Annotated in this window: 80 protein-coding genes and 1 pseudogene; 29 read left to right on the top strand and 52 right to left on the bottom strand. The window is 73.3% G+C overall.

Features of this window, described 5'->3' with window-relative positions:
- Positions 1-233: 233 nt before the first annotated feature.
- Positions 234-1,997, bottom strand: coding sequence for a thiamine pyrophosphate-binding protein (locus ABZ809_RS25800; protein ID WP_357565174.1), 1,764 nt, complete (start codon positions 1,995-1,997; stop codon positions 234-236).
- On the bottom strand, positions 1,990-3,114 hold the full coding sequence (locus tag ABZ809_RS25795; protein WP_357565173.1) for a Vms1/Ankzf1 family peptidyl-tRNA hydrolase: 1,125 nt from the start codon (positions 3,112-3,114) through the stop codon (positions 1,990-1,992). Before ABZ809_RS25795 ends, ABZ809_RS25800 begins: the two co-directional genes overlap by 8 nt.
- A gap of 165 nt (positions 3,115-3,279) precedes the next feature.
- Between ABZ809_RS25795 and ABZ809_RS25790 the strand changes: the two genes are divergently transcribed.
- Positions 3,280-3,828 carry a hypothetical protein gene (locus ABZ809_RS25790; protein WP_357565181.1) on the top strand — a complete coding sequence of 183 codons (549 nt, stop codon included), beginning with the start codon at positions 3,280-3,282 and terminating at the stop codon, positions 3,826-3,828.
- A gap of 51 nt (positions 3,829-3,879) precedes the next feature.
- A complete protein-coding gene (locus ABZ809_RS25785; protein WP_357565172.1) occupies positions 3,880-4,740 on the top strand; it encodes an alpha/beta hydrolase in 861 nt (286 codons plus the stop codon).
- 14 nt (positions 4,741-4,754) lie between these two features.
- Here the strand turns inward: ABZ809_RS25785 and ABZ809_RS25780 are convergent, their stop codons facing one another.
- Positions 4,755-5,093 carry a DUF3817 domain-containing protein gene (locus ABZ809_RS25780; protein ID WP_357565171.1) on the bottom strand — a complete coding sequence of 113 codons (339 nt, stop codon included), beginning with the start codon at positions 5,091-5,093 and terminating at the stop codon, positions 4,755-4,757.
- A gap of 183 nt (positions 5,094-5,276) precedes the next feature.
- Here ABZ809_RS25780 and ABZ809_RS25775 point away from each other — a divergent pair, with 183 nt between their 5' ends.
- Positions 5,277-6,755, top strand: a complete 1,479-nt coding sequence (locus tag ABZ809_RS25775; protein ID WP_357565170.1) for a glutamate--cysteine ligase — start codon at positions 5,277-5,279, stop codon at positions 6,753-6,755.
- Between the two features lie 35 nt (positions 6,756-6,790).
- Complete coding sequence (locus ABZ809_RS25770) at positions 6,791-7,213, top strand: SUKH-4 family immunity protein (protein ID WP_357565169.1); 423 nt, start codon at positions 6,791-6,793, stop codon at positions 7,211-7,213.
- 59 nt (positions 7,214-7,272) lie between these two features.
- Here ABZ809_RS25770 and ABZ809_RS25765 read toward each other — a convergent pair whose 3' ends face one another.
- Positions 7,273-8,829, bottom strand: a complete 1,557-nt coding sequence (locus ABZ809_RS25765; protein WP_357565168.1) for a pentapeptide repeat-containing protein — start codon at positions 8,827-8,829, stop codon at positions 7,273-7,275.
- 379 nt (positions 8,830-9,208) lie between these two features.
- On the opposite strand from ABZ809_RS25765, the gene ABZ809_RS25760 reads away from it, so the two are divergent.
- Positions 9,209-10,207, top strand: a complete 999-nt coding sequence (locus tag ABZ809_RS25760) for a hypothetical protein (RefSeq protein ID WP_357565167.1) — start codon at positions 9,209-9,211, stop codon at positions 10,205-10,207.
- Positions 10,208-10,380: 173 nt separating this feature from the next.
- On the opposite strand, the gene ABZ809_RS25755 is transcribed toward ABZ809_RS25760, so the two are convergent.
- The 5 genes from ABZ809_RS25755 to ABZ809_RS25735 all read right to left on the bottom strand — a co-directional run bounded on the left by ABZ809_RS25755 (position 10,381) and on the right by ABZ809_RS25735 (position 13,799).
- Complete coding sequence (locus ABZ809_RS25755) at positions 10,381-11,553, bottom strand: zinc-dependent alcohol dehydrogenase (RefSeq protein WP_357565166.1); 1,173 nt, start codon at positions 11,551-11,553, stop codon at positions 10,381-10,383.
- Between the two features lie 28 nt (positions 11,554-11,581).
- Positions 11,582-12,532: an SRPBCC family protein gene (locus ABZ809_RS25750; RefSeq protein ID WP_357565165.1), complete on the bottom strand. Its 951-nt coding sequence runs from the start codon at positions 12,530-12,532 to the stop codon at positions 11,582-11,584.
- Positions 12,533-12,725: 193 nt separating this feature from the next.
- The gene (locus ABZ809_RS25745; RefSeq protein ID WP_357565164.1) at positions 12,726-13,157 is read right to left on the bottom strand and encodes a hypothetical protein; all 432 of its coding nucleotides are present in this window, start codon (positions 13,155-13,157) and stop codon (positions 12,726-12,728) included.
- A gap of 22 nt (positions 13,158-13,179) precedes the next feature.
- Positions 13,180-13,440: a hypothetical protein gene (locus ABZ809_RS25740; protein WP_357565163.1), complete on the bottom strand. Its 261-nt coding sequence runs from the start codon at positions 13,438-13,440 to the stop codon at positions 13,180-13,182.
- On the bottom strand, positions 13,437-13,799 hold the full coding sequence (locus ABZ809_RS25735; RefSeq protein WP_357565162.1) for a DUF2089 domain-containing protein: 363 nt from the start codon (positions 13,797-13,799) through the stop codon (positions 13,437-13,439). The genes ABZ809_RS25740 and ABZ809_RS25735 overlap by 4 nt, the downstream gene beginning before the upstream one ends.
- Positions 13,800-14,113: 314 nt before the next feature.
- On the opposite strand from ABZ809_RS25735, the gene ABZ809_RS25730 reads away from it, so the two are divergent.
- Positions 14,114-14,968, top strand: a complete 855-nt coding sequence (locus ABZ809_RS25730) for a hypothetical protein (protein ID WP_357565161.1) — start codon at positions 14,114-14,116, stop codon at positions 14,966-14,968.
- On the opposite strand, the gene ABZ809_RS25725 is transcribed toward ABZ809_RS25730, so the two are convergent.
- The gene (locus ABZ809_RS25725; RefSeq protein WP_357565160.1) at positions 14,965-15,912 is read right to left on the bottom strand and encodes a YafY family protein; all 948 of its coding nucleotides are present in this window, start codon (positions 15,910-15,912) and stop codon (positions 14,965-14,967) included. The genes ABZ809_RS25730 and ABZ809_RS25725 overlap by 4 nt on opposite strands.
- A gap of 81 nt (positions 15,913-15,993) precedes the next feature.
- On the opposite strand from ABZ809_RS25725, the gene ABZ809_RS25720 reads away from it, so the two are divergent.
- Entirely contained in the window at positions 15,994-17,133 is a 1,140-nt protein-coding gene (locus tag ABZ809_RS25720) for an epoxide hydrolase family protein (RefSeq protein WP_357565180.1), read from the top strand.
- A 104-nt stretch (positions 17,134-17,237) separates the two neighbouring features.
- Here ABZ809_RS25720 and ABZ809_RS25715 read toward each other — a convergent pair whose 3' ends face one another.
- Positions 17,238-18,572 (bottom strand): hypothetical protein, encoded by a 1,335-nt coding sequence (locus ABZ809_RS25715; RefSeq protein WP_357565159.1) that lies wholly within the window; start codon positions 18,570-18,572, stop codon positions 17,238-17,240.
- A 214-nt stretch (positions 18,573-18,786) separates the two neighbouring features.
- Between ABZ809_RS25715 and ABZ809_RS25710 the strand changes: the two genes are divergently transcribed.
- Positions 18,787-19,632: a CHAP domain-containing protein gene (locus ABZ809_RS25710; RefSeq protein WP_357565158.1), complete on the top strand. Its 846-nt coding sequence runs from the start codon at positions 18,787-18,789 to the stop codon at positions 19,630-19,632.
- A gap of 107 nt (positions 19,633-19,739) precedes the next feature.
- Here ABZ809_RS25710 and ABZ809_RS25705 read toward each other — a convergent pair whose 3' ends face one another.
- Positions 19,740-20,636 (bottom strand): alpha/beta hydrolase, encoded by an 897-nt coding sequence (locus ABZ809_RS25705; protein ID WP_357565157.1) that lies wholly within the window; start codon positions 20,634-20,636, stop codon positions 19,740-19,742.
- A gap of 126 nt (positions 20,637-20,762) precedes the next feature.
- On the opposite strand from ABZ809_RS25705, the gene ABZ809_RS25700 reads away from it, so the two are divergent.
- The gene (locus ABZ809_RS25700) at positions 20,763-21,602 is read left to right on the top strand and encodes a CHAP domain-containing protein (protein WP_357565156.1); all 840 of its coding nucleotides are present in this window, start codon (positions 20,763-20,765) and stop codon (positions 21,600-21,602) included.
- Between the two features lie 303 nt (positions 21,603-21,905).
- Here ABZ809_RS25700 and ABZ809_RS25695 read toward each other — a convergent pair whose 3' ends face one another.
- From ABZ809_RS25695 to ABZ809_RS25660, 8 genes are all read right to left on the bottom strand, one after another.
- Positions 21,906-23,594: a hypothetical protein gene (locus ABZ809_RS25695; protein ID WP_357565155.1), complete on the bottom strand. Its 1,689-nt coding sequence runs from the start codon at positions 23,592-23,594 to the stop codon at positions 21,906-21,908.
- Positions 23,595-23,653: 59 nt separating this feature from the next.
- On the bottom strand, positions 23,654-24,205 hold the full coding sequence (locus tag ABZ809_RS25690; RefSeq protein WP_357565154.1) for a YciI family protein: 552 nt from the start codon (positions 24,203-24,205) through the stop codon (positions 23,654-23,656).
- A 55-nt stretch (positions 24,206-24,260) separates the two neighbouring features.
- Positions 24,261-24,632, bottom strand: a complete 372-nt coding sequence (locus ABZ809_RS25685; protein ID WP_357565179.1) for a cyclic-phosphate processing receiver domain-containing protein — start codon at positions 24,630-24,632, stop codon at positions 24,261-24,263.
- Between the two features lie 4 nt (positions 24,633-24,636).
- Entirely contained in the window at positions 24,637-25,815 is a 1,179-nt protein-coding gene (locus ABZ809_RS25680; protein WP_357565153.1) for a Cmx/CmrA family chloramphenicol efflux MFS transporter, read from the bottom strand.
- Between the two features lie 213 nt (positions 25,816-26,028).
- Positions 26,029-26,967, bottom strand: a complete 939-nt coding sequence (locus ABZ809_RS25675; RefSeq protein ID WP_357565152.1) for an aminoglycoside phosphotransferase family protein — start codon at positions 26,965-26,967, stop codon at positions 26,029-26,031.
- A gap of 266 nt (positions 26,968-27,233) precedes the next feature.
- On the bottom strand, positions 27,234-27,896 hold the full coding sequence (locus ABZ809_RS25670; RefSeq protein ID WP_357565151.1) for a YdcF family protein: 663 nt from the start codon (positions 27,894-27,896) through the stop codon (positions 27,234-27,236).
- Positions 27,889-29,946: a hypothetical protein gene (locus ABZ809_RS25665; RefSeq protein WP_357565150.1), complete on the bottom strand. Its 2,058-nt coding sequence runs from the start codon at positions 29,944-29,946 to the stop codon at positions 27,889-27,891. The genes ABZ809_RS25670 and ABZ809_RS25665 overlap by 8 nt, the downstream gene beginning before the upstream one ends.
- A 20-nt stretch (positions 29,947-29,966) precedes the next feature.
- A complete protein-coding gene (locus ABZ809_RS25660; protein ID WP_357565149.1) occupies positions 29,967-30,329 on the bottom strand; it encodes a hypothetical protein in 363 nt (120 codons plus the stop codon).
- A 207-nt stretch (positions 30,330-30,536) separates the two neighbouring features.
- Here ABZ809_RS25660 and ABZ809_RS25655 point away from each other — a divergent pair, with 207 nt between their 5' ends.
- The gene (locus ABZ809_RS25655; protein ID WP_357565148.1) at positions 30,537-31,409 is read left to right on the top strand and encodes an alpha/beta hydrolase; all 873 of its coding nucleotides are present in this window, start codon (positions 30,537-30,539) and stop codon (positions 31,407-31,409) included.
- A 59-nt stretch (positions 31,410-31,468) separates the two neighbouring features.
- On the opposite strand, the gene treZ is transcribed toward ABZ809_RS25655, so the two are convergent.
- From treZ to glgX, 3 genes are read right to left on the bottom strand one after another with little or no spacing between them, the layout of a single operon-like run.
- The gene (gene treZ, locus ABZ809_RS25650) at positions 31,469-33,202 is read right to left on the bottom strand and encodes a malto-oligosyltrehalose trehalohydrolase (protein WP_357565147.1); all 1,734 of its coding nucleotides are present in this window, start codon (positions 33,200-33,202) and stop codon (positions 31,469-31,471) included.
- A complete protein-coding gene (treY, locus tag ABZ809_RS25645; protein ID WP_357565146.1) occupies positions 33,199-35,541 on the bottom strand; it encodes a malto-oligosyltrehalose synthase in 2,343 nt (780 codons plus the stop codon). The genes treZ and treY overlap by 4 nt, the downstream gene beginning before the upstream one ends.
- A gap of 1 nt (position 35,542) precedes the next feature.
- Positions 35,543-37,660: a glycogen debranching protein GlgX gene (glgX, locus tag ABZ809_RS25640; RefSeq protein WP_357565145.1), complete on the bottom strand. Its 2,118-nt coding sequence runs from the start codon at positions 37,658-37,660 to the stop codon at positions 35,543-35,545.
- A 290-nt stretch (positions 37,661-37,950) separates the two neighbouring features.
- Between glgX and ABZ809_RS25635 the strand changes: the two genes are divergently transcribed.
- The 4 genes from ABZ809_RS25635 (at position 37,951) to ABZ809_RS25620 (ending at position 43,456) form a co-directional block, all read left to right on the top strand.
- On the top strand, positions 37,951-38,607 hold the full coding sequence (locus ABZ809_RS25635; protein ID WP_357565144.1) for a response regulator transcription factor: 657 nt from the start codon (positions 37,951-37,953) through the stop codon (positions 38,605-38,607).
- A gap of 164 nt (positions 38,608-38,771) precedes the next feature.
- On the top strand, positions 38,772-40,892 hold the full coding sequence (locus ABZ809_RS25630; protein ID WP_357565143.1) for a M14 family metallocarboxypeptidase: 2,121 nt from the start codon (positions 38,772-38,774) through the stop codon (positions 40,890-40,892).
- 74 nt (positions 40,893-40,966) lie between these two features.
- Positions 40,967-41,668 carry a fasciclin domain-containing protein gene (locus ABZ809_RS25625; RefSeq protein ID WP_357565142.1) on the top strand — a complete coding sequence of 234 codons (702 nt, stop codon included), beginning with the start codon at positions 40,967-40,969 and terminating at the stop codon, positions 41,666-41,668.
- 396 nt (positions 41,669-42,064) lie between these two features.
- Positions 42,065-43,456, top strand: a complete 1,392-nt coding sequence (locus tag ABZ809_RS25620) for a glycosyltransferase family 4 protein (RefSeq protein ID WP_357565141.1) — start codon at positions 42,065-42,067, stop codon at positions 43,454-43,456.
- A gap of 141 nt (positions 43,457-43,597) precedes the next feature.
- Here ABZ809_RS25620 and ABZ809_RS25615 read toward each other — a convergent pair whose 3' ends face one another.
- From ABZ809_RS25615 to ABZ809_RS25600, 4 genes are all read right to left on the bottom strand, one after another.
- A complete protein-coding gene (locus tag ABZ809_RS25615; protein ID WP_357565140.1) occupies positions 43,598-44,881 on the bottom strand; it encodes a citrate synthase in 1,284 nt (427 codons plus the stop codon).
- A 218-nt stretch (positions 44,882-45,099) separates the two neighbouring features.
- On the bottom strand, positions 45,100-47,184 hold the full coding sequence (locus ABZ809_RS25610; protein WP_357565139.1) for a sulfatase-like hydrolase/transferase: 2,085 nt from the start codon (positions 47,182-47,184) through the stop codon (positions 45,100-45,102).
- Entirely contained in the window at positions 47,177-48,601 is a 1,425-nt protein-coding gene (locus tag ABZ809_RS25605; RefSeq protein WP_357565138.1) for a methyltransferase, read from the bottom strand. The genes ABZ809_RS25610 and ABZ809_RS25605 overlap by 8 nt, the downstream gene beginning before the upstream one ends.
- Positions 48,602-48,608: 7 nt before the next feature.
- Entirely contained in the window at positions 48,609-48,758 is a 150-nt protein-coding gene (locus ABZ809_RS25600) for a hypothetical protein (RefSeq protein ID WP_165947858.1), read from the bottom strand.
- A 189-nt stretch (positions 48,759-48,947) separates the two neighbouring features.
- Between ABZ809_RS25600 and ABZ809_RS25595 the strand changes: the two genes are divergently transcribed.
- Positions 48,948-49,343, top strand: a complete 396-nt coding sequence (locus ABZ809_RS25595; protein WP_357565137.1) for a VOC family protein — start codon at positions 48,948-48,950, stop codon at positions 49,341-49,343.
- A 52-nt stretch (positions 49,344-49,395) separates the two neighbouring features.
- Here ABZ809_RS25595 and ABZ809_RS25590 read toward each other — a convergent pair whose 3' ends face one another.
- On the bottom strand, positions 49,396-50,091 hold the full coding sequence (locus ABZ809_RS25590) for a helix-turn-helix transcriptional regulator (RefSeq protein WP_357565136.1): 696 nt from the start codon (positions 50,089-50,091) through the stop codon (positions 49,396-49,398).
- Positions 50,092-50,128: 37 nt separating this feature from the next.
- Here ABZ809_RS25590 and ABZ809_RS25585 point away from each other — a divergent pair, with 37 nt between their 5' ends.
- Positions 50,129-50,983 (top strand): arginase family protein, encoded by an 855-nt coding sequence (locus tag ABZ809_RS25585; RefSeq protein ID WP_357565135.1) that lies wholly within the window; start codon positions 50,129-50,131, stop codon positions 50,981-50,983.
- Positions 50,984-51,033: 50 nt separating this feature from the next.
- Here ABZ809_RS25585 and ABZ809_RS25580 read toward each other — a convergent pair whose 3' ends face one another.
- From ABZ809_RS25580 to ABZ809_RS25570, 3 genes are all read right to left on the bottom strand, one after another.
- Positions 51,034-52,482 carry a HAMP domain-containing sensor histidine kinase gene (locus tag ABZ809_RS25580; protein WP_357565178.1) on the bottom strand — a complete coding sequence of 483 codons (1,449 nt, stop codon included), beginning with the start codon at positions 52,480-52,482 and terminating at the stop codon, positions 51,034-51,036.
- 28 nt (positions 52,483-52,510) lie between these two features.
- Entirely contained in the window at positions 52,511-53,257 is a 747-nt protein-coding gene (locus tag ABZ809_RS25575; protein ID WP_357565134.1) for a response regulator transcription factor, read from the bottom strand.
- A 136-nt stretch (positions 53,258-53,393) separates the two neighbouring features.
- Complete coding sequence (locus tag ABZ809_RS25570; protein WP_357565133.1) at positions 53,394-53,627, bottom strand: hypothetical protein; 234 nt, start codon at positions 53,625-53,627, stop codon at positions 53,394-53,396.
- Between the two features lie 171 nt (positions 53,628-53,798).
- Here ABZ809_RS25570 and ABZ809_RS25565 point away from each other — a divergent pair, with 171 nt between their 5' ends.
- The 3 genes from ABZ809_RS25565 (at position 53,799) to ABZ809_RS25555 (ending at position 56,546) form a co-directional block, all read left to right on the top strand.
- Complete coding sequence (locus tag ABZ809_RS25565) at positions 53,799-54,746, top strand: serine/threonine-protein kinase (protein ID WP_357565132.1); 948 nt, start codon at positions 53,799-53,801, stop codon at positions 54,744-54,746.
- A gap of 128 nt (positions 54,747-54,874) precedes the next feature.
- Complete coding sequence (locus ABZ809_RS25560) at positions 54,875-55,303, top strand: OsmC family protein (protein WP_357565131.1); 429 nt, start codon at positions 54,875-54,877, stop codon at positions 55,301-55,303.
- Between the two features lie 394 nt (positions 55,304-55,697).
- A complete protein-coding gene (locus tag ABZ809_RS25555; protein ID WP_357565130.1) occupies positions 55,698-56,546 on the top strand; it encodes a hypothetical protein in 849 nt (282 codons plus the stop codon).
- 55 nt (positions 56,547-56,601) lie between these two features.
- Here ABZ809_RS25555 and ABZ809_RS25550 read toward each other — a convergent pair whose 3' ends face one another.
- The 5 genes from ABZ809_RS25550 to ABZ809_RS25530 form a co-directional block, all read right to left on the bottom strand.
- Positions 56,602-57,135 carry an ATPase gene (locus ABZ809_RS25550; protein ID WP_357565129.1) on the bottom strand — a complete coding sequence of 178 codons (534 nt, stop codon included), beginning with the start codon at positions 57,133-57,135 and terminating at the stop codon, positions 56,602-56,604.
- A gap of 172 nt (positions 57,136-57,307) precedes the next feature.
- Positions 57,308-57,754: a response regulator gene (locus ABZ809_RS25545; RefSeq protein WP_357565128.1), complete on the bottom strand. Its 447-nt coding sequence runs from the start codon at positions 57,752-57,754 to the stop codon at positions 57,308-57,310.
- A gap of 69 nt (positions 57,755-57,823) precedes the next feature.
- Complete coding sequence (locus tag ABZ809_RS25540; RefSeq protein ID WP_357565127.1) at positions 57,824-58,171, bottom strand: STAS domain-containing protein; 348 nt, start codon at positions 58,169-58,171, stop codon at positions 57,824-57,826.
- 84 nt (positions 58,172-58,255) lie between these two features.
- Positions 58,256-59,305, bottom strand: a complete 1,050-nt coding sequence (locus ABZ809_RS25535; RefSeq protein WP_357565126.1) for a cobalamin-dependent protein — start codon at positions 59,303-59,305, stop codon at positions 58,256-58,258.
- Complete coding sequence (locus tag ABZ809_RS25530) at positions 59,302-61,059, bottom strand: PP2C family protein-serine/threonine phosphatase (protein ID WP_357565125.1); 1,758 nt, start codon at positions 61,057-61,059, stop codon at positions 59,302-59,304. Before ABZ809_RS25530 ends, ABZ809_RS25535 begins: the two co-directional genes overlap by 4 nt.
- 238 nt (positions 61,060-61,297) lie before the next feature.
- Between ABZ809_RS25530 and ABZ809_RS25525 the strand changes: the two genes are divergently transcribed.
- Both ABZ809_RS25525 and ABZ809_RS25520 read left to right on the top strand, forming a co-directional pair.
- On the top strand, positions 61,298-61,654 hold the full coding sequence (locus ABZ809_RS25525; protein WP_357565177.1) for an STAS domain-containing protein: 357 nt from the start codon (positions 61,298-61,300) through the stop codon (positions 61,652-61,654).
- Positions 61,655-61,710: 56 nt separating this feature from the next.
- Complete coding sequence (locus ABZ809_RS25520) at positions 61,711-62,052, top strand: STAS domain-containing protein (RefSeq protein WP_357565124.1); 342 nt, start codon at positions 61,711-61,713, stop codon at positions 62,050-62,052.
- Positions 62,053-62,138: 86 nt separating this feature from the next.
- Here the strand turns inward: ABZ809_RS25520 and ABZ809_RS25515 are convergent, their stop codons facing one another.
- The gene (locus tag ABZ809_RS25515) at positions 62,139-62,453 is read right to left on the bottom strand and encodes a hypothetical protein (RefSeq protein ID WP_357565176.1); all 315 of its coding nucleotides are present in this window, start codon (positions 62,451-62,453) and stop codon (positions 62,139-62,141) included.
- A 212-nt stretch (positions 62,454-62,665) separates the two neighbouring features.
- Here ABZ809_RS25515 and ABZ809_RS25510 point away from each other — a divergent pair, with 212 nt between their 5' ends.
- The gene (locus tag ABZ809_RS25510; protein ID WP_357565123.1) at positions 62,666-63,643 is read left to right on the top strand and encodes a DUF2267 domain-containing protein; all 978 of its coding nucleotides are present in this window, start codon (positions 62,666-62,668) and stop codon (positions 63,641-63,643) included.
- A gap of 63 nt (positions 63,644-63,706) precedes the next feature.
- Positions 63,707-64,498, top strand: coding sequence for a fused MFS/spermidine synthase (locus tag ABZ809_RS25505; RefSeq protein ID WP_357565122.1), 792 nt, complete (start codon positions 63,707-63,709; stop codon positions 64,496-64,498).
- Positions 64,499-64,557: 59 nt separating this feature from the next.
- Here ABZ809_RS25505 and ABZ809_RS25500 read toward each other — a convergent pair whose 3' ends face one another.
- The 11 genes from ABZ809_RS25500 to ABZ809_RS25450 form a co-directional block, all read right to left on the bottom strand.
- The gene (locus tag ABZ809_RS25500; RefSeq protein ID WP_357565121.1) at positions 64,558-65,859 is read right to left on the bottom strand and encodes an NAD(P)/FAD-dependent oxidoreductase; all 1,302 of its coding nucleotides are present in this window, start codon (positions 65,857-65,859) and stop codon (positions 64,558-64,560) included.
- A 52-nt stretch (positions 65,860-65,911) separates the two neighbouring features.
- Positions 65,912-68,062, bottom strand: a complete 2,151-nt coding sequence (locus tag ABZ809_RS25495; RefSeq protein WP_357565120.1) for a glycogen debranching N-terminal domain-containing protein — start codon at positions 68,060-68,062, stop codon at positions 65,912-65,914.
- 85 nt (positions 68,063-68,147) lie between these two features.
- The gene (locus tag ABZ809_RS25490) at positions 68,148-68,681 is read right to left on the bottom strand and encodes a GNAT family protein (protein ID WP_357565119.1); all 534 of its coding nucleotides are present in this window, start codon (positions 68,679-68,681) and stop codon (positions 68,148-68,150) included.
- A gap of 48 nt (positions 68,682-68,729) precedes the next feature.
- Complete coding sequence (locus ABZ809_RS25485; protein ID WP_357565118.1) at positions 68,730-69,104, bottom strand: nuclear transport factor 2 family protein; 375 nt, start codon at positions 69,102-69,104, stop codon at positions 68,730-68,732.
- A gap of 52 nt (positions 69,105-69,156) precedes the next feature.
- Positions 69,157-69,450, bottom strand: a complete 294-nt coding sequence (locus tag ABZ809_RS25480) for a DUF6510 family protein (RefSeq protein ID WP_357565117.1) — start codon at positions 69,448-69,450, stop codon at positions 69,157-69,159.
- 20 nt (positions 69,451-69,470) lie between these two features.
- Positions 69,471-70,205 (bottom strand): ferredoxin reductase, encoded by a 735-nt coding sequence (locus ABZ809_RS25475; protein ID WP_357565116.1) that lies wholly within the window; start codon positions 70,203-70,205, stop codon positions 69,471-69,473.
- Positions 70,202-70,792 (bottom strand): sulfite oxidase-like oxidoreductase, encoded by a 591-nt coding sequence (locus tag ABZ809_RS25470; protein ID WP_357565175.1) that lies wholly within the window; start codon positions 70,790-70,792, stop codon positions 70,202-70,204. Before ABZ809_RS25470 ends, ABZ809_RS25475 begins: the two co-directional genes overlap by 4 nt.
- A 79-nt stretch (positions 70,793-70,871) precedes the next feature.
- Complete coding sequence (locus ABZ809_RS25465; RefSeq protein WP_357565115.1) at positions 70,872-71,891, bottom strand: TerC/Alx family metal homeostasis membrane protein; 1,020 nt, start codon at positions 71,889-71,891, stop codon at positions 70,872-70,874.
- Positions 71,892-72,163: 272 nt separating this feature from the next.
- Complete coding sequence (locus tag ABZ809_RS25460) at positions 72,164-73,378, bottom strand: DUF418 domain-containing protein (RefSeq protein WP_357565114.1); 1,215 nt, start codon at positions 73,376-73,378, stop codon at positions 72,164-72,166.
- Positions 73,379-73,509: 131 nt separating this feature from the next.
- Positions 73,510-74,496 (bottom strand): glycosyltransferase family 9 protein, encoded by a 987-nt coding sequence (locus ABZ809_RS25455; protein ID WP_357565113.1) that lies wholly within the window; start codon positions 74,494-74,496, stop codon positions 73,510-73,512.
- The gene (locus ABZ809_RS25450) at positions 74,489-75,667 is read right to left on the bottom strand and encodes a glycosyltransferase family 4 protein (protein WP_357565112.1); all 1,179 of its coding nucleotides are present in this window, start codon (positions 75,665-75,667) and stop codon (positions 74,489-74,491) included. The genes ABZ809_RS25455 and ABZ809_RS25450 overlap by 8 nt, the downstream gene beginning before the upstream one ends.
- 74 nt (positions 75,668-75,741) lie before the next feature.
- On the opposite strand from ABZ809_RS25450, the pseudogene ABZ809_RS25445 reads away from it, so the two are divergent.
- Positions 75,742-76,068 (top strand): annotated as a pseudogene (locus tag ABZ809_RS25445) (CoA transferase); the annotation flags it as partial.
- Between the two features lie 151 nt (positions 76,069-76,219).
- Here ABZ809_RS25445 and ABZ809_RS25440 read toward each other — a convergent pair.
- Positions 76,220-76,993 (bottom strand): TetR/AcrR family transcriptional regulator, encoded by a 774-nt coding sequence (locus tag ABZ809_RS25440; protein ID WP_357565111.1) that lies wholly within the window; start codon positions 76,991-76,993, stop codon positions 76,220-76,222.
- Positions 76,994-77,085: 92 nt separating this feature from the next.
- Here ABZ809_RS25440 and ABZ809_RS25435 point away from each other — a divergent pair, with 92 nt between their 5' ends.
- Genes ABZ809_RS25435 through ABZ809_RS25425 form a run of 3 tightly spaced genes read left to right on the top strand, consistent with a single transcriptional unit; the run spans position 77,086 to position 79,975 of the window.
- Positions 77,086-78,618: an MDR family MFS transporter gene (locus tag ABZ809_RS25435; RefSeq protein WP_357565110.1), complete on the top strand. Its 1,533-nt coding sequence runs from the start codon at positions 77,086-77,088 to the stop codon at positions 78,616-78,618.
- Positions 78,611-79,198 carry an NAD(P)H-dependent oxidoreductase gene (locus tag ABZ809_RS25430; protein ID WP_357565109.1) on the top strand — a complete coding sequence of 196 codons (588 nt, stop codon included), beginning with the start codon at positions 78,611-78,613 and terminating at the stop codon, positions 79,196-79,198. Before ABZ809_RS25435 ends, ABZ809_RS25430 begins: the two co-directional genes overlap by 8 nt.
- Positions 79,199-79,225: 27 nt before the next feature.
- A complete protein-coding gene (locus tag ABZ809_RS25425) occupies positions 79,226-79,975 on the top strand; it encodes an SDR family oxidoreductase (RefSeq protein ID WP_357565108.1) in 750 nt (249 codons plus the stop codon).
- A gap of 70 nt (positions 79,976-80,045) precedes the next feature.
- On the opposite strand, the gene ABZ809_RS25420 is transcribed toward ABZ809_RS25425, so the two are convergent.
- A complete protein-coding gene (locus tag ABZ809_RS25420; RefSeq protein WP_357565107.1) occupies positions 80,046-80,456 on the bottom strand; it encodes a DUF2267 domain-containing protein in 411 nt (136 codons plus the stop codon).
- 153 nt (positions 80,457-80,609) lie between these two features.
- On the opposite strand from ABZ809_RS25420, the gene ABZ809_RS25415 reads away from it, so the two are divergent.
- A complete protein-coding gene (locus ABZ809_RS25415; protein WP_357565106.1) occupies positions 80,610-80,882 on the top strand; it encodes a DUF2795 domain-containing protein in 273 nt (90 codons plus the stop codon).
- Positions 80,883-80,944: 62 nt separating this feature from the next.
- Complete coding sequence (locus ABZ809_RS25410) at positions 80,945-81,598, top strand: DUF1345 domain-containing protein (RefSeq protein WP_357565105.1); 654 nt, start codon at positions 80,945-80,947, stop codon at positions 81,596-81,598.
- 236 nt (positions 81,599-81,834) lie between these two features.
- Here the strand turns inward: ABZ809_RS25410 and ABZ809_RS25405 are convergent, their stop codons facing one another.
- Positions 81,835-82,500 carry a hypothetical protein gene (locus ABZ809_RS25405; protein WP_357565104.1) on the bottom strand — a complete coding sequence of 222 codons (666 nt, stop codon included), beginning with the start codon at positions 82,498-82,500 and terminating at the stop codon, positions 81,835-81,837.
- A 42-nt stretch (positions 82,501-82,542) separates the two neighbouring features.
- The gene (locus ABZ809_RS25400; protein WP_357565103.1) at positions 82,543-83,514 is read right to left on the bottom strand and encodes a pirin family protein; all 972 of its coding nucleotides are present in this window, start codon (positions 83,512-83,514) and stop codon (positions 82,543-82,545) included.
- Positions 83,515-83,641: the final 127 nt, after the last annotated feature.

The raw sequence follows: 83,641 nt of genomic DNA, 5'->3' as shown, positions 1-83,641 counted from the left end.
CCGCGCCCGCGCCCCGCGCCCGCGCCCGCGCCCGCGCCCGCGCCCGCGCCCGCGCCCGCGATCTTGCACTTCCTGCCCCGACAAACAGCGCAAATGCCCCATCCCAGGGGCCAAAAGTGCAAGATCGCCGAGGCGGGAGGGCGTGGGGCGGGAGGGCGTGGGGCGGGAGGGCGTGGAGGGAACGGCGTTCTGGTGCACCGCCTCCCGGTCTGGTGGGTGTGAGAGATGAGTTGTTAGAGGAGGTTGTCGGCTTCTGCGGTCACCTCGGTGGCGAGCATGCGGTCGCGGACCCGTCGGGCGGCGTCGCCGTCGGCGAACACGGAGCGCAAATCCGCGAACGCCGGCTCGGGCGGCGCCAGGGACACCGCCTGGTCGACCACGGCCTCCAGCACGCAGGGCCGGTCGGCGGCCAGCGCCTCGTCCCAGGCCGCCCCCACCAGCTCCGGCCGGTCGACCCGCACCCCGTGCAGGCCGAGCAGTCGCGCCCAGCCCGCGTACGGCACGTCGGGGCGCCGGTGTGTCGGGTCGGTGGACGCGGCACGGCCGCCGCCCATGCCGGACTGGTCCCGGTTGTTGAGCACCAGCACCACGAGGCGGGGATCGCGCCAGTCCCGCCAGTGGTGCGCCACGGTGATCAGCTCGGCCAGCCCGTTGAGCTGCATCGCCCCGTCGCCGAGCAGGGCGATCACCGGCTGGTCCGGAGCGGCGAGCTTGGCCGAGACCGCGTACGGCAGCGCGCAGCCCATCGAGCCGAGCGTGCCGCACAACTGCGCGTTGACCCCCGGGGGCAGTTCCAGGTGGCGCGCGTACCAGTAGATGACCGATCCGACGTCCACCGCCACCGCGCCGCGCCGCGGCACCCGGGTGGAGAGTTCGTGCATCACCAGTTGGGGGTTCACCGGCTCGGCGGGGCCGGCGGCCCGGTCGGCCCGTTCGGCCCGCCACCGGTCGACCGAGCCCTCCACGGTCTCCCGCCACCGCGGGCTGGGCCGGTCCGGCACCCGGGACAGCAACGCCCGCAGCGTCTCCTGGGCGTCACCCACCAGCGGCACGTCCACCGGGTAGCGGGTGCCGATCCGGCGGCCGTCGATGTCGATCTGCACCGTGCGGACCTGACCCGGCATCGGAAAGTAGTCCGTCCAGGGGTTGTTCGTACCGACCAGCAGCAGCGTGTCGCAGCCGCCCATCAGTTCGGCGGCGGCGGGCGTGCCGACCTCGCCGAGCACACCGGCGTGGAAGGGCAGCCGCTCGTCGAGCACCGGCTTGCCCAGCAGGGAGGCCGCCACCCCCGCGCCGAGCCGGTCGGCGAGGGCGACGATCTCCCCGGCCGCGCCCCGGGCGCCCTGACCGACCAGGATCGCGGTGCGCTGTCCGTTGCCGAGCAGTTGGGCGGCGGCGTCCAGGTCCTCCTCGTGCGGCAGGACCCGGGCCAGCGGCTCCCCCGGGGTCGCCGCGAGCACCCCGGCCGCGTGCGGTTGCAGGTCGGGCACGGCGGCCTCCTGCAACTGGCGCGGCAGCACCACGCAGACCGGGCTGCGGGTGGCCGCCGCGGTGCGGAACGCCTGGTCGAGCAGGGCCGGCACCCCGCCGGGCGTACGGCCGTACCGGACGAACTGGTTGCACACGTCGGCGAACAGCCGGCTCAGCCCGATCTCCTGGTGGGCACCGCCGAGCGGGCCGGAGACGTCCTCGCCGACGATCGCCACCACCGGCTTGCTGTCCAGCTTGGCGTCGTAGAGGCCGTTGAGCAGCTGGACGGCGCTGGGCCCCTGGGTCGCCAGGCAGACCCCGATCCCGCCGGTGAACTTGGCGTGCCCGGTGGCCATGTAGGAGGCGGTCTCCTCGTGCCGGGCCGGGATGAACGACGGGTCCCCGCCCGAGGCGTCCAACGCCTCGACCACCGGGGCGATGGCCTCTCCGGGGTAACCGAAGACGCGGGGTACCCGCCAGGCGCGCAGTCGCTCGACCACCAGGTCGGCGACCGTACGCTCAGCCATTCCCACGCCCCGGCGTGCCGGCGTCGACGTACCGCAGCACCGCCCCGACCCCGTCGGTCAGCTCCGGCGCCTCGTCGGGGCCGAGCACGGTCAGCTCGGCGTCGGTGCCCACCAGCGCGCGCACCAGCGCGGCGTCGGCGCGGACCTTCTCCGGATCGCGTACGGACATGGCGGCGAGTTGCCCCGGGTCCGTGGCGATCTCGGTCGGCGCCGACCCGATCCACAGCTCGCCGGTGGCCGACGGGTCGTCGACCATGAGCATCGTCTCGACCTGGTTGCGTTGCAGGGCGGAGACCACGGCGTCGAGGCCGGCGCCGACGTCCTCCTGCATGCCGAACCGGTCCAGCGCGGCGGTGATCCGCTGGTCGGCCACCTCGGCGATGGTCTGCACGGTGAGGTCGTCGAGCAGGGTCTGCTCGGCGCCGCCGGCCCGGGAGCCGGCGTCCGTGCGGACCATCATGTCCTGCCAGCGCGGTGGCATCTGGGCGGCGATCATGCCGGTGGCGCGTACGTCGCCGGCGACCACCACCACCTCGGCGCCGACCCGTTCGGCCAGCTCCACGGTCGCGGCGGTGACGTCCCCGGCGTTGTGGTGCCAGGCCTCCATGGCGGCCCGCTGGTACCGGGACTGCGACCAGCCGCCGGGCTGCACCCGGCGCAGTTGGAAGTCCTCCCGGCCGGTGACGTGGGCGCGGCGGGGCACGCCGCCCGCGCTGATCGCCACGGCGTCGGCCCCGGTCCGGTCGGCCAGCACCCGCACCCAGGCGACCTGCTCGCCGCGCTGCGCCAGCAGCGGCATCACGTGCGGCAGCGGGGTGTACGCGGCGAGGTCCCGCAGCGGCGGGGCGGACAGGTACTCCGACAGCACCACCCGGCCCCGGGCGCCGAAGACCGCCAGCCCGTAGTCGCCCGGCATCGGGTCGTGCCCCCGGACGACGCGTTCGACGGCGTCGATGGTGTCCACGTCGGCGCGCTGCTGCTGAAGTTGGTCCCGCAGGGCACGCCAGCGCAGATCGAGCGCCGGGTGGGCGTCCTCCGTGTTGGCGGAGGCGTCCAGGTACACCGAGACCCACGGGCCCGGCCGGTCGTAGAGCGGGCGCAGGAAGGACAGCTGCATGCTCGACCCCTTTCCAGCTCGGCCCCCCGCTTACCCAGGCCGATCCGGTTGTCACCTGGCGGCGGGGAGCCTGCCGGCAGCCGCCGCGCCCCCGCGTGACCGGATTTCATTCATGTCGTTCAGCCCGAATGGCCGATACCATGAGTGAAGGAAACCGGACTCTGGGTGGGGGCGATGGACAGCGAGCTGCAGATCCGGCGGATCGTCCACCCGGCGGACCGGATCGTCACAGGGCGGATCGTCCGCCTGATGGACGGCTACTCACGCGAGGTGCGCATCGGCCAGCCGGTGCTGGTCGCGGTGCTCGCCGCGGCCAGCGTGGCCGGGCTGCTGCTGGCGCTGGCCCGTTCCCTGCTCTCCGCCGGCTCCGGCGCGGCCCGCCGCCGGTTCAAGGATCTCAAGAAGGGCCCGGAATACCTGGTCACCCCGGTGCGGCTGCGCGACACCGCCGGGCGGCTCTGCGAGGTCGAGCTGCACGGGCACCTGCCGCAGAGCGCCCTGCACCCCGCCGACCACGTGCAGCTCACGCTGCGCCGGCAGGGCGACCCGGACCTGCCGCCGAAAATCGAGCGGATCGTGAACCTGACGACGGGCCAGCTGCTCACCCCCCGTACCGCCACCCTGTGGTCGCACCTCGGGCCGCCGCTGCTGCTCCAGGCGATGCTGGGGGCGCTGGTGGTCGCCGCCCTGCTCGCCTGGTCCGCGCTGACCTGACGGCGCCGGCCGGGCGGTTTCCGGCGTCGCGCCCGCGGGCACCCTGGGTCCATGTTCGAGGGGTTCGCGCTGGAGCAGATCGACGTCGGCGAGGTCCGGCTACGGGTACGCCACGGCGGCTCCGGCCCGCCCGTGGTGCTGCTGCACGGGCATCCGCGCACCCACGCGACCTGGCACCGGGTCGCGCCCCTGCTGGCCCGCGAGCACACCGTGATCTGCCCGGACCTGCGGGGTTACGGTGGCTCGTCGAAGCCGCCGAGCGACCCCGGGCACACCACGTACGCCAAGCGGGCGATGGCCCGCGACGTGGTCGGCCTGCTCGACGCCCTCGGCCACGACCGCGCGGCCGTGGTGGGGCACGACCGGGGCTGCTACGTGGCGATGCGCACGGCGCTGGACCACCCCGACCGGGTCAGCCGGATGGGCGTCCTCGACGGGGTGCCGATCGGGGAGGCCCTCGCGCGCGCCGACGCCCGGTTCGCGGCCCGCTGGTGGCACTGGTTCTTCCTCGGCCAGTCCGACAAGCCGGCGGAGCGGGTGATCACCGCCGACCCGGACGCCTGGTACGGCGGGTCGCCGGACGCCATGGGCGAGGAGGCGTACGCCGACTACCGGCGCGCCATCCACGACCCGGCGACGGTGCACGCGATGTGCGAGGACTACCGGGCCGGGCTCGGCCCGGACCGGGCGGCCGACGACGCCGACCGGGCCGCCGGCCGGCGGATCGGCTGCCCGGTGTTGTTCTGCTGGTCGGAGCGGGACGACATGGTCGACCTGTACGGCGACCCGACGGCGATCTGGCGGGACTGGGCCCACGACGTCCGGGACGCCTCGATCGACTCGGGTCACCACATGGCCGAGGAGGCGCCGGAGCAGCTCGCCGCCACCCTGGCGGCCTTCCTCGCGGGCTGAGACTGCGGCCGGGGTCAGCCGACGGGGGTCAGCGGCCGGTCCGGGGCACCCGCGGTGCGCAGCATCCCCCGCCGGGCGGCCCAGCGCTCGAAGAACAGGGTGGCGAACGGCGGCACGGCGCAGGCCAGCGCCACGAGAGTCGGCCACAGCCGCCACCGGTGCAGTCGGGCCACCACGAGGACCAACAGGCCGTACACGACGAAGAGCGCGCCGTGGATCGGGCCGAAGATCTTCACGCCGATCTCGTTGTCCGGCGGACCGTACTTGACGGCCATGCCGATCAGCAGGGCCAGCCAGGAGCAGGCCTCGGCGATCGCCGCCGCCACGAACAGCTTGGTGATCTTCTCGCGCATCGTCACTCCCCCACCGGTTGCCGCACATGCTAGCCACCCCGCCGACGGGCGCCGGCCACGCGATCGGCGGGGGCGACGGGGATCACGCGGGCCCCGGCTGGGTACGTAAGGGACCTTCGGGTCTTCCCCGGCCCGCCCCGGTCGTGCGAGGTTAGGGGAACCAGCGGTGACAGGGTGGTGACCATGGGCGAGGAAGTCGGCGCACGGACCTTCAGCCGGGAGGATCGGGCCCGCTACCGGGAGAAGGTGCGAAGATGCCTCGACGTCTTCGCCGAGATGCTCCGGGAGTCCCGGTTCGACGTCGAGCGCCCGATGACCGGGCTGGAGATCGAGCTGAACCTGGTCGACGACCGGTCGATGCCGGCCATGCGCAACGCCGACGTGCTCGCCGCCATCGCCGACCCGAGCTTCCAGACCGAGCTGGGCCAGTTCAACGTCGAGATCAACGTGCCGCCGCGCCGGCTGGCCGGCACCGGCACCGCCGGTTTCGAGGCGGCCATCCGGGCCAGCCTCAACGCCGCGGACGCCAAGGCCCGGGGCGTCGGCGCGCACCTCGTGATGATCGGCATCCTGCCGACGCTGCACCCGGAGCACCTGACCGCCGCGACCCTGTCGGCCAACCCGCGCTACGCACTGCTCAACGAGCAGATCTTCGCCGCCCGCGGGGAGGACCTGCGGATCGCGATCAACGGCGTGGAGCGGCTCGCGGTCACCGCCGACACCATCACCCCGGAGGCGGCCTGCACCAGCACCCAGTTCCACATCCAGGTCAGCCCCGCCCAGTTCGCCGACTACTGGAACGCCGCCCAGGCCATCGCCGGGATCCAGGTGGCGCTCGGCGCGAACGCGCCGCTGTTCTTCGGCCGGGAACTGTGGCGCGAGACCCGGATCCCGCTGTTCCAGCAGGCGACCGACACCCGGCCGGAGGAGATCAAGGCCCAGGGGGTACGCCCCCGGGTCTGGTTCGGGGAACGCTGGATCACCACCGTGTTCGACCGGTTCGAGGAGAACGTCCGCTACTTCCCGGCGCTGCTGCCGGTCTGCGACCCGCAGGACCCGGCCGAGGCCCTCGCCCGGGGAGACGTGCCGGGGCTCGCCGAGCTGCGGCTGCACAACGGCACGGTCTACCGCTGGAACCGCCCCGTCTACGACGTGCTGAAGGGCCGCCCGCACCTGCGGGTGGAGAACCGGGTGCTGCCGGCCGGGCCGACGGTGCTCGACACCGTCGCCAACGGCGCCTTCTACTTCGGCCTCGTCCGGGCGCTCGCCGAGGCCGACCGGCCGCTGTGGTCGCAGATGTCGTTCAGCGCCGCCGAGGAGAACTTCACGAGCTGCGCCCGGCACGGCATCGACGCGCAGGTCTTCTGGCCCGGCCTGGGCTACCTCCCGGTCACCGAGCTGGTGCTGCGCCGGCTGCTGCCGCTGGCCTACCACGGGCTGGACCGGTGGGGCCTGGACCCGGGCGAGCGCGACCGGCTGCTCGGCATCATCGAGCAGCGCTGCCTGACCGGGCGCAACGGGGCGACCTGGCAGGTGGAGACCCTGCACCGGTTGGAGGCCACCGACCACCTCGACCGGCCGGAGGCGCTGCGCGAGGTGGTGCGGCACTACGTGACGCTGATGCACAGCAACCGGCCGGTCCACGAATGGCCGATCCCCTGACCGCACGCTGTCGAAGATCCGGTTAGGGTGGCCGGGTGCCGACCGACGACGCGACGATCGAGGCCGCCCTCGCCCGCATCCTGCCCCTGCGGGACCGACTCCCCTATCCCGGCACCTGGCTCGCGAGCCCTCGGGTGGACGGTGCCGTGGTCGTCCTCGCCGAGGACACCGGGCTGTCCCGGCTCCTCGTGGACCCTGCCACGGACACGGTCTGCCTGGTGGACGACGACGGGTCCGAGCCGGTGAACGCCACGGTGGACGCGTTCGCCGCGTGCGCGGAGGCGTTCGTGCAGGCGCAGGTGGCCGCCGCGGCGCTGCCCGAGGACGCCGACGACGACCTCGAAGCGGTCGGCGAGCGGCTCGCCGACCGCTTCCGCGAGATCGATCCGGTCTCGGTGGCGCACGAGAACCGCTTCTGGTCGCTGGCGGCGGAGGAACTCGGCTACGGCATGATCTGACGGGGCGGCCTCACGCGTCCGCCACCGGGTGCCGCCCCGGGCGCCCGTGCGGTCCGCACTCAGCCGTTGTCCGCCGGCCCGGTTTCGGAATCGTCGTCGAGGACGACGCCGCCGTGGAACACGACGGCACCGAGGACGTCGCGGGCCGAACGCCAGCGGTCGAGCCGCGCACCGGTGAAGCTGACGTCGCCGTGGAACGAGGCCCGCCCCTCCGGACCACCGAGCCGGAAGACGGCGCCGGTGAAGGTGCTGGCGTCGAAGCGGGTGGCACCGTGGAACTGGGCGCCGGTGAAGTCCGCGTAGCCGATCCGGCAGCCGCCGAGGTCGAGGTCGAGCAGCGTCGCGCCGCACAGCGACAGGTTCGCGTCCGGCCAGTGCCGTGGCCCGTCGGGCGTGGCGGACTCCGGGCGCAGCCGCTCGGTGAGCAGCCGCTGGGCGGCACGCCGCAGCTGGATCTCCGCGGCCTGGCCGGCGGCCAGCTCGCCGGTCACGTCGAACGGCAGCGGCACCCGCAGGTACGCGCACACGGTGTCGACCACCCGCTGGCGCAGCTCCGGCCGCGCGTCACCGAGCTCGCCGAGGACCCGGAGCCCCGCACGGCGGACGTCGGCATCGGGGTCGGCGAGCTGGCGGGCGTACGGCGCGACGGATTCGTCCGGCGTGAGCCGGCTCCCCCCGTGCGGCCCGGGCTCGGCCGCCCAGCCGAGGGGCCAGCACACCGGCTCGTCCCCGGGCGTACCGGCGTGCTGGGCGCCCGTGAGGTCCACGGCGGTCTGGTCGAGGTGCACCGGCCCGCCGAACCGGACGTCCCGGAACACCGCCGCCGCCCCGAAGCGCGCCTTCCAGAACCAGGCGGGACCGTCGAAGCGGGCCCACCGGAACGACACCGCCCCGGCGAACCGGGCCCCGTCCCCGCCCTCCTCCCAGCTCTGGTAGTCGCCCATGAGCACCGCGACCGGCCAGCCCGGGTCGTCCTCGTTCGGCTCGTCCCACGGGGCGGGTTCGATCTCCTCGATCGTGTCCCAGGCCGGGTCGTCCTCCTCCCAGATCTCCTCCTCGCCCCGCCCGAACCAGGCCAGCCCGGCGAAGCCGACCCGCTCGAAGCTCGCCGGGCCCCGGAACCGGGCACGTCCGAACACGGCGTCGGAGACGAAGCGGGCACCGTCGAACCGGGCCTCGCCGTGGAAGACCGCGCGGGCGAACACCGCGTCGCCGGTGAACCGCGCGTCGGCGAACGAGGTCGACCCGAGGAACCGGGTGTCGGTGAAGCGGGCCTCGGCCAGCGCACGACCGCCCAGGTCGGCATCCACGAGGGTCGCCTCCGACAGGTCCACGGCCAGGTCCGGCCACGGCCCGCTGTCCTCGTCGGCGGGGGGCAGCAACCCGGCGAGTACCCGCAGCGCCAACCGTCGCGCGTCGACGTCCGCGCCCTCCGGGGCGGGCGGCGTACGCAGGTAGGCGCAGACCGCGTCGGCCGCGTGCCGGCGCAGCGCGGGGTCGGCGGCGCCGAGTTCCGCCAGCCGCCGCAGGGCGGCCTCCCGCCGCGCGCCCGTCGCCTCCATCGCCTGCCTGGCGGCGACCCGGCACTCCTCGGCGCCTGCCTCGTCGACTGTCACGTGCCCCTCCAGACCCGGCTCGGCAGCCCAGCCGCCGGACGTTAGCCGCCGGACGGCCCGGCGTGCCGGCGCAGGATAGCGGTGGGCGGTGACACCGACGCGACACCTCGACGACCCCGGGGGTACGCCTGCGGGTTCCGCCCTGGAGGCGGCCGATCTGCCGGTTTCGGAGTTGCCCGGCCCGCTGACCCGGCAGGGTGCTCCGGGCAGATTGCGCACGATCGAAGAAATGCGGTGCGGGCGGCCACCCCATGATGAAACGCGGCCATCGACGTACGCAACTGAATCGCCCTCCGGCGGAGCCGCCGGAGCCGGCGGTCGACGCGCCGCGCCCCCGTTCCCTCCCAGCGGTCTTCTCCCCCAACCCAGAGGAGCGCATGTGACGCAGACCCACAGGTCTCCCCAGCGAGCCGACGCGCCCGTCCGGATCCCGTCCGACGCCCCACGGACCGGGACGTCCGCGTTCGTCAACGGGCACTTTCCCCGGCGGCGGGGCCTGATCATCCTGCTCAGCGTCCTCGGCGGCTTCCTGCTGACCGTGATCTGGTCGGCGGAGTTCGTGGACCGGACCATCGGCGACAGCGTCGCCAACACCATGCTCGGTCACGACGCCAAGGAGACACCCATCCAGGGCGTCGCGGCCGGCATCCTGTTCGCCTTCGTATCCGGCGTCGCGGGCACGTTCACGGCCTGCAACATCGCCGCGTTCGGCGCCCTCGCCCCGCTCGCCGGCACCACGGGCGGCAGGTTCAGCCGGTTCGTCGCGCCGCTGAAGCCGCTGGGTTGGATGTCGGTCGGGATGATCGCGGTGTCGGCCGTCTACGGCGCGATCGTCGGCGTCGTCGGCACCTCGATGCCGCAGTTCTCCACCGCCCCCAACGCGCCCGGCGGCCTGTCGCCGAGAAGCATCCAGTCCATGGTGGTGTTCGGCGCGATCGGGCTCATCATGATCTATCTCGGACTGGCCGCGCTGGGCGTCGTGCCGGACCCGTTCGCCCGGATCGCCCGGCGGTTCCCCAACGCCCCGATGGTCTTCATGGGCGCGCTGATCGCCGGTTTCCTGATCGGCCGGCCCTTCGCGCTGTTCCGGCAGATGTTCCGCGACGCCGCGGAGAGCGGCAACCCGCTCTACGGCGCGGCGGCGTTCACCCTCCAGTCGCTCGGGAACATCGTCATCATGGCGGTGCTCTTCCTGCTGCTGGCCTGGCTCGCCGGCTCCCGCCTGCAACGCTGGTTCAGCACCCGGCCGAGCCGCCTGGCGGTCCTGACCGCCGTGGCGTTCATCGTCGCTGGCGCCTTCACGTTCCTCTACTGGGACGTCCGACTCCTCGCCCGCCGCGAGATCATCCCCTGGTACCCCACCGCCCCCTGGTCCTGACCCCACCCGCCCACCCGCCCCGCGCCCCCGCCCCCTTCTACGCGATCTTGCACTTCCTGCCCCGACAAAAGGAACATGAGCGACAACGGCCGGGCCACAAGTGCATGATCGCGGGGCGGGGCGGGGCGGGGCGGGCGGGGTGGGGCGGGGTGGGGCGGGGCGGGCGGGGTGGGTCAGGTTTTGAGGACTACCTTGGTGCAGGCGTCCTGTTTCTTCTGGAAGATCTTGTAGCCCTTGGCCGCGTCCTTCAGTGGCATCCGGTGGCTGACGACGAAGCTGGGGTCGATGTCCCCGCGCCGGATGCGGTCGAGCAACGGTCGGGTGTAGCGCTGGACGTGGCACTGGCCGGTGCGCATGCTCAGCGAGCGGTTCATGAACGCGCCCATCGGGAACTTGTCGACGAACCCCCCGTACGCGCCGATCACCGAGACCACGCCGCCGCTGCGGCAGGCGAGGATCGCCTGGCGCAGCGCGAAGGGCCGTTCCGTCTCGGCCTTGACGGCCTGCTTCGCCCGGTCGTACGCGTACACGGCGGCGTTGCCGTGGTGCCCCTCCAGGCCGACCGCGTCGATGCAGGCGTCCGGTCCCCGGCCGGCGGTCATCGCGTTGAGCGCGTCGAGCACGTCGGTGTCGTCGTAGTTGACGGTCTCCGCGCCGGCGTGCTCCTCGGCCAACCGCAGCCGGTACGGGTACCGGTCGATGACGATCACCCGTTCCGCCCCGAGCATCCGGGCGCTGGCGGCGGCGAGCAGCCCGACCGGTCCGGCGCCCCACACGGCGACCACGTCGCCCGGCGTGATGTCGCACATCTCCGCGCCCATGAAGCCGGTGGGAAACACGTCGGCGAGCAGCACGGCCTGGTCGTCGGGCACCTCGTCCGGCACCTTGACCGGCCCGACGTCGGCGAACGGCACCCGGGCGTACTCGGCCTGACCGCCGGCGTAGCCGCCGAGCAGGTGGGAGTAGCCGAAGATGCCGGCCGGCGAGTGACCCATGATCTTCTCGGCCACCCCGGCGTTGGGGTTGGAGTTCTCGCAGACGGAGTAGAGGCCGCGCTGGCAGGCGGTGCAGTGCCCGCAGGCGATCGGGAACGGCACCACCACGCGGTCGCCGGGGCGCAGGTTGCGTACCTGCGGGCCGACCTCCACCACCTCGCCCATGAACTCGTGACCGAGGATGTCGCCCTTGCGCAAGGCGGGGATGTAGCCGTGGTAGAGGTGCAGGTCGGAACCGCAGATCGCGGTCGAGGTGACCCGTACGATCGCGTCGCGCGCGTTCATGATGGTCGGGTCGGGCACGTCGACGACCTTGACGCTGTCCCTGCCCATCCAGGCGGCGGCCTTCATCGGCGTTCCTCTCTGTGCCGGGTCGGCGTCAGCGGCGCGCCGCGCGCAACGGTTGGGCGGGGCGCTGCATCACCTGCTGGCGCACGGAGATGCCGCCCGGGCTGCCCTCGGAGCGGACCACCTCGCCGGTCTCCAGCACCTGCTTGAACCGGCGCAGGTCGTCGCGGACCTGCTGTTCGGGCTCCTCGCCGAAGAGCTTCGCCACCGCCCGGCCGAGCGCGCCGGCCGGCGGGGCGTACCGCAGTCGCACCCGGACCTCGGTGCCCCGGTCGCCGGGGGCGGGCACGAAGCGGACCTGGCCGGCGTTGGGCACCCGGGTGCCGGGCAGCGACCGCCAGGCGAGCGACCTGTTCGGCTGGTCGTCGATGATCTCCGCGTGCCACTCGATCCGCCGGCCGGCCGGCCCGCGGGCGGTCCAGTGCGACCGCCGCAGGTCCTCGGCGCGCACCGACTCCAGGTGGGACATGAAGCGGGGCAGGTTCTCCAGTTCCCGCCAGAAGCGGTACGCCTCGGCCGGGGAGCGGTTGACAGTGACCGCGAGTTCCATGTCGATCGCCCGGCGGCGGGCGGCGTCCGCCCGCCCCGCGCGTACGGCGGCTGTCAGGTCCACGGCGGCGATGCCGGCGACCACGGCCGTGGTGAGCGCGATGCGCCGGCGCCGCTCGCCCGACCGCCCGACCCGGGCCTGGGTGAGCAGGGTGAGGTCCATCGCGTCCCCGGCCACCCGGGTCCACGTCCAGCCGGCCGGCCGACGGCCGCGGAGCAGCCCGGCCGCGTGGGCCAGTTCGCGCGCCCCCACGGCCGGGATCACCGCGCGCGCGGCGGGTGAGTCGTCCACGCCGGTGAGTCGGGCCGTCGCGCGCGGGGCGAGCAGCGCGCCGGCCCCCAGGGCGAGGCTGACCACGCCCAGCAGCCGGGGCAGCCCGCCGCCCGACTCGCGTCGTTCCCCCTGGAGAAGCATCAGATCGGATTCGCCCACGTCGTACCACCGTCAGATCGTCCTGACCGCGCGGTGGCGGCCCGGCGACCGGAAGGGGCCGCCCCGGCTGACGCTATGCCGGCCGATCACCTCGTGAATCCCGAATTGGATAGAAACCGGCGAACTCGCGCTGTTCCGGCACCCATCCGGGCGGGCGGCCAAGCGGGTCATGGTCTCTCCAGTGCCGGTGGGGCTACTCGCAGAACACCTGCACCTTGGTGTCGGACTGGTCGACGTCGACGGTGAGGTCGTCGAGGTGCTCGATGAGCTCGTCGAGATGCTGCGGTTTGAGCTGAGTGAGATCGATCGGCACGCCGGACCTGGTCAGCTCCGCGTTGACCTTGGTGAGCGCCTGCGGCGGAACGAGGCTGGCGAGCCGGACCCCGGCGCGCAGCAGTCGCAGCGGCACCCGGATGTTGACCCGGGCCGGCCCGTCACCGCTGGCGTCGTCCTCCGAGTTCACCACGACGCGCAGATACCTGGGTCGGGGCTTCGGGCCCGGTGTGGCTCCCGGCGGCGACTCGGGCCGCTCTCGTTCGAGGGCGTCGATCAGCCGTTCGGCCTCGTCCGCGGTGATCCTGCCCTCGGCCAACATCTGCAGGATCTGGCGGCGCTGCTCGTTCATGTGTCGTTCCTCCCCTTCGGACTCATCTGACGCTCACCAGCACGGCCGTTCGGCCATGGTCGATCTCGATCCGGGTGCCGGGCAGGGCGCACAGCAGTTGCCCGGCACCGCGCAGCGCGCCCACCGGGCTCACCCGGACGACGAGGCACGCGACCACCCCCACCAGCACGGCGATCAGCAGCAGCGGCGACAGCACCAACAGCACCGGCAGGACGGGTACGTGCAGCCGCAGCCCGCTCCCGTCGGGACGGCGATGGCGTACGGTCACCAGGTGCGGGATCACCGCGACCGCTCCAGCTCGGCCAGCGCCTCCCGGACGCTGATCTCTCCCCGGCGCAGGCGGTCGACGACGTCGGCGCCGGTGGGCGCCGGGTCGGTGTCGACGAAGTCGAGGTGCTCGGCGATCCGGTTGAGCCGGGACTTGATCGTCGGATAGCTCACCCCGAAGATCCGCTCCATCTCCTTGATCGAGCCGTGGGACCGTACGAACGCGGCAACGAACACCTGGTCGTCGATGCTGAGCTGGGCCAGCTGCGGTGGCTCGAACTGCCCCTCGATCACGACGCCGCTGCCGGTGAGGCGGGCCCGCTCGACCACGAACGGCTTTCCGCGCGTCAGATCCGTCAGTTCCTGCCAGTCCACCCTCGGCTCCCTCTGCTCTCGCCGACGCCCCGTCGCCGCCCTCTTGATTTCATCAACACCCTAGCCCCTGGATATTGATTTTCTCAATGCATAACTCAGGATTCTTAATTTTGACCTGGCGGCGTCCCGGGATCCGCGGCTCGGGTAGACAGGCCCCGGACGCCGGGTGGCCAGGTCGGGCCGTGGCGTACGGGACGAGGCGGCTCAACGTGCCGGTGGACAGCGGGATCGCCGCGGGGTAGGACAGCGTGAGATGCCGGATCCGCGGGCACCACCGATCGCCCCACCACCACAGCCGACCCGGGAGCCCGACAGTGCGCGTCAGCATGGCGACCAGCGCCGGTAGGGCCGGCCGGCCGAACGAGGACTTCGTCGGGGCGGTTCCCGGCGCCGCCGTGCTACTGGACGGCGCCGGCATTCCGGGAACGGAGTCGATCTGCTCCCATGGTGTCGCCTGGTACACCCACCGGCTCGGCGGCGCGTTGCTCGGCCGGCTCTCCCGCGACGACGGGCGGGACCTCGCGGCGATCCTCGCCACCGCGATCGACGAGATCGCCGCCGAACACCGGGGCACCTGCGACATCACGAACCCCAGCAGCCCGCAGGCGACCGTGCTGATCGTCCGCGCGCACCGCGGTCGCCTGGACCATCTCCTGCTCGCGGACTCCTTCCTCGTCCTCGATCGGGTCGGCGGGAGCCCGCAGGTCGTCACCGACGAGCGGGAGATCGACAGCAGGCGCGCCTGCGCGGCGGCCCTGGACGGCGTGCCCAGGGGAACCCCGGAGTACGACCGCGTCCGGGCCTCCTGTGTCGAGGCGCTGCGGGCGCGCCGCAACCAGCCGGGCGGCTACTGGATCGCCAAGGACGATCCGCACGCTGCGGAGGAGGCGGTCACCGGCAGCCGGCCCCTGCCCGACCTGCGCGGCGTCGCGCTGCTCAGCAACGGCGCCAGCCGGATCGTCAGCCCGTACGGTCTGGCCGACTGGCCCGGCGTACTGGAACTGCTCGACGCCCACGGGCCGGCCGAGATCATCCGCCGCGTCCGGCGGGCCGAAGCCCGCACCGGCGGTGATCCCGATGCCCCGCTCCCTGACGACGCCACGGTCGCCCACTGCGTCCACCAGCCAGACTCCGAGATGGGTGAGCTGCCGCAGCCGACGGCCGGCTAGGTGGCCCGGTCGAGCCGTGCGGCCAGGTTCCGGACGTGGTCGACGAGTTCGGGGGGATCCAGGACCTGGAAGTCGATCCCCTTGAGGGCGACGTGGAGCGCGATCTCGTCCAACGAACCGGATCCCACGTGGAGGACACAGCTGTGCTCGTCGACCCGCTCCAGCCGGCCGGCCGTGGGCGAGCACCGCTCGGCGACCACGTCCAGCGGTGCGCGCATGAGGAGCCGGGCCTGGTAGCGGTAGGGCGCCGAGGCGACCGCCTGGGAGACGTAGGCGGCCGCGTCCGGGGGTGGCTCCCGGGGTACGAACCGGGGGCCGGTCGGCACCCGTGGCCGCAGCCGGTCGACGCGGAAGGTGCGCCAGGCCTGCCGGTCGACGTCGTAGGCGACCAGGTACCAGCGTCGGCCGGTGTGCACCAGGCGGTGCGGTTCGCCGGTGCGGACCGTCTCGGTGCCGTCGTGTGCCCGGTAGTCGAAGCGTAGCCGCTGGTGGTCCCGGCAGGCCCCGGCGATCACGGTGAGCGTGCCGGCGTCGACGGTCGGGCCGCCGGCGTGCAGCGGCTCCGTCGCCTCCTGGATCAGGTTGACCCGGTGCCGCAGCCGCGCCGGCAGGAGCTGTTCCAGCTTCGCCAGGGCCCGGACGGAGGTCTCCGCGATGCCGGCGACCGAGCCGCCCGCCGCCGTACGCAGTCCCACCGCGACGGCCACCGCCTCCTCGTCGTCGAACAGCAGCGGCGGCATGGCGGTTCCGGCCGCGAGCCGGTAGCCACCGCGCACGCCGACGGCGGCGTCGACCGGGTAGCCGAGACCACGCAGCTTCTCCACGTCGCGGCGAACCGTGCGGGCCGAGACCTCGAGCCGACGAGCGAGTTCCGGGCCGGTCCAGTCGCGGCGCGCCTGCAACAACGACAGCAGGCGCAACAACCGCGCCGAGGTCTCCAACATGAACGAAACTCTGCCGGAGAATAAGGACACGAGCTGACCGCGATCGTTCCTAGGCTCGCTGACGTGACGAACGACAACGAGATCCGGCCCTTCCGCGTCGACGTGCCGCAGTCCGCTCTCGACGACCTCACCGACCGCCTCGGCCGCACCCGCTGGGGGCAGCAACTCCCCGGTGGCGACTGGGAGCGCGGGGTCCCGGTGGAGTACCTGCGGGAGCTGGCGGGGTACTGGGCCGGCGGCTACGACTGGCGCGCGCACGAGGCGCGGCTCAACGCGTACCCCCAGTTCACCACCGAGATCGACGGGCAGAACATCCACTTCCTGCACGTACGCTCGGCGGAGCCCGACGCGCTGCCGCTGGTGCTGTCCCACGGCTGGCCGGGTTCCGTCGTGGAGTTCCTGGACGTCATCGGCCCGCTGACCGACCCACGGGCACACGGCGGCGACCCGGTCGACGCGTTCGACCTGGTCATCCCCTCGCTCCCCGGCTTCGGCTTCTCCGGGCCGGTCCGGGAGCCCGGCTGGGACAGCCGGCGCATCGCGTCCGCCTTCGCCGAGCTGATGCGTCGCCTCGGCCACCGGCGCTACGGCGCCCAGGGTGGCGACTTCGGCGCGTTCGTCTCCCCCGACCTCGGGCGGGTCGACCCGGACCACGTCGTCGGCGTCCACGTCAACGCGGCCACCGTCGGCTTCATCCCCTTCGGCGAGGTCGATCCGGCCGAACTGGCCGAACTCGGCCCGGCGGACAAGGAGCGGCTGGAGCGGATGAACGCGTTCCTCGGCGAGGGCAACGGGTACTTCCAGATCCAGGCCACCCGGCCACAGACCCTGGCGCACGCGCTCACCGACTCGCCGGCCGGCCAGCTCGCCTGGATCGTGGAGAAGTTCAAGGAGTGGACCCACGGCGACGGCCTGCCCGAGGACGCGGTGGACCGGGACCGCATCCTCACCAACGTGATGCTCTACTGGCTCACCGGCACCGCCGGGTCGGCGGCGAACATCTACTATGAGAGCACGCACTCACGGAACTGGCCCACGCCGTCGGCGGTTCCCACGGGGGTCGCGGTCTTCGCCGAGGACATCGCCATCCGGCGTTACGCCGAACGGGGCAACACGATCGTGCACTGGTCGGAGTTCGACCGGGGCGGGCACTTCGCCGCCCTCGAAGCACCCGACCTGCTGGTCGAGGACGTGCGCACGTTCTTCCGCGGGCTCCGCTAGTCCAGGTCGCCGGTGGTGCCGTCCGGTCCGGTCGGCACCACCGGCACGACCGTCCTGGCGCCGCTGAGCGGCGTCCACGGGGCGGACGCCGCTCAGCGGGCCGATCAGTTGAAGGAACTGTAGAAGTTGTCCAGCACGTGGTGCACGTTGTCCCGGTCGAACCTCTCGATCTCCAGGATGAGGGCCAGCAGTTGCGCGCTGTCCTTGGGGATCTGGCACTTCGCCTGGGTGACGAGCTCCTCCAGGATCCACTGCAGGAGCTGGGCCACGGGCGTCTGGGCCGCCAGGTCGGAATTGATGGTGAACCGGATCGTGCCGTCCAGGTTGATCACCGTCGAGTGGTTCAGCTGCTTCGGATCGGCCCGCACCACCAGCCGCTCCTCCGCCCTCATCAGCGCCAGCATCGCGGTGTGCAGCGCGTCCATGTACGCCTTGGTCAGCGGCGCGTACTCCCGCCCCTGCGGCAGGTCGGTGAGCGCGAGGGCGACCGGCTTGGGCAGCTCGGCCTTCGTGAAGTCGAGGCAGGTGAAGTCGAAGGTACGCACCCACGCGCGGGTGATCCGGGACGCGAGCACGGTGTGCAGCGAATCCATCCGGGGCGCCGCACGGCCCCGCATGGCGGCCACCTCGTCGTCGGTGGGGAACGGACCACCCTGACCCAGTGCCTCGTAGACGGTCTGCTCGAAGTTGGCGGCGTTGCTCAGACCGACCTGGCCCTGGAGGTAGTAGGCGGCGTTGCGGCGGCGGTAGACGATGTCGATCGTCGGGTTGTCCGCCAGGATGTGCGTCCCCTCGTGCGCGAGGGTGGCCGCGAGGTCCCACAGGTGCATGGTGCCGTCGAGCGCGGAACGCCCCACGTTGATGATCGCGGTGCCGCCCTGACCCTCGGCGAGCGCGCCCATCCCGGCGGGCAACGCCGGGTTGTACACGAATCCCGCCCCTCGGCCGTCGGTGCGGGTGAGCAGGTCCCGCAGCGCCGTGACCGTCTGCGCGAAACGCGTCTTCGCCACTATCGAGGCGGACCCGAACAGACGCGCGAAGGCGGTGTTGACGGCGGTGTGCGTGGGTTTCGTGGCGTCGTTCATCACGTCGACGATCTTGGTTTTCAGCTCGTCGATGGCGGCCGTGAGGAAGGTGTTGCCGACGACGGACGGCACGACGCCGTCGATGGAGTCCTGCACCTCCTTGAACAGGATGGCGACCCGCTCGACCGTCGCGCCGCGTACCGGGGCCTGCTGCATCCAGGCCCCGGCCGCCAGCGTGGCGACCGCGTCCAGCCGGGCGGCCAACTGGGCTCGGCGCAGCCCGACCGGCAGCGCCTCGACCACGGGGCGCAACCGCTGCAGTTCGCAGGCCATCAGCACCCGGTAGGTCTGGAACACCTCGCGCCGGCCGAGATCGAGTGCCTTCTTCGTCGCCTCGTCGGGAATCGGGAACATGTGGTTGCTCCTCCGCTCTGCCGGCCCGGTCAGCCGAACGCTGGCAGAGAGGTAAGCATCCGACCGCGCGTGGCGGTCAGTAGCGCGTCCACGATCGGACAGTGACCACGCCCGTCGCCTTCGCGACCAGAGGTCGGCCGACGATGAGAAGCATGCGCATTGATCAATGGCTGTACTGTGACCCCGTCGTCATCTGCTTCGGAAGGAAGTGGACATGCCCAGGATCACCACTCGCGTCCTCGGCGCCCTCGGCGCGAGCGCGCTCGGCGCAACCCTCGGTCTCCTGGCGGTCGCCGCGCCCGCCCAGGCGGCCAGCCGCGACGGAATCTGCGACTCCGGGGAGTTCTGTTACTACTACAACAGTGACCACGCGGGGTCGATCTCCGACCACACCGGATCGCTGGCCGACTACGGCACAACCCAGCCGGACTGCTACGAGTTCAAGGGCGCCGGAAGCGGGCAGGGCCTCTGCATCAAGAACAACGCCGCCTCCGCCTGGAACCGCACCGGCAACACGGTGCGCGTCTACTACAACAGCGACTACAACGGCTCCTACGCGTACCAGGACCTCGCGCCCGGGGCGAAGACCAACCTGAACGCCACGCTGAAGAACAACAACGCGTCCCACCAGCTCATCTCCGCCGGGACGAGCTACCCGGCCAAGGACGACTACCCGTACAAGGGTCAGGGCACGGGCATCGACCCGTGGAACTTCTACAAGGGACAGTGCACCAGCTTCGCCGCCTGGGCGCTGCGCAGCCGGGTGGGCGTGCCGTTCCACAACCAGTACGCGGGCGAGGCGCGCTGGGGCAACGCAAAGGAGTGGGTCGCCGCTGCCGGGCGGGCCGGCGTGCCGGTCCACAACAGCCCGAAGGCAGGTGACATCGCGGTGCGCCTCGGCGGCACCTACGGCCACGTCGCCTTCGTCACCAGCGTGAACTCCAACGGCACCTTCGAGATCGACGAATACAACTACGTGTCCGCCGACAAGTACAGCCACCGGACGGTGTCGGTGGGGACCGCCAACAACCAGTTCTCCAAGTTCATCCGCTTCAAGTGACCTTCGGCGGCTGAGGGATCGTGGGCACGCCCGCCCGTCGGGCTGGCGTGCCCGCACCGGCCGCTTCCGCAAGCACAGTTGTGGCGGGCGGCGGCGTCCGCCCGCCCTCAGTCCTTCGCCTTCGGTCGGGTGCGCTCGATGAAGTCGAGCATGAGTGGCACGGCTGCGGCCGCGTGCGTCTCCCACAGGAAGTGCCCGGCGTCGAAGACGTGGGCTTCCATCCTGGGCAGAGCCCGCATCCATGACAGGATCTCGGCGAGATCGAAGAATGCGTCGTGTCGTCCCCAGAGCATCAGGGCAGGCGGCTGCCACCGGGCGAGATACTCGGCGATGGCGTCGAACCTGTCGACGTATCGCCCGTAGTCCGCGATGAGCGCCCGCTGGGTGTCCATCCGGCCGGGCAAGCGCATCACCCGCCAGTCCTCCTCCCAGCTCTCGGCCGGCATCCGCGCGGCCACGTCCGGCGGGACACCGGCGAGATACTGGTCGCGGATGCCCTCGAAGGTCAGGTGCGCGGTCGCCGCCGCCTCGTTCTCCGGGCTCGGCTGCGACCAGTAGGCCAGCGTCCCGGCCCACTGCGGCCCCAACCCCGTTCGATGAGCGTTGGCGTTCTGGATGACGAGGCCCAGGACCTCCCGTGGCGCCTCCATGGCGATGTGGAGACCCACCGGGGCCCCGAAATCGTGGAGGTAGACGTAGCGCGGCCCCACCGCGAGCCGGTCCAGCAACTCCGAGACAGCCGCACCGAAGGCAGGGAACGAGACCGCCGGCAGGGCGTCGGACTCACCGAAGCCGGGCAGATCGGGCGCGATCACGTAGGCGGACTGCGACAGCTCTGGCACGACCTCGCGAAACGTTCGTGCCGAGCTGGGAAACCCGTGCAGGAGCAGCACCGCCGGGCTGGCCGTGTCACCTGCCGTGACGAAGGACAACTCCGCGCCGTTGGCAAGGAGAAGTCGTTGCCTGGTCGGCGGACGACTGTCGACGCTCCTCTTCTCCAGCATCTGAGCCTCCGAGTTCGCCTGCCGCCCAGAGTGCCACGATCGCGGCCGCCGCGTCGGGCGTACGCGAATTGATCAACAACTTGTAGGGTGGGTCGGCCGTCACAAGCCCCTGGAAGGAAAGCGCACATGCCCAGGATCACCGTTCGCGTCCTCAGCGCCCTCGGCGCGAGCGTGCTCGGCGCAACTCTCGGCGTCCTCACGATCGCCGCGCCCGCTCAGGCTGCCGCCCGCGACGGAGTCTGCGACACCGGCGAGTTCTGTTACTACTACAACAGCGACCACGCGGGGTCGATCTCCGATCACGTCGGATCGCTGGCCAACTACGGCTCGACCCAGCCGGACTGCTACGAGTTCAGGGGCGCCGGCGCCGGCCAGGGCCTGTGCGTCAAGAACAACGCCGCCTCCGCATGGAACCGCACCGGCAACACCGTGCGGGTCTACTACAACAGCGACTACGACGCCTCCTACGCCTACCAGGACCTCGCACCCGGCGCGAAGACGAACCTGAACGCCACGCTGAAGAACAACAACGCATCGCACCAGTTGATCTCCGGGACGAGCTACCCGGCCAAGGACGACTACCCGTACAAGGGCCAGAGCTCGGGCACCGACCCCTGGTACTTCTTCAAGGGACAGTGCACCAGCTTCGCCGCCTGGGCGCTGCAGAGCCGGGTCGGCGTGCCCTTCCACAACCGGTACGGCGGGGCCCTGTGGGGTAACGCCGGGGACTGGGCCGCCGCCGCCGAACGCGCCGGGGTGCCGGTCCACAACAGCCCGAAGGCCGGCGACATCGCGGTCAGCCTGGGCGGCTCCTACGGTCACATCGCCTTCGTCACCAGCGTGAACGCCAACGGCACCTTCGAGGTCGACGAGTACAACTACAACGTCGCGGTCGCGTACAGCCACCGGACGGTGTCGGTGGGCACCGCCACCAACCAGTTCTCCAGGTTCATCCGCTTCACGTGACCTTCCGCCCCGCCTGACCGGTACGGGCGCGCCGACCCCCACGGGGTGGGCGTGCCCGCACCGGCCGCTCTCACAAGCGCGGACGTGACGGGCCAGGCCGGCCGGCGTCGCCAGTCGGGCCACGCCGGCCGGTTCGTCACCGCTGGTCACGTCGCCACCGCCGGTCCGGCACCGCATGCGGGTCAGTTCGTGATCAGGACCCCATGGACCTCATAGCGGCGGGATGACGTCCATGCGGTCCTGATCACGATGCGTCCGGCCCCGCGCGTTCGGGGGTTAGGCGGTTGCGGGGCGGCGGGGCGGCTAGCTCGCCGCCTCTCCGACCAGGCCGCAGTGGCGCGCGATGTCCAGGGCGGCCGGTAACTCGCCGCCGCGAGCCAGCGCCATGGCGGCCCGACCCGCCACCCGCCGCGCGCCCTGAGCGTCCGGTACCGCGTCGAGCATGGCCGCCAGCAGGCCAGCGTCGCCGACCTGCTCGGCGAAGCGCGCCACGGGGACGACCACGCGGCGCTGGTCACCGGCGGGCAGCGCCGCCACCGCGTCCGGCACGACCGTGCGGGCCTCCGCGTCCAGGGCCGGCAGCAGCACCTCGACGGCACTCCAGCCGCCGTCCCGTAGCGCGCCCCCCACCAGACGGGTGAACAACTCGCGGTCCCGCGCCGACAGCCCGGTACGGACGGCTTGCCGCACCAGCACCAGGCTCAGTCGCGTGTCGGGCGGACCGCTCGCGACCTGCGCACACATCGAGTCGAGCGCGGTGACGTCCCCAGCTTCGACACGCGCGGCACCGAGCCCGACGTCGGCCATCAGCAGCCATCGCCGGACACCCCGCAGGCGCGCCCGCAACTGCGGCACACGCACCTCGACGAGCTCGGCGCGCAGCCGTACGTCAGCCAGGGCATGTACGAGCGGGAAGACCTCCACGACGACGGCGGCAAGCTCCTGCGGGATGACCCTCGGATCGGCCAGCACGTCCAGCACAGCCCGGAGCCGCTCCGGGGTTGCCGCCTCGCGCCGGCCGCCGAGCCAGCGCAGCACCTCACGGGCGAGCGGGCCCGGCCCGTAGCCCGACACCCGGCAGTCCCGCATCCGGCCCAGGACGGCAAGCGCGTCGTCGACCCGGTCCAGCGCCAGGCAAAGCTGCGCGAACCGGTGCTGGTAGATCATCTGTGTGTCGCGTTCGCGGCCACCCTTCGGGCACTTCCGGAACGCCGACACGAGCGCCTTCGCGCGCGCGGCCGGGAGTCCGGTCGTCGCCAGTGTCAGCAGCGCACGCTGCTGGTGACTCGGGCCGAGCCGGATCGCCAGCGCGAGCGCGTCGTCGAACCGGCCCGCCGTCAGGAACGCGACGACGAGCCGCTCACCGTCGACGTCCTCGACGGTTCCGCAGCGCCGATCGACCTCGGCCAGGCCGAGCGGCCCCCACAGGTCCGCTGCCGCGGCGAGGCGGGGCCGGTCGTCCTCGTGCAGCAACGCCGACCAACGGTCGAGGTACGCGGGTTCACCGGCGTGCGCCTCAGCCAGCACCGCGAGCACCGCCGAGATCCGCGCGACCCGAAAGTGGGCCAACCCACGATCCTCGTTCGGCCGCACCACCAGCACGGCCCGAAGCAGCGCCGCCTCCGCGTCAGGGTTGCCAGCCACGAGCCGCGCCAGCGTCCCGGCGACCGCATGGTCGGGATCGTTGCGCCCACTGACGAACGGACGGTACGCGTGCTCGCCGTCGAGCGCGGCGGTCGCCACCCGCACAGCCTGCTCGCCGGTGAGGATTCGGGGCGCCGCCGCAGCGAACTCCTTCGGCAGCCAGCCGTCCAGGCACGCGGTCAGCTCCTCGGCCGCACCGGCGTGGTCGCCGCCGTCGAACCGGGCCACTGCCCACTCGACCCGATCAGCCCGGTCCGCCCTCCACCCGGGCTGCACCGCACCGCAGCGGGCGAGCGCGGCGCGGGCGTGGTTCGCGAGGTCGGTGGAGGTGATCAGGTCAACTGGCACTCGCCGACTCTACTCACTGCTCCGGTCGTAGGCGCCGTGCCGACATCCGGCGAGGGCGGTCACTCTGGCGGCCCGCCGAACGCCCAGTTGTGCACCTCGACGTCGGCGTACCGGTCGGGAGTCAGGACGGCGCGCGCCTCGTCCGGGTCAGAAGCCCGGACCAGCGCCGCCGTGCCCAGCCAGGCGGCGCCGTCGTCAGAGGACAACGGCCCGTACGCGATCAGCTCGTCCCGGTCGGACGGCAGGGCGAGGTCGGCGGCGCGCCCCGCGCCGAGACCGAGCACCAGGTAGCGGTTGCCACCCCTGCGGCCTCCGGGAAAGTCCCACATGGTGCGGCCCAACGTGTTGTGCCAGCGACGCAACAGCACGTCCCGGTACGCGCCAGCCTGGTAGTTGGGCTCGTCGAAGGCGAACGCGCGGGCGGCGGCGGGATCGGGCAGGTCGAGAATGTGCAGGCTACCGGTGGGCGTGCCACCGTCCTCGGCGAAGGTCGGGCCACGAGCGATCATCTCCGCCGCGTACCGGTCCATGTAGGACCAGTGCTTCCTCAGCAGCTCGCGGCGCAGTGGCAGGGAGCCGCGCCGGTCGCGGTGGTAGCAGAAGAACTCCATGCCCCAGTCTCGGACTCCGTGCCCGAGACCGACCCGGTGGGGTGGACGGTGACGGTCAGCCCTGGGCGGAAGAACCGTCCAGGTAGCCGACGTCCGCCGAGCCGGACAACTCCCTGACCCGATATCCCCAGCGCCGAAGGGCCAGGGCCATCCGCGCACCGCCTGCCGGATTCGCAGAGTGGATGTTGATGATGCCGATGTCGAACGGACGTCCCTCGAAGGCCGCCCGCTCCAGGACCTCCACGACCGGCCAGATCGTGTCGTCCTCACCGAGGTCGTGGTCCAGCCACAACTCGTCGAGCCGCTGGTCCTCGTAGCGGCTCAGCAGCGCGATCCCGGCCCCGCTCGTCCGGGCCACCTCCGCGCCGCGACCGTCCACGAACGAGCGTAGATCGTCGATGAGGACGATCCTGGTCCTGGCAGCGATCACGCTACGATCGTAGATCCGTCCGAACCGCCGCCACGACCACGGTGCGGAGGGGAGCCGCGACGACCAACGCGGTCGCGACGAGCAGCCCGCTCGCCCACAGCGGTCCACGGGCCCCTGCTGCGGTGCTGAGGGTCGCGGCGGCGACGAGTGGCCCGACGGCGGCTCCGACGTTGAGCGCCGCCGTCGCGTACGAGCCGGCCATGGTGGGTGCTCCCGCCGACTCGTACAGGACCCGCGCGATCAGCGTGCTGCCCAACGCGAACGACAGCGCCCCCTGCACGAACACCAGAACGAGCAGGGCAGCCGGGCTCTCGGCGAGCATCGCCAGGGCCAACCAGCCGACGAGCAGCAGCGGACCGCCCACCGAGATGACCAGGCCTGGGCGCTGGTCGGACAACCGTCCCGCGACGGTGACACCGACGAGGGAGCCGACACCGAAGAGCACCAGGACGACGGAGATCCACCACTGCCCCAGCCCGGCGATGTCGGTGACGATCGGGGCGAGAAAGGTGAAGCTTCCGAAGGTCGCCGCGTTGACCAGGGCGCCGAGCAGCATGACCAGGATCAGCCGTGGACGCGCGAGCCATGCGAGTTCCGACCGCAGGGCCGGACCCTCACCCTTGCCGTCTCGCCCGGTGCGCACCGAAACTCCGCTGAAGATGCCGACAGCCGCGGGCAGGCAGAGGACGGCGACGGCCCAGAAGGTGGCCCGCCAGCCGAGCAACGTGCCGAGCACCGCTCCCCCGGGCACCCCGGCGATCGTGGCGATCGTCGTACCGGACAGCAGCACGGCGAGCGCGCGCCCCTTCCGGTCGGGAGCAACCAGCGCGGTGGCGGTCGTGAGGGCCACCGCGAGGAACCCCGCGTTCGCGAGCGCGGCGACCACCCGGGTCGCGAACAGGACCGGGAAACTCGAGGTGGCGGCACCCACGACGTGTGCCGCCAGGAACACCAGGACGAACCCGAGGAGGCTGGAGCGTCGCGGCCAGTTGCGGGCGAAACCGGCCATCAGCGGGGCGCCGACGACCATTCCGATCGCGAAGGCCGAGGTGAGCAGGCCTGCTGCTCCGACGGTGACACCGAGGTCCACGGCGATGTCGGGCAGGAGACCGGCGAGCATGAATTCCGAGGTGCCCATGGCGAAGACCGCCACGGCAAGCAGGTACAGCGAAAGAGGCATCACGTGCTCCGAGGTGACGAGAAAGAACGGAAAGGACCGTCTCTCACCGCGGTCAGCACCCGAGGATGCGCTCGTCCGGCCGCGCACGCGGCGGGACGAGAGAGGCTACGAACTCAGGGGTTCAGGGGGCTGACGGCGTGAGCGAAAGCCCCCACCGTGGATGCCTCGGGACTCGACATGGGCCACAGGTTACCCGACGCGGATCCCACCGGCTCATGACCCGGCCCGGGTGCCGGCGCTGGCCGTGTACTCAGCGAAGATCTCGCCGAGGACGCGCCGTGCGTCCGCGGCCGACTCGTCGGCATCGCCCAGCGTGCCGGCGCAGTTGACCAGCGTCTTCCAGAGGGCCCAGCCGCGCCCGCGCGCCCATGTCGCCGCACCCACGCGCAGCCGCTCCCGGAACGCCCGCCGGCCGTCGGCGGTCAGGAACGTCCACGCGATTGCCAGGTCGCACGCCGGATCGCCGACGCCGCACGTCCCGAAGTCGATGACCGCTGCCAACCTCCCGCCGTCGAGCAGGAGATTGCCCGGAGCGATGTCGCCGTGGAACCAACTGTCGACGCCGTCCCAGGGCGCGTCCAGTGCGGTCTTCCAGATCTCGCGAGCCAGGTCGACGTCGACGTGGCCGTCCAGTGCCGTGAGCGCGCGCTGTGCTTCCCCGTCGTAGGTGCGCAGCGTGCCGCCCCGGAACCAGTTGTGCGGCCCGGGGCGGGGGCCGTCAGTGGCGTCGATGCTCTGTAGGGCCGCCAGGAACTCGGCCACGTCGACCGCGAACCGGACGGGGTCGGCGATCCGGTCCGCGCTCGCGGGCTCACCGTCGAGCCACTGGTAGATCGACCACGGGTAGGGGTAGCCCGCGCCGGGTCCGCCTTTCGCGAGGGGGACGGGGATGGGCAGTGGGAGTCGAGGAGCGAGCGCCGGAAGCCACCGGTGTTCCTTGTCGACCGCCAGGGCGTACTCGGCGGCGCTGGGCAGCCGCACCGACCGTCGGGAACCGAGGTGGAAGGTCCAGTTGTCCCAGCCGCCGTCGGCCACGGGCCGCACCGGGAGGTCCGCCCACTCGGGGAACTGGTCGGCGACGAGCCGCCGTGCCTGTTTCTCGTCGACGGCGATGCGCTGGGGCACGGGACCGAGTTGGGGTGTGTCGCTCACTGGAGGTCCTTTCCCGACAAGGGTGCAGGGGCCGCGTCGGACGGCCACAGCCGCAGCATCCGCCCGTCGAGGATGGCAGCCTTGCACCACCGCAGGACGAACAGGTACGCACCGAGCCCCGCGCCCAGCGCGGCGCACGCGGACGCGATGGCGAGGCACCGCGCCCCCTCTGGATCGCTGGCCCGCGTTCAGGCGCATTGTACGAGCGGGGCGCGAGGCGGACACCTGTCCGTGATCGCGTACGGCCGCTGCTGGCCGACGAGGGCTCAGTGGTATTCGCGCATGCCCAACGCGCGGGCGGTACGCCACACGCCGCTGGCGCGCCTCGTGGCGACCGCCACCGCCCGACTGGCGTCGCTCGGAAGAGCCGTCACGATCGCCCTGCTGGCCAGGCCGACCAGCCCGCCCTCGCGCTTCGTCTCCGTACCGGGCGCGACCACGCCCAGGTACGGGCGGCGCAGCGTCCGGGGCGCGATGACCGACAGCATCCGGTGCAGATGGTCGGCCTGGGCGACGATCGCCACCGGCCGGTCGTCGCCGAAGTACCCTTCCGTCTCGGACCGGAGGAAGTTCGTCACCGTGTCGATGGAGTGCCGCTCGACCCGGATCACGTCCTCGGGCACGGCCCGGGCCAGCAGTTCGGCCTTCATGATGTCCGCCTCGGGCATGCCGCAGAATCGCTCCCCAGGCGAGTCCGGCGGTGTCCACGGCAGGCCCTTCGAGTCGACGGGCGACTTGTACCCGGAGCACACGATCCGGCCCTGCCGCGGCCTGGTCACCTGCTCGTACAACTCGCGCGCCACCTGCACGCGTAGCACGCCGTCCGGGCTGAGCCCGGCTCCGTCGGCGCTGCGGCCCCGCCCGGGGATCAGGATGTGGGCGATGTCCTCGACGGTCAGCCCGGTGGTGCCCGGCGCGATGTCAAACACGGCGGCCGGACGCTCTCCGCCGAGTGCGACCGTGGCCGGGGTACGACTCCGCCAAGCAGTCCTGCAGGCGTTGGTGCCGGAATTCGAAGTGGTTGCCGTTCTTGCGGAGGATCCCGCCGTCATGACAGGTCCGCAGGAACCGCGCGAAGCGCCAGGGCAGCAGGTGGTGTGCCAGAAGCCAAAGGTGGGCGACCTTGTAGCAGGCCCACTCGTTCCAGAAGAACGTCGCGACGCTCGCCCCCACGGGCACCAGGTACATCCCGTGGGGGAAACCGAGTGGCATGACTGCAACGTAGTAGACCGCGTATCCGGCGGCCAGGATGACACACGCGAGGAGGAAGAGGCCGATCCCGGATCTTCGGTCGTTGCGGATGACCACGAGCGGGTCGGCCGTCCGGGCCCCCGTCTTCGCGTCCAGCCACGGCGCGGTCCGCAGCACGGCGGCCGCGATCCGGCCGCCCAGAATGCCGACGCCAACGGCCACCGGGGTCGCCAGGGCTGCGCCCAGCAGGGCCTGGGCAGGTGACAGGCCCAGCAGCCAGCCTGCCGGCCCATCGATCCCGAGCATGGTGATCCGGCACACCGCGTAACCGAGAGCGATCAGCAGTAGCCCCTGCGCCAGGCGAAGGGCGTGGGGACGCAGGTCGCCGTCCTGGTTGACGCTCCCTCGGGCGTATCCGGCCCGGGCCGGGTCCGCCGGTCCCCGGGCCCGTCCCGCGGCGTAGCCCCGGGCCCACCCGAAGCCGAAGCACAGGCCGGCGAGCGACAGCAGGATCGCGGTGCCCGCGAACCCGGAGACAGCGTGGTTGAGGAGACCGACCGTGACGCCGGCAAGCGCCGCCGCGGCAAGGGCCAGCCGGAACAACGGCGCATAGTATCTGATCTCCCAGAAGGCGATGATGCGCCTGACCGCGTGCTCGCTGAGAAAACTCAGCCATCGCTTCGCGTCCTGCGGTGGGAATTCGTCGACCGGGGCGAGGTCCCCGTCGGGCCTTGCCGCACGGAGGCCGAAGACGGCGGTGACGAGGCTGCCGAGGAGGTGGTTCTCGATGGCGGCCGGGGTGGGGAACCTGTCCTCGTCCAGCAGTTCGGTCGCGTCGGGTGCCGTGGCGAGGGCGGTCGGCTCGGGGGCGGTCGCGTAGACGCTCTTGGTCAGCCAGGCGATCAGCGGGGATGACAGTGCGGCGGCCACGGTCGATCCGGGTTCGGCCTCGACCTGCGCCGAGATGGTGCGCCACCGTGCCCGCTCGGGCCTGGGCACGTTCAGGAGGTAACGCGCCAGTTCGCTCGCGTCGACAGGAGCCAGTTCGATGACCTCGGCTCCGGGCAGGGCGGCGTGGAGTGCCCGGGAGTGCGACGGCCGCGGGATGCCGGTGAGCACCGCGGGTCGGTCGTCGACGAGGAGGTTGATCGCCTGGGACGCCTGGTCGCAGAACGCCGCGTCGATCTCGTCGAAGCCGTCGAACACCGGGATGATCTCGCCTGCGTCCAGCGCCGCCTCGAGGGCGGTGGCGACCTGGCTGCCGCCGTCCTGCCCGGAGGTCGAGCGGAGCACGCCGAGCATCCAGGTCTTCAGGCGGGTGGTGCGCGGATTCCAGGTGGCGAGCGTGAAGACGACGGGCTGTTTGTCCGTGCGGTCCGCAATGAGCGTGACCATCCGGGTGGCGAGGGTGGTCTTGCCGGACTGGGACTCCCCGACGACGATCAGCTGGCCGCCAGCCGCCACCAGGTCACCGAGGTCCTCGTCGCCTTCAGGCATGCCGGCAGCCGGTTCGGGCCCGTCCGTCCCGCTGGTCTGCAGCGACCACGGCACGACGAGGAGGCCACGGTTCGTGAGCAGCCTGACCTGCTCGGCGACCGCCCTGTTGACGCTCGCGCGCAACACCTCGAGCGCCCCCGGTGAGGAGGAGACCCGTGGGCCGTCGGATCCCGACCGCTCCGGCGGCGGGTAGAAGTTGTTGATCTGGGTGCTGTGGTCACCGACCATTGCCCCGCGGGCCTGCGGGAGGTTGAACTGGCGGGAGTCCTGCTGATCGCGCTGTTCTGCCACCACGCACCCGTGCCGGTCGGCTAGTGGAAGGTGTTGGTCTGGACGTTGTCGTTGCCGACCTGCACCCCGCGGCTGTCCCGCAGGTCGATCCGGGGCCCTTGCCGGTCGATCAGCTCGAGGATCCGTCGGGCCAGTGCGGTCGCCTGTTCGTCGTCGGCGGCGCCGGCAGCGCGCAGGTCCGCACCGAGGACGGCCTCCCACGTCGTCGGCTCGGTCAGGTCCTGCTCCAGCGCGTCCCGGGCCTGCCGGCGGTTCTGCAGCCGGCCGACCAGCACCGCCTTCAGTTGGGCGTACGTGTCCTGGATGGCAGCACTGGCGGTATTGCTGACCCCCGCACCCGCTCCCGCAGCCAACGCGGCCGCAATCAGTTCAACCCCGGACACGAGCATCACCGTCCTCTGCGGACACCGCAACGACCTTCATTATGACAGCACGTCGCGTTGCGACCACACTGAGAAACCGCGCCGGTGTGCTGGTCCGATCGCGCATCACCGAGCCCTCCTCATCCTGGGTGACGGTTGGCTCCGACCCGGTGCACCACGAGGCGCGTGGCACCCGTTCTGTCACCCGCCGGTCGTACGCTCGCCGGCATGACGACGACAGAGACCCGCACCCTCGCCGCGCCCGGCGTCGACCTGGTCTACGACGTGCGCCCTCCGGAGTCGGCCGGCGGGCACCGCACGTTGCTCATGATCGGCCAGCCGATGACGGCGGAGGGCTTCGGCGCGCTCGCCGCCCACTTCACCGACCGGACGGTCGTCACCTACGACCCGCGCGGCCTGGGCCGCAGCGTCCGCACCGACGGCAGGGCGGATCACACGCCGCAGCAGCAGGCGGCCGACCTGCACCTGTTGATCGAGGCGCTCGGCACCGGTCCGGTCGACGTGTTCGCCAGCAGCGGGGGCGCGGTGACCGGGCTCGAACTGGTCGCGGCCCGCCCCGGCGACGTCGGCACGCTGGTGGCGCACGAGCCGCCGATCAACGCCGTGCTCCCCGACGCCGCGGCGGCCGAGCGCGCCCAGGCCGCCGTCCACGAGGCCTACCTGGCGAGGGGCGCGGGCGCCGGCATGGCCGCCTTCATGGCGTTGGTCTCCTGGCAGGGCGAGTTCACCGACGCCTACTTCGCCCAGCCCGCGCCCGACCCGGCCGCGTTCGGCCTGCCGACCGACGACGACGGCTCCCGCGACGATCCGCTGCTGTCGAAGAACTCCTCGGCGATCACCGACTACCGCCCCGACCCGCAGGCGCTCACCGCGGCACCGACCCGGATCGTGATCGCGGTCGGCGAGGAGACGGCGGGGACGTACACGGCGCGCACCGCCGTCGCCACCGCGGCGCTGCTCGGCCAGGAGGCCGTGGTGTTCCCGAGCCACCACGGCGGCTTCATCGGCGGCGAGTTCGGTTACGTGGGCAAGCCCGCGGAGTTCGCGGTCAGGCTGCGCGAGGTGCTGGACGCCGGCTGACCCCGTGGCTGGTGTTCGCGCCCGGGGCACCTGCCTCGTGCCCTGGGATCGCCCGGCGCTCAGAGCGCCACGATTGCCGCCGTCTCGGCCGGCAACTCGACGCGGTCGCGGGTCACCGACACGCCCTCCCCCGTGGCCAGCAGCACCCGGCGCACCACCCCGGGCAGCGTGATCCGCTGTGGCTTGGCGGCCAGGTTCGCCGCCACCAGGCACTGGCCCCGGCGCATGACCAGGAACTGGTCACCGTGCCTGACGTCGACGGCGTGCAGCCTCGGGTCGGACAGGTCGGGGCGGCTCTTGCGCAGTGCGATGAGCCGCTTGTGGAACTCGTACATCTCGCGGTGTTCGGGTTTGTCCAGCTCGGCCCAGTCGAGCCGGGAGCGGACGAAGGTCTGCGGATCCTGCGGGTCGGGCACGTCGCCCTCCGGCCAGCCGTGGGCGGCGAACTCCCGCCTGCGGCCGGTGGCCACGGCCGTCGCCAGCTCCGGCTCGGGGTGGCTGGTGAAGAACTGCCACGGGGTGCTGGCCGCCCACTCCTCCCCCATGAACAGCATCGGCGTGAACGGCGCGGTGAACAACAGCGTCGCGCCCACCCGCAGCAGCCCCGGGGAGAGGGTGGCGGAGATCCGGTCACCGGTGGCCCGGTTGCCGATCTGGTCGTGGTTCTGCAGGTACGCCACGAACCGGTGGCCGGGCGTGCGCTGCCGGTCCACGGGTCGCCCGTGGTGCCGGTCACGGAAGCTGGACCAGGTGCCGGCGTGGAAGAACCCGCCGGTCAGCACGTCGGAGAGGCACTCCAGCGAGCCGAAGTCACCGTAGTAGCCCTGGCGCTCGCCGGTGAGCAGGGTGTGCAGGGCGTGGTGGGCGTCGTCGTTCCACTGGGCGTGCAGGCCGACACCGCCCGCCTCCCTCGGCGTGACCAACCGGGGATCGTTGAGGTCGGACTCGGCGATCAGCGACAGCGGCCGGCCGAGGTGGGTGGAGAGCGTCTCGACCTCGACCGCCAGCTCCTCCAGCAGCGGGGTGGCGCGCGAGTCGGGCATGGCGTGCACGGCGTCGAGCCGGAGCCCGTCGACGTGGTAGTCGCGCAGCCACATCAGCACGCTGTCGACGATGTAGCGGCGGACGCCGTCGGAGTGCGGGCCGTCGAGGTTGACGGTGCGGCCCCAGGGATTGCTCTGCTCGGTGAGGTACGGCGCGAACATCGGCGCGTAGGCCCCGGAGGGCCCGAAATGGTTGTAGACGACGTCGAGGATCACCCCCAGCCCTTTGGCGTGGGCGGCGTCGACCAGCCGTTTCAGGCCGTCCGGCCCGCCGTACGGTTGGTGCGGGGCATACCAGCAGACCCCGTCGTAGCCCCAGTTGTGCTCGCCGTTGAAGGCGTTGACCGGCAGCAGCTCGATCATGTCGACGCCGAGGTCGACCAGATGGTCGAGGCGGCCGATGGCGGCGTCGAAGGTGCCCTCGGGGGTGAACGTGCCGACGTGCAGCTCGTAGAGGACGCTGCCGGGCAGCTGCCGGCCGGTCCAGGCGTGGTCGGTCCACTCGAACGCCGCGTGGTCGTAGCGCCGGCTCGGCCCGTGCACCCCGGCCGGCTGCCAGGCCGACCGGGGGTCGGGCAGGGCTCGCTCGTCGTCGTCCAGCAGGAACGCGTAGTCGGTGCCCGGGCCGGCGGCGGGCACCTCGACCCGCCACCAGCCGCCGGGGCCGGAGCGCATCTCGTGGTCGGCGCCGCCCGACAGGCGCAGCCGGACGCGGGCGGCCTGCGGCGCCCACACCGTGAACTCGGTCATGACGCAGCCTCCACGGCCTCGGTGGTGGGAGCCAGCAACGCGACGGGATAGGTGGCCAGCAGGTCGGCCAGCGCGGTCTCTCCGCCACTGTAGACCCGGCCGGTGAACAGGTCGGTGACCTCGTGAACGGGAAGTGACAGGGTGGTGCCGGCCCAGCCGCCGGCACGGGCCAGGCCGAGCGGCAGCCGGGTCGCGACCGCGACCGCGCCGCCCCGGTCGAAGGCCACCGCGTGCCGCCCGGCGGGCCCGTGGGCCGGCACCGGGCGGTAGCCGGTGAACAGCTCCGGGCGGTCCCGGCGCAGCCGCAGGGTCCGCGACACCACGAGCAGCTTCGCCGCCCCGTCGGCGTCCACCGGCGGTAGCCAGCCCTGGTCGAGCCGGGCCAGCAGCTGCCGGCGTACGGCGAAGTCGACCGGGCGGCGGTTGTCCGGGTCGACCAGCGAGTTGTCCCACAGCTCGGTGCCCTGGTAGGTGTCCGGCACCCCGGGCATGGCGAGCTGCACCAGCTTCTGCGCCAGCGAGTTGGACCAGCCGGCGGGGGCGATCTCGGCGGCGAAGGCGGTCAGCGCGGCATGCAGCTCCGGATCGTCGTACATGGCGTCGACGACGGCGTGCATCGCCCGCTCGAAGGCCGGGTCGGGGTCGGCCCAGCTCGTCGACACGGACGCCTCCCGGGCAGCCTTCTCGGCGTACGCGTGCAACCGCTCGCGTTCGATCGGCCAGGCGCCGACGGCGGTCTGCCAGAGCAGGTGGGCGAAGGCCGGGTCGGGCAGCGGCGCTCGGGCCGTCCACCGGGTGACCAGGCCGGCCCAGCGTTCCGGCAGCTCGCTGAGCACGGCGAGGCGGGCCCGGACGTCCTCGGAGCGCTTGGTGTCGTGGGTGGACAACGTCGTCATGCCCGCCGGCCAGCGCGCGTGCCGGGCGGCGGCGAAGCGGTGGAACTCGGCCGGCGGCACGCCGAAGTGGGCGGGGCTGCCGCCGACCTCGTTCAGCGCGACGAAGCGGCTCCACCGGTAGAAGGCGGTGTCCTCCACCCCCTTGGCCATCACCGCGCCGGTGAGCTGCGGAAAGCGTCTCGCCAGCTCGTCGTCGGGGTCCCGCAGCCGGCGGGTGAGCGCGTCCAGCGTGCCGGTCAGGTCGGGCCGGCGGCGACCGGCCTCGGCCCGGGCGGCGGCCAGGTGCCGGGCGCCGTGCGGCGGGTAGCCCCGGTAGACCGCGAAGGCGGCGGCCAGCTCGGCCAGCGCCGCCCGGGCCGCGTCCCGGTCGACGTCGGGCGCGAGCGCGGCCAGCCGGGTCAGCTCGGCCGACAGCAGCCGGGTGGCGGCGGCGAGCTTCGTGTCGTGGCTGAGGTCCTGCCAGGAGGTGTGTCGCCCGACCAGCCGGGTGTCCAGGGCGGTGTAGTCGCCCTCCGCGTCGGGGTCGACGAAGATCCCGCAGACGGCGGCGAGGGCCTCGTAGCCGGTGGTGCCGTCCACCGGCCAGTCCGGCAGCTCCTCGCCGTACTCCAGGATCTTCTCCACCACCAGCCAGGCGGTGGGGGCGGCGGCGCGCAGCCGGGCCAGGTAGGCCGCCGGATCGCGCAGCCCGTCCGGGTGGTCGACGCGGATGCCGTCGACCTCGCCGGCCGCCGCCCACCGCAGGATCTGCTCGTGGGTGGCGGCGAAGACCTCCGGGTCCTCCACGCGCAGGCCCGCCAGGTCGGAGACGGCGAAGAACCGGCGGTACGTCAGCTCGGCGTCGCCGCGCCGCCAGGAGACCAGCTCGTAGTGCTGCCGGTCGTGCACCTCGCGCGGGCTGGCTCCGCCGACGTCGAGAGCGCTGCCGGTGCCGTCGGCGATCGGAAAACGGTGCTCGTGGTAGCGCAGCTCGCCGTCGGCGAGCTTGAGGTCGTCGAGGGCGTCCGGGGCGTCGGCCAGCACCGGCAGCAGCAGCCGGCCGCGGTTCCAGTCGATGTCGAACCAGCGCGCGTACGCCGAGTCCCGGCCCCGGCGCAGCACGTCCCACCAGGCCGGGTTGGCGGCGGGCACGGCCACCCCGGCGTGGTTGGGCACGATGTCCACGACCAGGCCGAGCCCGGCGGAGCGCAGCGCCCGCAGCAGCCGCTGCCGGGCCGCCTCGCCGCCCAGCTCCGGGTTGACGGCGCGGTGGTCGACCACGTCGTAGCCGTGCGCCGAACCGGGGGCGGCGGTGAGCAGGGGCGCGCTGTAGAGGTGGGTGACGCCCAGGTCGGTCAGGTAGTCGGCGAGGCCGGCGGTGGCGTCCAGGTCGAAGCCGGGGCGCACCTGCACGCGGTAGGTGGCGCCCACCCGGGGCGCGTCGGGTCGGGGGGCGGTCGACACGTCAGGCCTTCCTCTCCAGCACCACCACGCACCGGTCGGGCACGCGCAGGACGCCGCCCGCCTCGACGACCGTGGACTTCTCCGGTTCCGGTTCCGCCGTACTGATCACCAGCTCCCAGCGCTGGCCGAACTCGGGGCCGGGGACGGTGAAGTCCAGCGGCTCGTCGTGGGCGTTGAAGCAGAGCAGGAAGGAGGCGTCCACGTGGCGCTGGCCGTACTGGCCGCGTTCGCGGATGCCCTCGCCGTTGACGAAGAGCGCGACGGAGCGGCCGAAGTCGTTGCCCCAGTCCTCGCCGGTCATCTCCCGCCCGTCGGGGGTGTACCAGGCCAGGTCGGGCAGGGGCTCGTCGACCAGCCGGGAGCGCACCGGCAGGCCGGTGAAGAAACGCCGGCGGCGGAACACCTGGTGCCGGCGGCGGAAGTCGACAAGCTTGCGGGTGAACTCCAGCAGGTCGCTGTCGACGTCGTCCCAGTCGACCCAGGCCAGCTCGCTGTCCTGGCAGTAGGCGTTGTTGTTGCCGCGCTGGGTGCGGCCCAGCTCGTCGCCGTGGCCGATCATCGGCACGCCCTGGGAGAGCATCAGGGTGGCCAGGAAGTTGCGCCGCTGCCTCGCCCGCAGGGCGCGTACCGTCCCGTCGTCGGTCTCGCCCTCCACGCCGCAGTTCCAGGACCGGTTGTGGCTCTCGCCGTCCCGGTTCTCCTCGCCGTTGGCCTCGTTGTGCTTGTCGTTGTACGACACCAGGTCGCGCAGGGTGAAGCCGTCGTGGCAGGTGACGAAGTTGATGCTGTGGAACGGCCGGCGCCCGTCGTCCTGGTAGAGGTCGGCGGAGCCGGAGATGCGGGAGGCGAACTCGGCCAGGGTGGCCGGCTCGCCGCGCCAGAAGTCGCGCACGGTGTCGCGGTACTTGCCGTTCCACTCGGTCCACACGGGCGGGAAGTTGCCCACCTGGTAGCCGCCCGGCCCGACGTCCCACGGCTCGGCGATCAGCTTGACCTGGCTGACCACCGGATCCTGCTGCACCACCTCGAAGAACGTGGAGAGGCGGTCGACCTCGTAGAACTCCCGGGCGAGGGTGGCGGCGAGGTCGAAGCGGAACCCGTCGACGTGCATCTCGGTCACCCAGTAGCGCAGCGAATCCATGATCAGTTGCAGCGAGTGCGGGCTGCGTACGTTCAGGCTGTTGCCGGTGCCGGTGTAGTCGACGTGGTAGCGCCGGTCGTCCTCGCTGAGCCGGTAGTAGCTGGCGTTGTCGACGCCCTTGAAGCTCAGCGTCGGGCCGAGGTGGTTGCCCTCGGCGGTGTGGTTGTAGACCACGTCGAGGATGACCTCGATGCCGGCGGCGTGCAGCGCCCTGACCATGCCCCGGAACTCCTGCACCTGCTGGCCGACGTGGCCCAGCGCGGAGTAGCCGTGGTGCGGGGCGAAGAAGCCGATGGTGTTGTAGCCCCAGTAGTTGCGCAGCCCCAGGTCGGCCAGCCGGTGGTCGTGCACGAACTGGTGCACCGGCATCAGCTCGATGGCGGTCACCCCGAGCCTGGTCAGGTGCTCGATCATCGGCGGGGAGGCGATCCCGGCGTACGTGCCGCGTAGTTCCTCCGGGATGCCGGGGTGGCGCATCGTGAGGCCGCGGACGTGCGCCTCGTAGATGACCGAGTGGTGGTACGGGGTGCGGGGCGGGGCGTCGTTTCCCCAGTCGAAGTACGGGTTGACCACCACGGACTTCGGCATGAACGGCGCGGAGTCGGTCGTGTTCATCCGTTCCGGGTCGCCGTGCTCGTAGTCGTAGACGGCCGGGTCCCACCGCACGTCGCCGTCGACCGCCTTGGCGTACGGGTCGAGCAGCAGCTTGTGCGGGTTGCACCGCAGCCCGTTCGCGGGGTCGTACGGCCCGTGCACGCGGTAGCCGTACCGCTGCCCCGGCCCGATGCCGGGCAGGTACGCGTGCCAGACGTACGCGTCGACCTCGCGCAGCTCGACCCGCCGCTCCGCCCCGGTGTCCCACTCGTCGAAGAGGCACAGCTCGATCCGCTCGGCCGCCTCGGAGAAGATGGCGAAGTTGGTGCCCATCCCGTCGTAGGTGGCCCCCAGGGGGTACCGCTCACCCGGCCAGACCTGCATGTCGCTCCTTAGGCGCATGATCATGAGCGCGCACCGCACCATGAGCGCACCACACGGCGGGGGCCGGTGGCGCGCGTGCGGGTATTGCCCCGCCGGATCCGCCGCCAATCCACCCGATCGGCGGACGACCGCATCCACACCCGACCGGCCGGCCCGGCGCTGCCCGAACGTCGCCGAAGCCCACCGGGGCGGACCAAGTTGCGGTCACGATCTTGCATCCGCACTGGTCAGGGCGATGATCATCGGACAGACTCGCAGGATCCGGCTGGACGGGTCCGAGGGGTGATGCGGTGCGGGTGCTCCTGGTGGAAGACGACCTACGCGTGGCGGCCGCACTCTCCAAGGCCCTGCGCCGCCGGGGACACGAGGTGGTGCCGGCGCTGACGGCGGCCGAGGCGGTCCGGGCCGACGCGGTCGACCTGGTCCTGCTGGACCTCAACCTGCCGGACCGGGACGGGCTGGAGGTGTGCCGCCGGCTGCGTCAGGTCAACGAGGACGTCGCCATCATCGCGGTCAGCGCGCGCGCCGAGTGGTACGACCGGGTGGCCGGCCTGCGGGCCGGCGCCGACGACTACGTCGTCAAGCCGTTCTCGATGGCGGAGCTGGAGGCCCGCATCGAGGCGGTGATGCGCCGGACCACCCGCAGCGCCCGGGCCACGAGCCAGTTGCGGGTCGGCACGTTACGCATCGACGTGGACGCCCGGCGGGTCTGGGTGGGCCCCCGGGAGGTCAGCCTGGCCCGCAAGGAGTTCGACCTGCTGGTGGCGCTGGCCCGGCAACCCGGCGCGGTGGTGCCCCGGGACCGGTTGCAGTTGGACGTCTGGCAGACCACCTGGGCCAGCCGGCACAACCTCGACGTCCACGTGGCGGCCCTGCGGGGCAAGCTCGACGACGCCGGCCTGGTCGAGACGGTCCGCGGCGTCGGCTACCGGCTGCGTGCGGGGTGAGGACGGCCGGTGAGTCACCGGGACACCACGACCGCCGGCCGGTGCCCGGTGAACTGGTCGCGAACCTCAGGTGATCCTCAAGATTCCCTCGGCGCGGGCCAAGGGTGGGTCGACTGCGGGTGTGCTGGGCGTACCCAGCCATCCCTCAAGTTGGGAGTTCCCTTTTGAGATACAGACTGACAACGGCCGGCGTGTTCTCCGCCGTGCTCGCCGCCGCGATGGTGGCGACGGCGGTGCCCGCGCAGGCACAGGGGCAGCCGGTCGCGGCTCTGCAACAGGCGGAGCCGAACCAGGTGCAGGGCCTCACTGTCGTGCAGGGTGACGGGTACGCCACGCTGGCGTGGACCCGGGTGGAAGGAGCCACCGACTACCAGATCGAGCGGACCCCGCTCGCCGAGGACGGCACGCCGGGCACGCCGGTGATCGCCGGCCTCTGGCGGCCGAACCGCCAGGTCAACAACACCGAGCCGACCTTCGCCGACGCCGGCTTCGCCCCGGGCAACCGCTTCCAGTGGCGGGTCCGGGCGCGGTTCGGCACCGAGGCCCAGCCCTACTCGGCGGCGGTCAGCGGCAGCACCAGGGCCCACTGGGGCGACCCGGGCACCCCGGGTGAGAACCTGCGTACCCAGTGGGAGGAGACCCTCGGCGCCCAGTACACGAGCGACGTCAACGAGTACGCGTACACCGCCGCGGTCGACGAGGCCAGCGACCGGGTCCGGGTGGTGGAGATCGGCCGTACCATCCAGAACCGGCCGATCAACATGCTGGTCATCGGCTACCCCACCCCGCCGGCGACGCCGGAGGCGGTGGCCAAGACCAACCCGCTGATGGTCAACTGCAACGTGCACGGCAACGAGCCGGGCGACCGCGAGGCCTGCCTGATCATGGCTCGGCAGCTCGCCTTCACCAAGGACAGCAAGACCCTCGACCTGCTGTCGAAGACCACCATGCTGATCGTGCCGACGCTCAACGGCGACGGCCGGGCGGCCAGCAGCCGGGGCAACTCCACCGGCCAGGACCTGAACCGGGACCACTCGCTGATCCGCCAGCCGGAGACCCACGCGCTCGCCGCGATGGTCCGCGACTACCGGCCGATCGCCGGCTACGACGGCCACGAGTACGGCAACAGCGGCGCCGGTGACCTGCCGATGCTGCCGCCCCGGCACCAGAACGTGGCGCAGGGCATCTTCGACGAGTCGCAGAAGATGATCGAAGGCCACATGTACGGCCAGGGCGCCAAGGACGGCTGGTGGGCCTGCCCGTACGGCTGCACCTCCAACGCCAACGTGGGCCTGAGCGAGGAGACCATCCTGCGCAACACCCTCGGCCTGAAGAACGTGGTCAACTCCCTGCTGGAGCTGCGCAGCTCCGGCGGCCCGACCCGGCCGGACGAGGGCAACACCGCGAACAACCGCCGGCGCAAGACCTACTCCGCGCTGTGGACGTTCAACCAGTTCCTCACCTACCACGGCGCGAACGTCAACGAGATCACCAAGGCGCGCGCCGAGGCGATCAAGTTCCAGTCCGCCAACGACGGGCGGATCGTGTTCCGGGGCTCCCGGGAGATCGAGGCGTACCCCGCCCCGCACCCGGGTGAGGCCCCGCCGCCCGTGGACGCCCCCACCCCGGAGCGGATCCTCGAGCAGCCGCCGTGCGCGTACAAGCTGACCGAGGAGCAGTACCACGGTGAGCGCACCGACGGCCCGACCGGCCAGCGCACCACGGTGGCCCAGCGCATCGCCGCCCACGGCTGGCAGGTGATCAAGGTCGGCGACAGCTACCTGGTCCCGCTGTCCCAGCCGCAGCGGGGCCTGATCCCGCTGCTGCTGGACGGGCAGGCCGTCGAGGGCCTGGTCGACGGCGAGCGGATCGCCCCCACCCTGACCGGCACCCACAACGGCCCGCTGGTCGTCTCCGGCGTCGCCTGCCTGGACGGGGCCACCGTCCGGGGCCCGATCCAGGTGCGCCCCGGTGCCGCGCTGATCGTCAACGGCAGCTCGATCAACGGTCCGGTCGACGCCACCGGCGCCGCCGGGTTCGTGCTGACCGACAGCAAGGTCAACGGGCCGGTGCGCACCGCCGGCAGCCAGGGCCCGGTCGTCCTGGTCGGCAACACGCTGACCGGCCCGGTCGGGGTGGTCGGCAGCGCGGGCACAGCCCCGCTGGTGGCCGGCAACACCATCAACGGTCCGCTGGACTGCACCGGCAACTCCTCGGCGCCGGTGAACCTGGAGGTCGCCAACTCCGTCAGTGGTCCGAAGTTCAGCCAGTGCGCCGCACTGTGACCGGCTGAAACCCCCGAGGTGCCGGCAGGTCGGCCGCCCGCCGACCTGCCGGCACCTGCCGTACCGGTTCTGGAGTGGAGAAGACCGTGTCCGACATCCCCACCCCGGGGTCGCGCCCCGGCCCCCTGTCCCGGGCCGCCCGTCGTCGGCGGGCGGCGACCGGGGCGGCGCTGGCCCTCCTGGTCGCGGTGACCGGGTGCACCGGCTCGCCGGAGGAGAAGCCCGCCGCGACGGACCGGGCCGCCGGCGGCACGCCGGTGACGCTCACCGGACCGCTGTGCGACGCGCTGCCGTCGGGCACCGAGCCGGGCAACCCGGGCTCGCTGGTGGGCCAGCCCCCCGGCCAGGCCCTCACCTGGATCCCCGTGCTCACCACGTTCGAGGCGGCTGTCCGGGCCACCGGAATGGCCGAGGAGCTGTCCGCCCCCGGCGGGCTGACCATCCTCGCCCCGACCGACGATGCCTTCCGGGCCAAGTTCTCCACCGCCAACATGGACAACCTGCTGCTCAAGGACACCGACACGCTGCGGAAGCTGCTGCGGGAGCACCTGGTCGCCGGGGCGCACCCCGTCGGTGACCTGGTGGCCGCCGGCACCCTCACCACCCTCGCCGGCACCACGCTCGCCGTCACCGGGGCCGGGCCGGGTGCCAGGCTGGCCGACCGGGCCGAGACGGTCTGCGCCGACTACCGCGCGGCCGACACCCGGATCCACGTGATCAACAAGGTGCTCGGCAACCTGCCGGACACGGCCCACGAGGAGGACCACCACCACTGAGTGGCCCGACGACGCCGGCCGCCGACCCGTCTGCACGGGGTCGGCGGCCGGCGTCGTCCACCCCCGCGCGATCTTGCACTTCCTGCCCCCGCAAACCCGACATACTTCCCATGGTGGGGGCGCAAAGTGCAAGATCGCGAGCTGGGGGTGAGCACGCCGCTGCACCTTCTCCCCCGCCCGCCCCGGGCGTACGCCGTTCCGGCCGACGGGACACCACCTGGGTCCTCGGGTGTCCTCTGTCACCCATGCCCCGTTTCGGGATGCGGGATCCGCCCGGATGGCTTTTCCTTGTCAGGGGCGCGCGCACGCGCGCCGCCACTCGGCCGTTCGGCCACCCCCATCCTCTCCGCCGCCACCGTTGCCGGCGCGTTCCACCATGCATGGACGGAGTTTGATGTGACCACCCTGCGGGCCGGCGAGCAGACCGCCACCGCCCCGGGCCGGGTCCACCGGCCCACCCTCACCTCCAGGCCCCAGGTCCCGGCACAGGCCGGATCGGGCACGCCCCCGCAGACCCGCCGCATCCTCATGTTGTCCTGGGAGTACCCGCCGGTCCTGGTCGGTGGGCTCGGCCGGCACGTGCACGCCCTGTCGGTGGCCCTGGCCGCCGCCGGGCACGAGGTCACCGTCGTCACCCGGCACGCCGACGGCGCACCCCTGGAGGAGTACGCCGACGGCGTCCGGATCGTCCGGGCCGCCGAGGACCCGGTCACCTTCCCGCTGGCCACCTCGTCCCTGCTGGCCTGGACCATGGCGTTCAACCACACCCTCACCCGGGCCGCGCTGCGCGCCACCGAGGCCGGTTCCTACGACGTCGTCCACGCCCACGACTGGCTCGTCGCGCACACCGCGATGACCCTGCGCGAGCACCTGGACATCCCGCTGGTCAGCACCATCCACGCCACCGAGGCCGGCCGGCACCAGGGCTGGCTGCCGGAGGAGATGAACCGCACCATCCACGGCGTCGAGCACTGGCTGGCCGGCGAGTCGGGCCGGGTGATCGTCTGCTCCGGGTACATGCGCGACGAGGTGACCGGGCTGTTCGGCGTACCGGCCGGCCGGGTCGACGTGGTGCCCAACGGCGTGGAGCCGCACCGCTGGCGGGCCCCGGTGGCCGCGGTGGCCAAGGCGCGGGCCCGGTTCGCCGGGGACGGACCGCTGGTCACCTTCGCCGGCCGGCTGGTCTACGAGAAGGGCGTGCAGCACCTGATCGCCGGGCTGCCCCGGCTGCGCGAGCGGCACCCCGGGCTGCGGGCGGTCATCGTCGGCGACGGGCCGTACCGCGGCGAGCTGGAGGCCGAGGTGCACCGCCTGGGCCTGGGCGACACGGTCAGCCTCCCCGGTTTCCTGGGCGGCACCGAGTTGCCCGCCGTGATGGCCGCCTCGGACTGCTTCGCCGTGCCGAGCATCTACGAGCCGTTCGGCATGGTGGCCCTGGAGGGCGCCGCCGCCGGCGCGCCGCTGGCCGTCGCCGCGACCGGCGGGCTCGCCGAGATCGTCGAGCCGGGGGTGACGGGGATGACCTTCCGGCCGCACGACCCGGACGGGCTGACCGACGCCGTGCACGCGCTGCTGTCGGACCGGGACCGGGCCCGCGACCTCGCCCGCCGGGCCCGCGCCATGGTCCACGACCGGTACGGCTGGTCGGCCATCGCGCAGCGTACGGCCAACGCCTACGCGGCGGCGATCGCCACCGCCGGAGCGTTCGCCGCCGAGCGGGTGACCCGGGGTCGCGCCGTACCGGCCGTCGCCGAGGGCAACCTGCTGGCCGCCGCCGGCCTCCGCTGAGGGGGTAAGGAAGGGCACCTTCCTATCGTTTCCGGTAGTGGAAGGTGCCCTTCCTAACCGGCAGCAGAGCGCAGGGCGCGAGACGGCGGAGGCCGCCGACCCGGTGCGGGTCGGCGGCCTCCGCCGTCGGTACGGCCGGAGTCAGCGCTGCTCGAACGGGGTGTACGTCCGCTCGGGGGCGCCGAGGTAGAGCTGCCGCGGACGGCCGATCTTCGTCTCCGGGTCGTTGATCATCTCGCGCCACTGGGCGATCCAGCCGGGAAGCCGGCCCAGCGCGAACAGCACCGTGAACATCTTGGTCGGGAAGCCCATGGCCTTGTAGATCAGGCCGGTGTAGAAGTCCACGTTCGGGTAGAGCTTGCGGGAGACGAAGAACTCGTCGGCGAGCGCGATCTCCTCCAGCTGCATCGCGATGTCCAGCAGCGGGTCCGGCTTGGCCATCCGGCCGAGCACGTCCTGCGCCGCCTTCTTCACGATCGCCGCGCGCGGGTCGTAGTTCTTGTAGACCCGGTGGCCGAAGCCCATCAGCTTCACGCCGTCCTGCTTGTCCTTCACCTTGCGGACGAAGGACCCGACGTCGCCGCCGTCGGCCTGGATCTTCTCCAGCATCTCCAACACGGCCTGGTTGGCGCCGCCGTGCAGCGGACCGAACAGCGCGTTCACGCCGGCGGAGACCGACGCGAAGAGGTTGGCGTTGCTGGAGCCGACCAGCCGCACGGTCGACGTGGAGCAGTTCTGCTCGTGGTCGGCGTGCAGGATGAACAGCATGTCCAGCACCTTGGCCATCACCGGGTCGACCTCGTACGGCTCCGCCGGCACGCCGAACGTCATCCGCAGGAAGTTCTCCACGTAACCCAGCGAGTTGTCCGGGTACAGCAGCGGCTGGCCGATCGACTTCTTGTACGCGTACGAGGCGATGGTGGGGACCTTCGCCATCAGCCGCACGGTGGACATCTCCACGTGCGAGGAGTCGAACGGGTCCAGGCTGTCCTGGTAGAAGGTGGAGATGGCGCTGACGGCCGAGGAGAGCACGGCCATCGGGTGCGCGTCACGCGGGAAGCCGTCGAAGAACCGGCGCATCTCCTCGTGCAGCAGCGAGTGCCGCCGGATCCGCTCGGTGAACTCGGTCAGCTGCTGCTGGGTCGGCAGCTCACCGTAGATCAGCAGGTAGGAGACCTCCAGGAAGGAGGACTTCTCGGCGAGCTGCTCGATCGGGTAGCCGCGGTAGCGCAGGATGCCCGCATCGCCGTCGATGTAGGTGATGGCGGACGAGCACGCCGCGGTGTTGACGAAACCCGGGTCGTACGTCGTCATCCCGGTTTCCTTCAGCAGCTTGCCCACCCCGATGCCGGCGGGGCCCTCGACTGCGGATTGCACCGGCATCGAAAGCTGCCCACCGGGGTGATCGAGCTTGACTTCCGTCATGTGTCCCTCGCTTCGCCGGCAGATCTGCGTTGAATTGCCTTCGCTTTTACCGTAATCACGGCCGAGGAGGTACCGCCCGTCGTGGTTCGGCGGTGAGGCATGCGTCACCCGTTTCCCGGCCAGCGAGCCGGGAAACCCGCCCATTTCGGGCATGAGGTCGGTGAGCGGAGCTTCGGAACGCTACCGACCCGACGCGTACGCCGAGGAGGTGGCGGCGGTCAGGAGAGGTCGAGACGGCGCAGCGACCCGTCGGGGTCGACCCGGTAGACGTCGAGCCGGTTCGCGCCGGCGTGGAAGAGCCGGTCGTCGGCGAGCAGGGCGGCGAACCGGCGACCGCCGGTGTCGCGGGGAACCACCGGGACGACCGCGCCGACCCGGCCGTTGACGGCGATCGCCAGCGGGGTGCCGTCGGGCATCTCGTCGGGCACGTCGCCCCAGACGACCGCCGGCAGCCGCCCGGCGTCCGGGTCGACGGCGCTGTACGCGGCCAGGTCGGCGACGCGGGCGGTGCCGCCGGCCGGCCGGTCCCCGACGGCGGTGCCCACCAACGGATGCGGCGCCGGCGGCACGAGCGGCGCCGGCACGCCCCCGGCGATCGGGGTCGGCTGGCCGGGGCGGTCGTAGAACACCTTGCCCGCCTCGGCCCGCGGCGCCTGGCGGGCGGACCGGCCGTCGACCGGCCACGGGAGCCGGATGGCCGCCTCGTCGGCGATGGTGGGCAGCAGGTCGACGTGCTGCCAGTTGCGGTCGTCGACCCGTCCGGCGCGCTGGCCCGGGGTCTTGACGAACGTCGGCACCCAGGCGACCTCGCCGGGAGCGGCCCGGATGGCGTCCATGCCGCGGCCCTGCGCGCCCCGCGTGAAGCTGACCCCGTGGTCGGCGGTGACCACCAGCAGGGACTGGTCGTAGAGGCCGGTGGCGCGCAGGGTGCGCAGGGTCTGCCCGATCAGCCGGTCGGTGTAGCCGAGCTGTGCGAGGTGCCGCCCCCGGGCCAGCTCCGTCCAGCCTTCGCCGTCGTTCGGCAGGTCCTCCGGTGCGTCGTAGCGCACCCCTGACGGCAGGTACGCCCACGGCGAGTGCGGCATCAGCAGGTGCAGGAAGTGCAGCGTGGGCCGGGGCGCCGGACGCAGCCCGGCCAGGAAGCTGGTGAACCGGGCCGGCTGGTTGTCGTCCAGGCTGTCCCAGCGGAACTTCGGGTCCGCCGGCACCGGTTCGGCGGCGTCGATGCCCGCCTCCGCCCGGGTGCGTTCGCGGTAGGAGTCCTCCGGGTCGACGCGGCTGTCCACCGGGGCGGTGAGCTGGCGCAGCAGCCCGCCGGCCTGCCGGACCAGCACGCCCATCCCCTGCTCCGGGCTGACCGGCTGCTCGCAGCGGCTGGGCGGGCAGAGCCGCGTGATGCTCTCCTCGGCGCGCACGTCGTACAGCCCGCCGAAGGCGGTGAAGAGGTTGTCCGGGTACTGCGAGTAGTGCGGCGCCGAGGCCCGCTGCGGGTACCGGCCGGTGAGCATCGCCGGCAGCGCGTAGGGCGTCCAGCCGCTGACCCCGGTGGCGTTGCGGTACCAGGTCGAGCCGCCGGCCAGCTCGGCGAAGTGCGGGAACCGGGCGGCGTCGACCCGCCCGTCCTCACCGAGCAGGGAGACCAGGGGCAGCTCGTCGAGGACCAGCACGACCACGGGCGGGTGGTTGCCGGGCCCCGCCACCCCGGCGGCACCGCCCTCGCCCCGGGGCAGCACGACCGTCGAGGTGGGCGAGACGAACACGAACAGCCCCACGAACAGCAGCGGGCCGGCCGCGGCTAGGCGCAGCACCCGTCCGGGCGCGCGCCACCGCCGGTGGGCGGCCGCACCGGCGGCGCCGACCAGCCCGGCGACCAGCAGCAGCGGTACGCCCCGCAGCGGCGTACCGTGCCGGCCCACCTGCACGGCCAGCGCGGCGAGCAGCAGCCCGACCAGCAGGGTGTGCGTCACCGACCGGGTGGTGCGCCCGGCCAGCCGGGACAGCACGCCGAGCAGCGCCACGGCGGCGGTGGGCAGCAGCGCGATCACCACCACCAGCAGCAGGATCTCGCCCCGGTCGGCCCGGTGGAACAGGAAGAAGTCGGGGCTGCGCCCGAGGACGTCCAGCAGCGGCTGGGTGACCACGAGCCCGAGGAGACCCGCCACCTCGGCCAGCCGGCCCAGTTCCGCCCGCCACCCGACCCGGCTGACCCGACCTGCCCGGCTGGCTTGACTGGCTCGGGCGGCGGGGTCGGGGGCGGACTGGCCTGCCGCGTCGGGGGCCGGGGCGTTCGCCCGCTCAGCCACCCACGACCGCCGCGTAGAGCGTCCGGGTGCCCGAGGGCAGGTCGAGCCGGCGCGCGATCCGGCAGCGCGCCCCGAGCAGCCGCTCGAACTCGGCCCGCCGGTAGTCGGGGAAGAGTCCCTCGGGCTTGTTCGCCAGCAGCCGCCGGGCCATCGGGTCGTCGGGGTGGACGAACTCCACCACGACCCGGGCGCCGGGGGTGGCGAGCCCGACGAGCCAGTCCAGCACCTCGGGCAGCGGCACGTTGCGCCCGATCGCCAGGTGGTGCACCACGGCCAGGGCGAGCACGACGTCCGCCTCGGCCCGGTCCGCGAACGACGCCCGCTCCACCCCGCGCCAGCCGCCGCCGGGGGACGGGTCGGCGAGGTCCATCACCAGGGGCAGGATCCGCCGCTCCCCCTGCGCGCGCAGCGCCCGGTAGAGCCCGTCGACCACGCCCGGGTCCTGCTCCACCGCGACCACGTAGTCGGCGTGCCGGGCGGCGAGCCGGGCGTACCGGCCGTCGTTGGCGCCGAGGTCCAGCGCCAGGCGGGGCCGCGGCCCCTCGGCCAGCGCCTCGGTGACGAAGCGTTCCTTGGCCGCCCGGTCGTCCGCGCTGTAGGCGCAGGTGCGCTGGTAGTCGATCCAGTGGCTGGCCGCCGGCTGGTGTTCCAGCCGGCGGACGAGCTTCTCGATCCCGCGTACGGTGGCCAGCGCCAACTCCCGGGAGTAGCCGGCGGCCCGCAGCTGGGACCGGACGTCGGCGGTGCTGGCCGTCGCGTTGCGCCGCTGCATCGCGTCGTGCAGGTGCACGTGGGTGAGCACGCCGGGCAGCAGGCGTCGGGTGCCGCCGAACAGCCGGCGCATCTGGTCTGGCTCGATGCCGTCGACCCGGGCGCGCAGCCAGGGCTGGAAGTCCAGCCCGAGGTGGGCGCCGAGCAGCAGCGGGTAGAGCAGCGTCTGGCAGAACTGCCGGTAACCGGCCCAGGGCTCGCCGTCGCGGGCCGGGGCGAACGAGCCGACGTCGATGAAGACCGGCTCCGCGCCCCGCCACTGGAGGTTGTACGCCGAGCCGTCCTTGGTGGTGAACCCGGCCGGCAGCGCCGCCCGCAGGATCTCCAGGTGCAGCAGCGCCGCGTCGCGGAGCATGGCGAAGGACCACTCGTACGGGTGGGAGACGAACGGGATGCGCTCGTGGCGGAGCACGGCGGCCCACCGGTCCCCCGACGGCACGACGGCCGGCTCGACCGGCTCGGTGCCGCACACCTTGCCGGCGGCCAGCAGGGGCGGGAAGAAGTCACTGGCGGTCAGCTCGCGCCACTGCCCGGCGGCGCGCTCGTCCAGCCCGCGCAACACGTCCCCGTCGAGGTGGAAGACCCGGTTGGCGGGGTCGCGGAACGAGCCGGGCTCGGTGCGCAGGCCGGTACGGGAGATCCCCATCGCCGGATCAGCGCTGGTCGGTGGGCTGGCGGCGGAACCGGTCGACCAGGCGCCGCCAGTAGAGCTTGGCCGCCACCGCGGCGCCGGCCACCCCGCCGACCACCGCCTGCACGATCAGGCTGCCGGACCCCGCGTCCAGGTAGGCCAGGTGTTCCACCGACCGCTCCTTCCCTCGCGTCTCGACACCGGCGTCCGCGGGCACGCCCTCTGGGGGATTTGCCTGGAAAGCCGGACTTGTCTCACACGCTACGCCGATCGTCCGGCTCGTGAGGGCCACACCCGGTAGTCCGTCCGGCGTCCGTTTCGTTCAAGACACCCGCCCGGCCCCGCCCCTACCGTGGACGCCATGGCACCGACACTCGACCTCATCGGCCTGGTCAGCAGCGACCTGCCCCGCTCCCTCGCCTTCTACCGCCGACTCGGCCTCGACATCCCGGCGGATGCCGACACCGCACCGCACGTCGAGATCACCCTGCCCGGGGGACTCCGGCTGGCCTGGGACACCGCCGAGACCATCCGCTCGTTCGACCCGGACTGGAGGCCGGGGGGCGGCGGCGGGGCCGGCCTCGCCTTCCGGTGCGCCGACCCGGCCGAGGTGGACCGGCTCTACGCGGAACTGGTGGCCGAGGGGCACCAGGGCCACCTGCCCCCGTGGGACGCCTACTGGGGCCAGCGGTACGCGGTGCTGCTCGACCCGGACGGCAACGGCGTGGACCTGTTCGCCCCGCTCCCTGCGAGCTGAGGTGTAAGGAAGGGCACCTTCCTAACGCTATGCGTTAGGAAGGTGCCCTTCCTTACACCGGGCGGGGAGGTAGCAGGGCCGTCGGCGGCACTCCGGCGAGATCGCGTACGTCGCGCGTGAGGTGCGCCTGGTCGGCGAAGCCGCAGCGGGCCGCCACCTCCGCCAGTGGGGTGTCGGCCCGGGCCAGTGCCAGCGCCCGCCGCATCCGCAGGATCCGCGCCAGCGTCTTCGGGCCGTACCCGAACAGGTGCCGGCAGCGACGGTGCAGGGCACGCGGGTCGAGACCGGTCTCGGCGGCGGTCGCGGCCACGCCCGCACCGGCCGACAGCGCGGCGGCGACCCGCGCGCCGAGCGGATCGGGCCCGCCGGCCGCCCGCAGCCGCGCCACGGCGACCTCCGCCAGTACGGCGGCCGGAACCGCCTCCGCCCGCTCGGCCAGCCGGGCGACGTCCCGGGCCGGCCACAGGTCGCCCAGCGGGACCCGCCGGTCGCGCAGTTCGACGGCCGGCACGCCGAACACCGCCGGGCCAGTGCCCGGCGGCAGCCGCAGCCCCACCCAGCGCTCCGCCGGCCCGCCGCCGCTCAGGTACGCGGTGCGGTCCGGCCCGGCCACCAGCAGCCCGCCCCGGCTCGACCAGAGCAGGTCGAGGCAGCCGTCAGGGAGCACCCTGGTCGGCGCGGCGCCCGCCGCCGTGGTGCTGGTCCACAACACCGCACGGGCGAACCCGGCGGGACGTTCCCGGTACATGCCGCCCAGCCTGCCACGGCCGGGCTAGCCTCCGGATGTGCGATGGTCGGTGTTGGACGCCCCGCTCGACTCCTCCGGACGCGGCAGGGGCGAGCGGCGGGCGCCCGAGGCGCTGCGGGCCGCCGGGCTGCTGGGCCGGCTGGGTGCGGCGGACGCCGGCACGGTCGACGCCCTGATCACCGACCCGGTCCGGGACCCGGAGACCGGTGTGGTCGGCGCCGACCAGGTGCGTCGCGCGAGCCGGGCGATCGCCGCCCGGGTGACGGAGCTGCTCGACACGGGACGGCACCCGCTGCTGCTCGGCGGCGACTGCGCGATCCTGCCGGGCGCGTTGCAGGGGCTCTCCGCCGGCTTCGACCTGTGGTTCCTCGACGCCCACCTGGATTTCGAGGACGGCCGGTCCTCGCCCACCGGCGAGGGTGCGGACATGGACCTGTCGATCGTCACCGACCACGGTCCGGCGGGGGTCCTCGACCGGGAGGGCCCGCTGGTCGACCCCGACCAGGTGCACGTGCTCGGCCACCGGCCGCTCGACCAGGCCTCGGCGGACGGCAGGGAGGCCTCCCGGGTGGACCCGGCCGTGCACCTGGTGCCGGCGAGCCGACTGCGCGGCGCCGACGCGGCGACGGTGGGAAACGATCTCGCCGCCGGTACGACGCCGGCCTGGCTGCACCTCGACCTCGACGTGCTCGACCCGCTCGTGCTGCCGGCGGTCAGCTACCCCGAGCCGGGCGGCCTGGACTGGGCCGACGTGACCGCGCTGACCCGACCGCTGGTGCGTTCCGGTCGGCTGATCGGCATGAGCGTCACCGACTTCAACGCCGACGAGGACCCGGACGGGCGCCACGCGGAACGCATCGTCCAGGCCCTCGCCGAGCTGCTGGCCGACTGACCGCCGGGACGCGGCGCTTTTCGCACCCTCGCACGGGGCACCGGCCCGAGCTAGGCGCCGGTGGTGGCGGCGCCCGGCAGCCGGACGGTGAACACGGTCCGGCCCGGCCGGCTGTCCAGCCCGACCGTGCCGTGGTGGGCCTCCACCACGGCGGCCACGATCGCCAGGCCGAGCCCGGTGCTGCCGTGCGCCCGGGAGCGGGAGCTGTCGCCCCGGGAGAAGCGTTCGAACACCTCGGCCCGCAGCGCCGGCGGCACACCGGGGCCGTCGTCGGCGACGCCGAGCACGGCGACACCCGCGTCCACCCGCAGGGTGGTGGTGACCCTGCTGCCGGGCGGAGTGTGCACCCGGGCGTTGGCCAGCAGGTTCGCCAGCACCTGGTACAGCCGCGCCGGGTCGCCGGTGACCCGCACGACCGTGTCCGGCAGGTCGAGCTGCCAACGATGCTCCGGCCCCGCCACGTGGGCGTCGCTCACCGCGTCCACCACCAGCGCGGACAGGTCCACCGGCTGCGCCGAGAGCGGGCGGCCCGAGTCGAGCCGGGCGAGCAGCAGCAGGTCGTCGACGAGGCTGGTCATCCGGGCGCTCTCGGACTCGACCCGGCGCAGCGCGTGGGCCACGTCGGGCGGCACCTCGTCCCGGCCACGCCGGGCCACCTCGGCGTACCCGCGGATGGCCGCCAGCGGGGTACGCAGCTCGTGGCTGGCGTCGGCGACGAACTGGCGTACCCGGGTCTCGCTGGCCTGGCGCGCGGCGAGCGCGGCGGCGACGTGCCCCAGCATCCGGTTCAGGGCCGCGCCGACCTGGCCGACCTCGGTACGCGGATCGGTGTCGGCGGCCGGGACCCGCACCGGGAGCGCGACCTCGCCCCGGTCCAGGGGCAGCTCGCTGACCCGGCCGGCGGTGGCGGCGACCCGGCGCAGCGGGCGCAGGGTCGCCCGCACGATGAGGGCGCCGGCCCCGCCGGCGACGACGAGGCCCACGGTCGCCACTGCGGCCTGCGCGGCGACCATCCACCAGACGGTCTCCGACACGCCCGACAGCGGCAGGCCGAACACCCGCACGGTGCCGCCCGCGGACTCCCGCGCCACCACCCGGTAGTCGCCGAGCTCCCCCAGCTCCCGGGTGCGGGGCCGGCCGTCCGCGGGCAGGTCGGCGAGGGTCGCCACCTCCCCGGCGGGGATGGCGCGCTCCTGCCGGTCGGCCAGGGTCCAGGCCCAGGTCACCCTGCCGTCGACCACCTCGGCGACGACGGCGCCCGGCGGGAAGCCACGGGGGATCCGCGCGTCCGACGGGACGGTCGCGCCGGGCGGCGGCTCGAACGGCGACGGCCCGCCACGACCGGGGCCGGTCCGCATCGGCGCCAACTGGTCGTCCACCCGGTCGATCAGGAACTGCCGCAGCGCGACCGTGGTGATCCCGCCGATGGCGACGCTGACCAGGGCCAGCAGCGCGACCAGGATGACCACCAGGCGGGTCCGCAGCGACAGGCCGGCCAGCCACCGGCGGAGCGGGCCCACCCGCCGCTCACTCCGCCGGTCGGAGGACATACCCCGCGCCGCGCAGCGTGTGGATCATCGGCTGCCGGCCAACGTCGATCTTCTTCCGCAGGTACGAGATGTACAGCTCCACCACGTTGGCCTGGCCGCCGAAGTCGTAGTTCCAGACCCGGTCGAGGATCTGCGCCTTGCTCAGCACCCGGCGCGGGTTGCGCATGAGGTAACGCAGCAGCTCGAACTCGGTGGCGGTGAGGGTGATCGGCCGGTCGCCGCGGCGCACCTCGTGGCTGTCCTCGTCGAGGCTGAGGTCGCCGACGGTCAGCACCGCGTCGGTGCGGGCGGCGACGGCGAACCCCGAGCGGCGCAGCAGCGCCCGCAGCCGGGCGATCACCTCCTCCAGGCTGAACGGCTTGGTGACGTAGTCGTCGCCGCCCACCGTCAGCCCGGCGATCCGGTCCTCCACCGCGTCGCGGGCGGTCAGGAAGAGCACCGGCACCGTCGGCGCCTGCTCGCGCAGCCGGCGCAGCACCTGGAAGCCGTCCAGGTCGGGCAGCATCACGTCGAGCACCACGGCGTCCGGCTGGAACTGCCGCGCCGCGTTCAGCGCCGACGTACCGTCGCCCGCCGTGCGCACCTGCCAGCCCTCGTAGCGCAGCGCCATCGACAGCAGGTCGGCCAGCGTCGGCTCGTCGTCGACCACCAGCACCCGCACCGGTTCGCCGTCGGGGCGGCGCAGCTCCACCCGGCCCGCCCCGACCTGCCCGTCCGTCACCATGACCCCCATCGTGGGTCGGCCCGCTGTGCCCGATGTGTGCGTCAGCTGTGTCCCCGCTGTGCGTCGGCCGGGCCCTGCCCCGGTGCCCGGCGCCCCGGCCACCGCCGGCCGGCCGCCCGACGCGCGACGGGTGGTCTCATTCGGTCATGCCCACCGGGTAGGTGTGCACGAAGCGCATCGTCCAGGTGTCGTCGCCGACGGGGTGCCCGCGGCGGTAGAGGTGGTCCGGCCCGCCACCGGCCGGTGCCCCGGCCCCGTCGGGATGCCGCAGGACCCAGTGCGCCGGTGGGGAGCCGTCCGGCTCGGCGGGCAGCGCCCGCACCAGGTCGTGGGCCGGGCCGTCCACGAAGCGTACGGTCACCTCGCTCATCCGCGCCCGCCTCTCCCGCGTACCGCCCTGCCGTCGCCCTGGCTCGCAAGCTACCGGATCCGGGCGCGGCCCCGCCCGGATCCGGTAGCGGTTTGCCCTGATCGGAGCTCGGGTACCGCAGCGGAGAAGCCGTCGCGGGTGCCGACGGCCACGAGTCACGAGGAGCAGTCGATGCGGACGCTGGACGGGCGGTACCGGCTCGAACAGCGCATCGGCATCGGGGGCATGTCGGAGGTCTGGCGGGCCCACGACGCGGTGCTGGACCGGCCGGTCGCGGTGAAGGTGATGTCGCCCGGGCAGAAGGGGCAGGAGGCCACCGTGGCGCGGATCCGCGCGGAGGCGCGGTCGGCCGCCCGGCTGGTCCATCCGAACGTGGCGTCCGTGCACGACTTCGGCACGTGCGCGACGGGACCCGGTGGCCAGGTGCCCTACATCGTCATGGAGCTGGCCGAGGGCGAGACCCTGGCGGCGCACCTGCGGGCCGGGCCGCTGGACTGGCGCATCGCCGTACGGGTCTGTGCCGAGGTCTGCGCCGCGCTGGCCGCGGCCCACGCGCACGGCATCGTGCACCGCGACGTCAAGCCGGCGAACGTGATCCTGGCCCCGGCCGGCGTGAAGGTGCTCGACTTCGGCATCGCCACGCCCTCCGGCACCCCGGACGAGTTGCCGGAGGGGATGGTGGTCGGCACGCCGGCCTATCTCGCGCCGGAGCAGTGGGAACGGGCGCCCGCGACGCCGGCCGCCGACATGTACGCCGTCGGCGTCCTGCTCTACTACTGCCTGACCGGGCGGCTGCCGTACGCGGCGGGCACGACGACGCAACTGCTCGGCGCACGGCGGCGGCAACCGCCCCTGCCGCTGCCCGAGATCGAGGGGCTGCCGCCGGAGGTGGCCGAGCTGTGCGCGAGTTGCCTGGCCGACGACCCGGACGACCGGCCGTCCAGCCTCGTGGCCGCGCTGCTGCTGGCCGAGACGGTGGACGCCCGGGTGTACGTGCCGATGCGGCAGCCGGTGGCACCGCGGCAGCGCGCCGTGCCGGTGTCGCCGTGGACCGCCCGGGCCGCGGCCGAGGTGACCGAGGCGGCCCCGATCCCCGGCTGGTCGACCCAGGCCGGCTGAGCCTTCCCGGGCCGCCCGGGTGGTCCACCTCCGCTCCCCGGCGCCCGCCGCCGGCTCTCCCACCGGCAGCTGCGGTTTCACCTTCCTGGGGTCGGGTAGCCGGGCGGGTGAGCGACGGGAGGAACGCGATGCCGGAATCGAGCTCATGGCTGAACGAGACGGCCACCGCGACCGCCGAGGGCGGCCACGTACGCACCGACGACGGGGGCCTGTCCACCGCCCTGGCGTCCCCGTTGGCACCACACTGCTCGGGACTGACCCCGGAACAACTGCTCGCCGCCGCCTTCGCCTCCTGCCTGCACCACGCGGCGGTCGAGGCGGCGGGCGAGATCACCGACGAGGCGCACACCGTGCAGGTCCGGGCGGAGGCGAAGCTCGGGCGCGACGACGACGGCCGGTACCGGGCCGACGTGCACGCCTCCATCTCGTCGGCGGGGCTCACCCGGCAGCAACTGGCCGAGCTGGTGGAGCACGCGGACCGGCTGTGGCCGTTCACCAGCGGCGACGGCAGCCGGCACCGGCTCACCGTGACCCCGGCGGAGAACGGCCGACACTGACGCCTCCAGGGCCGCGCGATCTTGCACTCTGTGCCCTGACAAAAGCCACATCGCCCCCAAGGCAGGGGCCGAAAGTGCAAGATCGCGATCGCGGAGGGGTCGTGTGGCGTGCGGGCGTGTCCGCGTCTTGGGGCCGACCCGGGGGTCGACCGTCGGGTCGGGGGGCCTCCACCGTTCGGTGGAGGTCGCCCCGTTACGCGGGCAGCCCGCCCCGAGATCGACTCTCCGCCCGATAAACACCCGCTTAACGGGATATATGCGAAAGAATAGACAAGCCGAGATCGCGGCATTGGTGGGTCTTCAGACCTGATCGACCCGAAGATCGCCGCAAATTGTGACGCATGCCACCAACCGGGCCGATGGCAAGGCGCGCTCGGCTTTCTAGCCTCGGCGGGTGCATCCCGACGACCCCATCGACCAGAAGCCGACCCAGGATCGACCGGCTGCCTGCCCAGACGACCCCGCCTCCACCGAACGGACGACCGGGCGCCACCGCGCCGGGGACCGGCAGCGGCGCGGTGGCCGGGCCCTGTTCGCCTCCACCCCCCTCCGGGTGGCGCTGGCCACCGGCGTGACCTGCTGCCTCGGCGCGGCCGCGTTCGTCGGCACGCGCGACGACGCCGACCCCCCGCGGGAACCGGTGGCCGAGGCACTGGCCGACCGGGCCGTTGACGACGACCGCGCCTCGCGGTCCCTGGACCGGGCCGCCTCCCCGTCCCCCACCCCCACGGCCAGCCCCAGCCCCACGCCGAAGCCGACCCCGTCGGCCACCCGCAAACCGAAACCCAAGCCGACCAAGCCACCCCGCCCGCGCCCGGTCGCCGGGCTCACCCAGGCCCAGATGGACAACGCCAAGATCATCGCGGACGTGGGCCGCGAACTGAAGATGCCGCGCCGCGCCCTGGTGGTCGCCGTGGCGACCGCGATGCAGGAGAGCAGGCTCTACAACCTCGCCAGCGACGTGCTCCCGGAGTCCAGCCAGTACCCGCACCAGGGCAGCGGCTCCGACCACGACTCGGTCGGCCTGTTCCAGCAGCGCCCGAGCAGCGGATGGGGCACCGTGCGCGACCTGATGCGCCCGGCGTACGCCGCGCGGGCGTTCTACGAGGCGCTGCGCGAGGTTCCCGGTTGGCAGGAGATGAGCGTGGCCGGCGCGGCCCAGGCCGTGCAGATCTCGGCCTTCCCCGACGCGTACGCCCAGCACGAGACCCTGGCCACGACGGTCGTCGCCGCGCTGACCTGACCGGTGCCCGGAGGCGGCCCGGCGGCCGACGCCGGGGCTCGCAGGGTTGGCCGGGTCAGCGGATCCCCGCGCGACCGCCCGGCGGCTCGCTGGACGCGTCCGCGCCACCCCGGGCGGCGATCCGGGTGCCCGGCACGCCGGCCGCGGCGGTCGGGGTGTCGGCCGGGACCGGCTCGACGGTCAGGCCATCGAGGAAGTGGTCCACCCGGGCCTCGCGCCGCCGCCGGGCGTGCAACGCCTCCTCGAAGTCCCGCCGGGCCTGCACCGCCTCGGCATAGACCCGCTCGCGCACCTGCCGGGCCTCCTCCCGGGCCGCGTCGAGCTCGAACCGCGCCTGGGCCAACAGGTCGGCCGCCGCCCGCTCGGCGTCACCGGCTCCGCGCCCGATCTGGCCCGGGCCACCGGAGTCGAGCCGTTGCAGCACGCCGCGGAGCGCCGTCGCCTCCTCGCGGATCAGGTCCCACTCGCGACCGGCCCTGGCGGCGCCCTCGGCCCGGGCGGCGATCCGGGCCAACCGGACACCGATCTGGTCCAGGCAGGAGTCGACCTGCCGCTGGTCGTATCCGGTCGTAACGACGGAGAACCTCATACTGTCGCCCCCCAGGCAGCTGGTGTTTCCTTCCCCACCCTGGATCCTCTGCGCCGAGGGTGGCAGCCGCCGGGGTTCGGGAAAAATGTTCAGCATGCGGACGCCTCCGGCGCCCGCGCGCGTCGTGGGGTGTCGACGGGCGCCCGGGCGTGGACAATGCGCCCGCGGCGGCTCAGGACCGCTTGGGAAGCACGACCACCCGGCCGAAGAACTCGTCGATCCGCTGCACCACGTCGTTGAAGTCGTCCAGGTCGATCGGCTTGGTGACGTACGCGTTTGCCTGGAGCGTGTAGCTGCCCAGGATGTCCGTGTCGGCGTTGGAGGTGGTCAGCACGACGATCGGGATGGTGCGCAGGTCCTCGTCACCCTTGACCTCGCCGAGCACCTGCCGCCCGTCCATCCGGGGCATGTTCAGGTCGAGCAGGATCACGTCGGGGCGCCGGGCGTCGACGTGGCGCCCCTCGCGGCGCAGGAACTCCATCGCCTCCTGGCCGTCGTTGACGACGTCGATGACCTTGTCGACGTCGGAGTCCGCGAGGGCCTCCTCGATCATGAGCACGTCACCCGGGTCGTCGTCCACCACCAGAATACGAACGGGACTCGCGCTGTCTGCACCCATCACTACCTGCTTCGTGTCGGTGGAACGGAGAACGCGAGGCGTTCCGCGCTGGCGGGGCAATCTAGCCCATCAGCCGGCGGTGCGCGCCGTCGGGTCAGCCCGGTCGGGCTCGTAGCGCAACACGTCGGCCAGCCCGGTCACCTGGAGCACCCGGTCGACCCGACCGCTGGCGCCGGTCACCCGCAGCCAGCCGCCGTCGGGGGCGACCAGGTTGTCACCGCGGACGAAGGCGGCGATCCCGGTGGAGTCGCAGAACGTGAGCGCGGTCAGGTCTACCAGCAGCCGGCGCTCGCCGCCGTTGACCAGCCGGTCGATGACCGCGTTGAGCTCGGGCGCGGTGCTCAGGTCGAGCTCGCCGGCCAGCCGCAGGCACGTCCCTTCGCCCTCGCGTTCGACGTACGAGACGGTGAACGCCACCCGGATCCCCTTCGCTCCACCACAGGCGATTGCTTGCAGCAGGGCAATTATAAGCAGGAATGTCGGGCAGGGCCGCACCGGCGTTCAGCGCACTCCGGGGCCGCCCGCGGTCACGGACGAACCGGCCGCGACGAGGAACCGCGCGGCCCGGGGGAAGTCCCGCAGGACCCGCCCATAGTGTTCCAGAGTCGACCCCAGCACGGGAGCCGGCACACCACGGCTGGTGAGGATCTCGACCAGCCAGTCGACGAACTCGGTGAACAGCGTGCCGTCGTCGACATAGAGCGCGGCGGCCAGGAAGTCCACGATGTGCCCGAGGTCGCTGACGGTCGAGTCCAGTTGGTTGGGGGTGTAGTCGCGGGCCGACGGGTGGCGTTCGCGCAGGTCGGCCAGTGCCTCGTCGATCAGCTCGCCGCGCCGCCTGACCAGACCTGCGTACTCGTCGTCGGCCAGGTGGGCCAGGTCCGCCGGTGGCACGCGGCGCAACGCGCGCTCGTCGGCGACCAGGTCGGCCGCGGTCGGGGCGTCGGGCGCCCACGCGACGCCGAGCCGCCGGGCCCAGCGCCCGTCCGCGCCGAAGCCGCGGCCCCCCACCACCACGGGCACGTCCACGCGGCGACACGCCTCGACCATGCGGTGCGCGTACGGCAGCCGCATCGGCAGCGCGCAGGCCAGCGCGACCGCGTGCGCGTCGTGCCGGTGCAGGTACGACACCAGGTGGGCCGCCGGAACGCTCGCGCCGAGGAACGTCACCTGCCAGCCCCGTAGCCGCAGCACCTCGGCGACCAACCGGGGCGGCAGGGCGTGCCACTCGCCGTCCATGCAGGCCACGACGATCCGGCCCCGTGTCGGGCGCGGGTTGGCGTACGCGGCGACGGCCGCCACCACCCGTTCGCTGATGTGCGTCGCGGCGTGCTCCTGGGCGACGCTCCACTCGTTGCGGGCCCACCGCTCCCCCACCTCGGCCTGTGCCGGGGCGACCAGGTCGAGCAGGACGCGCTCGGCGGGCACCCCGACATCGAGCAGGCCGGTGGCCACCTCGACGGCGGCGTACTCGTCCGCCTCGTCGAGGCAGTCGAGGTATCCGGGCCAGGCGCCGGCCGGGATGGCCTGGATGGTCGGGGCGGCGGTCACGGGTGCTCCCTCGCGTCGGTGGTGGCGGTCGCGTCGGGCACCGCGTGCAGGTGCCGGGGCGCACGCCCACCCGGGCCGGTCGCGCGCAGCGCGAGGACGGCGATGTCGTCGTGGTCGCCGTGGGCCAGCCAGTCGCAGGTCACCTGCTCGACACGTTCGGCCAGGGCGGGGGCGGGCATCCGGTGGCAGCCGGTGAGCGCATGGACCAGCCGCTCCGTGCCGAACTGCTCGTCGCCCCGGCGGCCGCCCCGCGCCTCGGTCACCCCGTCGCTGTAGAGCAGGCAGGTCTCGCCCGGCTCCAGCCGGACGGTCACCTCGCCGATCCGGGGGTCGGGGACGACGCCGACCAGCATGCCGGACAGCGGGACCGGCTCGACCTCGCCGGAGCCGCGCAGCACCAGCGGCGGAAGGTGGCCGCCGCCGGCCAGGGTCAGGGTCAGGCCGCCCTCGCGCAGCGGCCGCACCACCCCCAGCACCATGGTGGCGAAGCGCCCCTGGCCCTGCGCCTGGCTGGTCTCCAGCAGCGCGTCGTTGAGCAACTTCAGCAGCCGCCCGGGCTGCGACTCCACCCGGTGCAGCGCCTGGAGGCACTGACGCAGCTGACCGGTGAAGATCGCCGCCTCGACGCCCTTGCCGGAGACGTCGCCGAGAAAGAAGACGGAGCCGCCGTCGGCCAGCCGGTGCGATCCGTAGAAGTCCCCACCGATGCGCAGACCCGCCTGGGCCGGCCGGTACGCGGTACCCCACTGCACCCCGGCCGCCTCGGCCGGCTCCACCGGCACCAGGCTCGCCTGAAGGGTGTCGGCGACCTCGGCCTGGTCGCGGTAGAGCAAGGCCGTGGTCAGCGCCGCACCCGCCCGGGCCGCGAAGGCGCGGACCAGCTCCAGGTCCGCCTCGTCGTACCAGTTGGTCACGCTCCGCGCGACCAGCAGCACGCCGACCGGGGCGTCCCGGCCGGGCAGTGGCACCACCCTGGCGCAGCTCTCCGCCACGGCCGAACCGGGCAACCAGCCGACCGCCACGGCCTGCTCCACCAGCCAGTCGACGGTGTGTGGCTCCGCTCCGTCCAGGCCCTCGGCGATCGCCGAGGGCAGGTCGGGGGCGGGCAGCACCCCGCTGTCCACCACCGGGGCGTCGTCGTCGGCACGGTCGGCCCGCCACCAGCGGGCCCGCCCGGACCGGGGTGCCAGCACCAGCACCGCCACCTCGGCCAGCGTGGGCACGGCGAGCCGGACCACGGCCGCGGCGGCGCGGTCCGGGTGCAGCGGATTGCCGAGCTTCTCGCCGACCACGGCCAGGAACGCCGAGCGGGCCCGCTCGGCGAGCAGGGCATCGGCGCGGGTGACGCTCTCGGTGACGTCCTCGACGTACCAGCAGCGGCGGGCGGCCGACAGGGACGCCCGGCGTACGCGCAACCGCCGGCCGTGGTGCGTGAACTCGCCGCTGCCCGACAGTCCCGGGATCCCGGCCGCCACGAGCAGCTCGCCGGGGGTGGCCTCCGGCAGCAGCCGCCGCGCCATCGCGCTGACGTGCCGCACGACGCCCTGCGCGTCGCAGACGACGAGGCCCTCGCGCAGGTGCTCGACGACCTCGGACCAGTCGGGCGGAGCGGGCGCACGGTCGGCGGCGAGCCGGGAAACCGTGGGCGTCGGACGTACCGGAACGTCGGCGGACCACGCCGTGGCTTGTGCGGCACTCGGCGTGGGGATCCGCCCGTCGCCGGGATCCCAGTCCCGGACGTCGGCAGCAGTCACCAGCTAAGCCCCACTCCTTCTCGGCACCCGCGGCGCCCCTGGGGCGGCGCATGTGGTCATATCTCCGACACCCACCCTACGCCCGTACGCCGGGAGCGCCACCCGGCGCCGTGGTGGGACCGCGATCGCGTATCCGGCGGGACCCGCCGGGCGTTGTTACGATCCCCTCGACCCTGTGCTGCGGAAAGGCGTGATCGTGCTGTCCCACCGGCGCCAACCCGAGGCTAATCCGTTGAGCATGACTGTCGACCGGTCGGATCCGGGCGCACCGCTCATCCTGGTGGGGGGCGATCTCGCCTACACCACCGCCGGGCCGTTGCGCACCGGGATCGACCGGGTGCTGGCGGACGCACCGCCGGCCCTCGTCCTCGACTTCGCGGACCTGATCTTCATCGACAGCACCGGGCTCGGCGTCATCGTGCACGCGTGGCGCGAGGGGCAGCACGGCGGCACTGCCCTCCAGCTGCGCGCCGTGCCCCGGTTCCTGGAGACGATCCTCGACATGACCGGTGTCGCGGACCTGCTCGCCCGGCCACTCGGCGACGGTCTGACGCCCGCCGAGGACGCCACCGGACGACCCACCCGCCCGGCCTGACGCGATCCGCCGGCCCCGGGGGTTGCGCCCGGACCCACGGCTGGGAACATGGAAGCATGGCCGCCCAGCTCCTGACCATCGAGGTGACCAGGCTCGAGGCCGGGCGTGCGCGGCTCCGGCTCGCCGGTGAGCTGGACTTCGACACCGCACCGGAGCTCGTCGCCGCCGCCGCCGAGCTGCGCCAGGACGGCTACCGCGAGCTCCTGTTCGAGCTGAGCGGGGTCAGCCTGTGCGACTCTTCCGGGCTCAGCGCGCTCCTCACCGCCCGGCACACCGGCACGGCGATCCGGCTCTCCGGGGTCGGCCCCCAGCTGCGGCAGTTGCTCGACCGCACCGGGTTGGCCGAGCTGCTGACGGTGGAACGTGCCACCGACGGCGACGTCCGCCGGGCGGGTTGAGCCGGCGCGGGCTGCCGACAACCCGCGGGTACAGGTGGGGGGTGGCCCCCGACCCTGGGACCAGGGGCCGGGGGCCGGAGTGAGGATCAGGGTGCGGTGAGCGGTTGCAGCCGGGGGCCGGTGGTCCGCGGCTGCCGCGTCACCGGCGGCTCGGCGTCCTCGGGTGGCCCGGAATCGGGCGTCTGGAAGAGATAGCGGACGAACACCCCACCCGCCTCGTTGTCGTCCGCTCCGGGCCACTGCCCGATGCAGTCCACCCCGACCACCTCGCGACCCGAGCCGTCGGTTTCCTCCAGCAGCGCCCACAGGCTCACCGGATAGCACCGGGTGGCCTCGGGCGAGAGGCGCCAGCGGGCGTACCAGCCGGGTCGGGCGGGAACGATCTCGACGATCCGCTTCATCACGACCTGTCCTTCCGTGTTCTCGGAAGTTCTCCGGTCCACTGCGATCGTCGGGCCCCGCCGGGTGATCGCCCCTCACCCCCGGCGGATGAAGCTCCTGCGGCGTACGCCGTGACGTCGCCGGAGGGGCCGCAGGCGTCCGTTTCGGCGCCGGTCACGGCGGGAAGGCGACCGGCGGAAGCGAGGAACACCAGCGGAAGCGAGGTGTCACCATGCGCAAGCAGATGGAGGGCGACAACCAGCGCCGCCGCGCGCTGGCCCGCCAGGCCCGCGAACGCGGCATGCAGGCCAGCGAGACCGGAGCCAGTCTCAGCGCCTCGAAGCAGCTCACCCACCTGGACCGGGGCAAGCGTGCCGGTCCGCCGCCGGCCGGCGCCCGCAAGCCGGACAGCACGCGGGGTGGGCCCGCGCCGCCACCGGCGGGTATCCCGGAGGCCCCCCGTCCCCTCCCGGACCGGGATTCGGGCGCGCCCGGGGTGACCCCGATCGGCTACCACGCGCTGGTCGACGACGTCGTCCGCCGCACCGGGACCGACTTCCGGAGCGCCAAGGTGGGCGTCGAGTCGACGGTACTGGTCCTGGCCTGGGCCCTGGGCGAGGCCGAACGCCGGCGGCTGCTGTCGGCGGTGCCGTCGAGCCTGCACGACGTCCTCCCGGTGGACGGCATCAGGCGGCGCCACGACCTGCCCGGCTTCCTGGCCGAGGTGGGCCGGATCAGCGGCCGGACGCCGGAGCAGGCCCGCTACCAGGCGGAGGCCACCGTCGCGGCACTCGCCGACCACGACGGCGACCTCATCGAGTCCCTGCACGTGCCGGACGGCCTGCGGGACCTGCTGGAGCCCCCGCCGGCCGGTGGCGGGCTGGTCGGCGCGATCAGCGCCACGCCACCGCTGGACGACGCGGACCTGCGGGCGGCGCTGCGCGGGTTGCCGTACTGGTCCGGCGACGGGAACGTGCTGTACCGCACGGTCGAACTGCCGTCGGACAACCTGGACCGGGTGCTGAACCGGATCGACCAGCTGCGGCAGGACACCGGCCGCGGTCCACGCATCGGCCGCTCGGGCCCGACCACCGCCGTGGTGACCGTACGGTCCCGGCAGGCGGACGCGGTCACGGCCATGGACGTCGACCTCGCCCACGCGGTCGACGACGCGATCGACGAGGCGGGTGCCGGGATAGCCACCGGCTGACCCGGCTCGCGGGCCGGCGGGCACCCCCCGCCGGCCCGGCTCCGGCTCGGCTAGCCTGCCGGGGTGGATCCCGACGCGCACCGGTTGGAGCTGGTCGTCGACCCGGCCCGGCCGACCGGGCGTACCCTCCTCGCCGCCGGTGTCGAGCAGTCCTACGTGGACGTGGCCGACCCCCGACACCTGCACTTCGAGTACGTACGGCGGATGGCCGCGGTGGCCGACCTCGCGGCTCCGCCCGGCCGCCCGCTGGACGTGTTGCACCTCGGCGGCGGCGCGCTGACCCTGCCGCGCTACCTGGCCGCGACCCGACCCGGGTCGGCGCAACTGGTCGTGGAGCGCGACCCGGCCGTGGTCGATGTCGTGGCGCGGGACCTGCCGGCGCTGCCCGCCGAGGTCGAGATCCGGGTGGCCGACGCCCGGGACGCGCTGACCCACGCACCGCCGGCCGGTTACGACCTGGTGCTCGCCGACATCTACCGGGCGGCGCGGATGCCGGCCCACGTACGCGGCGTCGAGTTCGTCACCGAGGTGGCCCGGACGCTGCGCCCCGACGGCGTCTACCTGGTCAACGTGACCGACCTGCCGCCACTGGTCTTCGCCCGGGTCCAGGTGGCCACCCTGCGGGCCGTCTTCGCCGACGTGTGCCTGGTGGCGGACCGCCGGATGCTGCGCGGGCGGCGGTACGGCAACGTGGTGCTCGCCGCGGCGCCGCGCCCCGGGCGGCTACCGGTGGCCCGGCTGGCCGCCCGGGCCGCGCGTGACCCGGTGCCGGGCGGCGTGCTGCACGCCGCGGCCCTGGACGCGTTCGTCGCCGGGGCCCGGCCCGCCACGGACGCCACCCTCCCCGCACGCTGACGTGTCAGGAAGGGCACCTTCCTCTACAGAATGCGTTAGGAAGGTGCCCTTCCTTACACCTAGCGGGCCCGGACGGCGACCTCGGGCGAGGAGCTTTCCAGCGGCACGGCGTTGGCCGGGACCAGGCCGAACTGCACCGCCGGGCGGGGCAGCGCGGCGTCGAGCACCCAGTCGGCGCTCACCCGGGCCCGGTTGCCCGGCATCGCCAGCAGGTGGTAGCCACGGGTGACCGCCTTGGCGGGCAGCCCGGACAACGACACCTTCAGCGGGTTCGCCGCCGCGTCCATGCCGCCCAGGTCGACCACCCAGCCCAGGTCGTGGTGCTTGTACGGCCGGCGTCGCCCCTGCCCGTAGGAGGCGGCGATGTTGTGCGCGGCCAGCTTGCCCTGCCGCTGCGCGTGCTGGGCGGTCATCGTGCAGATCTGCCCGGGGCGGGTGAGGTCGGGCACGGCGGCGGCGTCGCCGCAGGCGTACACCTCGGGGAAGCCGGGGACGCTGAGGTACTCGTCGACGACCAGACGCCCCTTCTCGGTGCGCAGCCCCAGCTCGGCGACGAACGGGTCGGGGCGCACGCCGACGCACCAGACCAGGGAGCAGGTGGGCACGTACTCGCCGTCGGTGAGCTTGACGCCGTCGGCGGTGGCGACGGCCACCGAGGTGCCCATCCGCACGTCCACGCCCCGGCGGCGCAGCACCCGGTCGGCGGTGTCCGACATCCGTTTGTCCAGCTCGGGCAGGACCCGGGGCGCGACGTCCAGCAGCATCCACTTCGGGCGGATCTTGAGTCGGGGGCGCTGGGCGGCCAGCTCGTCGGTGAAGAGCTGCCCGTGTGCGGCCACCTCGGTGCCGGTGTAGCCGGCGCCGACGACGACGAAGGTGGCGCGGGCCTGCTGCTCGGCCGGATCCTCGGCCTGCTCCGCCAGCTCGATCTGCCGGACCACGTGGTCGTGCAGGTAGAGGGCCTCGGGCAGGCCACGGAAGCCGTGGGCGTACTCGGTCACGCCGGGGATCGGCAACAGCTTGTTGACGCTGCCGACCGCCAGCACCAGCCGGTCGTACGCGAGCCGGTTGCGGTCCCCCTCCGCCTGGGTGAAGCCGACCCAGCGGTTCTGCAGGTCGACGTGGTCGGCCTCGCCGATCACCACCCGCACGCCGGGCAGTGTGCCGGTCAGCGGCACGGAGATCCGGCGGGGCTCGACCACTCCGGCGGCCACCTCGGGCAGCAGCGGCAGGTAGAGGAAGTAGTCGGTCGAGTTCAGCACCACGATCTCGGCCCGGCCCCGGGCCAGCCGGCTCAACGTCTTCGCCGCGTGGTAACCGGCGAACCCGGCCCCCACGATCACCACACGAGGTTTCGTCATTGCGGCCCCGTTCCCACCCCGGCACGGGACAAACGTGGCACGGCCGGCGGCCTCAACACTCGGCCAGCCGGACGTGCCCGGTCTGCCCGATTGCCTCCACCTCCCAGCACTGCCCGAACGCACGCACCCGCTCGGCGACGATCCGCCCGATCTCGTGCGGAAGGTCGGGGTCGATGGCCAGCCGGCCGTCCACCGGGTTCAGGTTCAGCATCGCCCGGATGAGGGCCAGCGGCGTGCCGGCCGCCCAGGCCTGCGGGCTGCACGCGGTCGGGTACGGCACGGCGAAGAGCAGCCGCTCCCGGGGATAGCCGCTCATCGCCTCCGGCAGGCGGTAGTCGAACTGCTCGGCGGCGTCGAGCAGGGCCAGGCTGATCCGGTTCGCCTCGGCCCGGTAGCCGTAGCGGGCCATGCCGAGCGCCGCCAGCGAGTTGTCGTGCGGCCAGACCGTGCCCAGGTGGTAGCCGAGGGCGTTGTAGAGCCGGTCGTCCCAGGAGAGGGTGCGGATCCCCCAGCCGGAGAACATGTCCTCGGCCATCAGCTGCCGCACGACCGTGCCGGCCCGCTCCGGCGGCACGATCCCGCTCCACAGCAGGTGCCCCATGTTCGAGGTCTTCGAGTCGATCGGGTTCTTGTCGCCGTCCAGCCCGACCGCGTAGAAGCCGCCCCGCTCGTCGAGCCAGAAGTCGCGGTTGAAGCGGTCGTACAGCGCGGTGGCCTCGGCGCGCAGCCGACGGGCCAGGTCGGGCTCGGCGAGCGGGCCGTCGGCCAACTCGGCCAGCCGCAGCTTCGCGTCGTAGGTGTAGCCCTGCAGGTCGCTGGTGGCGATCGGCAGCACCGGGATGCGGCCGTCGGCGAAGCAGACCCCGTCCGGGGAGTCGCGCCAGCACTGGTTGCCCAGCCCTTCCGGGGAGCGCGTCGCGTACTCCACGTAGCCGTCGCCGTCCCGGTCGCCGTACCGGTCGATCCAGTGCAGCGCGGCGAGGGCGTTGTCGCGCAGGAACCGCACGGTCTCGTCGTCGCCGGTCCACCGCCAGTACTCAGACAGCAGGATCAGCCAGAGCTGGGTGGCGTCGGCGGTGCCGTAGTACGGGCCGTACGGCTTCTGTCCGGTCCGGGTCAGCTCGCCGCTGCGCACCTCGTGCAGGATCTTTCCGGGCTCCTCGTCGGTGAAGTCGTCGCACTTCTCGCCCTGCAACCGGGCCAGCGCGATGAGCGCACCCTTGGCCAGCGTCGGGCCGGCGACCAGCGTCTGGTACGCGGTGATCAGGGTGTCCCGGCCGAACACGGACAGGAACCAGGGCAGGCCGGCGCCCGGCAGCATGATCCGCTGCCCCTTCACCTCCAGGTCGAGGCGCAGCGCCGTCAGGTCGTCCCGGGACTGTTGGAGCGCCCGCCCCAGCACCGGGTTGTCGCTGCGCAGCATGGCCCGCCCCAGGGACCAGCGGCGCACGGGGTCGTCGGCCCGACGGTGGAACACGTCGGCGATGTCGCCCCGGACCGGCTCCACCACCCCCATGCCCGGCGGCAGCGGCACGTGCAGGTCGACCAGCCACTCCTCCCGGCGGTGCAGGGTGATGTCCCAGACGAGGTCGTCGCCCTCGACGCGGTCGGCCGGCCGGGAGCAGCAGACCCGGGTCTCGGCCGAGAAGTCCCCCCGGGTGTAGGTGAAGCACAGCTCCGAGCCGTCCGGGGCGTGGTTGCGGGTGATCTCGGCGGACCGGTCCCGGACCCCGGACTTGACCTCGAACAGGTCGGCGAAGTCGGCCCCGACGGCCAGCCGCAGCTCGAAGTGGATCGGCTCGGGCTTGAACGACACCATCTCCAGCCGCTCGTGGAAGCCGTCGCCGACGTACCGCATGCGCCGGATGCCCAGGGTGTCCGGCGGCAGGCCGGGCTGGTCCGGGTTGGTCACCACGAACTGGGCCGAGTAGTGGTCGATGGTCTCGGCCCGCAGCACCAGCAGCCGCTCGCCGTTGAGGGTGAGCACCCAGCCGCTGAGCAGCCGGGTGTCCAGGTGCACCAGGCCGCCGATGCCGCCCGGCGGCACGTCACCCCGGGAGTCGGAGTACATGAAGGTCGGGCCGCTGAGCACGGCCAGGGAGTCCGGGCCCAGCTCGGGCGGGATGGCCCGTTGGTCGCCGCTCTCGGCGGCGGCCGCCAGGCCGGGCGTGGGGTCGGCGGGAGTCGGACGCACGACAGCCATGCCCCCACCGTAGGAAGGGCCGGACCGTCCGACATCACCCGCTTCGGGTGAACTTGGCCAGCCGCATCGACGTCGAGCGGGCCGCTCACGCCCCGGCGGGGGCCGGTGCCGTGATCGCCCACCGTTCGTGGTCGCGCCACGCCCCGTCGATGAACAGGTAGTCGGGCGAGTAGCCCTCCAGCCGGAACCCCAGCTTCCGGGCCACCCGGCGGGACGCCTCGTTGCCCGGCTGGATGTTCGCCTCGAGCCGGTGCAGGCCGAGCGTGTCGAAGGCGTGCCGGACCACCAGGCCGATGCCGGCGGAGGCGTGCCCGGTGCCGCTGTACGGCAGGAAGGCGGCGTAGCCCAGGTAGCCGCCGCGCAGCGCGCCCATGAGGATCCCGTTGATGTTCACGTAGCCGGCGATCGCCCCGGAGTCCCGGTCGCAGACCAGGTAGCCGGCGTGGTCGCGGCGGCGGATCCGGCGCAGGTACGCGGCGTACCGCGCCGGGTCGGCGGGGGCGTCCAGCCAGGGATGGTGCAGGTCGCGGCTGCGCCGGACCGCCGCCACGAACTCGGCCTCGTCGGCCGGCCGGGGCCGGCGGATGGCGGCCGGACCGGCCGTACGCAGATACCTCACGGCGAACCACTGTCGCCGGCCGCGCCGCCGCTGTCCAGCGGGTTGCGGTCACGCCCCGCCGGCGGCCCGCTCGACGGTGTAGTGGATCGTCTGGGCGACGATCCAGCCCTGCTCGATCACGAACGAGTCCGCCCCGTCGCGCACCCGCGCGCCCTCGATCCGCGCCGTCCACTCCAGGAACGCCACCCGACCCTCGACCAGCCGGTTCGTGTACACGTACCGGGCACCGGGAAGCTCGTCCTCCAGCCAGCGGGCCAGCTCGGTGACCCCCGCGTGCCCACGGAACACGCCCCGCCGTTCCAGGACCACGCACGACGGCGACACGTTGCGCGCGAGGTCCGCCGCGAACCGGTGCTCGGCGGCGAGGCGCAGGTGGTCGTCGAACACCTCCCGCGCCGACCGCGCCCGCAGGTCCTCGCTCACCGCGCCACCCCCGTGCTGCCCGGCCGGCGGTGCCGGGGCCGGACGGCCGCCGTCACAGCGGCCCCGGATGCGGCTGCTCCAGCGGCATCGGTACCCGCAGGAACGTGGCCCCACGCAGGTCCAGCCACGCGTCGCCGGGCGACCGGACCAGCCGCAACATCACCTCGGCGCAGTTCGGGCAGCGGCCGACCAGGCCGGGCGCGTGCGAGTAGACCCGCAGCCCGGCCACCGGGCCGAGCGCGCCGCAGTGCGCGCACCGCCCGGTGGCGGTGCTCAGGTCGACGGCGAACAGCTCCCGCAGCGGGCCGTCGAGCATGTTGCCGTCCAGGTACGACGGGTCGGTCATAGTCCGCTCCTCCTCGACGTTCAGCCGGTGGGGCCGAACCGTTCGGTCTTCACCCGCCGGCTCTGGTGGCCCAGCCCGACGAGCAGGTCCGCCACGGTCTCCACGAAACCCGTCGGCCCGCAGACGTAGCAGAGCGGCTCCAGCTCCGGCGGCCAGCCGTGGCTGTTCACGTCGGCCAGCCCGATCCGGTGCGGCTCGCCCCGCCAGTCCTGCGGCGCCTCGCGGGTGTAGACGTACGTCACGTCCAGGCCCATGTCGTCGCGGGCCCGGCGACGCAGCTCGTCGGCGTAGAACACGTCGGCCGGGGTGCGCACCGAGTAGAGCAGCCGGAACGGGACCCGGCTGCCGGCGGCGCGGCGGGCGCGGACCATCGCCATCAGCGGTACGACGCCCGACCCACCGGCGACCAGCAGCACCGGCGGGGTCTGCTCCGGCCGCCAGACGAACCAGCCGCCGACCGGTCCGCGCACCTCGACCGGGTCGCCCTCGGCGTAGACGTCGACCAGGTACGGCGACACCTCGCCGTCGGGCACCCGCTGCACGGTCACCGCGATCCGGTCCCCGTCGACCGGGGCCGCCAGCGAGTACGACCGCGCCGCCTGGTAGCCGTCGGGGGCGGTGAGCCGCACGTCGACGTGCTGCCCGGGCAGGTGCCCCGGCCAGCCGGGCACCTCCAGCACCAGGGTGTGCGCGGTCGGCGTCTCCACCCGGCGCTCGCGCAGCCGGGCCACGTGCCAGCGCAGCGGGGCGGTCAATCGCCCTGGTACCGCTGCTCACGCCACGGGTCGCCGTAGTCGTGGTAGCCGGCGGTCTCCCAGAATCCGGGCTGGTCCGCCACGGTGAGCCGGATGCCCCGCACCCATTTGGCGGACTTCCAGAAGTACAGGTGCGGCACGAGCAGCCGGGCCGGGCCGCCGTGCTCGGCCGGCAGCGGGCCGCCGTCGTACCGGTGGGCGACCCAGGCCCGGCCGCCGCGCAGGTCGGCCAGCGGCAGGTTGGTGGTGTAGCCGCCGTACGAGTGGGCCTGCGCGTAGTGGGCGTCGGTGTCGATCCCGGCCAGCAGCGTGTCCAGGGAGACCCCCTGCCAGTCGGTGTTCCGCTTCGACCAGCGGGTGACGCAGTGGATGTCGACCGTCGGGGTCTCCTGGGGCAGCGCCATCAGCTCGTCCCAGTTCCACCGGAACTCGGCGCCGGACTCGGTGGAGACGACGAACTCCCAGGTCTCCAGCGGCACCCTGGGTGTCGGGCCGGCGGAGAGCACCGGGAAGTCCTCCGTCAGGTACTGCCCCGGCGGCAGGGCCGGCTCCGCGGAGCGGGGCCGGCCCTGGAAGCCCGGTGACACGATTCCCACCCGTCAGTCGTACCACCCGGGGTGGCCGCCGAGGCGCGGTCGGCGGAACCGCACCGCGACGGGTGACACGTCAGTGGTGCTTGACCACGACCTCGCGTTCGCCCTGGCCGGTCTTGCGGGTGGCCCGCAGGCTGGTGAGGGTGACGATCACCAGGATGCCGACGATGACGCCCAGGGAGGCGAGGGTCGGGATCTCCGGCACGCCCGACCAGATGCCGTGCGCCCAGTGCAGGCCGAGCTTGAGGCCGATGAACGCCAGGATGATCGCCAGGCCGTAGCTGAGGTGGACCAGCCGGCTGAGCGCGGCGTGCAGCACGAAGTAGAGCGCACGCAGCCCCAGCAGGGCGAACGCGTTGGTGGCAAAGACCAGGTACGGGTCCTCGGTGATGCCGTAGACGGCGGGCACCGAGTCGACGGCGAAGACGATGTCGGTGGCGAGCAGCGCGACCACCACGAGGGCGAGCGGGGTGAGCGTCCGCCGACCGCCGAGCCGGACGATCATCTTCGTGCCGTGGTACTCCTCGGTGACCGGCATGAACCGGCGCAGCAGCTTCACCGAGCGCATCTTGTTGATGTCGACTTCCTGCTCGTGCCCGGACAGGGCGTCGCGCAGCAGCTTGACCGCCGTGACGATCAGGATGATCGCGAAGATCAGGAAGGCGAAGTCCAGGGTCTGCAGGGCCGCCGCGCCGAGGGCGATGAAGACCGCCCGCAGCACCAGCGCGCCGGCGATGCCGAAGAGCAGGACCCGCTGGGCCAGCGCGGCCGGCACCGCGAACGCGGCCAGCAGCAGCATGAAGACGAACAGGTTGTCGACCGAGAGCGACTTCTCCACCAGGTAACCGGTGAGGTATTCCACGCCCTGCTTGGAGCCGAACCGGGACCAGACCCAGGCGCCGAAGGCGAGGGGCAGGGCGATGTAGAACGCGGACCAGCCCAGCGCCTCCCGCATCGAGACCTCGTGCGGCTTGCGGGTGACGACGAAGTCCAGCACCAGCAGCGCCAGCACGGCGGCGATGGTGACGCCCCACAGGGTGGGGGTGCCCACCGACTGGATCCCAGTGGCAGCAAGATATGGCAAGTCGGACATGGAGCCTCCTCGAACACCCTGTCATGTTCGAGGTCTCCTTCACCCACTTTTTCGTGGGCAGCCACCCGAGGCGTGCTCCGGGCACGCCGTACTGACCGGGATGGCTCGTGGGAAGTACTCCCCTCGTGCGGACCAGGTTAGGTCAGGCCGGTCGGGCGCGGCAAACGGGGCGCGCGAGATCACGCACCCCGCCACCTGCGCACACGCAGCGCCACCGGGCCGGCCACCGTTCGGGCGGTGCGTTGCCGCCGGCCGGCGGCAGTCGGCACTGGTCAGCGGGCCGGGAGCCGGCGCAGGGCGGCCTTCTGGAGGGCTTCCAGCGGTCCCTGCCCGTACCGGCCCAGGCACCAGCGTGCCCCGCCGGCCAGGATCAGCACGACCGCCGCCCAGAGCCCCAGCACCCACCACGGCGACGCGTCCTGCCAGCCCTGGGCCAGGCCGAGCCCCCACCCGTAACACACCAGCACGCAAAGCACGTTCTGCGCCACATAACATGACAGGGCGGTACGTCCCACCGCGGTCAGCCCGGCGGTGACCGGCCCGGGTCGGCGGATCCGGTCCAGCAGCACCCCGACCAGGCCCAGGTAGCCCAACGCCAGCAACGGCGCGCACACGTACCGGTCGATCAGGAAGAACTCCGTGCCGGCGAGGGTGCTCGCCAGGTTGAGCGGCAGTCCGGCGCCGAGGCCCACGGCCAGCAGCCGGCGCCGCAGCGCGCGCCCCCGGGCGTCCGGATCGAACGCGCCCGCCCGCAGCAGCCGGACGCCGAGCAGGAACAGGAAGACCAGCAGGCCGAAGCTGACGATCGGCTCGGCGCGCAGCGCGAGCCAGTTGTCCAGGCGGAACGCCACCTGGTCGGCCCAACTGCCGGCGGTGAACACCCGCGCGTCGGCGGCGACGGCAGCCGGGTCGGCCGGCGTGGTCGGTGGGGCGGTCGCCACGGCCAGGGTGAGCAGCGCCATCAGCACCACGTGCAGGGTGCCGGCGGCGTACATCGCCACCCGCTGGACCCGCTCGGCGCGGGCGAGCAGCCAGGCCACCAGCAGCGCGACGACCGCGTACCCCATCAGGACGTCGAAGGCGAAGACGAGGACGAAGTGCAGGGTGCCCTCGACGAACAGCAGCAGGGCGCGCCACCCGTACCGGCCGGGCCACGGGCGCCCCCTGGTCACGGCGGAGCGGTGCTGGATGGCCAGGCCGACGCCGAAGAGGATGGTCAGCAGGGCGAGGAACTTGCCGTTGGCGAGGAAGCGGAACACGCCCTCGACGACGGCGGCGACCGGTCCCGCCCCGCTGACGGAGGCCGCCGAGATCGCGGCGGCGTCGGTGAGGAACCGGGCCTCGGCACCCGGGGTGGCGAACAGCCACACGTTCGTGGCGAGGGTGCCGAGGATCGCCACCCCGCGCAGCACGTCCGGCAGGGGCAGGCGGCGGGGTGCGCCAGCGGGATCGGTGGGCGCCATGGCCGGCGCGGCGTTCGTCGTCACGCTCCCACGGTCGCAGTGCCGTCGCCTTCCGGCGTCGTACCGACCGCCGAGATCCGGATACCGCCTTCGATGTACGGCGGGCCCATCCTTCGACGGACCCGGCCCGCGTCACCCGCCCGACGCGACGGCGGTCAGCAGGCGGTGACGGCGGCGAGCACGGCGTCCACGTCGAGGTCGATCATGCAGGCGGGACCGGTCTCGTCCAGCGGGCAGCGCGCCTGCCACCAGCAGGGCTGTTCGGTGATCGCGGTGGGCAGCCGGTGCGGGCAGCCGGGCAGCCCCTGGAGGTCGACGCCGCCCATCCCGTACCGCCGGGCGTCCGTCGGCCCGAACAGCGCCACCGTCGCCGCCCCGGCGGCGGCCGCCAGCCGGACCGGCCCCGTGTCCGGGCCGACCACCACCCCGCCGCGCCGGCCGATCGCGGCGAACTGCCCCGCCAGGACGGGCAGGTCGGCGCGGGGCAACGGAACCCCGACCGGGTCGCCGCCGACCGGGCCGACGGTGAGCACCGGGTGGCCGCGCCGGGTCAGCCCGCCGGCCAACCCCCGCCACCGCCGGTCCGGCCACCGCTTGACCGCCATCCCGGCGTCGGTGACCAGCACGACCGGCGGCGCGAGCGGCCCGCCGACCAGGTGGGCCACCGCCCGCTCCCCCGCCCGCCGGGCGTCGTCGCCCAGGTGCACGCGGGGCCGGGCGGCCCGGTCGCTCGCGTCGAGCAGCCCTTCGGCGCAGAGGATCTCCAGGTAGCGGTCGCCGACCGGCTGCCGCGGCGGCGGATCCCGCCACAGGTTCGTCACGGCCCGCCCGGCACCGGCGTCGAGCAGGTCGGGGATGCCGTCGTAGCGGGTGGTGCTGACCGCCAGGTCCGGGCGGACCGCCGCGAGCGCCGCGACGACCGCCTCCCGCTCGGCGCCCGGCCCGCCATGCCGGGGCGTGCGCACCTCGGCGACCGCCGGATCGGCGCGCACCAGGTCCGCCCCCGGCTCGTGGGTGAGCACCCGCAGCCGCGCGCCGGGGTTGCGGCGGGCCAGGCCGTGCACCGCCGGCAGCAGCATCAGCAGGTCGCCGATCCCGCCGAGCAGGTCCACCACCAGGATGTCCGCGTACCGGTCAGGCATGGGCGCGTCCCAGCGTCCGCGCGTAGAGGTCGCGGTGCGCCTCGGCCACCCTCGGCCAGGAGTACGCGGCGGCGAAGGCCCGCCCGCGTTCGGCGAGCCGGCGGCGCAGCACCGGGTCGGCGAGCAGCCGGCCGACGGTCCGCACGATCGCGGCCGTGTCCCGGCGGGCTCCGATCAGCGCCACCGCCCCGCTGCGGCGCAACCCGTCGTCGTCGGCGTCGGGCTGCGTGACGGCGGTCGGCAGGCCGTGCGCGAGCGCGGCGAGCAGGGCCCCGCTCTTGGTGCTCACCCCGGCGGTGAACGGCAGCACCGCCGCGTCGGCGGCGTGCAGGGCGGCGGAGACCCGGTCGGCCGGCAGGTGCCCGGTGAAGGTCACCGCGTCGGCCACCCCGCACCGGTGGGCCAGCCCGGTCAACTCGGCGCGGAACGCCGTCGCCTCCGGCTCGGGCAGCGCCTGCGAGGTGAACCCGCCGACCACCAGCAGCCGCAGGTCGGGGTGGTCTCGACGCAGCTCGGGCAGCGCCTCGATCAGGTACCGCAGCCCCTTCACGGGGTGCACGAAGCCGAAGAAGGCCAGCAGCGGCGCGCCCTCCGGCACGCCCAACTCCGCCCGCAGCCGCGCGCCGGCGGTGGCCGCGCCGACGTGGTCGACGACGTTCGGGGCGATCGGGATGTGCGTGGCCGCGCGGCCGGTGCGCGCGCGCAGCACGTCGCCGTGGCCGGGGTTGGTGACGATCACCGCCGCGCTGGCCGGCACCAGCCGGCCGGACTCCCGGTCCCAGCGGCCGGTCCGCTCCACCGCCGACCAGAGCCGCCCCGGCAGCCAGCCGGGGCAGGCCCACCAGCCGTACTCGTGCAGGGTGGTGACCAGCGGCAGCCGCCGGGGCAGCCGCCACGGCAGCAGCCCGGGCTGCCCCGAGAACCGGTACGCCGACGGCGCGAACTGCACGTGCACCAGGTCGGGGGCCAACGCGCGGACCCGCCGCGCGGCCCGGACGGTGGCGGCCCGCCAGCGGCCGTCGTCGGCGTCGGGGCGCACCGGCACTCCGGTCGCCTCGACGCCGACGCCGTGCAGGGCCTCGACCAGGTGCGCCACGTAGTCGCTGACGCCGTCGGCGTCGGGCCGACCGGGGCCGTGCAGCACAGCCACCCTGATCCGGTCGTCCGCCACGCCACCTCCCGCGTTCTCGGCGGGCGGGTTCCCGACCCCTTACGACGCAAACGCCGGGCACCCATGGTGTGCCGATGACCGAGGAGCTTGCGGCCGGCCCGCTGGCCGGCGTACGGGTGATCGAGCTGGCCGGCATCGGGCCCGGCCCGTTCGCCGCGATGATGCTGGCCGGCCTGGGCGCGGACGTGGTGCGGGTCGACCGGGCCACGGACGTGGACCCGGGCGCCTTCGGCACCCCGCACCCGGACCTGCTCAACCGGGGGCGCCGCTCGGTCGGGGTGGACCTGAAGTCCCCCGGCGGCCGGGAGGTGGTGCTGGCCCTGGTCGCCGGCGCCGACGCGCTGGTCGAGGGGTTCCGCCCGGGGGTGACCGAGCGCCTCGGTGTCGGCCCGGCGGACTGCACACCGACGAGGTGCTCGTCGAGGCGGGCTTCGACCCGGCCCGCGTCGCCGACCTGCGCGCCGCCGGTGCCGTCGCCTGACCCACCGCGAGGGGTACGACGAAGCGGGGAGGCGCCGGCACGCCACCCGTGCTGACCGGTGATCGGCCCTGTCAGCACGCATCCGGTGCGGTGGGACGGCCGGCGTCGGATGCCTTCCGGGTGGGCGGGGCGGGCAGGACGGCCGCGATGGCGTTGAGGACGTGGTCGAGTCCGTACTGGAAGCGCTCGTCGGGCGGCTGGTGCGACAGTCTGCCTTCCCGGATGTTGCGGATGAACATCGGGTACTTGCCGGAGGCGACCACCTGACCGACGTACGGTCCGACGTACTCGGCCATCCACTGGCCGCGGTCCATGCCGGTGTGCCGCGCGTGCTCCAGCCAGCCGATCTCGTCGCGGACGGCGCTGTCGACGTAGTTCCCCACCATGCTGCTCAGCGTCGTCATCGCGTCGATGTGCAGACCGAACCCGTCGAGGGCGCCGAGGGCGAAGTCGTAGACCCGCAGTGAGTGGGGGCCGAGGGTGGGGCGCCGGGCGAGGGTGACCTGCCAGGGATGGCGCAACCCGGCGGCGCGGGTCTGGTGTGCCACCAGGGACAGGTCGGCGCGCCAGTCGCCGCTGGGCCGGTCGGGCACTTCGATCTCGCCGGCGACGGCGTCGACCATGAGGTCGATGAGGTCGTCGCGTCTGGGCACGTACCGGTACAGGGACATCGCGCCGGTGCCCAGCTCCTGGCCGATCCGGCGCATCGTGGTGGCGTCCAGGCCCTCGGCATCGGCGATGCGGATGGCGGTCGCGGTGATCTGCGCCCGACTGTAGCCGGGACGCCGGCCGGGTCCGGACCTCTGCGCCTGTTCCGGCCGCATCCAGATGCTGACCCTGCCCATCTCCGACACGTCGCACCGCCCTCTCTTGCGTACATCGTACTCGAATGGCTAGGTTCATTTCGAGTACGACGTACGCGATTGGAGTGAGGGCCGTGGGTCGACGTCTCCACCTGGCGGTGATCGGGGCGATCCTCGCGATGATCATGGCCCCGCTGGACGGGATGATGCTGGGGCCCGCACTGCCGGTCATCGTCGGTGACCTGGGCGGGGCGCAGGACTTCTCCTGGGTGATGACCGCCTACCTGGTACCGATGGCCGCGGCGACGCCGATCTGGGGCAAGCTCGGCGACCTGTTCGGGCGCATGCCGGCCTACCTGTCCGCGATCGCGCTGTTCCTGCTCGGCTCGGCGCTGGCCGGGCTGTCCCAGGAGATGTGGCAGCTCATCGCCTTCCGCATGGTCCAGGGCCTGGGCGGCGGCGGCCTCGTGGTCGGCGCCCTGGCGCTCGTCGCCGAGCTCGTGCCGCCTCGGCAGAGTGCCCGGCTGATGGGCCTGTTCGGCGTGATCATGCCGGTCGCCCTGATCGCCGGGCCGCTGCTCGGCGGCGTGTTCACCGAGCAGCTGAGCTGGCGGTGGGCCTTCTACATCAACCTGCCGGTCGGCGCTGTCGCCGCGCTGCTCATCGTGGCCACGATCCAGCCGGAACCACGGCGGACCACTGCCCGCATCGACGCCGCGGGGGCACTGCTGCTGACCGTCGTCCTCGTGGCGCTGAGTCTGCTGGCGACTTGGGGCGGCACCCGGTACACCTGGATCTCGGCGCCCATTCTCGGGCTGGCCGCGACCGCGCTGCTGGCGCTGGCAGCCTTCGTACGGGTGGAGCGGCGCGCCGCCGAGCCCATCGTGCCGCTGCGGCTGTTCGCCGACCGCAGCTTCACCCTGGCCCAGATCCTGCGCCTGACCGCGGGCGCCGCCATGATGGTCTTCGCCGCCTTCCTGCCGCTGTACATGCAGTTGGCGATGGGCGCCTCACCGACCGCCAGTGGCCTGCTGATCCTGCCCGCGATGCTCGGCATGGTCGCGGTGTCGGTCGGCAGCGGACAGGTCATCGCACGCACCGGCCGGTACCGCGGCCCGGCGATCCTCGGCGGCGCGGTGCTGACCGTCGGCATGCTGACGCTGCTCGTCCTGGAGCCGGACACCGACCCGGCCCTCGCCTCGGCGCTCACCCTGCTCGGCGGAGCCGGGGTGGGTCTCATCATGCAGAGCACCACGATCGTCACCATCAACAGCGCGCCGCCCCGGGACATGGGTGCGGCCAGCGGCTCGGTCACGCTCTGGCACACGATGGGTGCCTCGCTGGGCGCCGCCGTGCTGGGTGCCCTGTACACCAGCCGGTTGACCGCCACCCTCGAGGACCGCCTCGGCGGCGAGCCAGCCGGCCGGTTCCTCGTCGACGGCGAGCTGACCGCCGACGCCGTACGGCGGCTGCCCGACCTGGCGCAGGACGCGATCCGCGCCGGCGTCACCGACGGCGTGCACGGCACGGCCGCCGCCGGCGCGGCCCTCGGCACCACCGCCTTCGTCCTCGCCTGGTTCATCCGCGAGACCGCCCTGCGGAGCAGCCACACCCCCGAGTCCACCCGTTCCGAGCCCACTTCCACCCTTGAGGAGCGCCATGTCTGAGCACCGCCTGCAACTCGCCGTCATCATCGGCAGCGTCCGCGACGGACGCTTCGGCCCGACCGTCGCCAACTGGTTCGTCCGCGAGGCCGAGGGCCGCGACGACGTTCTGGTCGATCTGATCGACCTGGCCGACGTGTCGATCGGTTCGACCGCCCCGACGATGTCGCCGCCGCCGCACGTGTTGGCGGCGCTCAGCGGCCTGACGCCGCGGCTGGACGCCGCCGACGCCTTCGTCGTGGTCACTCCGGAGTACAACCACAGCTACCCGGGCGCGTTGAAGAACGTCATCGACTGGCACAACGTGCAGTTCCACGCCAAGCCGGTCGCGTTCGTGTCCTACGGCGGGCTCTCCGGCGGCCTGCGGGCCGTGGAACACCTGCGCCTCGTCTTCGCCGAGCTGCACGCCGTCACCACCCGCGACACGGTCAGCTTCCACGGTGCCTGGGAGCAGTTCGACGGCGACGGGCGGCCCAGGGATCCGCACGGCCCCGCAGCGGCGGCCAAGACCCTGCTCGACCAGGTCACCTGGTGGGCGCGGGCGCTCAAGGAGGCCAAGACCACCACCCCGTACCGGGTCTGACCGGAATCGCGTGGAGGCGTACCAGACATGACCGCACTCACCGGGAAGACGGCACTGGTGACCGGCGGCAGCCGGGGCATCGGCCGGGCGATCGCGACCCGGCTCGGTCGCGACGGCGCCCGCGTCGCGGTGCACTACGGCAGCAACGAGGCGGCGGCCAGGCAGACCGTCGCGGCGATCGAGGCGGCCGGTGGGCACGGGTTCGCCGTCCACGCGGAGTTCGGCGTGGACGGCGACGCCGAGACGCTGTGGGCCGGCTTCGACGCCCACGCCGACAGCCTCGACATCCTGGTCAACAACGCCGGGATCCTGGGCGACCAGGCAGAGATCCAGGACGTGGGCCGGGCCGCGTTCGACCGCCTCATCGCGGTCAACACGACCGCACCGTTCTTCGTCACCCAGCACGGCCTGCGCCGGCTGCGCGACGGCGGTCGGATCATCAGCATCTCCACGACGCTGACCCGCGGCTCGTCGATGTCGGAGTCGATCTCCTACGCCATGTCGAAGAGCGCCATGGACGTGCTCACCGCGACGCTGGGCAGACAGTTGGGGCCGCGGGGCATCACGGTCAACACCGTGGCTCCCGGCGTCATCGACACCGACATGCACGAGGGGCGACTCGTCGGGGAGGCGTTGGCCTGGCTGGCGTCGCTGTCGCCGATGGGTCGGATCGGCACCCCGCAGGACGTCGCCGACACGGTTGCCTTCCTCGCCTCGGACGACAGCCGTTGGATAACCGGCCAGCGGATCGAGGTTGCCGGTGGCACCCTGCTGTAGGCGACACACCGACGCGACAGGGCTCCGGACGCGGGGTCCCTGTCGGGCGACCGCCGATCCCCACCCGCGGTCAGGAACGGCGCACGGTGGCGCCCGGCGCCAACGCGGGTTCGACCATGTCCCGGTAGTCGCGCGGCAACTGGACCACCACGTCGTCGAACTCGCCGCCGCTGATCGCCTCGCGCAGGGTGACGAACACCGCCCGGGTGGCGTCCCGGGCCGCAGGCTCCGGCACGCCGGCCCGCGCCGCGACGCGGGCAACGAACTCGGCCGCCCCGAACCGCTCCGCCGACTCGGTACGCGGGCTCGGCTTCAGCACGAGCTGCAACGGCTTGGGCAGCTGCGCGGCGAGGTCCAGCACCTCCCCGCCGGTCAGCCGCTCGGCGAGAGTCTCCAGCGTCGCCCGGGTCAGCTCCACCGCCCGCTCGGAGGAGGTGCTGGTACGCCGGGCCACCTGGTCGACGAAGGTGTCGTAGTTCATCCGTACTCCTCGGGCTGCGTCGGGGCCTGCGCGTACCCGCCGGACCGGCCGGGAAACGGCGGCGGATTTCCGCGCCGGACGGCGCGTGACGGCCCGCCGGGCGGGTAACCGCCGCCGGTCGTGACCGGATCTACGCCCGGAGGAGCCGACACCATGGCGAGCTACGCCGACGTGCTGCAGTACCTGTCGAGCCTGGACTACCCGGCCGAGAAGGACGACGTGGTGCGCGAGGCCGAACGCGAGGGCGCCCCGCCGGACGTGCTGCGCGCGCTGCGGGCCCTGCCGCCGGTCGACTACGCCAACGGCAACGAGGTGGCCCGCTCCGCGGGCATCGAGGCGGCGCCCGAGGTCGACTCCGCCCAGCGGGCGGCGCAGGCCCGGGACAAGCGGCACCAACGCGTGTCGCAGCACCTGCGCGGCATCTGAGCCTTGCGCGCGCCCCGACCGACCGGCGGCATCCGCACCGGGGGCGACCGCGGCGGCGACGGATGAGGGCACGCCGGCCGGTCGGGCACACCCCCGCCGCGGTCCAGCTCACGGTGATGGGCCTCGTCGGGCTGCTGGCCGGCGGACTCACCGTGGTCGTGGCCACGCCGGTACTCGCCCCGCTGGTCGGCTGGGACGCCGCCGCGCTGAGCTGGCTGGTGCTGGTCTGGCACAAGGTGTGGCCGATGGACGCGCGGAACACGGCCCGGTTGGCGGTGTACGAGGACCCGAACCGGGCGGCGCGGGACGTTCTGCTGCTCGCCGCCTGTCTGGTGAGCCTGCTGGCGGTCGGCGTCGTGGTGGCCCACGCGCACGGGGTGCGGAGCACGCCCACCGGGAACGTCTACGGCGCGCTGGGCGTGCTGAGCGTGCTGCTGTCCTGGCTGGTGGTGCACACCGTGTTCACCGCCCGGTACGCGCGGATCTACTACACCGGGCCGGACGGCGGGGTGAACTTCAACCAGCCGGAGCCGCCCCGCTACTCGGACTTCGCCTACCTGGCGTTCACCGTCGGGACCACCTTCCAGGTCTCCGACACCAACCTCACCAGCAACGAGATGCGCCGGACGGCCCTGCGGCACTCGATGTTGTCGTACCTGTTCGGGGCGTTCATCATCGCGGTCACGGTGAACCTGCTGGCCGGGCTGGCGAGATGAGCGGGCGCCGGGCCGGTGGGCGACGCCGGACAGGTGGGCGCCCCCGTCGCGAACCGCGACCGGGGCGCCACGTAAACCTGTCCGGTGGTCGGTCGGGCCCGAACCGGGCCGCGATCACCAGGCGACTGAGGCACGCCCGAACCAGGCGGGCATCAGTGCCGCGACCATCATACGACGCAACATCATCCGTTCGGCTGATTACGGCGGAACTGTGGGCCAGCACACCTGCCGGGGTGTCAGCCCGTCACCTCCGCGTACCGCTGTTCCAGGTCGACCCGGGCCAGTGCCCCGACCAGCCAGGCGAGGCGTTCGGACTCGCCGCTGCCCGCCAGTCCGGCCAGGTCGTCGGCGGAGCGCCCCAGCCCCAGCCGCCGGGCCGCGACGAGCGCCCGGCGGTCGGCCACCGGCGCCACCTCCCGCCACAGCGCCTGCGCCTCACGCAGGAACAGGTCGACGACCTGGCCGTCCACCCCGGGCAACTCGGCGAGCAGCTTCCGCTCCCGGGCGGGGTCGTGGTGGGCCACCGCCCGCAGCCGGCGCAGGTCGCCCCGGTACCGGTCGACCACGGCCTGGGCCAGGTCGCCGAGGGTGTCGGCGAGCGCGTCGACGTCGCCGCGCTGGCCGCTGTCGCGCAGCACCCGCACCCGGTCGGCGTGCAGCGAGCGGGCCAGCCGGGCGGCGCTGTCCCAGCCCGCGGCCGGCAGGGCGTGCGCGCTGTCCACGGCGCGCCGGAAGTCACCCCGGCGGGCCAGCAGCACGGCGAGACAGAGCACCTGGAACAGGTTCGACGGGTTGTTGATCACCCGGAATCCGTACTGCTCGGCGAAGCCCCGCCCGCTGCCGGCGAGCCGGCGTACCAGGCGTTTCTTGTCCTCGATCCGGGACGTCTCGGTGGTCGGCATGCCGGCGACTACCCACGCCGGACGCCGCCACGCCTGCCGCCCTCAGCCGCGTACGCCGCCGCTGCGGTCGCGGGCCTTCAGCCGGGTGGTCGGCAGCGTCGGGGCGGGCAACGGCGGGGCGGCGTCGTCGGCGACCGTCCCGAAGCGCCGCCCGGCCATCCAGTCCTCCCGGGCGGCAGCCACCTCCTCGTGCGAGCGGCCGACGAAGTTCCACCACATCACCAGCGGCTCCTCGAAGGGGGCACCGCCGAGCAGCAGCACGCGACTGCCCGGCGCGCCGGTCAGGGTGACCCGATCCCGGCCGGTGCCGAGGTAGAGCAGCGCTCCCGGGGCGAACGACAGCCCGTCGACCTCGGCGGTGCCGGACACGGCCAGCAGGCCGTACTCGAAGTCGGGGCGCAGCGGCAGCGTGGCCGGCGCGGGCCCGCCCAGCTCCAGTTGCGCGCCGAGCAGCGGGGTGTACGTCACGGCCGGGGACCGCTCGCCCGCGAGCTCGCCGACCAGCAGCGTGACGTCCAGCTCGCCGTCGCGCCAGCGCGGCAGGTCGGCGTGGTGGGCGAAGTCGGCGGCCCCGGCCCGCGCCGGGTCGGGCAGCGCCACCCAGAGCTGCACGCCGTGCATCAGCGGAGGACGCCGCTCGGGCGACCGCTCGGAGTGCGCGATGCCGTGCCCGGAGGTCATCACGTTGAGCTGGCCGGGCCGGATCGGCTGGACGTTGCCGAGGCTGTCGCGGTGCATGATCTCCCCGTCGAGGAGCCAGGTCACCGTCTGCAGGCCCGTGTGCGGGTGCGGCGGCACCTCCATGCCGGGGCGCTCGGCCACGTCGTCCGGCCCGAAGTGGTCCACGAAGCACCAGGCACCGACCATCCGGCGGGCCCGCTGTGGAAGCAGCCGGCGCACGGTCGTGTAGCGCCCCAGCGGCACGTCGTGGCCGGGCAGCAGGACGCTGCCGGGGTCGGCGGGGACCGCGCCGGGTGGTTGGGTCTGCGCGGGCATCTTCTCGGTACGCTCCACCGCCTGACTGTACGCCGGGCGCCACCGCGGAGAGACGCCGCTGGCCGGCACCCCGGGTAGGGGTGCCGGCCAGCGGCTGTGCGCGTTGCGGGTCAGCTGTTCCAGTGCTCGGCCACCAGGTCGGCGG

The organism is Micromonospora sp. NPDC047074, assembly GCF_040643815.1.
In the GTDB taxonomy this organism is placed as follows: domain Bacteria; phylum Actinomycetota; class Actinomycetes; order Mycobacteriales; family Micromonosporaceae; genus Micromonospora.
This window is presented reverse-complemented; position numbering and strand designations above follow the sequence as displayed.

What these genes read in the sequence shown, in the direction of transcription:
- ABZ809_RS25800 (WP_357565174.1), bottom strand. Translation starts at nt 1,997, where the DNA reads ATGGCTGAGCGTACGGTCGCCGACCTGGTGGTCGAGCGACTGCGCGCC.
- ABZ809_RS25795 (WP_357565173.1), bottom strand. Translation starts at nt 3,114, where the DNA reads ATGCAGCTGTCCTTCCTGCGCCCGCTCTACGACCGGCCGGGCCCGTGG.
- ABZ809_RS25785 (WP_357565172.1), top strand. Translation starts at nt 3,880, where the DNA reads ATGTTCGAGGGGTTCGCGCTGGAGCAGATCGACGTCGGCGAGGTCCGG.
- ABZ809_RS25780 (WP_357565171.1), bottom strand. Translation starts at nt 5,093, where the DNA reads ATGCGCGAGAAGATCACCAAGCTGTTCGTGGCGGCGGCGATCGCCGAG.
- ABZ809_RS25775 (WP_357565170.1), top strand. Translation starts at nt 5,277, where the DNA reads ATGGGCGAGGAAGTCGGCGCACGGACCTTCAGCCGGGAGGATCGGGCC.
- ABZ809_RS25755 (WP_357565166.1), bottom strand. Translation starts at nt 11,553, where the DNA reads ATGAAGGCCGCCGCCTGGATGGGCAGGGACAGCGTCAAGGTCGTCGAC.
- ABZ809_RS25745 (WP_357565164.1), bottom strand. Translation starts at nt 13,157, where the DNA reads ATGAACGAGCAGCGCCGCCAGATCCTGCAGATGTTGGCCGAGGGCAGG.
- ABZ809_RS25725 (WP_357565160.1), bottom strand. Translation starts at nt 15,912, where the DNA reads ATGTTGGAGACCTCGGCGCGGTTGTTGCGCCTGCTGTCGTTGTTGCAG.
- ABZ809_RS25715 (WP_357565159.1), bottom strand. Translation starts at nt 18,572, where the DNA reads ATGTTCCCGATTCCCGACGAGGCGACGAAGAAGGCACTCGATCTCGGC.
- ABZ809_RS25710 (WP_357565158.1), top strand. Translation starts at nt 18,787, where the DNA reads ATGCCCAGGATCACCACTCGCGTCCTCGGCGCCCTCGGCGCGAGCGCG.
- ABZ809_RS25705 (WP_357565157.1), bottom strand. Translation starts at nt 20,636, where the DNA reads ATGCTGGAGAAGAGGAGCGTCGACAGTCGTCCGCCGACCAGGCAACGA.
- ABZ809_RS25700 (WP_357565156.1), top strand. Translation starts at nt 20,763, where the DNA reads ATGCCCAGGATCACCGTTCGCGTCCTCAGCGCCCTCGGCGCGAGCGTG.
- ABZ809_RS25690 (WP_357565154.1), bottom strand. Translation starts at nt 24,205, where the DNA reads ATGGAGTTCTTCTGCTACCACCGCGACCGGCGCGGCTCCCTGCCACTG.
- ABZ809_RS25680 (WP_357565153.1), bottom strand. Translation starts at nt 25,815, where the DNA reads ATGCCTCTTTCGCTGTACCTGCTTGCCGTGGCGGTCTTCGCCATGGGC.
- ABZ809_RS25655 (WP_357565148.1), top strand. Translation starts at nt 30,537, where the DNA reads ATGACGACGACAGAGACCCGCACCCTCGCCGCGCCCGGCGTCGACCTG.
- treZ (WP_357565147.1), bottom strand. Translation starts at nt 33,202, where the DNA reads ATGACCGAGTTCACGGTGTGGGCGCCGCAGGCCGCCCGCGTCCGGCTG.
- glgX (WP_357565145.1), bottom strand. Translation starts at nt 37,660, where the DNA reads ATGCAGGTCTGGCCGGGTGAGCGGTACCCCCTGGGGGCCACCTACGAC.
- ABZ809_RS25615 (WP_357565140.1), bottom strand. Translation starts at nt 44,881, where the DNA reads ATGACGGAAGTCAAGCTCGATCACCCCGGTGGGCAGCTTTCGATGCCG.
- ABZ809_RS25605 (WP_357565138.1), bottom strand. Translation starts at nt 48,601, where the DNA reads ATGGGGATCTCCCGTACCGGCCTGCGCACCGAGCCCGGCTCGTTCCGC.
- ABZ809_RS25595 (WP_357565137.1), top strand. Translation starts at nt 48,948, where the DNA reads ATGGCACCGACACTCGACCTCATCGGCCTGGTCAGCAGCGACCTGCCC.
- ABZ809_RS25590 (WP_357565136.1), bottom strand. Translation starts at nt 50,091, where the DNA reads ATGTACCGGGAACGTCCCGCCGGGTTCGCCCGTGCGGTGTTGTGGACC.
- ABZ809_RS25575 (WP_357565134.1), bottom strand. Translation starts at nt 53,257, where the DNA reads ATGGTGACGGACGGGCAGGTCGGGGCGGGCCGGGTGGAGCTGCGCCGC.
- ABZ809_RS25570 (WP_357565133.1), bottom strand. Translation starts at nt 53,627, where the DNA reads ATGAGCGAGGTGACCGTACGCTTCGTGGACGGCCCGGCCCACGACCTG.
- ABZ809_RS25565 (WP_357565132.1), top strand. Translation starts at nt 53,799, where the DNA reads ATGCGGACGCTGGACGGGCGGTACCGGCTCGAACAGCGCATCGGCATC.
- ABZ809_RS25560 (WP_357565131.1), top strand. Translation starts at nt 54,875, where the DNA reads ATGCCGGAATCGAGCTCATGGCTGAACGAGACGGCCACCGCGACCGCC.
- ABZ809_RS25550 (WP_357565129.1), bottom strand. Translation starts at nt 57,135, where the DNA reads ATGAGGTTCTCCGTCGTTACGACCGGATACGACCAGCGGCAGGTCGAC.
- ABZ809_RS25545 (WP_357565128.1), bottom strand. Translation starts at nt 57,754, where the DNA reads ATGGGTGCAGACAGCGCGAGTCCCGTTCGTATTCTGGTGGTGGACGAC.
- ABZ809_RS25525 (WP_357565177.1), top strand. Translation starts at nt 61,298, where the DNA reads ATGACTGTCGACCGGTCGGATCCGGGCGCACCGCTCATCCTGGTGGGG.
- ABZ809_RS25520 (WP_357565124.1), top strand. Translation starts at nt 61,711, where the DNA reads ATGGCCGCCCAGCTCCTGACCATCGAGGTGACCAGGCTCGAGGCCGGG.
- ABZ809_RS25515 (WP_357565176.1), bottom strand. Translation starts at nt 62,453, where the DNA reads ATGAAGCGGATCGTCGAGATCGTTCCCGCCCGACCCGGCTGGTACGCC.
- ABZ809_RS25510 (WP_357565123.1), top strand. Translation starts at nt 62,666, where the DNA reads ATGCGCAAGCAGATGGAGGGCGACAACCAGCGCCGCCGCGCGCTGGCC.
- ABZ809_RS25500 (WP_357565121.1), bottom strand. Translation starts at nt 65,859, where the DNA reads ATGACGAAACCTCGTGTGGTGATCGTGGGGGCCGGGTTCGCCGGTTAC.
- ABZ809_RS25495 (WP_357565120.1), bottom strand. Translation starts at nt 68,062, where the DNA reads ATGGCTGTCGTGCGTCCGACTCCCGCCGACCCCACGCCCGGCCTGGCG.
- ABZ809_RS25480 (WP_357565117.1), bottom strand. Translation starts at nt 69,450, where the DNA reads ATGACCGACCCGTCGTACCTGGACGGCAACATGCTCGACGGCCCGCTG.
- ABZ809_RS25465 (WP_357565115.1), bottom strand. Translation starts at nt 71,891, where the DNA reads ATGTCCGACTTGCCATATCTTGCTGCCACTGGGATCCAGTCGGTGGGC.
- ABZ809_RS25455 (WP_357565113.1), bottom strand. Translation starts at nt 74,496, where the DNA reads ATGCCTGACCGGTACGCGGACATCCTGGTGGTGGACCTGCTCGGCGGG.
- ABZ809_RS25440 (WP_357565111.1), bottom strand. Translation starts at nt 76,993, where the DNA reads ATGGGCAGGGTCAGCATCTGGATGCGGCCGGAACAGGCGCAGAGGTCC.
- ABZ809_RS25430 (WP_357565109.1), top strand. Translation starts at nt 78,611, where the DNA reads ATGTCTGAGCACCGCCTGCAACTCGCCGTCATCATCGGCAGCGTCCGC.
- ABZ809_RS25425 (WP_357565108.1), top strand. Translation starts at nt 79,226, where the DNA reads ATGACCGCACTCACCGGGAAGACGGCACTGGTGACCGGCGGCAGCCGG.
- ABZ809_RS25420 (WP_357565107.1), bottom strand. Translation starts at nt 80,456, where the DNA reads ATGAACTACGACACCTTCGTCGACCAGGTGGCCCGGCGTACCAGCACC.
- ABZ809_RS25415 (WP_357565106.1), top strand. Translation starts at nt 80,610, where the DNA reads ATGGCGAGCTACGCCGACGTGCTGCAGTACCTGTCGAGCCTGGACTAC.
- ABZ809_RS25410 (WP_357565105.1), top strand. Translation starts at nt 80,945, where the DNA reads ATGAGGGCACGCCGGCCGGTCGGGCACACCCCCGCCGCGGTCCAGCTC.
- ABZ809_RS25405 (WP_357565104.1), bottom strand. Translation starts at nt 82,500, where the DNA reads ATGCCGACCACCGAGACGTCCCGGATCGAGGACAAGAAACGCCTGGTA.